The sequence below is a fragment of the Paraburkholderia sp. RL17-380-BIE-A genome, assembly GCF_046028085.1.
Lineage (GTDB): Bacteria > Pseudomonadota > Gammaproteobacteria > Burkholderiales > Burkholderiaceae > Paraburkholderia.
This window is the reverse complement of record NZ_JARESQ010000001.1, coordinates 513,468-620,661: the sequence shown is the minus strand read 5'-3', so window position 1 is coordinate 620,661 and position 107,194 is coordinate 513,468. Positions and strand designations below refer to the sequence as shown.

At 62.4% G+C, this 107,194-nt stretch carries 87 protein-coding genes and 1 pseudogene (1 of these 88 running past the window's edge); 46 read left to right on the top strand and 42 right to left on the bottom strand.

Going from position 1 to position 107,194, the window contains the following annotated elements:
* Together P0D68_RS02740 and P0D68_RS02735 are read left to right on the top strand one after the other, a co-directional pair.
* Nucleotides 1-370 (top strand): annotated as a pseudogene (locus P0D68_RS02740) (SMP-30/gluconolaconase/LRE-like region family protein); the annotation flags it as partial.
* Between the two features lie 447 nt (nt 371-817).
* Complete coding sequence (locus tag P0D68_RS02735; protein ID WP_408185487.1) at nt 818-1,873, top strand: AI-2E family transporter; 1,056 nt, start codon at nt 818-820, stop codon at nt 1,871-1,873.
* A gap of 10 nt (nt 1,874-1,883) precedes the next feature.
* Here P0D68_RS02735 and P0D68_RS02730 read toward each other — a convergent pair whose 3' ends face one another.
* The gene (locus P0D68_RS02730) at nt 1,884-2,657 is read right to left on the bottom strand and encodes a TetR/AcrR family transcriptional regulator (RefSeq protein WP_408185488.1); all 774 of its coding nucleotides are present in this window, start codon (nt 2,655-2,657) and stop codon (nt 1,884-1,886) included.
* A gap of 359 nt (nt 2,658-3,016) precedes the next feature.
* On the opposite strand from P0D68_RS02730, the gene P0D68_RS02725 reads away from it, so the two are divergent.
* Genes P0D68_RS02725 through P0D68_RS02700 form a run of 6 tightly spaced genes read left to right on the top strand, consistent with a single transcriptional unit; the run spans nt 3,017 to nt 12,498 of the window.
* Nucleotides 3,017-4,153 carry an efflux RND transporter periplasmic adaptor subunit gene (locus tag P0D68_RS02725; RefSeq protein WP_408300222.1) on the top strand — a complete coding sequence of 379 codons (1,137 nt, stop codon included), beginning with the start codon at nt 3,017-3,019 and terminating at the stop codon, nt 4,151-4,153.
* Complete coding sequence (locus P0D68_RS02720; RefSeq protein ID WP_408300203.1) at nt 4,150-7,320, top strand: efflux RND transporter permease subunit; 3,171 nt, start codon at nt 4,150-4,152, stop codon at nt 7,318-7,320. Before P0D68_RS02725 ends, P0D68_RS02720 begins: the two co-directional genes overlap by 4 nt.
* A gap of 2 nt (nt 7,321-7,322) precedes the next feature.
* The gene (locus P0D68_RS02715) at nt 7,323-8,786 is read left to right on the top strand and encodes an efflux transporter outer membrane subunit (protein ID WP_408300201.1); all 1,464 of its coding nucleotides are present in this window, start codon (nt 7,323-7,325) and stop codon (nt 8,784-8,786) included.
* Between the two features lie 11 nt (nt 8,787-8,797).
* Nucleotides 8,798-10,177: a paraquat-inducible protein A gene (locus tag P0D68_RS02710; RefSeq protein ID WP_091806863.1), complete on the top strand. Its 1,380-nt coding sequence runs from the start codon at nt 8,798-8,800 to the stop codon at nt 10,175-10,177.
* Nucleotides 10,178-10,201: 24 nt separating this feature from the next.
* Nucleotides 10,202-11,797, top strand: a complete 1,596-nt coding sequence (locus P0D68_RS02705; RefSeq protein ID WP_408300199.1) for a PqiB family protein — start codon at nt 10,202-10,204, stop codon at nt 11,795-11,797.
* On the top strand, nt 11,794-12,498 hold the full coding sequence (locus tag P0D68_RS02700; RefSeq protein WP_408185494.1) for a PqiC family protein: 705 nt from the start codon (nt 11,794-11,796) through the stop codon (nt 12,496-12,498). The genes P0D68_RS02705 and P0D68_RS02700 overlap by 4 nt, the downstream gene beginning before the upstream one ends.
* Before the next feature lie 21 nt (nt 12,499-12,519).
* Here the strand turns inward: P0D68_RS02700 and P0D68_RS02695 are convergent, their stop codons facing one another.
* Nucleotides 12,520-13,290, bottom strand: a complete 771-nt coding sequence (locus P0D68_RS02695; RefSeq protein ID WP_091806870.1) for a TetR/AcrR family transcriptional regulator — start codon at nt 13,288-13,290, stop codon at nt 12,520-12,522.
* A gap of 350 nt (nt 13,291-13,640) precedes the next feature.
* Between P0D68_RS02695 and P0D68_RS02690 the strand changes: the two genes are divergently transcribed.
* The 6 genes from P0D68_RS02690 to P0D68_RS02665 all read left to right on the top strand — a co-directional run bounded on the left by P0D68_RS02690 (nt 13,641) and on the right by P0D68_RS02665 (nt 22,584).
* Nucleotides 13,641-14,711: a VOC family protein gene (locus tag P0D68_RS02690; RefSeq protein WP_408300197.1), complete on the top strand. Its 1,071-nt coding sequence runs from the start codon at nt 13,641-13,643 to the stop codon at nt 14,709-14,711.
* A gap of 34 nt (nt 14,712-14,745) precedes the next feature.
* Nucleotides 14,746-15,702: a fumarylacetoacetate hydrolase family protein gene (locus P0D68_RS02685; RefSeq protein WP_091806872.1), complete on the top strand. Its 957-nt coding sequence runs from the start codon at nt 14,746-14,748 to the stop codon at nt 15,700-15,702.
* Nucleotides 15,699-17,657: an acyl-CoA synthetase gene (locus P0D68_RS02680; protein WP_408300194.1), complete on the top strand. Its 1,959-nt coding sequence runs from the start codon at nt 15,699-15,701 to the stop codon at nt 17,655-17,657. Before P0D68_RS02685 ends, P0D68_RS02680 begins: the two co-directional genes overlap by 4 nt.
* Before the next feature lie 200 nt (nt 17,658-17,857).
* Nucleotides 17,858-18,598, top strand: coding sequence for an OmpW/AlkL family protein (locus P0D68_RS02675; protein ID WP_408300192.1), 741 nt, complete (start codon nt 17,858-17,860; stop codon nt 18,596-18,598).
* Between the two features lie 127 nt (nt 18,599-18,725).
* Nucleotides 18,726-21,704, top strand: coding sequence for a molybdopterin-dependent oxidoreductase (locus P0D68_RS02670; protein ID WP_091806878.1), 2,979 nt, complete (start codon nt 18,726-18,728; stop codon nt 21,702-21,704).
* A 10-nt stretch (nt 21,705-21,714) separates the two neighbouring features.
* The gene (locus tag P0D68_RS02665; protein WP_408300190.1) at nt 21,715-22,584 is read left to right on the top strand and encodes a 4Fe-4S dicluster domain-containing protein; all 870 of its coding nucleotides are present in this window, start codon (nt 21,715-21,717) and stop codon (nt 22,582-22,584) included.
* Nucleotides 22,585-22,724: 140 nt separating this feature from the next.
* Here the strand turns inward: P0D68_RS02665 and P0D68_RS02660 are convergent, their stop codons facing one another.
* Nucleotides 22,725-23,129: an Hsp20/alpha crystallin family protein gene (locus P0D68_RS02660; RefSeq protein ID WP_091806882.1), complete on the bottom strand. Its 405-nt coding sequence runs from the start codon at nt 23,127-23,129 to the stop codon at nt 22,725-22,727.
* A gap of 12 nt (nt 23,130-23,141) precedes the next feature.
* Entirely contained in the window at nt 23,142-23,582 is a 441-nt protein-coding gene (locus P0D68_RS02655) for an Hsp20/alpha crystallin family protein (protein ID WP_408185499.1), read from the bottom strand.
* Nucleotides 23,583-23,842: 260 nt separating this feature from the next.
* On the opposite strand from P0D68_RS02655, the gene P0D68_RS02650 reads away from it, so the two are divergent.
* The gene (locus P0D68_RS02650) at nt 23,843-24,226 is read left to right on the top strand and encodes a hypothetical protein (RefSeq protein ID WP_408300187.1); all 384 of its coding nucleotides are present in this window, start codon (nt 23,843-23,845) and stop codon (nt 24,224-24,226) included.
* Between the two features lie 159 nt (nt 24,227-24,385).
* Here the strand turns inward: P0D68_RS02650 and P0D68_RS02645 are convergent, their stop codons facing one another.
* Nucleotides 24,386-24,742 (bottom strand): response regulator, encoded by a 357-nt coding sequence (locus P0D68_RS02645; protein ID WP_091806886.1) that lies wholly within the window; start codon nt 24,740-24,742, stop codon nt 24,386-24,388.
* A 565-nt stretch (nt 24,743-25,307) separates the two neighbouring features.
* On the opposite strand from P0D68_RS02645, the gene P0D68_RS02640 reads away from it, so the two are divergent.
* The 3 genes from P0D68_RS02640 (at nt 25,308) to P0D68_RS02630 (ending at nt 27,875) form a co-directional block, all read left to right on the top strand.
* The gene (locus P0D68_RS02640; protein ID WP_218157139.1) at nt 25,308-25,679 is read left to right on the top strand and encodes a phosphonate transporter; all 372 of its coding nucleotides are present in this window, start codon (nt 25,308-25,310) and stop codon (nt 25,677-25,679) included.
* A gap of 5 nt (nt 25,680-25,684) precedes the next feature.
* On the top strand, nt 25,685-27,016 hold the full coding sequence (locus P0D68_RS02635; RefSeq protein WP_408300220.1) for a sensor domain-containing diguanylate cyclase: 1,332 nt from the start codon (nt 25,685-25,687) through the stop codon (nt 27,014-27,016).
* Nucleotides 27,017-27,095: 79 nt separating this feature from the next.
* Nucleotides 27,096-27,875 (top strand): EAL domain-containing protein, encoded by a 780-nt coding sequence (locus P0D68_RS02630; RefSeq protein WP_408300185.1) that lies wholly within the window; start codon nt 27,096-27,098, stop codon nt 27,873-27,875.
* An 86-nt stretch (nt 27,876-27,961) separates the two neighbouring features.
* On the opposite strand, the gene P0D68_RS02625 is transcribed toward P0D68_RS02630, so the two are convergent.
* Nucleotides 27,962-28,957, bottom strand: coding sequence for an NAD(P)/FAD-dependent oxidoreductase (locus P0D68_RS02625; RefSeq protein ID WP_408300183.1), 996 nt, complete (start codon nt 28,955-28,957; stop codon nt 27,962-27,964).
* A gap of 223 nt (nt 28,958-29,180) precedes the next feature.
* Between P0D68_RS02625 and P0D68_RS02620 the strand changes: the two genes are divergently transcribed.
* The 3 genes from P0D68_RS02620 to P0D68_RS02610 all read left to right on the top strand — a co-directional run bounded on the left by P0D68_RS02620 (nt 29,181) and on the right by P0D68_RS02610 (nt 31,834).
* Nucleotides 29,181-30,188 (top strand): MerR family transcriptional regulator, encoded by a 1,008-nt coding sequence (locus P0D68_RS02620; RefSeq protein WP_408300181.1) that lies wholly within the window; start codon nt 29,181-29,183, stop codon nt 30,186-30,188.
* Nucleotides 30,189-30,281: 93 nt separating this feature from the next.
* Nucleotides 30,282-31,007 (top strand): GTP cyclohydrolase I, encoded by a 726-nt coding sequence (gene folE, locus P0D68_RS02615; protein WP_408185504.1) that lies wholly within the window; start codon nt 30,282-30,284, stop codon nt 31,005-31,007.
* A gap of 77 nt (nt 31,008-31,084) precedes the next feature.
* Entirely contained in the window at nt 31,085-31,834 is a 750-nt protein-coding gene (locus P0D68_RS02610; RefSeq protein WP_408300179.1) for an SDR family NAD(P)-dependent oxidoreductase, read from the top strand.
* A 117-nt stretch (nt 31,835-31,951) separates the two neighbouring features.
* Here the strand turns inward: P0D68_RS02610 and P0D68_RS02605 are convergent, their stop codons facing one another.
* Together P0D68_RS02605 and pcaB are read right to left on the bottom strand one after the other, a co-directional pair.
* On the bottom strand, nt 31,952-33,367 hold the full coding sequence (locus P0D68_RS02605) for a cation:dicarboxylate symporter family transporter (RefSeq protein ID WP_408185506.1): 1,416 nt from the start codon (nt 33,365-33,367) through the stop codon (nt 31,952-31,954).
* Nucleotides 33,368-33,393: 26 nt separating this feature from the next.
* Nucleotides 33,394-34,764 (bottom strand): 3-carboxy-cis,cis-muconate cycloisomerase, encoded by a 1,371-nt coding sequence (gene pcaB, locus P0D68_RS02600; protein WP_408300176.1) that lies wholly within the window; start codon nt 34,762-34,764, stop codon nt 33,394-33,396.
* A 164-nt stretch (nt 34,765-34,928) separates the two neighbouring features.
* On the opposite strand from pcaB, the gene P0D68_RS02595 reads away from it, so the two are divergent.
* A complete protein-coding gene (locus P0D68_RS02595; RefSeq protein ID WP_091806895.1) occupies nt 34,929-35,660 on the top strand; it encodes a GntR family transcriptional regulator in 732 nt (243 codons plus the stop codon).
* 365 nt (nt 35,661-36,025) lie between these two features.
* On the opposite strand, the gene P0D68_RS02590 is transcribed toward P0D68_RS02595, so the two are convergent.
* Nucleotides 36,026-36,943: a LysR family transcriptional regulator gene (locus tag P0D68_RS02590; protein ID WP_408300174.1), complete on the bottom strand. Its 918-nt coding sequence runs from the start codon at nt 36,941-36,943 to the stop codon at nt 36,026-36,028.
* Nucleotides 36,944-37,028: 85 nt separating this feature from the next.
* Between P0D68_RS02590 and P0D68_RS02585 the strand changes: the two genes are divergently transcribed.
* Nucleotides 37,029-38,090: a zinc-dependent alcohol dehydrogenase family protein gene (locus P0D68_RS02585; protein WP_408467984.1), complete on the top strand. Its 1,062-nt coding sequence runs from the start codon at nt 37,029-37,031 to the stop codon at nt 38,088-38,090.
* A 238-nt stretch (nt 38,091-38,328) separates the two neighbouring features.
* On the opposite strand, the gene P0D68_RS02580 is transcribed toward P0D68_RS02585, so the two are convergent.
* The 4 genes from P0D68_RS02580 to P0D68_RS02565 all read right to left on the bottom strand — a co-directional run bounded on the left by P0D68_RS02580 (nt 38,329) and on the right by P0D68_RS02565 (nt 44,070).
* Complete coding sequence (locus tag P0D68_RS02580; protein ID WP_408300218.1) at nt 38,329-39,783, bottom strand: DEAD/DEAH box helicase; 1,455 nt, start codon at nt 39,781-39,783, stop codon at nt 38,329-38,331.
* 367 nt (nt 39,784-40,150) lie between these two features.
* Nucleotides 40,151-41,479 carry an NAD(P)/FAD-dependent oxidoreductase gene (locus P0D68_RS02575; RefSeq protein ID WP_408300170.1) on the bottom strand — a complete coding sequence of 443 codons (1,329 nt, stop codon included), beginning with the start codon at nt 41,477-41,479 and terminating at the stop codon, nt 40,151-40,153.
* 230 nt (nt 41,480-41,709) lie between these two features.
* Complete coding sequence (locus P0D68_RS02570) at nt 41,710-42,528, bottom strand: class I SAM-dependent methyltransferase (RefSeq protein WP_408300168.1); 819 nt, start codon at nt 42,526-42,528, stop codon at nt 41,710-41,712.
* 240 nt (nt 42,529-42,768) lie between these two features.
* Nucleotides 42,769-44,070 carry an aspartate aminotransferase family protein gene (locus P0D68_RS02565; RefSeq protein ID WP_091806899.1) on the bottom strand — a complete coding sequence of 434 codons (1,302 nt, stop codon included), beginning with the start codon at nt 44,068-44,070 and terminating at the stop codon, nt 42,769-42,771.
* A 76-nt stretch (nt 44,071-44,146) separates the two neighbouring features.
* Between P0D68_RS02565 and P0D68_RS02560 the strand changes: the two genes are divergently transcribed.
* Nucleotides 44,147-45,031, top strand: coding sequence for a LysR family transcriptional regulator (locus P0D68_RS02560; RefSeq protein WP_408300166.1), 885 nt, complete (start codon nt 44,147-44,149; stop codon nt 45,029-45,031).
* 117 nt (nt 45,032-45,148) lie between these two features.
* Here the strand turns inward: P0D68_RS02560 and P0D68_RS02555 are convergent, their stop codons facing one another.
* Complete coding sequence (locus tag P0D68_RS02555; protein WP_408300164.1) at nt 45,149-46,036, bottom strand: LysR family transcriptional regulator; 888 nt, start codon at nt 46,034-46,036, stop codon at nt 45,149-45,151.
* An 80-nt stretch (nt 46,037-46,116) separates the two neighbouring features.
* On the opposite strand from P0D68_RS02555, the gene P0D68_RS02550 reads away from it, so the two are divergent.
* Nucleotides 46,117-46,824 carry an NADPH-dependent F420 reductase gene (locus P0D68_RS02550; RefSeq protein WP_408300162.1) on the top strand — a complete coding sequence of 236 codons (708 nt, stop codon included), beginning with the start codon at nt 46,117-46,119 and terminating at the stop codon, nt 46,822-46,824.
* 345 nt (nt 46,825-47,169) lie between these two features.
* Nucleotides 47,170-49,032: a dihydroxy-acid dehydratase gene (gene ilvD / locus P0D68_RS02545; RefSeq protein ID WP_091806910.1), complete on the top strand. Its 1,863-nt coding sequence runs from the start codon at nt 47,170-47,172 to the stop codon at nt 49,030-49,032.
* A gap of 214 nt (nt 49,033-49,246) precedes the next feature.
* On the opposite strand, the gene P0D68_RS02540 is transcribed toward ilvD, so the two are convergent.
* Nucleotides 49,247-49,894, bottom strand: a complete 648-nt coding sequence (locus P0D68_RS02540) for a TetR/AcrR family transcriptional regulator (protein ID WP_408300160.1) — start codon at nt 49,892-49,894, stop codon at nt 49,247-49,249.
* 89 nt (nt 49,895-49,983) lie between these two features.
* Here P0D68_RS02540 and P0D68_RS02535 point away from each other — a divergent pair, with 89 nt between their 5' ends.
* The gene (locus P0D68_RS02535; protein WP_408467983.1) at nt 49,984-50,865 is read left to right on the top strand and encodes an aldo/keto reductase family oxidoreductase; all 882 of its coding nucleotides are present in this window, start codon (nt 49,984-49,986) and stop codon (nt 50,863-50,865) included.
* A 248-nt stretch (nt 50,866-51,113) separates the two neighbouring features.
* Nucleotides 51,114-51,902 carry an alpha/beta fold hydrolase gene (locus P0D68_RS02530; protein ID WP_408300156.1) on the top strand — a complete coding sequence of 263 codons (789 nt, stop codon included), beginning with the start codon at nt 51,114-51,116 and terminating at the stop codon, nt 51,900-51,902.
* A gap of 65 nt (nt 51,903-51,967) precedes the next feature.
* Here the strand turns inward: P0D68_RS02530 and P0D68_RS02525 are convergent, their stop codons facing one another.
* The 4 genes from P0D68_RS02525 to P0D68_RS02510 all read right to left on the bottom strand — a co-directional run bounded on the left by P0D68_RS02525 (nt 51,968) and on the right by P0D68_RS02510 (nt 56,138).
* The gene (locus tag P0D68_RS02525; RefSeq protein WP_408300154.1) at nt 51,968-52,936 is read right to left on the bottom strand and encodes a LysR family transcriptional regulator; all 969 of its coding nucleotides are present in this window, start codon (nt 52,934-52,936) and stop codon (nt 51,968-51,970) included.
* Nucleotides 52,937-53,060: 124 nt separating this feature from the next.
* On the bottom strand, nt 53,061-53,864 hold the full coding sequence (locus tag P0D68_RS02520; RefSeq protein WP_091806921.1) for a sulfite exporter TauE/SafE family protein: 804 nt from the start codon (nt 53,862-53,864) through the stop codon (nt 53,061-53,063).
* A gap of 33 nt (nt 53,865-53,897) precedes the next feature.
* Complete coding sequence (locus P0D68_RS02515; RefSeq protein ID WP_408300152.1) at nt 53,898-55,217, bottom strand: NAD(P)/FAD-dependent oxidoreductase; 1,320 nt, start codon at nt 55,215-55,217, stop codon at nt 53,898-53,900.
* A gap of 39 nt (nt 55,218-55,256) precedes the next feature.
* A complete protein-coding gene (locus tag P0D68_RS02510; protein ID WP_408185521.1) occupies nt 55,257-56,138 on the bottom strand; it encodes an MBL fold metallo-hydrolase in 882 nt (293 codons plus the stop codon).
* Between the two features lie 318 nt (nt 56,139-56,456).
* Between P0D68_RS02510 and P0D68_RS02505 the strand changes: the two genes are divergently transcribed.
* The 3 genes from P0D68_RS02505 (at nt 56,457) to P0D68_RS02495 (ending at nt 60,323) form a co-directional block, all read left to right on the top strand.
* Nucleotides 56,457-57,815 carry a sigma-54 interaction domain-containing protein gene (locus P0D68_RS02505; RefSeq protein ID WP_408300216.1) on the top strand — a complete coding sequence of 453 codons (1,359 nt, stop codon included), beginning with the start codon at nt 56,457-56,459 and terminating at the stop codon, nt 57,813-57,815.
* A gap of 342 nt (nt 57,816-58,157) precedes the next feature.
* On the top strand, nt 58,158-59,102 hold the full coding sequence (locus P0D68_RS02500; protein WP_408300150.1) for a cupin domain-containing protein: 945 nt from the start codon (nt 58,158-58,160) through the stop codon (nt 59,100-59,102).
* Between the two features lie 306 nt (nt 59,103-59,408).
* Nucleotides 59,409-60,323, top strand: coding sequence for a LysR family transcriptional regulator (locus P0D68_RS02495; RefSeq protein ID WP_408300148.1), 915 nt, complete (start codon nt 59,409-59,411; stop codon nt 60,321-60,323).
* 48 nt (nt 60,324-60,371) lie between these two features.
* Here P0D68_RS02495 and P0D68_RS02490 read toward each other — a convergent pair whose 3' ends face one another.
* The 8 genes from P0D68_RS02490 to P0D68_RS02455 all read right to left on the bottom strand — a co-directional run bounded on the left by P0D68_RS02490 (nt 60,372) and on the right by P0D68_RS02455 (nt 68,852).
* Nucleotides 60,372-60,773, bottom strand: a complete 402-nt coding sequence (locus P0D68_RS02490; protein WP_408300146.1) for a hypothetical protein — start codon at nt 60,771-60,773, stop codon at nt 60,372-60,374.
* Between the two features lie 84 nt (nt 60,774-60,857).
* Complete coding sequence (locus P0D68_RS02485) at nt 60,858-62,537, bottom strand: FGGY-family carbohydrate kinase (RefSeq protein ID WP_408300144.1); 1,680 nt, start codon at nt 62,535-62,537, stop codon at nt 60,858-60,860.
* 95 nt (nt 62,538-62,632) lie between these two features.
* On the bottom strand, nt 62,633-63,361 hold the full coding sequence (locus tag P0D68_RS02480; RefSeq protein ID WP_408185527.1) for an SDR family oxidoreductase: 729 nt from the start codon (nt 63,359-63,361) through the stop codon (nt 62,633-62,635).
* A gap of 25 nt (nt 63,362-63,386) precedes the next feature.
* Nucleotides 63,387-64,670, bottom strand: coding sequence for a sugar ABC transporter permease (locus tag P0D68_RS02475; protein WP_218157140.1), 1,284 nt, complete (start codon nt 64,668-64,670; stop codon nt 63,387-63,389).
* 14 nt (nt 64,671-64,684) lie between these two features.
* Nucleotides 64,685-65,488: an ATP-binding cassette domain-containing protein gene (locus P0D68_RS02470; protein ID WP_408185529.1), complete on the bottom strand. Its 804-nt coding sequence runs from the start codon at nt 65,486-65,488 to the stop codon at nt 64,685-64,687.
* A 68-nt stretch (nt 65,489-65,556) separates the two neighbouring features.
* On the bottom strand, nt 65,557-66,615 hold the full coding sequence (locus tag P0D68_RS02465; RefSeq protein WP_408300141.1) for an ABC transporter substrate-binding protein: 1,059 nt from the start codon (nt 66,613-66,615) through the stop codon (nt 65,557-65,559).
* A 79-nt stretch (nt 66,616-66,694) separates the two neighbouring features.
* A complete protein-coding gene (locus P0D68_RS02460; protein WP_408300139.1) occupies nt 66,695-67,678 on the bottom strand; it encodes an AraC family transcriptional regulator in 984 nt (327 codons plus the stop codon).
* Between the two features lie 322 nt (nt 67,679-68,000).
* The gene (locus tag P0D68_RS02455; RefSeq protein WP_408300137.1) at nt 68,001-68,852 is read right to left on the bottom strand and encodes an alpha/beta fold hydrolase; all 852 of its coding nucleotides are present in this window, start codon (nt 68,850-68,852) and stop codon (nt 68,001-68,003) included.
* A 126-nt stretch (nt 68,853-68,978) separates the two neighbouring features.
* Between P0D68_RS02455 and P0D68_RS02450 the strand changes: the two genes are divergently transcribed.
* Nucleotides 68,979-69,800, top strand: coding sequence for a LysR substrate-binding domain-containing protein (locus P0D68_RS02450; protein ID WP_177205202.1), 822 nt, complete (start codon nt 68,979-68,981; stop codon nt 69,798-69,800).
* Between the two features lie 30 nt (nt 69,801-69,830).
* On the opposite strand, the gene P0D68_RS02445 is transcribed toward P0D68_RS02450, so the two are convergent.
* From P0D68_RS02445 to P0D68_RS02430, 4 genes are read right to left on the bottom strand one after another with little or no spacing between them, the layout of a single operon-like run.
* A complete protein-coding gene (locus tag P0D68_RS02445) occupies nt 69,831-70,760 on the bottom strand; it encodes a CobW family GTP-binding protein (RefSeq protein WP_408300135.1) in 930 nt (309 codons plus the stop codon).
* Nucleotides 70,757-72,418 (bottom strand): amidohydrolase, encoded by a 1,662-nt coding sequence (locus P0D68_RS02440; protein WP_408300133.1) that lies wholly within the window; start codon nt 72,416-72,418, stop codon nt 70,757-70,759. The genes P0D68_RS02445 and P0D68_RS02440 overlap by 4 nt, the downstream gene beginning before the upstream one ends.
* 32 nt (nt 72,419-72,450) lie before the next feature.
* Entirely contained in the window at nt 72,451-73,836 is a 1,386-nt protein-coding gene (locus tag P0D68_RS02435; RefSeq protein ID WP_091806949.1) for a sodium:solute symporter family protein, read from the bottom strand.
* Between the two features lie 12 nt (nt 73,837-73,848).
* Nucleotides 73,849-74,058: a DUF3311 domain-containing protein gene (locus P0D68_RS02430; protein ID WP_091809144.1), complete on the bottom strand. Its 210-nt coding sequence runs from the start codon at nt 74,056-74,058 to the stop codon at nt 73,849-73,851.
* A gap of 355 nt (nt 74,059-74,413) precedes the next feature.
* On the opposite strand from P0D68_RS02430, the gene P0D68_RS02425 reads away from it, so the two are divergent.
* From P0D68_RS02425 to P0D68_RS02405, 5 genes are all read left to right on the top strand, one after another.
* Nucleotides 74,414-74,824 (top strand): nuclear transport factor 2 family protein, encoded by a 411-nt coding sequence (locus P0D68_RS02425; protein WP_091806951.1) that lies wholly within the window; start codon nt 74,414-74,416, stop codon nt 74,822-74,824.
* Nucleotides 74,825-74,837: 13 nt separating this feature from the next.
* Nucleotides 74,838-76,253, top strand: coding sequence for an NAD(P)/FAD-dependent oxidoreductase (locus P0D68_RS02420; protein ID WP_408300131.1), 1,416 nt, complete (start codon nt 74,838-74,840; stop codon nt 76,251-76,253).
* 239 nt (nt 76,254-76,492) lie between these two features.
* On the top strand, nt 76,493-77,923 hold the full coding sequence (locus tag P0D68_RS02415) for an amino acid permease (protein ID WP_091806954.1): 1,431 nt from the start codon (nt 76,493-76,495) through the stop codon (nt 77,921-77,923).
* 144 nt (nt 77,924-78,067) lie between these two features.
* A complete protein-coding gene (locus tag P0D68_RS02410; protein ID WP_091806957.1) occupies nt 78,068-79,057 on the top strand; it encodes an AAA family ATPase in 990 nt (329 codons plus the stop codon).
* The gene (locus tag P0D68_RS02405) at nt 79,054-80,778 is read left to right on the top strand and encodes a cobaltochelatase CobT-related protein (RefSeq protein ID WP_408300128.1); all 1,725 of its coding nucleotides are present in this window, start codon (nt 79,054-79,056) and stop codon (nt 80,776-80,778) included. Before P0D68_RS02410 ends, P0D68_RS02405 begins: the two co-directional genes overlap by 4 nt.
* Nucleotides 80,779-80,815: 37 nt before the next feature.
* Here the strand turns inward: P0D68_RS02405 and P0D68_RS02400 are convergent, their stop codons facing one another.
* The 7 genes from P0D68_RS02400 to tauA form a co-directional block, all read right to left on the bottom strand.
* Complete coding sequence (locus P0D68_RS02400; protein ID WP_408300126.1) at nt 80,816-81,577, bottom strand: sulfite exporter TauE/SafE family protein; 762 nt, start codon at nt 81,575-81,577, stop codon at nt 80,816-80,818.
* Nucleotides 81,574-82,611 (bottom strand): phosphate acetyltransferase, encoded by a 1,038-nt coding sequence (pta, locus tag P0D68_RS02395; protein WP_408300124.1) that lies wholly within the window; start codon nt 82,609-82,611, stop codon nt 81,574-81,576. The genes P0D68_RS02400 and pta overlap by 4 nt, the downstream gene beginning before the upstream one ends.
* A gap of 141 nt (nt 82,612-82,752) precedes the next feature.
* The gene (gene xsc / locus P0D68_RS02390; protein WP_091806965.1) at nt 82,753-84,585 is read right to left on the bottom strand and encodes a sulfoacetaldehyde acetyltransferase; all 1,833 of its coding nucleotides are present in this window, start codon (nt 84,583-84,585) and stop codon (nt 82,753-82,755) included.
* A gap of 203 nt (nt 84,586-84,788) precedes the next feature.
* Nucleotides 84,789-86,222, bottom strand: a complete 1,434-nt coding sequence (gene phnY, locus P0D68_RS02385; RefSeq protein WP_408300214.1) for a phosphonoacetaldehyde dehydrogenase — start codon at nt 86,220-86,222, stop codon at nt 84,789-84,791.
* 216 nt (nt 86,223-86,438) lie between these two features.
* Nucleotides 86,439-87,359: an ABC transporter permease subunit gene (locus P0D68_RS02380; protein ID WP_408300121.1), complete on the bottom strand. Its 921-nt coding sequence runs from the start codon at nt 87,357-87,359 to the stop codon at nt 86,439-86,441.
* Nucleotides 87,352-88,167, bottom strand: a complete 816-nt coding sequence (locus P0D68_RS02375) for a taurine ABC transporter ATP-binding protein (RefSeq protein ID WP_408300119.1) — start codon at nt 88,165-88,167, stop codon at nt 87,352-87,354. The genes P0D68_RS02380 and P0D68_RS02375 overlap by 8 nt, the downstream gene beginning before the upstream one ends.
* A gap of 30 nt (nt 88,168-88,197) precedes the next feature.
* Nucleotides 88,198-89,256 carry a taurine ABC transporter substrate-binding protein gene (gene tauA / locus P0D68_RS02370; protein WP_408300117.1) on the bottom strand — a complete coding sequence of 353 codons (1,059 nt, stop codon included), beginning with the start codon at nt 89,254-89,256 and terminating at the stop codon, nt 88,198-88,200.
* A 353-nt stretch (nt 89,257-89,609) separates the two neighbouring features.
* On the opposite strand from tauA, the gene pdxR reads away from it, so the two are divergent.
* Nucleotides 89,610-91,136: a MocR-like pyridoxine biosynthesis transcription factor PdxR gene (gene pdxR, locus P0D68_RS02365; RefSeq protein WP_408300115.1), complete on the top strand. Its 1,527-nt coding sequence runs from the start codon at nt 89,610-89,612 to the stop codon at nt 91,134-91,136.
* Nucleotides 91,137-91,176: 40 nt separating this feature from the next.
* Here pdxR and P0D68_RS02360 read toward each other — a convergent pair whose 3' ends face one another.
* On the bottom strand, nt 91,177-91,929 hold the full coding sequence (locus tag P0D68_RS02360) for an IclR family transcriptional regulator (RefSeq protein WP_408300212.1): 753 nt from the start codon (nt 91,927-91,929) through the stop codon (nt 91,177-91,179).
* 130 nt (nt 91,930-92,059) lie between these two features.
* Nucleotides 92,060-92,896 carry an IclR family transcriptional regulator gene (locus tag P0D68_RS02355; protein WP_408300113.1) on the bottom strand — a complete coding sequence of 279 codons (837 nt, stop codon included), beginning with the start codon at nt 92,894-92,896 and terminating at the stop codon, nt 92,060-92,062.
* Between the two features lie 206 nt (nt 92,897-93,102).
* Here P0D68_RS02355 and P0D68_RS02350 point away from each other — a divergent pair, with 206 nt between their 5' ends.
* The gene (locus tag P0D68_RS02350) at nt 93,103-94,758 is read left to right on the top strand and encodes a GMC family oxidoreductase (protein WP_408300111.1); all 1,656 of its coding nucleotides are present in this window, start codon (nt 93,103-93,105) and stop codon (nt 94,756-94,758) included.
* 171 nt (nt 94,759-94,929) lie between these two features.
* Entirely contained in the window at nt 94,930-96,240 is a 1,311-nt protein-coding gene (locus P0D68_RS02345; RefSeq protein ID WP_091806976.1) for an MFS transporter, read from the top strand.
* An 11-nt stretch (nt 96,241-96,251) separates the two neighbouring features.
* On the opposite strand, the gene P0D68_RS02340 is transcribed toward P0D68_RS02345, so the two are convergent.
* Nucleotides 96,252-97,016 carry an IclR family transcriptional regulator gene (locus P0D68_RS02340; RefSeq protein ID WP_091806977.1) on the bottom strand — a complete coding sequence of 255 codons (765 nt, stop codon included), beginning with the start codon at nt 97,014-97,016 and terminating at the stop codon, nt 96,252-96,254.
* A gap of 204 nt (nt 97,017-97,220) precedes the next feature.
* On the opposite strand from P0D68_RS02340, the gene sauS reads away from it, so the two are divergent.
* The 3 genes from sauS to P0D68_RS02325 all read left to right on the top strand — a co-directional run bounded on the left by sauS (nt 97,221) and on the right by P0D68_RS02325 (nt 101,880).
* Nucleotides 97,221-98,666, top strand: a complete 1,446-nt coding sequence (gene sauS, locus P0D68_RS02335) for an acylating sulfoacetaldehyde dehydrogenase (RefSeq protein ID WP_408300108.1) — start codon at nt 97,221-97,223, stop codon at nt 98,664-98,666.
* Entirely contained in the window at nt 98,663-100,324 is a 1,662-nt protein-coding gene (locus P0D68_RS02330; protein WP_408300106.1) for an AMP-binding protein, read from the top strand. Before sauS ends, P0D68_RS02330 begins: the two co-directional genes overlap by 4 nt.
* Nucleotides 100,325-100,497: 173 nt before the next feature.
* Entirely contained in the window at nt 100,498-101,880 is a 1,383-nt protein-coding gene (locus tag P0D68_RS02325) for an MFS transporter (protein WP_091806980.1), read from the top strand.
* A gap of 60 nt (nt 101,881-101,940) precedes the next feature.
* Here the strand turns inward: P0D68_RS02325 and P0D68_RS02320 are convergent, their stop codons facing one another.
* The gene (locus P0D68_RS02320) at nt 101,941-102,858 is read right to left on the bottom strand and encodes an NAD(P)-dependent oxidoreductase (protein ID WP_091806981.1); all 918 of its coding nucleotides are present in this window, start codon (nt 102,856-102,858) and stop codon (nt 101,941-101,943) included.
* A 161-nt stretch (nt 102,859-103,019) separates the two neighbouring features.
* Between P0D68_RS02320 and P0D68_RS02315 the strand changes: the two genes are divergently transcribed.
* From P0D68_RS02315 to P0D68_RS02305, 3 genes are all read left to right on the top strand, one after another.
* Nucleotides 103,020-104,351, top strand: coding sequence for a TolC family protein (locus P0D68_RS02315; RefSeq protein WP_408300103.1), 1,332 nt, complete (start codon nt 103,020-103,022; stop codon nt 104,349-104,351).
* Between the two features lie 10 nt (nt 104,352-104,361).
* Nucleotides 104,362-105,837 carry an efflux RND transporter periplasmic adaptor subunit gene (locus P0D68_RS02310; protein ID WP_408300101.1) on the top strand — a complete coding sequence of 492 codons (1,476 nt, stop codon included), beginning with the start codon at nt 104,362-104,364 and terminating at the stop codon, nt 105,835-105,837.
* Nucleotides 105,838-105,916: 79 nt separating this feature from the next.
* Nucleotides 105,917-107,194, top strand: partial view of an efflux RND transporter permease subunit gene (locus P0D68_RS02305; RefSeq protein WP_408300099.1) — the start only. It continues 1,974 nt past the right edge of the window; the window shows 1,278 of its 3,252 coding nt (coding positions 1-1,278); its start codon is at nt 105,917-105,919; its stop codon lies beyond the right edge, outside the window.

Below are 107,194 nucleotides of genomic sequence, written 5' to 3'. Positions count from 1 at the left end.
CAACAGGACCACGCCGAACCCGGTGATCAACATTACTGGCGCGAATCCGAAGTCGATTGTGGCCACCGGCAATTATCTGTTTGTCGGCTACGTACATACCGTGCCTAACGTGGATGCGTTTAACCTCACGACCGGACAGCTCGACGTCACGCTCGTCAATAGCAATCCAAACATGGTCGACGTCGGCAACGACGCGGACTCGATGTATGGACTTCGTGCGTATCGGCGGTCGACGGGCGAATATGAAGTCACGAAGGACAACTACAACGACTCAAGCATCGTGGTGTATCGCTGGGTGCCGCCTGCTTCGACCGGGCCTGCGGCAAGCGCGGTGAGAACGGCGGTGGTGTCCCCATTCAGCGTCAACTGACGATGCACCCGAGTCGCCGCAATAGCGGCGATGGCTCAGCGCCAGGCGACGCCCGAGGTGATGATCTGGGGCGTGCTGACGGGCAATCCCGTCTAGCGGTTTCGGTTGCCCGCATTGGGGTCTGGATTGTTACACCATAGGAAATCCTGCAAAAAATTTAACTTGCGTCCCATGAACGGGTTGGGCGCCGCTGGCGGTCGGCGTGAAGCACCTATGGCGCCAAGCTCATAATTGATAAAAATGTCAAATAAAGCGTGCCAAAACATCCGGAGTGCGCCACACGGGAGAAGCCGACCAGCGAGCTTTAGTGTAATTCGTTACAAATGTCAGTGGTGATCAATCGCGCAATAGTGATAATATCGTCACCAATGGAGTGAGCCTGTCCGCCCGTTTCAGGCGACATCCCGATACTGGCACACCCGATTTATTCACCAACACGTTGCCCTTATGACTCTGCATCAACGCCACGCCTTGCTATGGGGCGCGGTCGCCTTGATGGCTGGCGTCCTGCTTTGGATCTTGCGTCCGGTCCTCACGCCGTTCCTGCTTGGCGGGCTCATCGCATATGTCCTTCAACCCGGAGTGGAATGGCTGGTGCGCCATCGCACGCCACGCGGACTCGCCGCGCTCGTGATGATGCTCCTGTTTGGTTTGATGGCCACGTTGCTCGTTCTGCTCGTGTTTGCCGTGATCCATAAAGAGGGGCCCGAACTGATCGTGCGGATTCCTTCTCTGGCAGCCACACTCAACGCGTGGTTACAACCCAAACTGGCCCTGCTGGGCCTGAGCTATTCATTGGATTTGAGCCATGTCCACGAGATGTTAAGGACGCACCTCAAGGCGAGCGAACAAACCATCGCAGTGGCTGCGTGGCAGTCACTGCGCACGAGCGGCAACATGATGATTACTGTCGTGGGCAACATCGTGTTGGTGCCGCTCGTTCTGTTCTATCTGCTTTATGACAGGCACGAGGCATTTGCTCGCCTTGAAAGCTTCGTGCCGCGACCGTGGCTGGGCAAAATGCGCAGGTTCCTGACAGACATGGACCAGATGCTGTCGCAATACCTGCGCGGCCAACTGCTCGTAATGGGGGCGCTCGCTACGTTTTATCCAATCGCTTTGACGGTCGCAGGCTTCGAGATCGCGCTGCCCATTGGTCTCTTTACCGGGCTCGCCGTGTTCATTCCGTACATCGGATTCGCGACCGGACTGGCGCTCGCGCTTCTTGCCGCGCTGCTGCAATTCGGCAGTTGGTATGGCGTTGCCGCGGTGGCGGTCGTGTACGGCATTGGCCAGATTCTCGAAAGTTTCATTCTTACGCCACGCCTCGTCGGCGAACGCATTGGCCTGCATCCGCTCGCGGTGATTTTCGCCTTGCTCGCATTCGACCAGCTTTTCGGTTTCTTTGGGGTTCTGCTCGCGCTTCCAGCCAGCGCAATTCTGGCCGTAGGCCTGCGCGAACTCCGCGGCCGTTATCTGGCGAGCGCGTTTTACGGGGGATAGCAGGGCTTGATCAGCGGACGCGCGATTTTGCTCTGCCACGCTTGGTATCCGGCCTGCCCGTGGGTAACGGCAGGCGCGCAACTCTTTCCGCCTCCGCGCGCTTGAGTCCAAGCACCTGCAACACGACCGCCGCTACCCGTTCCGCGAAGTTCTGCTCGCCGAATCCAGACGCTTTTTGCCGCCGGGCCGCCGGCGTAACCAATGCGGCAAAGTGCAACTCGGCGGCGATCGCCGCGAAGATGATGCCCGTGACCGACACAACGCACACCAAATGGTCAGGGACGACAAAGCGCTCCGCGGAAATGCCTCTTTGGCTATCGCGCAGCAATCGTTGGCCGAGGCCCCAGCCCAGCGCATGCACAGACAATCCCTCGCGGATCAGCAGCCGCCCCCATACCGGCTCACGGCGTGCGCGCATCAATGTGTGCCGCACTGAGACGGCGACTATTTCGGCCGGGTCGGACAGGTCGCAGGCCAGTTGGTCCAGTGTATCGGCGAATTCCTCGAACACCCATTCGACGAGTGCAGTGAAGATCCCTTCCTTCGACCCGAAGTGGTTGTAGAACGAGCCGAAACCGACGTCGGCGGCCTCGGTAATGTCGTTGATAGCCACCGAATCCATTCCTCTTTCCGCCATCAGCCTCAGTGCGGCGTCGAGCAAGCGGGTGCGGGTTTCGCGCTTGCGGCGGGTACTGCGCGGTTGGCGCCCTTCGACCGCTTGAGCCGGGCCGCTCAAGGTCTGCACGCGCTGCGGGTTTCCACAGGGGTTCGCGATATCAGGCATCTCGACTCCAGGTCTTGGTATCGTCATATTTTAGAATTATACGTCATGATTGACAATATAATCAGTCATGGGTCTAATGTCACCTTAGCCAGAGAATCGGCAGCCGCGCAGACGAAATGAGAAGCGACGGTATCCACCCGCGTGCGATGACGAAGTATGAAGAGTTGCAAGCGGCTCGTATCAGAATGGGCGGATAGGAATGCCAAGTTAATGGCGTATGGAATCGTCCTTGACACATAGAGCAAAAGCATGTCGCCGGACGCGCCGTGTCTCCCTATGCCTCGCCTATTTTTCATTGCTGGACTATCACCTGCCTTGTGAACATCGTGAAACTATCCGGTCTTAACGCGCGGAATTTCGTGCGTCCCATCCTGTCTTCCATCGCCAGGCCACCGTTCAGAGGGCGTCTGCTCGTTGCGGCTTGTGGTGCAATTCTGCTCTCGGCTTGCCACCGCGGTGAAGTGGCGCCGCCGGTGCCCAAACCGGTTGTCGCGCTCGCGGTTCATCCCGACGCAAGCATTCCGACTGCCTCATTGCCCGCTCAAGTAGAGGCGCGCTACTCCACGCCACTGTCGTTCAGAGTTGGGGGCAAGGTTATCGAACGAAAGGTTCATCTCGGCGATACCGTCACGGCGGGGCAAATCGTTGCGCTGCTCGACCCCACCGATCTGCGCAATAACCTCGTCAATGCCCGCGCGCAACTGGACGCCGCCGAACATCGTCTCGTGTACGCCAGGCAGCAGCGCGATCGCGATCAGGCTCAGATCCAGGCACACCTGATTGCACCGGCGCAGATGGAACAGACCGAAGACGCGTACGCTACCGCGCTTGCGCAGCGCGATTCGGCCCTCGCGCAAATGGCGCTCGCCTCCGACCACCTGCGCTACGCCACGCTCACCGCGGATCACGACGGCGTCATTAAGTCGGAGGATGCGGACACCGGCCAGAACGTCCAGGCGGATCAGGCGGTTTATCACATCGACTGGACGGGCAGCGTGGACATCGTCTGCGACGCACCGGAGCGGGCGCTTGGCGCGATAGCCGTCGGCAGCAAGGCGCGCGTGAGCCTGTCCGCGCTGCCCGGCAAAAGCTTCGAGGCGACCGTGCGCGAGGTATCGCCCGCCGCCGACCTGCAAAGCCGCACGTGGCGCGTGAAACTCACGCTAGCCGCGCCGAGCGCGGAAGTCCGCGTCGGCATGACGGCCAATGTCACATTCGATGCCGCCAGCGGCGTGCCGGAGGCGGCGCCGTTCGCACTGCCTGTGACGGCGCTTTTCCACAAAGGCGAGAACCCCGCTGTATGGGTGGTGCGCGCGGGCAGCGACACTCTCGAACTGCGCGTCGTCAGCCTCGTGCGCTACGACGCGCGGACCGTCTCCGTCAGTGGCGGACTTCACGAAGGCGACCGCGTCGTGATGCAAGGCGTTCATGCGGTGAGCGCGAACCAGCACGTGCAGGTCGTGGCTCCGCTCCATCCGGAGGATTTTTCGTCATGAACGCCCGCGACCGTGAAACCGCGCGCGACAGCGCGCCCGTCATCCCGCCTGACGCCGAGGCACGCAGCGAAGGCGGTTTCAATCTGTCCGCGTGGGCGTTGCGCCATCAGCAGCTCGTGATATTTCTGATCGGGCTTGCGACGCTGTTCGGCGTGATCGGCTATACGAAGCTTGCCCAGTCGGAAGACCCGCCGTTCACGTTCCGTACCATGGTGGTCAAGACCTACTGGCCGGGCGCAACTGCCCGCGAGGTGCAGGAACAGATCACGGACCGGATCGGCCGGCAGTTGCAGGCCGCGCCGTACGTCGACAACATCAAGAGCTACTCGCGGCCCGGCGAGTCGATGATTTTCTTCGCAATGAAGGATTCGGCGCCGGTCAAGGAAGTGCCCGAAACCTGGTACCAGGTGCGCAAGAAAGTGGGCGACATTGCCGCGACCCTGCCCAAGGGAACGGTTGGACCGTTTTTCAACGACGAGTTCGGCGACGTCTACACGAACATTTATGCGCTCGAAGGCGACGGCTATACGCCCGCGCAGCTGCACGACTACGCGGATCAGTTGCGCGCGGTCCTTCTGCGTGTGCCCGGTGTCGCCAAGGTCGACTACTTTGGCGATCCTGACCAGCACATCTTCGTCGAAATATCGAATGCGCAACTGACTCGGCTCTCAATCACGCCGCAGCAGCTCGCGCAGGCCATCGACGCACAGAACACGGTGACGCCGGTCGGCACCATCACGACGGCGGACGACCGGGTGTTCGTGCGCCCGAGCGGTGCGTTAAAGGACGTGCAGGCGCTTGCAGACACGCTCCTCACCGTGAACAAACGCGAGTTCCGGCTGGGCGACATCGCAAAGATCACGCGTGGCTACGACGATCCGCGCGTCACCGAGATGCGTGTCGGTGGGCAGGCGGTGCTCGGCATTGGCGTGACGATGCAAAAGGGCGGCGACGTGGTCAGCCTCGGCAAAGCGCTTGACGCGAAAACCGCCGAACTGCAAGCCGCCATGCCGGCGGGACTCAAGCTGGCTCCCGTTTCGAGCATGCCTCACGCGGTCAAGCATTCAGTGGACGAGTTCGTCAGGTCGGTCGCCGAAGCGGTAGCAATCGTGCTGGTCGTGAGCCTGGTTTCGCTCGGCCTGCGCACCGGCATGGTCGTCGTGATCTCGATTCCGATCGTGCTCGCCGTGACGGCGCTGTGCATGCATGTGTTCAACATCGGGCTGGACCAGGTATCCCTTGGCACACTCGTGCTCGCGCTGGGGCTGCTCGTCGACGACGCGATCATTGCCGTCGAAACGATGGCCGTGAAGCTGGAGCAGGGGTGGACTCGCACGCGCGCGGCGGCCTTTGCGTACACGAGTACGGCATTTCCCATGCTGACCGGCACGCTCGTGACGGTATCGGGCTTCCTGCCGATCGCACTCGCGAAATCGAGCACGGGAGAATACACGCGGTCGATTTTCGAAGTGTCCGCCATTGCGCTGATCGTGTCCTGGTTCGCGGCTGTCGTGCTAGTCCCATTGCTGGGCTTTCACATGCTGCCCGAGCGCAAGGGCCAAGGCGGCGGCCACCATCACGAGCACGACGTTTACAACACCGGCTTCTACCAGCGCCTTTCAGGCTGGGTATCGTGGTGTATCGACCGTCGTTGGGCCGTGCTTGGCGTTACCGGGGTGCTTTTTGTGATCGCGATGGCAGCGTTCACGCGCGTGCCGCAACAGTTCTTTCCGAACTCGGAACGGCCCGAACTGCTCGTCGACCTGCGCCTGCCGGAAGGCGCTTCGTTCGAGGCGACGCTGCGTGAAACGAAGCGCCTCGAATCGGCGCTCAACGGCAAGCGCGAGATCGACCATTTCGTCGACTTCGTGGGCACCGGCGCGCCGCGCTTTTATTTGCCGCTCGATCAGCAGCTCCAGCAGCCCAACTTCGCGCAATTCGTGGTCACCGCGAAGAGCGTCGAAGATCGCGACGAGTTGATGCGCTGGCTCGATGCAAAACTCGAGAAGGATTTCTCCGGCGTGCGTGCGCGTGTGGCGCGGCTCGAGAATGGTCCGCCGGTGGGTTTCCCGATCAAGTTCCGGGTGAGCGGCAGCGATATCGCGACCGTGCGCTCCATTGCCGAAACGGTAGCCGACAAGGCCCGTGCCGATTTCCGCACGCGCAACGTCCAGTTCGATTGGGACGAGCCGGCAGAACGGTCGATCTCGTTCGAAGTCGATCAGATCCGGGCGCGCCAGCTCGGTGTGACGTCGGAGGACGTATCGAACTTCCTGGCCATGACGCTCTCGGGCTACACGGTCACGCAATTTCGCGAGCGGGACAAGCTGATCAACGTCGATCTGCGTGCGCCCAAGGGCGAGCGCGTCGATCCCTCGAAGCTCACCAGCCTCGCGGTGCCGACTCCGAACGGTCCGGTTCCGCTGGGTTCCCTCGGACACATCAAGGACACGCTCGAATACGGTGTGATCTGGCAGCGCGACCGGCAGCCGACGATCACGGTGCAGGCCGACATTCGGGGCGACGCGCAGGGTATCGACGTGACCCGCGATATCGAGCACGCACTTGCCGGCGAGCAAGCCAGATTGCCGGTGGGTTATCGCATCGAAGTGGGCGGTGCGGTTGAAGAAAGCGTGAAAGGCCAGACCTCGATCAACGCCGAGATGCCGCTCATGATCATCGCCGTTCTGACCTTGTTGATGATCCAGCTAAAAAGCTTCTCGCGGACCTTTATCGTCGTGTTGACCGCACCGCTCGGGCTGATCGGCGTCGTGGCTGCGCTGCTGCTGTTCGGCAAGCCCTTCGGCTTTGTCGCGTTGCTCGGCGTGATCGCCATGTTCGGCATCATCATGCGCAACTCCGTGATCCTGGTCGATCAGATCGATCAGGACATCGCGGCGGGGCATGGGCGCTTCGACGCGATTGTCGGTGCGACCGTGCGGCGCTTCCGCCCGATCATGCTGACGGCCGCCGCCGCCGTGCTCGCCTTGATTCCGCTGCTGCGCTCGGCGTTTTTCGGGCCCATGGCGACCGCGTTGATGGGCGGGATCACGATCGCCACCTTACTGACGGTGTTCTTCCTGCCGGCTCTCTACGCGACGTGCTTCAGGGTCCAGCGCGACGAGCGCGGGATGCAGCCGGTCGTCGTCGAGCACACGGAGATTTGAAGATGAAGTTTGCCCATAAGACATCCGTTGTCGCCGTCGCTATGGCGCTCGCGCTAACGGCTTGCTCGTTCGGCCCCGGCGGCGAACCCCCAGTGATGCCTTCGCCAACGCATTACGGCGCGCAAGCGCAGCCGTCCGGGACGGTCGTGGCAAATGGCGTCGCGCAGCAGTTCGATATCGGTTCGACGGCAGTGCCGCAATGGTGGCGGCTGTACCGGTCTGACGCGCTCGATGCGCTGGTCGAGGAAGGTCTGCGCAACAGCCCGACGCTTGCGGCGACGCAGCGCACGCTTTTGGCCGCACAAGAGGAATTGCGCGCGCAGGTCGGTTCGTCCACGCTGCCTTCGATCGACGCCGTCGCCCAGGTCGAGCGGGCGCGTTCACCGGTCGTGCCCGGTATTGGTCCAACCGAGGTCCGGTACAACTTTTTCGCCGGGCAGATTCAGGCGCATTACACCTTCGACCTTTTCGGTGCGACGCGCTACGCCAACGCGGCGGCTGCCGCCCGTGTGAACGTGCAGGGCTATGAACTCGAAGCGGCCCGGCGTGCGCTCGCCGCGAACATCGTCGGCACGGCGATCGATGTGGCGGCGCTCGATCGTCAGATCGCTCTCACCGAACGGCTCATTGCCGTGGCGAGCGAAACGGCGAATGAGGACCAGCAACGCTACACGCTCGGATCGCTCACGCACGTGCAGGCGCTGAACTCGAAGGACGACGCGGAGTCGATCGCGGCCAGTCTGCCGCCCTTGCGGCAGCAGTGCGCCACAGCCGTCCACGCGCTGGCGGTGCTGATGGGGCGTACGCCGGACGACGCACCGGCCGTTCCCGACCTCGACAGCCTGTCTTTGCCCGACCACGTGCCGGTCGCCGTGCCATCGGATCTTTTGCGTTCGCGCCCCGACATTCTGGCGGCCGACGCCGCGGTGAAAGCGGCCGCGGCCGACGTTGGCGCCGCGACCGCGCAGCTCTTTCCGAGCCTGTCATTGACAGCCGCGATGGGCCGCGGTGGCTTTAGCTGGCCGATGCTGCTCTCAGGCGCGGGCGGACTGTGGGCGATCGGGGCGGGTCTGTCGCAACCGATCTTTCATGGTGGGGCGTTGTTCGCGCAGCGCAGGGCCTCGATCGAGTCATACGACGCCGCGGTTCTCCATTACAAGTCGACGGTTCTGTCGGCATTCAAGGATGTCGCGGATTCGCTTGCCGCGCTGGATAACGACGCGCAGTCGCTGGCGTCCACCGAACGAGCGGCGCAGGCAGCCCGTGCGGCCTTCGACGAAACCGCGTCGCGCGCCCGCCTCGGTTCCTTGCCGTCCACGGCGCAGTATGCCAGCGAGCAGCGATTTCTCACTGCGCAGCTGGGCGCCGTGCGCGCCGGAAGCCAGCGCATGACCGATACCGTCACACTGTTCCAGGCGATGGGCGAATTGCCGTCTGCTCAGCAGCACGTGACGTCAAAAGAGTGACGCGTCCCAGCATGGAACATCGGAACCTGATTGCCTGCCACGAATGTGACCTCCTTTTCCGCAAGCCGCCGCGCCTGGGTGGGTTGGTTGCACGGTGTCAGCGGTGCGGTGCGGGTTTCAAAGGACTGCATCGCAGTGGTCCGTCGCTCGAGACGATCTGCGCTTTGACCGTCGCTGCGTTGATTACTTTTGTGATTGCGCAGGCGTTCCCGGTACTACGGCTGGAGACAAACGGGATCGGCTCGCAGACCACGCTGTTTGGTGCAGTGCAATCGCTGTGGGGCGAACACATGCGTGTCGTCGCATGCATGGTGTTCTGTTCGTCGATGCTGTTTCCGCTGACGGAGTTGCTCGCCGTTCTTTACCTGCTGGTTCCCGTTCTGATGGGTAAACGGCCGTCCGGCTTCAATCGGGTCATTCGCCTCATTCAATTCGTTCGACCGTGGGGAATGATCGAGGTATTCATGCTCGGGGTGTTCATCACGATCGTGAAAATGGTAAGCATCGCGCAGGTGATTCCGGGGCCGGGCCTGTTTGCATTCGGCGCATTGACCGTGATGCTGGCTATCGTTGCCGCGTTCGACCCTGCCGTGTTGTGGGAGGTTTGCGACGAAATGAAAATTCGTCGGCGCGCCGACATTGCCCGGTCGAGCGTGAGTGACAGCCGCGTTGTGCCGGGTGACACCTCCGGCTCGCCGGAAACAGGAGCCACGGGTGATGTCTCGGCAAGACATGCAGGACTTCTCGCGTGTCATACCTGCGGCCTGGTTCAGACGGCAATCGCGCATCAGCCGCATCAGCACTGTTCGCGTTGTGACTCGCTGCTGCACGAGCGCCGTCCGCACAGTGTGACGCGTTCGCTGAGTCTGCTTGTCGCCGCAGCGATCGTCTATATTCCGGCGAATCTTTTGCCGATCATGCATGCCTCGTCGCTCGGCCGCTCAGAGGACGACACGATTCTCGGCGGCGTCGGCTACTTCTGGAGCTCGGGAGACTGGCCGCTCGCGGTCGTTATCTTCGTGGCGAGCGTCATGGTGCCAATGCTCAAACTCACGGTTCTCGCACTGCTGACCTTGACTGCTCGCCGGGGTTCGGACTGGCGCCCGCTCGAACGCGCGAAGCTGTTTCGTATTGTCGAGCGGGTTGGCCGGTGGTCGATGCTCGATGTCTTCGTTGTTGCACTCACGGTTGCCCTGGTGCACTTCGGCTCCTTTGCCTTCGTTACCGCGGGTCCGGGCGCGCTCGCTTTCGGGGCGGTCGTGATCCTCACCATGCTGGCATCGCATCAGTTCGACCCACGGCTCACCTGGGACAACGTCCGTCGCGCACAACCGCATTCCGAGGACGTCGAATCCGCACGGGTTCGTAGCTCCGTCGCACCCATAAACTGAAATCAGCAACACTATTCTCTAGCGATGCATCTTCCTGATCTACCCCTTCCCGACATCAAACCACGAAAACGCTGGCTTCCCTCGTTGATCTGGTTGGTCCCCCTGATCTCGGCGTTGATCGGCATTGCGCTGGTAGCCCGATCCATTTCCGAAAAGGGGCCAGTGGTCACGGTTTCGTTCAATAACGCAGACGGAATGGAGGCAGGCAAAACGAAGGTCAAGTACAAGGATGTCGAAATCGGCTCCGTTCAGGCCATTACGCTGACGAAAAACCTCCAGCAAGTGATGGTGAAAATTCAACTCACCAGGGAGGCAGAAAAATTCGCGACACAAGGCACGCGTTTCTGGGTGGTCCGCCCGCGCGTGGGGGCCAACGGCATTTCGGGCCTCGGTACTTTGCTTTCCGGTGCGTACATCGGCGTCGACATCGGGCAATCGTCAGAGCGACGGACGGAGTTTGTCGGACTCGAGAATCCTCCCATCGTCACCAGCGGCCAACCGGGGCACCAGTACACGCTGCGAGGGGATTCGTTGGGGTCGGTCGATATTGGTGCACCTGTCTTTTACCGTCGTGTGCAGGTGGGCCAGGTGGTCGGCTTTTCACTCGACCCGCACGGCTCGGGCGTGATCGTGAACGTCTTCGTCAATGCGCCATTCGATCAGTATGTCGGGACGAACACTCGCTGGTGGCATGCGAGCGGTGTCGATCTTCGGCTCGACTCGAGCGGGCTCAAGATCAACACGCAGTCACTGGCCACAGTGGTTGTGGGAGGTCTCGCGTTTCAGTCACCGCCGGGTCAGGACGCCGGACAACAGGCCGCTGACAAGGCGGTGTTTCGACTCGCGGCGGACGAGTCGGACGCGATGCGCGAGCCGGACGGACAACCACTCAATGTGGTGATGCGATTCAACCAGTCGCTGCGCGGATTGTCCGTTGGCGCACCTGTGGACCTGCGCGGCATTGCATTGGGTCAGGTGACGGAGATTGGTATTGAATACAGCGAAATGGACAAGAGTTTCAGCATGAAGGTCTCGATGGCACTTTATCCCGACCGGCTCAGCCGGCGCAGCAGGGAGGCGCTACCGGCCCCCAACACGCCAGGTGGGCATGAGCTGCTTCAGCACCTCGTGATGGAAGGGTTGCGTGGCCAGTTGCGAACCGGCAACCTTTTGACCGGGCAACTCTATGTGGCGCTGGACATGTTCCCGAAAGCCCCGCGTGCGACCGTGGATGTGCATCAGAACCCGATCGAACTGCCGACCGTGCCTAACACGCTTGACGAACTGCAGGTGCAGATCGCGGACATTGCCAGGAAACTGAACCAGGTGCCGTTCGACAAGATCGGCGCCAACCTGAATGGCGCGCTGGAAAATGCCAACAAGCTGTTCGGTCATCTGGATACGGAGGTTGTTCCACAGGCTCGGGATACGTTGGCGGCAGCGCAGCGGACGTTCGGAACCGCTGAGGCGACGCTTCAGCAGGCGGCGCCGTTGCAATCGGATGTGCAGGATGCGATGCAGGAACTGACCCGTACGCTGCAGTCTCTCAACGCACTCGCGGATTATCTGGAACGTCATCCCCAGGCGCTTCTGTTCGGCAAGAAAGGAGACCGGCCGTGACTCTGCTTCAGTCTTATTCGCTGCGCGCTTTCGTTCGTGTGGCGGCGGCAATCAGTCTCGCTGCTCTGGCGGCGTGTGGTTCTCCGCCGAGCCGGTTCTACACGCTCGACGCCGGCGGCGGTTTGCCCACGGCGGATCGCACGGCAAGCCCCGCCGTTCTGATCGATATGCGGCCCGTTACAGTGCCTTCCGCGCTGGCGAGGAGCCAATTTGTCGTTCAGGTGAATGCCACTCAGGTCAAGGTGCTGGAGGACGATCGCTGGGCGTCGCCGCTGCCGGATGAAATCCGCACCGCAGTGCTGGCAATGGTGACCCGGCAGTCGGGTGCGCTCGACGTGCACGGGATGGCGCGCACGGACGAGGTTCCGCTGTACCGCATTTCGGTGCAAGTGCAGCGCTTTGAGACGTGGCCTGGGTCGCACGTACTGATTGAAGCTGTATGGAGCATACAGCCGTCAAATGGTCAGGAAACGATGACCTGCCACAGCATAGCCAGCCAGCCGGTCTCAGCTGGCTATGATGCGATCGCAGATGGGCATCGGCAGGCGTTGCAACGAATCTCTACGCAGATTGCGCGGGGCCTCCGCGAGCTTGGCATGACATCAGCATTGCACGGGAGCCGGCAAGCGGTGACACGCCCGGCATCCTGCCCGTTGATGGCCTATGCTGAAGCGGGGATCGGGGTGACCCGACGCCCCTGACAGTCCTTTTTCGCGTCCGCCTTATTCCGCCTCGACTTCCGCTTCGATGAGCGGCAACGCCCGCGTCGAAATCTTCTCAGCCTCCGCGCGCTTGAGCCCGAGTGTTTGCAAAAGCGTTGCTGCCGTACGCTCGGCAAAGTGTTCCCCGCTGAAGCCGAGTTCGTCGAGCAGCGCTGCCGCCGGCGCGCCAGGCGCGACGAAATTCAACTCGGCTGCGATTGCGGCAAGCACCGTACCACCCACCGAAAGAAAGCCGATGAAGGGGTCAGCGACCACGAAGCGCTTGGCGGCGATGCCATTTCCAATGTCCCGCAATAGCCGCTGGCCCAACCCACGGCTCAGGATGTGCGCCGAAAAACCTTCGCGTATCAGGAAACGTCCCCAGACGGGATCGCGCCGCGCTCGCATCAAGGTGTGGCGCATGGAGACGGAGATCACTTCCGCCGGATCGGACAGGCCGCCGGTGAGGCGATCGAGCATGTCGCCGAACTCCTCGAACACGTTGTCGACGAGCGTCGCGTAGATGGCTTCTTTCGACTCGAAGTGGTTGTAGAACGAACCGAAGCCCACGTCGGCGGCCTCGGTGATTTCGTTGATTGCAACGCCCTCCATGCCCTTGTCCGACATGAGCCTGAGCGCTGCGTCGAGGAGGCGCGCGCGCGTCTCACGTTTGCGGCGCGCTCCGCGCGGTTCGCGCTCCTCGGGAACTGGAGCCGGGGAATCGGAAGCCGCGGAAACGCGGGTCACACGGCCGGCGCGCTTAGGTGCAGGCCGGTTCAAAGAGTTCGCCATGACGAGTTCCAGTCTTTGCTCATGCCCAAGTATAGATTGAAATGTCTCTATTGACAAAACTATCATTTATGACTTTAATGTCACAAAAGCGTGCGGCGACGCCAGATAAACAAATAGACAGACGGAGTGATAGTGGAGACAGGAGCAATACACACTACCGGGCCGTTCGGCCCGCGCAACCCGGCTCAGCCGTCGGCGCATGAGGTCGACCGTGCTGGGCCTGTTCGGCAGCGTGAATTCGCTCGGCAGCCTGAATGCCGATCCGAAGTTCGTTACGTCGAGTCTCATCGGCACGCGCCGGCTTTCAAAGCCGAATACGGCCATTCAAACCGTTTGATTTCCGTCCTGCCATGAAACAGACCACCGTACAGCCGGCCCGTCATCCCAATCCCACGACGAAAGCCTCGGCATTGATCTACCTGATATTCGATCGGCCGGATCTTGTGAAAGCCGAGGCATTTCTCAGTGATTTCGGTCTACGAACCGTGTTGCGCAATGAAGAGCTTGTCCTGCTGAGAGGAACCGGCGCTTCGCATTTTTGCTATGTGATCCAAAGGGCGCCGAAATCCCGGTTCGTCGGCCTTGGGCTGCAGGTCGACACCGAGGCCGAGCTCGATGCACTTGCAAGGCTGCCTGGCGCATCTGCGGTCGAACGATCGCAGTTGCCGGGCGGCGGCTATACCGTGCGGCTGACTGACCCTTCCGGTTTTCGCGTCGATGCGATATGGGATCAGGCGCCGGCTTCAGCGCTATTTCATCGGCCACCGTTGCCGTTCAATTCCGTGGACGCGGCCGTGCGCATTAACGGAACACAGCGGCCACCCGAATGTGCGCCGGAAATCATCCGGCTTGGACATGTGGTGCTAGAACTCGTCGACTATCAGGAAACCTGCGCGTGGTACACGCAGCACTTCGGCTTCATTCCAAGCGACGTGCAGGTACTTCCCGATGGTTCCCCCGTCGTTGCGTTCATGCGGCTCGATCTTGGCGAACGGCCGGCCGATCACCATACGCTAGCGCTTGCACAAGGCTTTGTACCGACCTACAGCCATAGTGCGTACGAAGTCGTTGACGCTGACGCAATTGGCATGGGGCAGCGCGTGTTGCGCGACAAGGGCTGGACGCACGCGTGGGGGATCGGCCGGCATATCCTGGGTAGTCAGATTTTCGACTACTGGCAAGACCCGTGGGGCGACAAGCACGAACACTATTGCGACGGCGATCTTTTTACAGCCGACACGCCCGTGGGCGTGCATGCGGTGAGTCGTGAAGCGATGGCGCAGTGGGGACCGGCAATGCCACGCAGCTTCACCAAACCGAAATTCACGCCCGCGAGCATCGTGGCGCTCGTCAAGAACCTGCGTCGCAGCCCCGACCTGACGCTCTCCAAACTTCGCAGGCTGGCAAAGATTTTCGCCTGAACCAATCCATTCCATAAGATCCGGAGATCTAACCATGGCACTTCACGTTCTGCATTACAGGCATCATGGCCGTCCCCAATGGGGCGTCGTCGTCAACGGCGCGATCACGCCGATTCCGGGCGACTTCAAGACGACCGCTGAGTTTATCGAAGCCAATCCGGTTGAGCGGCTGTTCATGCTGAGCGGTCCCACGATTCCCGAATCGGAAGTGCAGTGGTTGTCGCCCGTGACAGCCAATCAGCAATTCATCTGTCAAGGCGCGAATTACCGCCAGCATATGATCGAGTCCGGACTGGATCCGGATGTGAAGAAATTCAACATGATCTTCACGAAAGCAACAAGCTGCATTGTCCCAGCCGACTCACCCGTGGTTAAACCGAAAGAGGTGCGGTTCCTCGACTACGAGATCGAACTCGGGCTTGTGCTCAGACGCGACATCAACTCGCGCGAAATGGTCTCTGACGCAAACCTGCATGACTATATCGCCGGCGTCGTGATCGTCAACGACTACTCCGCGCGCGACATCCAGATTCCTCAGATGCAGTTCTACAAGGGCAAGAGCTATCGCACGTTCGGCCCGGTGGGTCCTTACCTTTGCCTGCTGGAGGAACAGGATATTCCAAAGCTGAAAGAGTTCGTGCTGACGCTCATGGTGAACGGAACGGTCCGGCAGAGCGATTCCACGGCGGGCCTCGTCTATGGTCCGGCCGAGACGCTAACCGAGCTTTCCGCCGTTCACGACCTGCACGCCGGCGACCTGCTCGCCACCGGCACACCTTCGGGCTGTGCGCTGAGCATTCCGTCGCCCGAAAAGCAGCGCGCCGCAGCGCAACTGCCCGAAGCAGAAAAGTGGCGTCTTTTTCTGAAGATGCAGGAGGACAGGCCGCAGTACCTGCAGGCGGGGGATCTCGTGGAGGCGCATATCGTCAGCAGCGACGGTTCCATCAATCTGGGCGTGCAGCGTAACTTCGTTGTTGACGAGGCAGCATGACAGGCGTCGCGAACATGGACGATGTCCAGGCCATCGAAACGCAGGCGCGGTTGGCGGACCTGCCGTCGAGTACCTACGAGATGATCTGTCGGGGCGCCGCCATCAATCCATCGGCACCCGCGCTCTCGTTCTTTGCAACGGCCGACGAGTACCGGAACGGCGAGTGCTGGACCTATGGCCAACTGGTGCGCGACATCACGCGAACCGCGAACCTGTTTTCGCGGCTGGGAGTACAGCGCGACTCAGTTGTCGCCTATGTACTGCCCAACCTTCCGGAGACGCACTTTGTGATCTGGGGCGGCGAGGCGGTGGGGATCGTGTGCGCGATCAACCCGCTGCTTGAAGGGGAGGCCATCGGCGACCTGCTTAATGCTTCGGGCGCCAGTGTGCTCGTCACACTGGCACCGTTTCCTGGGGTCGATCTCTGGCAAAAAGTGCAAACCGTGCTGCATACAGTGTCTTCCCTCAAGCATCTTGTGCTCGTCAATCTGGCCGACCGGATGCCGCGCGAAAAGCGTTCCGCAGCCCGAACGCTGCAGCGTGATGAGTCTTCAAGATTGCATGGACCTGGCGGCATTCATAGTGCCGTTCCTTCGCATATTTGCATTCACGATTTCGGCACCGCGATAGCCAGTGAAGACGGCGATGTGCTCAGCAGCGTGGTTGAAATCGGTGTCGAGGATGTATCGTCGTTGTTCTGCACGGGCGGCACCACCGGACTGCCGAAGATTGCGATTCGACGGCACGGCAACGAGGTGGCCAATGCGTGGAGTGCGGGGCAATTCCTTGGCGAAAGCGTTGGTCCGGGAAAAACGATTTTTTGCGGATTGCCGCTCTTCCACGTCAATGCCGTGCTGGTGACGGGTCTGCTGGCGTTCTCGCGTGGTGCCCACGTCGTGCTCGGTACTCCGCAAGGCTATCGAGGCGACGGCGTTGTAAATCGTTTCTGGGAAATTGTCGAGCATTACCGCATCAACTTCTTTAGCGGGGTCCCGACACTTTATGGGTCTCTGCTGGACGTTCCCGTTGGCGCGCACGATATCAGTTCGCTCGAGTATGGACTGTGTGGCGCCGCCCCCATGCCGGTGGAACTGCTTCGCACGTTCCAGAATCGTACCGGCGTAAGAATCCTTGAAGGCTACGGCCTCACGGAAGGCACCTGCGTCAGCAGCGTCAACCCTCCGCTTGGCGAGCGCAGGGCCGGTTCGATTGGGCTTCGTTTGCCCGGTCAGGCAATGAAGGCAGTCGTGGTCGACGAAAACGGCCGCTACGTACGGGATTGCGTGGCGGATGAGGTCGGCCAACTGATTATCTCCGGGCCAAACGTGTTCGCTGGCTATATGCGAACGGACCAGAACAGTGGCATCTGGATGGAAGGCGGTGACAGCGCGCACTGGCTCAACACCGGCGATCTCGGACGCTCCGATCCCGACGGGTACTTCTGGCTCACCGGCCGGAAGAAAGAACTGATTATCCGAGGGGGGCACAACATCGACCCGGCGGCGATCGAAGAACCACTGCATCGTCATCCCGCGGTACAGATCGCAGCAGCGATAGGGCGCCCGGACATGCACGCCGGCGAATTGCCGGTTGCCTATGTCCAGTTGAAGCCTGGCACCACCGCAACCGAAGCCGAATTGGCCGAGTTCCTGCGCCGCGAGATAAACGAACGTGCCGCACTGCCAAAGGGCATACGGATCGTGGATGCGATACCTCTGACGGGCGTTGGCAAGATATTCAAGCCCGCACTGAAGCGCCGTGAAATGACGGACGCGATGCGGTCGGCCCTCGCGGAAGCGGGCGTCGAGGACGCAACCGTTAGTCTGATTGATGACACCTCACGCGGGGTTTCACTGCACGTCGAACTTTCAGACCCGACGTTGGAAGTATTGGCGACTTCCGTGCTGGGGCGTTTTCCGTTCGCATTTTCGATCTCGGTCTCCGCACGGGATTAGAACTTAATCAGAGGGCCGCGTGGCGATGCCGCGATTCGATGGGATTACGGTGTTGGTAAGTTAGTAAACCTAATTGGTGATAGGGGCGAGGATAAGGGCTGTATTAAACAGGGAAGGAGAAGAACCCGCCAATCAGGAAATTGCAAAGGTCACACCAATAATCCATAAAAATTTTTAGACAAAGGGACAGGAGAAGAGACATGGAAAATTGCAAACGAGCCTTCAGATCGGTCGGTATCGCAGCATGCATCTGCTTGGCCGGCTTGATCGGCAACGCCAATGCGCAGTCGGCCGGAAGCGTGACACTGTCGACAGGATGGCTTCACATTGCACCGCAGGGTGATGCAACACCGCTGACCGTGGAAAGCGTCGGCGGCGTAGCGGTGAATCGCCAGTTGACCGGCAGCGGGGCGCATGCCAGTTCAACCAATACGGTGGGCATCACCACCGAGTACTACGTCACGGACAGCATCGGTGTCGCAGTGTTGTTCGGACTACCATTGAAGGTAAATCTGATTGGCGACGGCACGCTGCAGAAGTATGGCAACCTGGGTTCCACGAGACCGATGCCGCCCGCGATCGAGCTTCGATACCACCTTTTCTCAGCCGAATCGAAATTCCGCCCATTCGCCGCATTAGGCGTGAACTACACGTGGTTCACCCAGGTTCGGACGACCAATAGCCAGTTCGTGACCGATAGCGTGGGTCCAGGCGGTTCGGCACACGCCACGCTCAGTTCATCGTGGAATCCGGTGTTCGAAATCGGGGCAAATTACGCGATTACGAAGCACTGGTCCGTCGGAACCACTGTCAACTATATGCCGGTGAAAACTAATCTGGTGTTGTACGGACAGACAGCGACTGGAACGCAGGTCGTGTCCAGATCGACGCTTCGGCTCGATCCCCTTAGCGTCTTCGTGAACGTCGCCTATACGTTTTAACGAGTACAGACCTTTGACTCCCAGCGTGACATGACCGCGCCAGTCAGAGCCGCTCGCATGTTCACGCAAGCTTGCCGCTCAAGCGTTCATGCCGCCGCTTGTGCAATAAGTTCTTTTTGGATCGAATATGAAACGACAGGTCCTCAAGACCATTCTTTTTGCGTTGCCCAAGCTCCTTGAGCTGACGGCACGCCGGTTTCCCGCCTATCGTGAACGCCTGAAGCAGCGCGATCTGGTCGTTTCGATCGGGCTCATGGACGGAAGTATCAATCGGCTCATCGAGTTCAAGAATGGCCACATTCGGTCGCGTGCCGGCAATCATCGGCGCTCCGACGTGCGCATGGCTTTCAAGGATGTTGCCACCGCGCTGAAGTTCTTTTCCCCCAAGCCGGACCAGGGCGAGATTATCCACGCCGCCAAGAACTTCAAAGTGGTGACCGAAGGCGAGGACGAACTGCTGGTTTGGGTCATGCAAACCCTGAGCATGATGCAGACCATCGGTTTGCCGATGGGCACGCGGATGCGCGACGGTACGCGCCGCTACACCACGTGCACAAACGGCGGCCCGCTCTTCGTCTACGTCAACCGTGGCCGCGTCGTCCGGGTCACGCCCATCGATCTCGACAGCACCGACGCGCCGAGCTGGGTAATCGAAGCGCGTGGACGCCGCTTCAGTCCGCCACGGCGTGGACTGGTCGCGCCCCACGCGTTGACGCTCAAGTCGCTCGTCTATTCGGACAAGCGCATCCTTCATCCCATGAAGCGAGTCGACTTCGATCCTGACGGCGAACGCAATCCGCAAAACCGCGGCAAGTCCGGCTATGTACGTATCAGTTGGGAGGAGGCGCTGGACATTGTCGCCAAAGAAATCAACCGGCAGAAGCGCGTTCATGGACCAGGTTCGATTACGTTCCCGCTGTCGTCCCACCACCAGTGGGGGAACGTGGGCTATTACCTCAGCGCGCTGACGCGTTTTGCCAACCTGATCGGTTTCACCCGGGTCGCCGCGAACCCCGACAGCTGGGAAGGCTGGTACTGGGGCGCGATGCATCATTTCGGCAATTCGATGCGGATCGGCGTTCCATCCGGCTATGGCGGTGTCGAGGATTGCCTGAAGGAAGCTGACATGATCGTCTTCTGGTCCTGCGATCCCGAAAGCACCAATGGCGCCTATGCGGGATTCGAGGGGACGCCGCGACGCCTGTGGGCCAAGGAACTCGGCATTGAGTTCGTGCATATCGACCCGCACTGCAATCCCACCGCGCAATTACTCGGCGGGCGATGGATTCCGGTCCGACCGCAAACCGACGCCGCACTCGCTACCGCCATCATGTACGTGTGGGCCGTGGAAAACCTGTACGACAAGGATTACGTCGCTACCCGCACGACCGGGTTTGACGAGTGGAAAGCCTACCTTCTCGGCGAAACCGACGGCGTTGCCAGAACGCCCGAGTGGCAGGAAAGCGAGACCGGCGTGCCCGCCAAGGACGTCCGCGCGCTTGCGCGCCGCTGGGGGAACAGGAAGGTCCATCTGGCTGTCGGGATGACCGGTGCGGGATTCGGTGGTGCGGGCCGAGGCGCGACGGGAGCCCAATGGGCACGCTGCATGATCATGATGATGGCGATGCAGGGCTGGGGTAAGCCGGGCGTGAATTTCGGCTGCCTTGAAGCGGGTGTTCCTCACGACCTCCATTTCTATTTCCCCGGCTACGCTGACGGCGGCATTTCCGGCGACCTGGCGTGGACCGCCAACGCGGTGAACAATTACCAGCGCATGCCGCATATCCTGACCATGAATCCCGTCAAGCAGATGGTGCCGCGGCAGCAACTTCCCGATGCCATCGTCAACGGTCATGCCACAGGCTACCTGTGGGACGGCATGTCGCAGGAAGCCCAGTTCGCGCCGTTTACCTATCCCATGCCCGGGTATTCGCCGATCCACATGATCTACCGTTACGGCGGATCCGCCTTCAGCACGGTGACGAATTCCGGACGCTGGGCCGACGCCTACCGACACTCGAGTATCGAGTTCGTGGTCAATCAGTCCATCTGGATGGAGGGTGAGGCTCAGTTTGCCGACATCATCCTGCCTGCCTGCACTTCTCTGGAGCGCTGGGACATCGGGGAATGGTCGAATTCCGGCGGCTACGCACATCATGGCTACAGCACGGTCAATCATCGCATCATGACGCTCCAGCACAAGTGCATCGAGCCTTTGGGCGAGTCGCGTTCCGACTACGACATCTTCACCGCGATCCTGACCCGGTTGGGCCTGGGCGCCGTGTTCACCGAGGGCTGCAGTGAGCTTGACTGGGTCAAGCGCGTCTTCGACTCGTCGGATCTGCCGGATCATATTTCGTGGCGCCAGTTCTGCCGCAAGGGTTATTTTGTCGTGCCGCCCGAGAAGCCCGAATTGCGCCATCCGGTGGACATGCGTTGGTTCGCGGAGGGCCGGCGCAAAGACCTGCAGGAACCCCACCCGTTGCCGTCGCAGTTCGCCGAAAAATTCGGCTCGGGTCTGCAAACGCCCAGCGGCAAACTGGAGTTCGTACCCGAGTTGCTCAAGCGGCACACGGCAGACAATCCCGAACGGCCGGCGCTCAATCGCTACATTCCGTCGTGGGAGGGAATGCGTTCCGAACTCGCCGACCGGTATCCACTCCAGTTGATTGCCACGCACAGTCGTTACAGCTTCCATACCCATTGCGACGGCAAAAATTCTTCAGTGAACAGCATTGATGACCATCGCGCGCTGATCGGCGGCCACCGCTTCTGGCTGCTCAGGCTGAGTGTGGCGGACGCGGTGCTGCGAGGCATCGCCCATCGCGATCTGGTCAAGGTTTATAACAACCGGGGCGCTGTGATCTGTGCCGCCGACGTCTCGCCGCTGGTCAACGCGGGCGTTGTCAAGTCATACGAGGCGAGTGCCGAATTCAGACTGATTGAAATTGACGGCGAGCGCGTCGAGATCGGCGGCTGCATGAATATGCTGACCCCCGACCGGTCTCAAACCGCCGGCACGAGCAGCATGAGTCCCAACTCGTGTCTGGTGCAGGTCGAAAAGTGGAAATCCGCCGAGGCGTTCATGCTCGGTCGTGCAGCGTGAGGAGCATGGAATGAGCAAGTGGAATCTGATTGTCAAGGTCGGGCAGTGCGAGAACTGCCAGAACTGCGTCATCGCCGCCCGGGACGAGCATGTCGGAAACGACTTTCCCGGTTATGCCGCGCCCGCGTCGGCCAATGCAGAGAGCGTCGTGCGCATCCTGCGCCGTGTTCAGGGTGACGCCCATATGGTCGAGACCACGTATCTGCCGGTCATGTGCAACCACTGCGACGACGCGCCGTGCATGCGGGTGGGCGGCGATGCGATTCGCAAGCGCGCCGACGGCATCGTCATCATTGACCCGGACAAGGCGCGGGGTCGCAAAGACATCGTGAAGTCGTGCCCGTACAAGGCAATCGTCTGGAACGAAGAGCTTCAATTGCCACAGACCTGGATCTTCGATGCGCATCTGCTCGATCAGGGCTGGTCCCGGCCGCGCTGTCAGCAGTCCTGCCCCACCGACGTATTTGAGACCGTCAAGCTGGATGACGCAACAATGGAGGAGAAGGCCCGGCGCGAGGGGCTGAAGGTGTTGCGGCCGAATCTCGGCACGAAGCCTCGCGTATGGTATAGCGGCCTCGAGCGCTGGGAAACCTGCTTCATTGGAGGAAGCGTCAGCGTGCAGATGGAAGACGTGACGGAGTGCGTCGCGGATGCAGTCGTCACGTTGTACGTCGGTGACGAGAAGGTGGGCGAGACCGTTTCGGACTGCTTTGGCGATTTCCGCTTCGGTGGGCTTGCCAAGGGAAGTGGCCTCTATCGGGTCGAAATCCATCATGACGCCGGTAACGCCCGGCGTAATTGCGAACTGGACGAAAGCGCTTACCTGGGCGAGATCAGGCTCGCCCAGTCGACAACCGGCGTGGGAGTCGCGCGATCATGAGCACCGCAACACAGCTGCTTTGCCCAAGACCGGCGGATCCTATCTGGCTGGGATACGACAGAACGCGATGCCCCGACCGGGAAAAGGCGAGGATCTGGTCCGGCCTACGAGAGAGTTCCAGGTAGGATCCGCTTTGGGGGTCAGCCCAAGCTGACATCAATGCGGCGTGGTTTTGCTTCCTCCCGACGCGGGATGGTCAGCCTCAGCACGCCATCTTTCAGGTTAGCCTCAATCCGCGACGTGTCGAAATCATCGCTAACGGCAAACTGTCGCGAAAAGTGGGGGGCGCGTATCTCGGCGTGGGAGAGACGCAGGTTTGCCGGGGTAGGCACTGCCGACTGAGCTTCGATGGTCAGGCTCCCGCCATGGACGTTCACATCAAGCCGTTCCCTGGTGACGCCAGGCAAGTCAGCCAGTAGCGTCACACCATGACTGTCCTCGAAAATGTCGACCGCTGGAGTCAGCGTTAGCCGACGGGTCTCGTCTGCGGCGCTGCGGCTTGCTGGATCGGTCTCGCGCTGTGCAATTTGCGTGGTGTCGCTCATCGTGTCACCTCATTACTCAACTGTAATTGCGCGGGGTTTGGACATCTCGCGCTTACCAACCGAAATCAACAGGCATCCGTTCACGTAACGCGCCTGTACCTTGTCGGGATCGGCATGCTGGGGCAGCTCGACCGCTCGCCGGAAAGAGCCGGCAAAGCGCTCGTGCGTGTAGGCCCGTCGGCCGTCGGCGGGATCGGGCAGTGAACTCGTCCGCTCGCCGGCGATGGTCAGCAGGCCCTTGTCGATGGAAATATCCAGCTTCGATGCATCAATACCGGGCGCAAACGCGACGATTTCAATCGTATCGTCGGTCGTCCCGATGTTGATGGGTGGAAAGGTCCCGACTCGGCTTGAGCGAAGGCTGGAAGGAAATCCGCCGAAAAGGTTAGACATCTGCCGCTGCAGACGGTCCAGTTCGCTGAAGAGTTCGGTGCCAAAGTAAAGGTCACTCATGGTCGCTTTCTCCTCTGGTGGCGGGAAGACGAACCGGTGAACGCGCTCCAGTCCGCTTGCCCCAGCCGCAAAACAAACAAGGTTGAAACACGCAGCGCCCGCGTCGACCCGCGAGCGACTGCCCGAGCGTTTTCAAAATAAGATGCAGGAAAAGATTTTCAAGCCCCTCATTTGAGGAATTTTTCTGGCTTGTTGTCGGGCTTGAAAAACCGATGACCGCCCTTATCATCCGCGCACCAGTGTCACCCGAGGAGAACTCCATGGAATTCGAAACAGAGTGGATAACTCTCGGAAAGCATCGGTTGAGGTTGCGCTCGACGAAAGGCTTTCCGACTGAAGTGATGCATCAGCTTGCCGGCGTCGTGAGACTGGCGGTCGATAACAACATGAGCGCGCGAGCCCGCATAGTCGAAATCGTGCAACGGAAGGAGCAAAGTTATGACATATCCATAGGCACGACACTCGCCGAAGACCGCATTTGTGCGCCGCAACTTGAGGGCGCAATCTCAACAGTGATGGGACTGCTACCCGACCAGGTCAACGTTCTAGTCCAGACAGTTACGCAGGAAGAGGTAGACCTGCATTTCGGCGTCTATGAACGCATGCTGGCCGAAAAACTCGGTGTTGTGCCGCCTATCCAGTGATAAGGTTGCGTGGCCCGTTACCGCTCTCGGCCGCGGGTCCACTTCGGCTTTCCGGTCCGTTTGCAATCACGTGGAGCAGGATTTTGTGACTGCAGTCGATACTGGCCGTAGCAGCAGCCGTGATGCGGTTGCGAGGCCAACCGCGAAGGTCTCGTCCGTCTATGCGCTGCCGCATAGCTTCGCCACGGTTGTGAGAACGACGTTGATAGGCGCCGGCTTTTGCAGGCAGACGTGGTAACAATTCGCTTCACGAGCGGCCGCTGGCGCTGCTGTATGAACAAGCACAGGAATGCGTGAAAGTTCGGGATTCGATTTGATATGACGGCATAGCTCCCGACCATCAACCAGCGGCATCATCCAGTCGGTGATGATAAGGTGCGGCCGCCAACCGTCCAGAATCCGGAGCGCCTCCGCGCCGTTCGCGGCGCATCGCACTTCGTACCCCTCTCCAATGAGAATCAGATGCCAGGCCGTCAAAATATCCGGCTCGTCATCGACAAGCAGAATCGAGTGCATGAGACGACTGCCTATATGTGTTGAGTAAGCGGATACGTGAGCGTGCAATTCGCGTTCCCGGTGTCTTCGCGCCGGTTCCCCGTTCGCTGACGCTCGCTTATTTGGGCAGCTGACCGGGGGGCTGTTCAAACGAACTTGGGATGGCTCGGGCGTCGACGAATGAGGACAGAGTGCTCCCATCGCAGAACTTATATTGCGCCTGAAACGCGCGAGCAATTCGTACCTCCAGTACGTCCTTCGTAAGCTCGCGGCAATTTGTGCAGGGCAACTCATGCGGATCCATAGAAAAGGCTGTTGTTTGGTTGGGCGGGTAGATCTTTCCTGGCCACGCTATGGCAACGCGGCGACAGTGCGCCCAATTGGACGTTATTACCGACAGGCTCTGGCAATCTCCAGCGCTGCTCTCGCGTTAAAGTTATTTCGTCGGAGGCCGTTATGCCGTCTATTGGGCGGTTTCTTTGGGGCAACAAGTTGTCGCTATTTTCACCAGAAGCAGCACTTGGAACTCTTTGGATAAATAGTCGGTACGAACGAACTTGGTGTTGTGGCGCCACACGGGATAAGCGTGAACGAAGAATTCGAGGCGGTGCGAATAGGGGAGCTGGCTGGATTGGATGCTGCCCGGTTAGATGAAATGCAGTTTGGCGTCATCGGGTTAAGCCCGGATGCACTTGTCACGGTCTATAACGCGACCGAATCGAAGAACGCCGGATTGCGGGCGCAGCGAGTATTAGGGAAACATTTCTTCGAAGAGGTGGCCCCGTGCATGAATAATTTCATGGTGGCGCAGCGCTTCGAAGACGAGGAGGCAATTGACGATATTGTTCCCTACGTTTTGACCTTGCGCATGCGCCCGACCCCGGTGCGGCTCAGGCTGCTGAAAGCGCCGGACTGCGCGACGCGGTTTGTCCTGATTGAGCGAAAGGCGGCCCATTGAACGCGGTGAATCCAGACACGAACGACCTCGAGTCCGAATACGAGGCGTTACTCTCGTTCATGTACCTGTCCCCGGTCGGGATTATCCGCAGCGACCAGGCGGGTCTCGTGGACATGATGAACCCTCTTGCCGCGCAGCTTCTCATGCCTCTGGTAAAAGGCGGCGGTATCGAGAATATTTTCGATAGCCTGGCGTCGGTGGCGCCGGAGCTTCGCAACCTGGCGGCCAGCTTTGAGGGCGAGCGGGGGGCAGTGTGTGAAAACCACCGGGTGTTTGTGACGCCGGCCAAAGAGGGGGCGGTCGTGCTCGCCTGTTCCATCATCAAGGTGGGTGAGAATCTGCTGATGACGGTGCTGACGGACATTTCCCGACAGGTTGCCGCCGAGAGAAGAGCGCGGCAAACAGAATCGTGGCTGGCCGGAATCTACACGAGCGTCAACGACTTTGCTTTCTTCTCGCTTGACGCGCAAGGGCGCATTGAAAGCTGGAATCCATCGGTTGAACGCCTGACGGGATTTGGCGAGACCGACGTCGTCGGGCACACGCTCTCGTGCTTTTATGCCCGCGACGAGCACGTATCGCACCGCTCACCGGAGCATATCGCGCTAACGCGTGACGAGGGTTGGCATGTGGAGGAGTTCTGGTGTGAAACCAGGGGCGGTCGACGCTACTGGGGGCAGGTTCTCGTCGCGGTGCTGCGCGAAGAGGAAGGGGAGATAGCGGGGTATTCGGTCGTTCTGAGAGACGTGACGGAGCGCAAGGTGAGCAGCGACAACCTTGCGCGCCTGCTTACGACCGACCACCTGACAGGCGTATCGAGCCGGGCCCACTTCTTTGAAGTTGCCGAATCCGAGGTGGCGCGCGCCGAACGACATGGGCGGGCGTTGTCGGTCGTTATGCTGGACGCGGATTACTTCAAGCGGATCAACGACACGGCCGGACATCAGGCGGGTGACGAGGTTTTGAAACGGATCGCCGGCGAAGCGAAGGGGCTGTTACGCACGTCCGACACGGTCGCGAGACTCGGCGGCGAGGAATTCATTCTGATGCTGCCGTCTACGACGGCCGGCGAGGCGTTGGTGGTCGCTGAGCGACTGCGGGTTGCGGTCGAGCGGGCGCGAATCGAAACGGCGGTCGGGCAATTGAAAGCGACGATCAGTCTGGGCGTCGCGACATTGAGTCCTGCCAATCCGACGCTCCAGGGATTGCTGGCTGCCGCCGACCGCGCGCTCTACGACGCGAAAAGAGCAGGGCGGAACTGCGTACGCAGCGAGGTTTTGGAGCCGGCGGGCGAAGCATGCTCCGCCTGCGAAGAAGCCAACACACCGGGAGACTGACGGCCGCCCCGCAGCAGGGCCAACGGCGTCAACCCTAATCAGCAAACAATCAGCGCGATAACACCAGATGGATTCCTTCATGATTCGTAGCCCCGATGGGGTGGCGGGACAGCCGCAACGATGTTCCGGGTGCAAGGACATTACGCCCCTGCCGATAGAGATCGATTTCGCGTTTCAGCCGATCGTCGATGTGAGCGCCCAGGCTGTTTTCGCATGCGAGGCGCTCGTGCGTGGTGCGAGCGGGGAATCCGCGCACTCGGTGCTGTCGCAGATCGACGATGCAAACAAATACCATTTTGACCAACGCTGCCGGCAGGTTGCGATCGCCAGTGCAGCCGCGTTAGGTCTCGACTCGTTTCTCTCCATCAATTTCATGCCGAACGCGGTCTATCGGCCGGAGGTATGCATCAGGAGCACTCTGGAAGCTGCGCAGACGCATGGTTTCCCGATTGAAAAAATCATATTCGAGACCGTTGAAGGTGAACATCTGGCCGACCGCACACATCTGGTCGAGATTTTCAGGGCATACAAGACATTTGGCTTCCTGACGGCAATTGATGATTTCGGAGCCGGTTATTCGGGGCTTGCTCTGCTGGTGGATTTCCAGCCCGACATCATCAAGCTCGACATGGGACTGCTCCGCGGTATCGACACTGACCCGGTGCGTCAGCGCATCGTGCGAGGCGTGATTTCAATTTGCGACGATCTTGGTATCCGTGTCGTGGCGGAAGGCATCGAAACCAGGGGCGAACGAGACTTCTTTGTTGCGCATGGAGTCAGCCTGATGCAGGGCTATTTTTTCGCAAAACCAGGTTTTAAAACGATTCCGGCAATCGATAAGCTAAAGTGCTTTACATAGCCATAAGCATGCTGGTCTGCTAGCAGTCCAGGTTACCTTGCACCTTTGATCTGGCTTGGTGACTGCTTTGACGATGGTGCCGCCAACTACCAGGTGGCGATTCGCTCGCCCAGCATCCGGCCGCTGTGCCACGCACCCTCGACTCTGCCGCCGTTGAGCCAATCGCCACACAATGCCAGGCCGCTGGCTTCATCCCACATGTATCCAGGCGCCGACTCTTCGCTGGCCTCGGTGTCAGCAAATCGCCAGCGGTGCGCCGTCCATTCGGTGGACTTTTGGCCGCCGTGCAGCGCAAACGCTTCGAGCAGACAATCCGCGACACGTTCCGCGCTGGCGTCGATGTAAAGCTCGCTCCAGTCCGCGTTCGCGTGCAGCAGCCATGTTTCGGGGCCGTTGCGGCCCGGCTTGCTGCTGTCGCGCGCGATCCAGCGCAGGGGCCCCTGATTGATGAAAGCGGCATCGAACGGCACTGGCACGCGAGCGGGCAGGCGCACCATGAGTGCCCAACACGGGCGCATCGCGGTCTCGCGTGCGAGCGCCGCCAGTCCCGTCGCGGCTTCCCGCAGCAAGTCCGCCGCCTGCGGGGCGGGCATGGCGAGGACCACGACGTCGAAGCGATCCGCAAGCGCGCCCTGTTCGGCTGACACGAGACGCCACTGTCGCCCATCCCGATGCATTGCGGTGACAGTGCAGCCCAAGGTCACCGACTGAGCGTCAGCCAGAAACTTCGCGGGCGAGTTCATTGACGGCGTACCGACGAAGCGGTCTTGCTTGCTCGCCCATGCGGTTTGTGCGGACCCATCGAGCACCGCGATTCGTGCAGGCCATATCGCGGCGACGCCCGCGTTCTGCCAACGCGCCACTTCCGCCTGGAAGAGCGGATCGCGAGCGGTGAAGTACTGCGCCCCATGGTCGCACTGCCAGTCGCCCTGGCGACGGGTGCTCATCCGCCCGGCAGGCCCGCGGCTTTTGTCGAACACGTTGACCTCGAACCCGGAGCGGCGCAGCACCGTCGCGCATGACAACCCGGCGATCCCCGCACCGACGACGGCTATTCGTGGGCCTTTCCGTTTTATAGGCATGACTTCTCTCTCCAGGGTTCGCGGACTCGCAGGGACCCGCCACCAAAGCCAATTTCGCATTGAGATGCGTCACAGTGACTCCGATTATGGAGTCTTGATGTCAAAGTATGACACATTGACGATCTTTTTTAACTTTGAAGAGGTGATGCGACTCGCAATAATGATTCACATTGACTCGAAACAGGAATATTATCCCGAGTCACGCAACGCTAAAGGAATGGCCATGCCGTCGCCCTCCGTCGAAGACACGTCGCCCGCTCGCAATTACAGGAGCGGGGAGGCCGCCCGGCTCGCGCGGATGCCGGTCACGAGGCTCAGGCTTTGGGAGCGGCGCTACGAAGTGGTGGGCCCGGCCAAAAGTGAGGCCGGACAGCGCCTGTATTCCGAGGACGACGTGCGCCGGCTGGTTCTGATCAACGCGCTGGTGCAGCGCGGCCACGCGATTGGAGCGATTGCGCGGCTCGAGCGCGAGCAACTCGAGTTTCTTGCCGCAGGGGAGGGGTCCAGCGGCAGATCGCGCCCCACCAATGCCAGTCATGAGGTCAGGTTCCGGCTCACGCTAGTCGGGGAGAACCTGGCCCGGCGCCTGGCTGAAACGGGTATCGATCTGCGGCGCTACGGCGTCGGCAAGCTCGCGGAGTATGCGGATCTCGCGGCGGCGCGCGAAGGCGCGTCATCTGAAGGGGAAGAGGCGAACCTTCTGCTGCTGCGTGTTCCTTCGCTGCATGAGGACGCCGCTTCGGACGTTCTCGCGCTCAGCGACGCCTGCGGCGCGGCGGCGGTTGCGGTGGTGTACGGCTTCGGTACGGGGCGCGCGGCAGAAGCGTTGCGCCTCGCGGGTGTGCGGCTGTATCGGGAGCCCGACAGCAGGACCGAGCTTCGCCAGATGCTCGGCGATCTGTGCCACAGCGCTCGGGTGACGCGTGAGGCCGGCGAAGCCCCCTCCTGGTTGCGCTCGCCACGTCGGTACGACGACGCCGAGCTCGAAGCCATCGCTGCCCGCTCGTCGACGATTGCCTGCGAATGTCCGCGGCACCTTGCTGAACTGGTGATGCAACTGTCGACGTTCGAATCCTATAGCGACGAATGTACATCGCGCTCGGCGCACGACGTTGCGTTACACCGGCATCTCGGCGACGTCGCCAATCGCGCGCGCGTGCTGATCGAGTCGGCGCTCGAGCGTGTGGTGCGCGAAGAAGGCTGGTCGCCTCAACCGCATCAGACGGATTGAGACGGGTCTTCGTGAGTCGGGGGCATACGGCGCAAGGTTTACAGCGCACGTTACGCGTACGGATTGACACATTGACGTTGGGAGAAAAGTCTCATGGAATCAGTAGCGCAGGACATACGCCACGGCCTGGAGCTGGGCGAGGGCGTGCCGCTTTCGCAGCGGATCAGATGTCGGCTTCTCAGTGCGGGAGCCCGATTCCACGCGAACGACAACATCGCCGACTACCTTCGCGAGGGAGAGCTGGAACTGCTGCAAAAGGAGGTCGCGGACAAGCTACAGGGCGTTTTGCGCTCGCTCGTCATCGATGTCGACAACGATCACAACACGCACGAAACCGCGCAACGCGTGGCGAAAATGTTCGTTCGCGAAGTCTTTGCGGGACGATACGACACCGCGCCGGCTGTCACCGAATTTCCGAATGTCGAACGGCTCAATGAATTGATGATCGTGGGCCCGCTGCGTGTGCGCAGCGCCTGCTCCCATCACCTGTGTCCGATCATGGGCCGGGTCTGGATTGGAGTGATGCCCAACGAGAGTTCAAACCTCATTGGCCTGTCCAAGTACGGCCGTCTGATCAACTGGATCATGACCCGGCCGCAGATCCAGGAAGAGGCCGTCAAGCAGATCGCGGATCTGCTCGAAGAACGCATCCAGCCCGACGGGCTTGCGGTGGTGCTGGAGGCCGACCACTTCTGCATGCATTGGCGCGGCACGAAAGACGACGACGCAAAAATGGTCAACAGCGTGATGCGCGGTTCATTTCTTCGGGATCCCGCATTGCGTCGCGAGTTTCTGGATCTTCTACCGGGTCGGAATTGACTGGCGGGGCAGAAAGTGAGCCTTGGTGGTCGGTATTGAATGGCTGAACGTAGCGGGTACTTGTCGGGAGTGAGGCAATGGCGGCGATCTGGATTACTGGCGCGAGCGGTGCAGTCGGATCTGCACTGGCCCGGAGACTGTCAGCGCGCGGTCTAAGCGTTGTTCTTACATCTCGCGATGGAGCGAGGCTCACCGAACTCGCCGACGAACTTGGAGAGCGCGCACTCGCTGCACCCGCCGACGCAACCGATGCAGCGCAGGTGCAATGTGCAATTCAGGCAGGTATTGAGCGCTTTGGAGAAGTGACAGGTGTCGCCCATTGCGTCGGATCGATTCTGATCAGACCTCTGCACCTGACCAGCGAAGCGGATATGCGCGCGACTCTTGCCGATAACTACATCAGTGCGTGGCACGTGCTTCGGGCTTTCGTTACCGCTGCGCTCGCCCATCGCAAGCCCTCGAGCGCCGTACTGGTGGGCACGGTTGCGGCGCAGTCTGGATTTCCGAATCACGAGGCCATTGCCGGTGCAAAGGCCGCGGTGGCGGCGCTCGCCGTCACGGCAGCCGCGACCTACGCTGAGCGGGGGATTCGGGTGAATTGCGTTCATCCAGGATTAACTGTCTCGAACATGTCGTCGAAGCTCACCGGCTCACCTGAGTCGATCGCCCGGATGTCAAAGCTCAATCCGATGAGGCGTCTGGGTCAAGGCGAGGACGCGGCGGCGTTGATCGACTTTCTGCTAGGCGATGATGCTGGCTGGATCACTGGCCAGCACATCGGGGTGGACGGCGGCCATGGCATCCTTCATTCGATGGCGGGCGCGTGATGCCATATCGTTACGTGTCAGTCAGCGTGGAGTTTCCCCGAATCGCTTCGGGCTCCAGTTGCCTGCGCGTGGAATCGGCAGGCCTCCGATGGGGCGCCCACGGCCCAACGGAACAGATCATCGCGCTGTGCCCGCACTTTTCATAGAGATGCCGCCAGAGTGCGGATTCGCGTCGCTCGTGTCCTCGGGCAGCAAGTTACCGTCATCAAGACTTTCGTCGGCATGCGCGGTGGCCGGGTAGCGCTCCGGATAGAAATGACGCTCGGCGACCTGCGCGTCGAACGTATGCGACCACTTTGCAATCACGACCGTGGCAACGCTGTTACCGATCGTGTTGCAGGCGGCGATCGCCATTGACATGAAGCGGTAGACCCCGAAAATCACCGCAACCCCTTCAACAGGCAGGATGCCGGTCGACGCCACCGTCGCAGCAAACACCACAAACGATCCGCCTGACACCGTGGCCGCACCCTTGGAGGTCAACAGCATCAACAGGAGCAGGCCGACCTGATGCTGCAGCGTAATTGGCACGCCATACGCATGAGCGATGAACAGCACGCCCATCGACATGAAAAGCGATGTGCCGTCGAGATTGAACGCATAGCCGGTAGGCAACACGAGACCGACTGTCTGCTTCGCGCAACCGAGCCGTTCGAGCTTGATTAAAAGGCGCGGCAGCGCGCTCTCGGACGACGCGGTACCCAGCACGATAAAAATTTCGTCCTTGATATAGCGGAGGAAGCGCCACAGACTAAAGCCTGCCAGTTTCGCGATGATTCCCATGACCACGACGATGAACAGGATCACAACCGCGTAGAAACTGAGAACGAGTTGGGCAAGTGCAATGAGCACGGCGGTGCCGTTGCTGCCCACCGCGTAAGCGACGGCGCCGAAGGTGCCGAGCGGCGCCAGCTTCATCACGAGGTTGATGAACGAGAACAGGACTTCGGAAACAAGATCGAGTCCCTCGTTGATCCTGACGCGGCGGCGTTCAGGAATCGCGAGTATCCCGATACCGACCATCACAGCCAGCACCACCACCTGCAGCAGTTCTCCTTTCACGAAGGCGCCGATGAAGTTATCCGGCACGAGGTGCATGACAAACGCGACGAAGCCTTGTGATTCCATTTTTGCAACCGCCGGCGGCGCTGCTCCGACGGCGATGGCCGTCATGCCCTTTCCGGTTTGCAGCAGGTTGCCAGCCAGCAGGCCGACCATCAAGGCAATGGTCGATACCACTTCAAAATAGACAATCGAGCGCCATCCTACGCGGCCCGCGCTCTTGACGTCACCGGCCGACGCGATGCCATGCACGATGGTGAGAAACACAAGCGGCGCGACACCGGCCTTGATAAGCGACAGGAAGATGTCGCCCAGTACCTTCAGCTGCCCACCCACCTTCGGGAAAATCAGACCGACGGCAATCCCGAGGATTAGCCCGGCCAGAACCTGCATTCCCAGCCTGCGGTACCACGGCAGCCTTCTGGGCGGCGGAACGTCCGGCGATGCGTTTGATGCGTTATGGTTGTTCATGATGTGCGCTCCTCCACGTCTTTCAATCAAATGCCGCTGGACAATTCGACGGCGCGATCGACCATTTGTGGCGCGAGGCCGAGATAGTTGGCTGGATCGGTCATTCGATCGATAGCCGCGCGGTCGAAGTGCCTGGTAACTTCAGGCAGCGCCGCGAGCGCTTCGGCGAGCGTGCCGCCTTTCTCGTTCACGGTACGGCACGCGTCGTAGACGATATCGTGAGCCTGCTGGCGGCCGGTGAACGGCGCCATTCCCATCATGACTGCCTCCGCGACGATCAACCCCCGGGTGATACTGAGGTTGTGCTTCATGCGTTCGGTGTCGACGATCAATCCCCCTAGCGCAAACTTGGCCTGATGCAGCGCGCCAGCCGAGAGGATGAAGCTTTCGGGAATGGCGATCCATTCCGCGTGCCATGGGCCCGTGGCGCGCTCGAAGTCCTGGATCATCGCGTCGACCATTAGACCCGCTTGCTGCCGCACTGCTTTCGCTGCGGCAAGCATCAGTTCGCTGGAAATCGGATTGCGTTTTTGCGGCATGGTGCTGCTTGCACCGCGCCCCTTGACGAAAGGCTCGTACACTTCGGCGAACTCCGTCGACGCCATGATCATGATGTCGAGCGCGATTTTGCCGAGCGAACCCGTCACGAGCGTCAGCAGGTTGACGGCTTCGGCGAGACCGTCGCGTGCTACGTGCCACGTGGTTGCGGGTACGCCGAGCTTCAGTTCATCGGCGAGCGCCTTCTGAACCTCGAAACCCTTGTCGCCGAGCGAGGCCAGCGTTCCCGCAGCCCCTGCGAATCCGACGACGGCCACCCTCGGCCGCAACTCTGCGAGGCGTTGTTGATGCCGGTCGAACATCGCGAGCCAGATGGCGACCTTGTAGCCAAACGTAATGGGCAGCGCCTGCTGCAAGTGTGTGCGGCCCGCCATCGGCGTATCGCGGTGTTTCTTTGCAAGACCGACCAGAATCGTGCGCAGATCGCGTATGTCGCTGTCGATTAGATCGAGCGCATCGCGCACCTGCAGCGAGACCGCCGTATCCATGATGTCTTGTGTCGTCGCGCCCCAATGGACGTAGCGGCCCGCTTCGCCGCACATGCCGACGAGTTGGTGAACGAGCGGCAGAATCGGATAACCCACAATGTCTGTCTCCTCGCGCATGTGATCGAAATCGATCCGCTCGATCGTCGATTCACGGGCGATCACTTCAGCCGCATCGGCCGGAATCACGCCAACGCGCGCTTCAGCCCTGGCCAGCGCCACTTCCACGTCGATATAGCGCTGCACGAGCGCGTAATCGGAGAACAGCGCACGCATCTTCGGTGTGCCGAAGGCGTCGCGAAACAGGATTGAATCGACCACGGTGCTGGCCATAGGGACAGTGCGACTCGTCATGAAGACCTCTTGGAAGTGCAGGAAACCGGTTTTAAAAAGGGCCGGGACGATTCGCGGAAAACCATCGATATGTCCGGACATAAATAAATTAATATGTTCGGACATGTTGAACAAGCTATGATTTACCCTAGCCCCTGATAAATTGGTTCCATCGCCACCCAAAAATGAATCGACCGCACTTCGCCGACATCGCTCGCGACTTGACTGAGAGCATTGCGTCCGGCCGCTATCCGGTCGGCTCGTATCTGCCCACCGAACTTGAACTGCGCGACCACTATCAGACGAGCCGGCATACGGTTCGCGCAGCGCTGCATGAATTGCAGCAGTTGGGGCTCGTGTCGCGACGCAAGAACGCGGGAACGCGCGTTGAATCGACGCAGCCGAAGAACGAGTTTCGGCCTTCGCTCGCATCGGTGGACGATCTCGTTCAGTTCGGCTCCGAGCACTTGCGTCTGGTGCAATCGACGGAGGAGATCTTCGCTAGCGGTAAGCTCGCCAAAACGCTGAAGTGTGCTGACGGTGCGCGATGGCTGCGCGTTTCGAGCCTGCGCATCGACGGCGACAGGGAGAGTGCGCCGGTCGGTTGGACCGACGTATATATCGATCCGGCTTACACGGAAGTCGCAGATGCTGCGCGATCTCAACCGGATGCGCTTATCAGCTCGTTAATCGAAGCGCGTTATGGTCGCTGCATCGCGGAGATCCAGCAGGACGTGCACGCCGCGTTGATTTCGCAGGAGATGGCGGAAAGGCTGAAAGTCGATAAGGGCACTGCGGCGCTTGAGATTGTGCGGCGCTACCTCGACTCCGCGGGGGAAACCTTTGAAGTGTCGATAAGCGTCCATCCGGCTGAACGCTTCTCGGTTTCGATGCGACTGAAGCGCTCCGACGCTTAGCCGTTGCAGGGGGTGCAAGCGGACCAATCGACCGCAGTTTGCGGGCAATTGGCTGTTCCGTTTCAACCCCGATGGACCGCAATGCTTAAGGCAATTGCCGCTCCACCCCGTGATCGCTTTGAATGCCATTGCCGACCGTGGAGGCATCTTCATGGAGGGCAGTTCAGGGTCGCGTGCTGTCGATCGCGACCGTTCTGGATTCCGAAGTTCATGCCGTTTGCATGAGGCAGAGGTCGGCCAACAAGCGACATGGGTGGTGCGCTTGCGCCAGACATCCGGACGGCAGCTTGAGCCCGCGAACGGAGATTCGCCTCCGGCACGTCCGCCTCGCTCGCCGATGCTCGCAAGCGAGAGTGCCCCGACTATCAAGGTTGGAACACCGACGTTTCAAACTCAGCGAGTTGCACCAATTCATCAACCGCGACTTTGACTTTCGGCTGAAGGTGTCGTGTCTTCTGCCAGATCGCATGAATCGGTGTTGTCGTCGACAGGCTCGGCAGCACTTCTCGCAGCGCGCCCGTGCGCAAAGCATCTCGCGCCAGCCATCCGGGAAGCTGGGCAAGGCCGCAGCCCGTCACGCACGCGTTCAGCAAGGTGTCACCGTCCGTCAACTCGTGACGCGCTCGCACATCAAAGTAAGCGGCTCCGCTGTCGTTCGCCGCATCTGCCAATAGCCAGCCGGACCGTACGTTGCTACGCCATCCGATCAAGCAATCGTGTGTGAGCAGATCGTCGCGCTGCACCGGTTCGCCGGTTCGTGCCAGGTAATCGGGCGCGCCGCAAATAACGAGCCTCTGCTCGCCCAGCTTACGCGCGACGAGATCCGGAAATGCATCGAGTGTGCCGATGCGCACCGCCAGATCGACTCCCTCGCTGACGAGATCCACCGCCCGATCCTGCAACGTGACGGCGAGATCCAGCCGCGGAAATCGCCGGGTCAGATTCAACAGTGCAGGCACGATGTGCCGGCGGCCAAAAGTCGTCGGAAGATCGACGCGCAGGCGGCCAATAGGTTGTTCGTGGCCCGTCGACAGAAAGGCTTCTGTTTGGTCCAGATCTTCAAGGATGCGTCGGCACGTGAGCAGGAAAGTCTCGCCCGCGGTCGTCAGGTCAATGCGGCGCGTCGTCCGGTGCAGCAGTTGCACACCGAGCCGCACCTCCAGCCGCGAGATGTTCTTGCCGACCGCGGAACCGGTAAGGCCCAGCAACTCACCGGCGGCGGTAAAGCTGCCGTGATCGACGGCGGCAACAAACTCGCGAATGCCAGCAAAACGATCGTCCATACTTAATTCTGGAATCACTGGATGGAATGTATGGAATTTTACCCTCTAACTCAACCGGATCGCCGAAATTACACTGTTTAGCACGATGGCATCCGCCGTTGCAGCGAACATGAGGTGTGAAATGAAAGCATGGCTTCTCCACGATTTTGGTCTCCCTAACCTACGCGCTGGTGAGGTGGAGACGCCCACGCCACAGCCGGGCGAGCTTCTGGTGAAGGTCGGCGCGGTATCGCTGAACTTCCGTGACAAGGCTATCGTTGATGGTATTTACGAGCCCGCGAGCGTACCCAAACCGCTAATTCCCGTGTCGGACGCAGCCGGCACGGTGGTCGCCATCGGTGACGGTGTAACCCGCTTCAAAGTCGGTGACCGCGTGAACTCGACGCTGTACTCGCGCTGGATCGACGGTGCGCCCGGTCCCGACGAACCGGCATATTGCCTTGGGATGCCGTTGCCGGGAGGACTCGCCGAATTCATGATCATCCACGAAGACAGCGCGGTGCCAGCGCCCGCGTCGATGAGCGACGAGGAAGCATCGACCCTGCCGATCGCTGCGTTGACCGCCTGGTACGCGCTGACCGACGTCGGCCACCTGGAATCAGGGCAAACGGTACTCGTGCAAGGAACGGGAGGTGTTTCGATCTTCGCGGCGCAGATCGCCATTGCCCATGGCGCACGTGTGATCGTCACGTCGAGCAAGGACGAGAACCTGGCGAAAGTGAAGGCGCTGCTCAATAGCGACAAGGTTGAAGGGATCAACTACAGGACGCATCCGAACTGGTCGGCGAAGGTGCTCGAACTAACCGGCGGTTTGGGGGCGGACGTGACGATCGACGTCGCGGGTGGGAACGGGATCAACCAGTCTGTTGTGGCCACCAAGGTGCAAGGCGTGATAGCGCAGGTTGGTTTCCTGACGGGACAGACGAGCGCTCTCGATCTGATGCCGCTGATCTTCCGGCAAACGACGATTCGCGGGATCGCGGTCGCGCCGCGCACGTCCTTTGAGCGCATGAACGTGTTCCTCAATGCACACAAGATCAAGCCCGTCATCGATCGCGTTTATCGCTTCGACGAGACCGTGCAGGCATTTGAACATCTTGCTCGCGGCCCCTTCGGCAAAGTCGTGATCAGCATCGGCGACGACTGATAAGCGCAGGGTCCGGGCGGCTGAGCTGTCAACGACTCCTCCAGGTTCGAGCCCCTCGGATTCAGCGCGCCGTGGTCGCTGAGTCCACGGAAGGATCACCTCCGGACTTAGCGACCATTGCTGCCTAAGATCGCGCTGCCGCCAGCGCGCGGCGCTGGCGCTTTACCAAAGTCTGTTTGTGAACTCAAAGCTGCCGTCGCCCAGCGACGCGTCGAGCGTCCTTTCCGGTCGAACCAGGTCAATGACCGCGGCCACCCGCGGGTTTGCCAGCCGGCTTGCGTGAACCCGCGGCTGGCTTGCCGACGGGTTTGCTGCGTGGCTTTTGCACGCTGAATGGGCTGCTGCCGGACAAGCTTGTGCCGCTTGTGCCGCTCGTGCCTTTTCCCGCGGCCGCAGCGCGTTGCGCCGCGGGCTTGCGTTTGTTTTCGCCACCTTGCGGGCGCGGTTTCTTGCTGAGCATCTGTATGGCGCCTGCCGCGGCATGCGGGACTTTGGGCTTCTTAGGCTTCTTGGGTTTCTTGATGATCTGGCCCGTCGCGCTGGTTTCCGGCACGCGGTGTTCGGCTTCAAAACCCGGCTCTTCTTCACGGGGCAGTGTTTGCCGGATCAGTGCTTCAATCGCGGCCAGTTGCGGCGCTTCATCGGCACACACGAGCGACACCGCCACGCCGCTGGCGCCGGCGCGTCCGGTACGGCCAATACGGTGTACGTAGTCTTGCGCCACGATCGGCAGGTCAACGTTGATCACCAGCGGCAGGTCGTCGATATCCAGCCCGCGCGCAGCCACATCGGTGGCTACCAGCATATGTACTTCGCGCGTCTTGAAGCGCTCCAGCGCACGCAGACGCGCGGGTTGCGGTTTGTCGCCGTGGATGGTGTCGACCGCATAGCCCGCTTCATCCAGCTTGGCCGCCAGGTAATCCACGCCATTGCGGGTTTTGACGAACACCAGCGCGTGTTGCCAGTTGTTCTCGGCCACGAGATGCATGAAGAGGTCTGGCTTGTTCCTCTTATCCACCGGCACTACCCATTGCTTGATCTTGCTGGCCGTCGCATTGGGCGGGCTGACGCTGATATTGACCGGGCCGCGCAGAATGCCCGCCGCCATGGCGCGGATATCATCGGTAAACGTGGCGGAGAACAGCAGGGTCTGGCGCTGAGCGGGCAACGCAGCAAAGACGGCGTTGAGTTCGCGCGCAAAGCCCAGATCCAGCATGCGGTCTGCTTCATCCAGCACCAGCGTTTGTACTTGATCAAACTGCACCGCATTTTGGCGATTGAGATCCAGCAAACGGCCCGGCGTGGCAACGAGCACATCCACGCCTTTGCGCAACTTCATCATCTGCGGGTTGATACTCACACCGCCGTAGGCGGCCAGAAATCGTAAGTCGAGGCCCTTGCCGTAATCGAGAAAGCTTTGCAGCACCTGTTCGGCCAGTTCACGCGTGGGCACCAGCACAAGAACACGCGCGCGGTTGCTGGACACCGCCGGGCCGTGTTGCACTAGCCGTTGCAGCAGCGGCAGCGCAAAACCCGCCGTTTTGCCCGTGCCGGTTTGTGCCGCTGCCATGACGTCCTTGCCACTGAGCACAGCAGGAATCGCCTTGGCCTGAATTGGCGTAGGCGTCTGATAATTGAGATCCTGCAGATTACGCAGCAAGGGATCGATCAGGCCAAGCGAGGCAAAAGACATTGGCGTATTCCGGGCTAAAGCCGCGATTTTAGCTGTTGCCGCCTGATTTCGGCGCAGATCATGGTCAAGCACATCGACGTTGATCGCCACTGAAAAACGTAGCTTGCCGGGCACCGCGTCCGCACGCTGTACTCGGTTAGCAATGACGTAATCGTGCACCGAAATCGGCGTTTGGCCCGTTATCTGCTCGACCAGATCTTTAGTGCCAGCGAACTCGCCTGCCTGATAGCCGCAATACCCCGCCGTAATGTGCTGGATGAAATACCGCGGCAATCCAAATTGGTTATGCGCTCGCCAGTATGGTGAATCGTACTGGCGCTTCAATCTCCGAAGCGGGCTGCCGCGATAGCTCGTTCGCCGCCTCGACTCACATCATCTCGGGGCGGCTCAGTTTCGTTCCGTCGGAAAAGCGGGCAAGTTGGTAGGGGTTAATGTCGAACTGCAGCGCCTCGTCCATTACCAGCCGGCTCACGAGCACCCCTGCGCCTGGCCCAAGTCCAAAGCCGTGTCCACTGAACCCGGACGCGATCACGAGACCGGGTTTCGCATTAACCTTCGAGATGACGGGAACGAGGTCCGGCGTCGTGTCGATCGCGCCCGCCCATGCGTGAGCGATCCGCAAGCCTGCGAGCTCGGGAAACACGCTGGCCACGTTTTGCAGGGCACGTCCGAGCCATTCGGTATCGGGCCGGGGATCCAGCACCCGCGTTGCTTCGAACGGCGAGACGTCATCGTCGCGCCAGTTCGCGCTTGCCTCCGGTCCGTGGAAGAAGCTGGCACCGACGCGAACTTTCAGTTTTTTCTTCAGCTTGCTGCGGAACATGGTGCGAAACTTCACCGAATGTCGCAGGTTTTGCGGTGCGAGTTCCACGCGTCCGTAGCCAGGAACAGCGATCGTGTAGCCGCCGTCCAACCGTCTCCTCAGCGCGAAGTTAGGCCCCGAGAAACAGCCTTCGATGACCCCCGGCGCCTCAGCAGTTCGCAACGCCGTTCCCATCACGTTGATGGAGGGTAGATCGATGCCGTGATGCTGGCAGAACAACGCGCTCCAGGCGCCTCCCGCGAGAACGACGGTATCGGCTGCGAGCCGGCCGCGTTCTGTCCAGATGCCGGAAACACGCCCCGCACTCGTGTCGAGACTTCGTACCGCGCAGTTCTGAAATACCTTCGCGCCGAGACCTTGCGCGCCGCGAGCAATCGCAGGCGCGGCTTTCGACGGCTCGGCGCGGCCGTCCGTGACCGACCACAGCCCGCCAGCCCATTTCGCGCGTCCGGACGGAATGCGCGCGGCCAACTCGCGCGCACTGAGGATTTCGCTGTCAAAGCCGACTTCCCGGGCGCGGGCCAGCCATAATTCCCATTGCGCGATGTCAGACTGATGCTCCGTGCCGTACAGGATGCCCGCCTGACGAAACCCAATGTCCTCGCCCAGTTCCTCGCTCAGTTCGCTCCAGCGCTTGAGGCTCTGCATCGCGAGGGGCAACTCATGGAGGTCGCGATTCTGCTGACGCACCCAGCCCCAATTGCGCCCCGACTGCTCGCAGCCGATGACGCCCTTTTCGAGCAGTGCCACCTGGACGCCGCGACGTGCCAGTTCATACGCAGTGCTGACGCCAATAATGCCGCCGCCTATTACCGCGACATCACATCGCTCGGGGAAACCTTCGCTGTCCGTGACTTCGTCGATCCTTAGCATTTCACCGCCGTTGGTTGCCGCTTACCGGTAGGTTACGGCTGTCGAGACCGTCGGAGATGCGCAAATGAAGGACGATTTCATCTTCCGAAGGTCATGGCCAAGATTTTGGTGTCTTCGACGGCTTCGCCGATAGGACGATCCTGTTGTATCCCAAAGCCATACAACAATAGGCCACCAGGCATTGAGGCAAATCGTCAATCGTCTACCGAAGAAGGCAGCGGTTCGCTCCGTCAGCGCTGGACGAGGACCACGTGCGCCTGGGTCTTTGCGTCGACCGGTCCCGTGCCGAATCGCTCAGCGATCGCGGTCTCACACGCTGTCGTAGCCTCGTCAATACCCGCACCATGACGGGCCTCGATCTCGTTGCGCAACGGCGTCCCCTGGCAATAGGCGACGGCCGCCACGCGAGCCGATGCCGCGCGGCTGCGCGCCGCAATCGTCTCGAACTGCGGCGCCGCACTGAAGCCCGCATCCGCGAGGTCGCGCGAAATGACTTGCGTGTCGAAATAGCCGTGCGGTGTGCGCACCATGAAGAGCGGCGGGTCCAGGGGGAAGAGGCTGGCGAGCGCCGCCGTGACGGTATCGGCTAACTCGTTTTCCTCGATACGATCCCAGACGTTGAACAGAAACACGCCGCCGGGCCGAAGTACGCGCCGAGCTTCGGAAAACGCGCGCGCTTTATCCGGAAAGAACATGGCCCCGAACTGGCAGACGACAACATCGAAACTCGCGTCGGCGAACGGTAGCCGGGTCGCGTCTGCCTGTTGCCATATTACTGACGTTGGAGTGCCGATTGCCGCGGCGCGATCGAGCATCGGCTGATTCAGGTCGGTTGCAACGAGGTCGACATGCGCGGGCAATGCATACGCCATCGCGCGGGTCACTACGCCAGTGCCGGCGGCGGTCTCAAGCACGTGGGACGGATGGTGCGTAGCTACCCGCTGCGCGAGATCCACCGCGTAGGGTTCGAAGATCAGCGGAACAAGGTGGCTTTCGTAGAGCTCGGGGATTGAGCCAGCGAAGCGGCTGTCGGTACCGATGCTACCCATAGCGCCTCCTTCATGCTCTTGCGGAAATTATAGGCGCAGTAAGACGTTTGACGGCCTTCCCCACGAACGCGTGGCGTTGCCCTTGAAGCAGTGATGTGGTCCAACCGTTGCGTCTAGATTCGGGAGAGGCGCTTTCTACCGGGATCGACGCACATGCTCGAACATGCATCGAACTTCATCGCCGTAGTCACCCTCACCCGAGACCAAGTTCGAAGCAGTCGAATCCAACCGGTTAGTTCATCAAAGCGAACGCTCGATTGCCTGCCCGAGCAGCGCCAGCCCCAGGTCGATCTCATCCTCGTGCACGGTCAACGGCGGCGCGATCCGGAAGACCCCACCCATACCGGGCAATTGCACGATATTCATGCTGAGCCCCAGGTTCATGCACTCGCGGGTGATTTTGGCGCCTAGTCCATCCGCCGGCTCCTTGGTGCGGCGGTCTTTGACGATCTCCATGCCGAGGAGCAGCCCTCGTCCGCGAATGTCGCCGATGCACTCGAAGCGTTCCATCAGATCCAGCAGCCCGCGTTTGAGTCGCGCGCCCATCACGTTCGCACGCGCAACAAGCCCTTCACGCTCGACCACATCCAGCACCCGCAGACCAACGGCCGCAGGAAGCGGGTCGGACACATGGGTCGTATAGAACAGATAACCCAGTTCATGGGCGCGCTCTTCGATCTCGGCCGAGGTCACGACGGCCGCGAGCGGCAGACCGGCGCCCAGCGTCTTCGACAGGGTAAGAATATCGGGCGTGACGCCGTCGCGCTGGCAGGCGAACATCGTGCCCGTACGCCCGATGCCGGTTTGCGCTTCATCGAGAATCAGCAGCATGCCGCGCTCTTCACATTTGCGCTTCAGTGCGGCCATGTAGCCTTCCGGCAGTTCGATGATGCCGCCGGAACTGAGAATCGGCTCGGCAATAAAGGCGGCGAGATTGCCACTCGACTGACGATCGATGAGATCGAACGCGTAGTCCAGCTCCGCCAGATAATCGTATTCACCATGGCGCTCGAAACGCGGCCGGTACGGGAATGGAGCAGGGATTGCAAACGAGCCGACGGCGGCGGGGCCGACGCCTTTGCGACCGGCGCTGTAGGTCGCGGATGCCGCACCGCCCGTCATGCCGTGCCACGACTGCGCGAAGCCGACGATTTCATATTTGCCGGTGACCAGCTTTGCCATGCGAATGGCGGCCTCATTCGACTCCGCGCCTGTACTGAGCAGCAGAGCCCGGTCGAGTCCGTCAGGGGTGATCTCGGCCAACCGGGTCGCCAGGTCGACAACCGGACGCGAAAGCATCCCGCTAAAAAGGTGATCGAGCTTGCCGGCGTATTCATTGATGACCGCCACGATGTCCGGATGGCTGTGCCCAAGCACCGCGCTCATTTGCCCCGAGGTGAAATCAAGAATCGCGCGGCCGTCCGCGTCATAGACGAAACTGCCCTGCGCGCGCTCGATGATCATCGGCTCGAAGGTGCCGCCGTAGCGAATCAGGTGCTGCCTGGCGTTGCGCCAGAAAGTTGCATCGTTGTTCCGGGACACTTTGCTTCTCCTTGGCTTGGGCGGGAATGCTTGCAGTCTAAATGGCTCTCTGGTTTCATAGAACCTAATAGTTCTTATGGAAGATAGAAGTGGGCCTAATATCTTGAGTCTTTCACTCGAAATCGATCTGCTGCGTTCGTTCATCGTCGTGGCCGAAGTCCGGTCGCTCAGCCGTGCGGCGAACCGGATCGGCCGGACCCAGTCCGCGCTGAGTCAGCAGATGAAGCGCCTCGAAGAAATCATCGACCAGCCGCTGTTCCAGCGCACGGGGCGCGGCGTGGTGCTGACGAATCCCGGCGAACGCCTGTTGATCCACGCGCAACGCATTCTGCGACTGCACGACGAAGCGATCGCCGATCTGTCGGGCAAGGGGCTGTCGGGCACGATCCGCTTCGGCTGCCCGGACGATTACGCCGCTGTTTTCCTGCCGCAATTACTGCGTCAGTTTTCGAGCCTGCATCCTCATGCGCTGGTGGAAGTCGTCTGCGCGCCAACGCCGCGCTTGCTCGAACAACTGGAAATGCATGCGCTGGATCTTGCGATGATCTCGTTGCCGGAAGACGCGGCCAACGACGACATCATTCGTCGCGAACCGTTAGTCTGGGTCGGCTGCCCGGGACTGGATTCCGCGCACTTCGACCCGTTGCCGCTGGCGCTCTCCGATCCCGACACGCTCGACCATGTGGCAGCGTGCGAAGCGCTGCGACGCGCGGGCAGGGCTTACCGCATCGCCTATGCGAGCAGCAGTCTCGCCGGTCTCACGGCGCTGGTCCGTTCGGGCCAGGCGTTCGCCGTCATCACGCAGACTGCCGTCGCCGCCGATCTCCATGTACTCAATGGCGATCCGACGCTTCCGCCATTGCCTACTATCGGCATTTCCCTGAAGTTCGAGCGGAAGCGTCCCGCTCATCTGATCACGGTATTCGCGGAACACATCAGGCTGACACTGCCGTTGCTGTGATCGATCGGACTCGGAAGAGGGCGGTGGTCCAGCGATGGGCGGCGCTCAGTTCAGTCGCCTGTCGCGTGCCGGTGGTTTGCGCGAGATGCAGCAGTGATCGGCCGTAAGTGCGCGACCTCACGGTCCGAATTCCTCGACCATCAAATCAATGAAAGCGCGCAATTTCGGCGTAGCGCGCCTCGCGGTAAAGAGCGCGTGCATTGGGCGTTCCGGCGCCTCGTACTTGCGCAGAAGACGTACGAGCCGGCCTGCGGCAATGTCGTCCCTGACCGCGATCTCCGGCGCGAGCGCGATGCCAAAGCCGTCAATCGCAGCGGCGATCAATGCCTTCGTATCGTTGGCCTGAAAGCGCCCGCTGACCGTTACCGCATGTTTGCCGCGCGCGCTGCTGAAGACCCATTCGTTGTATGGAGGTAGCGACGTGAAGGAAAATCCAAGGCATTCATGCCTGGCCAGTGCTTCCGGCGTTTTAGGTTCACCACGCTCTTCCAGATAAGCCGGCGACGCACAGGCGAGCAGTCGGTACGGCATGAGTGGTTTCGCGATCATCGACGAATCCGACAGCGCGCCGAGCCGGATCGCCACCTCATACCCTTCATCCACGAGATCCACAAAACGATCGGTCAACGTGAGATCGACCTGGACTTCGGGATGCTCGCGAAGATAACGGGTAATCAACGGCGCGAGGCAACACGATCCAAATGTGACCGGAGCAGTGACACGCAGGCGTCCGCGCGGCGAGGCTGAGAAATCCATCGCTACCGATTCCGCCGCCTCGGCGTCCGCCAAGAGGGCCTTGCAGCGCTCATAGAAAATCTGGCCGATTTCAGTGAGGCTCTGGCGCCGGGTTGTCCGGGCAAGGAGCGGCGCGCCGACGCGCTCTTCGAGTGCGATCACATGTCGTCCAGCCATTTGCGACGAGATACCGAAGGCGAGAGCGGCCGCCGCAAACGAGCCGCTTTCGGCGGCTTTCACGAAGATAGCCATGCTGGTCAGGCGGTCCATGATTCCCCACTCATAGTTTCTACAGGCGAACCAGAATCATCGTTTATCTCGGTTAGGTTTTCAATCATAGTGATTGCACGGTGCGGGCGGTGAATGGCGCCGCCCGCAGGTCCAACAGGAGATTGAAAATGAAGATGGGTATTCTGGGTGCGGGATTTCTTGGCAGGGCGCTCGCGACGCTGGCAAAGCAGAACGGCTACGAGGTGATGATCAGCAATTCGCGAGGCCCGGAAACGCTGATGAGCACGGCTGCGGCGACAGGTTGCCGCGTCGGAACCGCGCGTGAGGCGGCGGTATTCGGCGACATTGTCGTGATCTCGGTGCCGCTGCGCAGCTATCTCACGCTGCCGGTTGCGGAACTGGAAGGGAAGATAGTGATCGACACCTGCAACTATTATCCCGAACGCGACGGCCATATCGATGCGTTGGACCAGTACACCCTGACCACCAGCGAACTGATGGCGCGCCACTTGCACAGAGCCAGGCTCGTGAAGGCGTTCAACGCGATACTCGCGAGGGATCTCGAAACCGACGGCGTCCCGACTGGAAGACCCGATAGACGCGCGTTGCCAATCGCAGGGGACGACGTTGCGGCAAAGCAGGCGGTCGCCGGCATTCTCGATCAATTCGGCTTCGATGCGGTCGATGCGGGCTCGCTGTCCGCGAGTTGGCGCTTTGAACGGGCGAAGCCCGCCTATTGCGTTCGGCTGGATCGTGCCGGGCTTCTGGAGAAGTTGGCGCAAGCCGAGCGAAATGTGGAGTTGCCGCATGGTTCGTGGCGGCACTAGGCATCTCATTGCTTTGGGCAAGCGGCGGCGCGGATGTGCATCTGGGAGCGTTTCTTTCGATCGGGACGACGGAAGCGATCATCGTGGGAAGAATGAGCGGTGGAGTTTCATGCCCCTGACCAGACCACATTAATATCTTTTCCGACCTAATCCAGCCAGAAAAATATATTGGACGTCTTACTCGCTCTCTCGCATTATTCGTCCATTCTCGTCGCACACCGTCCGCGCTATCGCACGCCACCGCTCACGGGGCAGTGGTAAGCCATCATCGCCCGTCAAGGCACGACTGGCCGGGCTGCGCCGAGGCAAGTCAAATTTAAACGACCCCAATATCTGAGGATACAGATGCCTGAATATCGTTCACGAACTTCGACTCATGGTCGCAACATGGCCGGCGCGCGCGCCTTGTGGCGCGCTACCGGCATGAAGGACGGTGATTTCGGCAAGCCCATTATTGCGGTGGTGAATTCGTTCACCCAGTTCGTGCCGGGCCATGTGCATTTGCGCGACCTCGGCGCGCTGGTCGCGAAGCAGATCGAAGCGGCCGGCGGCGTCGCCAAGGAATTCAACACCATCGCAGTGGACGACGGCATCGCCATGGGCCACGGCGGCATGCTGTACTCGTTGCCCTCGCGCGAACTGATCGCCGACTCGGTGGAATACATGGTCAACGCGCACTGCGCCGACGCCATGGTCTGCATCTCCAATTGCGACAAGATCACGCCGGGCATGCTGATGGCCGCTATGCGCCTGAACATCCCGGTGGTCTTCGTCTCCGGCGGTCCGATGGAAGCCGGCAAGGTCAAATCGCCGAAAGACGGACAGGTGATCGCCAAGATCGACCTGATCGACGCGATGATCAAGGCGGCCGACTCGAGCGTCAGCGACGCGGAAGTCGCGGAAATCGAGCGCAATGCCTGCCCGACGTGCGGTTCCTGCTCGGGCATGTTCACGGCGAACTCGATGAATTGCCTGACCGAAGCGATCGGTCTGGCGCTGCCCGGCAACGGCACGATCGTCGCCACGCACGCATGGCGCAAGGGGCTGTTCGAGCAGGCGGGCCGTCTGGTGGTGGACTTGTGCCGCCGCTACTACCAGGAAGAAGACGCGTCGGTCCTGCCGCGCAGCATCGCCACCAAGCAGGCATTCGAGAACGCCATGGCGCTCGACGTGGCCATGGGCGGTTCGACCAATACCGTGCTTCACCTGTTGGCGGCGGCGCAGGAAGCCGGTGTCGATTTCACCATGTCCGACATCGATCGCATCTCGCGCAAAGTGCCGTGCCTGTGCAAAGCCGCGCCCGCTACCGACAAATACCATATCGAAGACGTGCACCGTGCCGGCGGCATCCTCGGCATTCTCGGCGAACTGGCGCGCGCGGACCTGCTCGACCTGTCGTGCGGCAACGTGCATAGCGGCACGCTGGGCGATGCGATCGCCAAATGGGACATCGCGGGCGGTGCGGGCGAAGAAGCGCAGAAGTTCTTCCGCGCGGCTCCGGGCGGGATTCCGACCACCGTCGCGTTCAGCCAGGAAGCCACGTTCACCTCGCTGGATACCGATCGCAAGACCGGCTGTATCCGCAGCAAGGAGAGTGCGTATTCGAAAGACGGCGGTCTCGCGGTGCTTTACGGCAACCTCGCGGACAAGGGTTGTATCGTCAAGACCGCGGGTGTCGACGAATCGCAGTGGATTTTCTCGGGGCGTGCGCGCGTTTTCGAGAGCCAGGACGATGCTGTCGAAGCCATTCTGGGCGACAAGGTCGTGGCCGGCGATGTGGTCGTGATCCGCTACGAAGGCCCCAAGGGCGGTCCCGGCATGCAGGAAATGCTTTACCCGACGTCGTATCTGAAATCGAAGGGCTTGGGCAAGACCTGCGCGCTCTTCACCGACGGCCGTTTCTCCGGCGGTTCGTCCGGGCTGGTGATCGGGCACGCGTCGCCGGAAGCGGCCGAAGGCGGCACGATCGGCCTGGTGGAAGACGGCGATGTGATCGAGATCGACATTCCCAAGCGCAAGATGCACCTGGTGGTGTCGGACGAGGAACTGGCGAGCCGCCGTGCAGCCATGGAAGCCCGCGGCGACAAGGCGTGGATGCCGGTTGCTCGCGAGCGCGTAGTGTCGCAGGCGTTGCAGGCCTATGCGGCGCTGGCCACCTCCGCCGACCGCGGCGCGGTGCGCGATATCTCGCAACTGAAGCGCAAGTGAAGTGCCAAGGTCCTGTCGCGGTCAGGCGATCAGGACCAGGAGTCGACACGCCGGGTAATGCCCGGCGGTCGCGTTGCTGCTCGAGCTGAAAAGCGTCGGGCAGCGACTGTCCCTGACGGCCGCGCCCTTGCAACGAGGGCAGGCCGCGTGGACTTTCCGCGCACAGAGTTCACTGCGCGTGGCGTCGGCAGATCAGCACCTGCCGCGTATGAGGCTACGCAGCCGAATACTTCGGACGCGCTTCGCGTTCCAGATACCCCAGACAGAGCGACTCGAGTTGGCCGCGAAGCTTGCGGATCATCGATTGCGGCGGCTTCCCTTCAAGCAGCGAACGTACGGGGCCGGCCAATGCGCCCATGAACATGAAAGTGGTCGTGGGAATGTCGTCAAAATGCGCGTCGGACGCCGTCTTTAGCATAGCCTCTAGCGCCACGCGGTGACGCGACTGCACTTCGCGAACGTAGTCGCGCGAGTCGAGTTCGAGCGCCACCGCGTATAGAGCACGCGATTCGTCCAGATTCTCCGTTTTTGCCTTCACGAATGCCGCAACGACAGCCTTCACCATCGTCGACAAAGAGGCGCTGTGCGCTGACAAGGCGGCGGCCTCCATTGCGCTCACCACCTTTTCCAGATGCCGTTGCAGCACGGCGAAGAGAAGCGCCTGCTTTTGCGGGAAGTACTGGTAAAGCGTGCCGACCGAAACGCCGGCTCTCTCCGCCACCCGGATCGTGGTGAGCCGCTGCAACCCCTCGGCCAGCAAAACCTGAATAGTCGCGTCGAAAATCGCGTCCACGGTCGCCTGGGAACGCGCCTGCTGTGGCTGCTTGCGGGCGTTCAGCCCCTGTCCGTTATCCGTGCGCATATGCGAATTCACAATCTGAATGATTATTCGTATTCTATTCGAACGCGTTGCAGCTACTGCAACAACAATCCGAACGAAGGAGTGCATCGATGACCGAAGTTACGCGGGCAGGTACTTTTCAACTTGGCGAGCGTCCTGTGACGCGCATGGGATACGGTGCGATGCAGCTAGCGGGGCCGCACGTTTTCGGGCCACCGAAAGACCGCACCGCGGCGATAGCGGTGCTTCGTGCTGCAATCGAAAGCGGAATCACCCACATCGATACGAGCGATTTTTACGGCCCCCATGTCACGAATCAGCTCATTCGCGAGGCGCTTCATCCTTATCCCGATGCGCTAACGATCGTCACGAAGGTGGGCGCCAGCCGAGGGAGCGATGCCTCGTGGAACCTTGCGTCGTCGGCGGCCGAACTGGAATCGGCGGTGCATGACAACCTTCGCCATCTCGGTCTCGATGCGCTCGACGTCGTGAACTTTCGCGTGATGTTCGACGTGGGTGCACCGGCCGAGGGCGATATCGAGGCGCCGCTAACCGCGCTTGCGGAACTTCAGGCGAAAGGCTTGATTCGTCACATCGGGTTGAGCAATGTGACCGCAAAGCAGATCGCGCAGGGACGCACGATCACGAAGATTGCGTGCGTGCAGAACATGTACAACCTCGCGCATCGTAACGATGACGCGCTGATCGACAGTCTTGCCGAAGATGGCATCGCGTATGTTCCGTTTTTCCCGCTCGGCGGCTTCTCTCCGCTGCAGGCCGAAGCGTTGAGCGCTGCTGCAGACCAATGCGACGCGCCACCAATGCAGGTGGCCCTTGCCTGGTTGTTGCAGCGTTCGCCGAACATCCTGCTGATACCTGGCACCTCGTCGGTCGAGCATCTGAAGCAGAACATCGCCAGCGTGAACCTTCGTTTGCCAGAGGATGTCTTGTCGTCGTTGGACACCATCGGTTCCGGGAATACGAAAGACTAAGGTGCTCATCTGCCACGAGGTGTGGTCGCGCGTGAAAACGTGGACGAACGTCCTGAACATGCTGGCGCGTTGCCATAACCCTTCACAAAGCGACCATGCTGCATTTCGATCGTCCCATGATCGACTGCCGATAAAAAGACGGTAATTATCAAACGGAGCGGCCAAACCTAAGATGCCTCCATGATTCGGGTCGGACCTGATCCGATCCGCCACCGTGCCATCGGCACACCAGATCAGGGAGCATCGCAATGGATATCCGGACGAGCGGCGCGAGAATTCGCGTCAGGGAGCAGGGGGAGGGAGAACGGGCACTCGTGTTCCTTCACTACTGGGGCGGATCGTCCCGCACTTGGGACGGCGTCGTCGGCCGCTTGTCGACGCCATGCCGAACCGTTGCCACCGATCATCGCGGATGGGGTGACTCGGACGCGCCGGAGCACGGCTACACGATTGCCGATCTCGCGAACGATGCACGAGAGGTCATCGAAACACTAGGACTGCGGCGCTACATTCTGGTCGGTCATTCAATGGGCGGAAAAGTAGCGCAGTTGCTTGCGTCCCGGCGACCAGCGGGATTGCAGGGCCTGGTGCTCGTGGCGCCGTCGCCGCCTTCGCCCATGGCTCTTCCTGAAGAGCAGCGCGCGGCGATGGCAGCAGCCTATGATTCGCGCGAGTCGATCGAGTGGGTGCTGGACAACGTACTCACGGCGAATCCGCTCACGCCGGCCTGTCGTGAGCAAGTCGTCGCCGACAGCCTGCGCGGTGCGCCGCAAGCCAAAGCTGCGTGGCCACGCACCGCCATGCTCGAAGACATTACTGACGATGTGAGGTCCATCAATGTCCCCGTGCTGGTGATTGCCGGCGAGTTGGACAAAGTTGATCGTGTGGAGACGTTACAGAAGGAGTTGCTGCCCCGGATTGCAGGCGCGCGCTTGCAGGTATTGCCGGGCATCGGCCATCTGTCGCCGCTCGAGGCACCCGAGGCGGTCGCGGCGGCGATCGAGAAGTTCGTGGCCGCCGAAAACGCCGCCGCATAGCTCGTGCATAGACGACGTGTCACGCGCATGCGGCGCCAGGCTGAGCGGCACGCCGCTTCTGCCGTCTAGGACTTCACCCGTTTCGGCTTGTCGGAGGAACGACGCGGGCTGGCGCTACGCCGTGTCGGAATGCGATCCCACGGCGGATCGTCTCCGAATGCCGCCACCAGATGCTCGAGGAACCGGCGCACTTTGAGTGGCAAGTGACGCGCGCTCGGATAGACCGCCTGGATCGTCAATTCCGAGGTGTGGTACTCCGGCAGCAGTTCGACGAGTTTTCCAAGCGCGATCTGCTCTCCAAACACGAACGAGGGTCCATAAACGATACCGGCTCCGGCGAGTGCCGCGGCAAGCAGCATCTGGGTGTTGTTGGCCGAGATCCGGCTCGGCCCGTCGATCACATGCGACCGGCGTTTCGCATCGACCAGCGTCCAGTCTCCTACCGACACCGCTTCACTGAACGTGAGCCGCGGCGCCTGCCGCAGGTCGTCCGGATTGCGCGGCGCTCCGTGACGCCTGAGATAATCTGGGGACGCGCAGATCACCATTCGGCACGGTGCGAGCCGGCGTGCGATCAACCCCGAATCGGGCAAACGCCCAATTCGAATCGCAATATCAACGCCGGCTTCGAGCAGGTCGACATAGCGGTCACTCAACGACACTTCGATTTTGACCTGCGGATTGTCTTCCACAAAGCTCGCGAGCACGTCGCCGAGATGCATGGCGCCGAAAGTGACCGGAGCGGAAATGCGCAGCACGCCACCAGGGGCTCCGTGTGCATCGCCCGCCTCGCGATTGGCCTCGTCGTAGGCTTCGAGGATCTGTTTGCAGCGTTGGTAATAGTTTTGACCGATATCGGTCAGGCTCAGACGGCGCGTCGTGCGCTGGAGCAGTCTTACATTCAGTTCGGCTTCGATCGCACTCACGTATTTGCCGGCCATCGCGGCGGATAACCCGAAGCGTCGCGCGGCGGCTGCAAGACTGCCTTCATCGACCGCCGCGACGAACACGCCCATGCCAGTCAACCGGTCCATTTGCTCCTCGATTCGATAGCTGGATTATCGGATGGGTCAGCATAAACGAAAATACCCAACTTCCAGCCAACTCCAGGAAACGGGAACGCAGCAACTTTGCTGCGACAGGCGAAGTCATGCGAAGTCAGGCGATCGCGGCCTTCGCCATCAGCCCCAATGCGACGCATATCAGGATCGTCGCGAAACCGAGTTGCACCCGGTGCGCCGGGAGACGGTGCGACGCGGCGCGTCCTGCGAGCATGCCCGCGCCTGTGGCGAGGCTGAACCACAGCACCACTTCGAGCGGTAGCGAAGCGCCGTGGCGCATCGTGGCGATGACACCGCCACCGCCGACCAGCGTGATGACCAGAAGCGAGGTGGCCACGACACCGTGCATCGGCACGTTGGTCAGCTTGCGCATCATCGGCACGATGATGAATCCTCCGCCGACACCGAGCATGCCGGTCATCAGTCCGGTAACCGCACCCGTTGCCGCGAGCGCCGCGCCCGTCGCCCACGACCAGACGAGCCGGCCGGTCGCGGGGTTGACGCGCGCCACGCACAGCGCCGATTCGGGCTGCGGTGCCGCACCGCTGCGGAGTGTCTGGCGTAGCAGCCGGACCGCGACGATCAGCATCACGCTCGCAAAGAGCGCAAGCAGCAGGCGTTGTGGCAACGCGTGGGCGAGACGGGCGCCCACGGCGGTCGCTGGAATGCCGGCGATCGCCATGAACAGCGCCGCACGATATCGGACCAGCCGCTTGCGGAAGGCTTCAAGTGCGCCGACCGCGGCACTGCTCGATACGGCGACGAGCGCGACCGGCGTGGCCTGCTGCATTGGCCAGCCCATCCCGAACACCAGCGCGGGCACCGCGAGAATGCCGCCGCCCGCGCCCGTCAGACCAAGCAACGCGCCGACGATCGCGCCGAGAAGAAGTGAGATCAGCATCGATAGCCTTGAGGGTTGATGACAAGCCGCCGCTCATTCGGCGAGACGGGGATGGGCGAGCCACTCCTTGCCTTTGAGCATGCCGCGCCAATAGAGCGGCGGCAGGATGCGCTCCTTCAGCAGCCAGGCGAGCCGCGATGGATGCTTGCCGTCGATCAGCCAGCCGGGGAACGTCGGTGCGACCTTGCCCCCGTAGAGAAACTCGGCAAGCACGATCTTGCCGCGTTCGACCGTGAGCGGACACGATCCGTATCCGTCGTACGTTGCGACACCCGACATAGCGCCGAGCGCCGCGAGCACGTTGTGCGCGACGACGGGCGCCTGCTTGCGAGCGGCGGCCGCTGTCTTTGCGTTGGGCGTGTTCGTCACGTCGCCGAGCCCGTAGACGTTATCGAAGCGCTTGTGGCGCAGCGTGCTCTGGTCGACGTCGACCCAGCCCGCCGCGTCGGCAAGCGGACTGACGGCGATGAAGTCGGGCGCCGTCTGCGGCGGCACCACGTGGATCATGTCGAATTCCGTTTCGACACGTTCGGGCGCGCCGCCCGCCACCGTACGCGTGAAAGTGGCGCGCTTCGCCTCGCCGTCGATCGCGCTCAGGTTGAATCCGAAATTCAGCTTGATGCCGTAACTCTCGACGTATTTCATCAGCGCGGGCACGTAGTCGGCCACGCCGAACAGCACCGCTCCCGCGTTATAAAACTCGACGTCGATCCCGCCGAGCCTCCCGGTGCGCTGCCAGTGATCGGAGGACAGATACATCGCCTTTTGCGGCGCGCCGGCGCATTTGATCGGCATCGGCGGCTGCGTGAAGAGCGCGCGTCCGCCCTTTAGCCCCTGTACGAGGCGCCACGTGTACGGGGCGAGGTCGTAGCGATAGTTCGAGGTGACGCCATTGCGGCCGAGGGTCTGCGGCAACCCTTCGACGGCGTTCCAGTTGAGCTTGAGCCCTGCGCAGACGATGAGCTGGCTATACCTGACAACGCGGCAACCCTCGAGCACCAGCGCATTGTTCTCTGGCTCGAACGCCGCTACGGCGGCCTTGATCCGGTGCACCCTGGCCGGCAGCACGTCGTCCATGGTGCGCGCCGTCGTCTCGGGCCGGAACACACCGGCGCCGACCATCGTCCAGCCCGGCTGGTAATAGTGCGTGTCGGCCGGATCGATCACGGCGATATCCAGACCCGGCGCGCGCGCGAGCAGGCTCGACGCTGTCGCGATGCCCGCGGCGCCGGCCCCCACGATGACGACGTCATGCCGCTCCTGTGAGACGACGAGGGGCGACGCGATCCGCCCGGCAAGGCCGGTCAGGTCGTGGCCGGCAGCTTGCGGGTTCGTGTGCTTTCTGATTTCCATTGCTTCTCCTAACTATTGTGCCGACGCTCAACGCACCCGTCAGAGCGCATTCACCGGAATCTTGATGTACGAAACACCGTTACTCTCGGGCTCGGGCAGATGGCCGGCGCGCATGTTCACCTGAACGGAAGGAAGAATCAGAACAGGCATATCGAGCGTCGCATCGCGGGCCTTGCGCATTTCGACGAAGGCCTGCTCGGGTGTTCCTTCGCGTACGTGAATGTTGTGCTCGCGTTCGTCCGCGACCGAGCTTTCGTACTGCACCGGACGGCCACCCGGCTGATAGTCGTGGCACATGTAAAGGCGTGTTTGCGAAGGCAGGCTCAGGACACGGCGGATCGAGCGGTACAGGGTGGATGCGTCGCCGCCCGGAAAGTCGCAGCGGGCGGTGCCGTAATCGGGCATGAAGAGCGTGTCGCCCACGAATGCCGCGTGATCGTCGCCGTCGCTCACGACATAGGTGACGCACGCCGGCGTGTGGCCGGGCGTGTGCATCACGCGCACTTGCAACTGTCCCAGGGCGAAGGTTTCGCCGTCGGCGAAGAGGTGATCGAACTGCGAGCCGTCGGTGGCAAACCCATGCCCGGCATTGAAGAGCTTGCCGAACACCTGCTGCACGCGCGTGACCTGATCGCCGATCGCGATTCGCCCGCCTAGCCGTTCCTTGAGATACGGCGCGGCGGACAGATGGTCCGCGTGCACATGCGTCTCCAGCAACCATTGCACGCTTGCGCCTAGTGCTTCGACGCGGGCGGCTAGCCGGTCGGCCGACACGGTTCGCGTCCGGCCCGACTTCGGGTCGTAATCGAGCACGCTGTCGATCAGCGCGCATTGCTGCGAGCGCGGATCCAGCAGCAGATAGCTGATGGTCCACGTGGCGGGGTCGAAGAATCCTTCGACGATAAATTGGCTGGCTGTCATTGCAGTCGTTCCTCGTGCCGGACGGGCTGTCCAGCAACATTCGGAGGCGACTTCAATCAAGTATCGTGCCAATCGCGCCTTAGTTTCGCGCGGAGGTTCTAAATCCATGATCTACATCGATTTTTATGTGCCCCACAACGTTCTGAACCGGCGCGCGCCAGAGAGAACGTCCAATGGCGGACTGCCACTGTCTGCCATGTGGCAGTCGTGGCAGAAATGGCAGTCGGCGCGTATAGTGCTCCTTCCTCGACGAATTTCCGGTCTGCGACCATGATCCTGCCCGAGCCCTCATCCGCCCCGAGCGCTTCGTCTGATGCGATGCCCGCGCAGCCTGGCGCCCCCGAGATTGCCGCTCTCGTCTCCTATCTGGAATACGACCCGCAGCCGTCGATCGTGCTCGACCCGGACTACCGCATTCTTGCGGCCAACACTGCGTACCGGCGGCAGTTCGGGGTCGCGGGGCAGCCGCACGTTGGGCGCCGTTGCTACCAGGTATCGCACCACTACGACGTACCGTGCGACCAGGCGGGCGAGCATTGCCCGATGAAGCGGGCGTCCGAACTCCGCAGCGCGGATCGCGTGCTGCACATCCATCACACGCCGCGCGGCCCCGAGCATGTGGACGTGGAATTGCGGCCAATCTTCGACACGCGGCGCGAGATCGTCGCGTATGTAGAGCGGCTCTCGACGGTGCGCGGCGCCTCCGCGCGGCCAAGCGTAGACGGGTTGGTGGGACGCGCGCCTGCGTTCAACGAAGCGCTCGCGGCATTGCAGCGTGTCGCGCCCTCGATGTTGCCTGTCCTGCTGCTCGGCGAGTCCGGCACGGGCAAGGAACTGTTCGCCCATGCGCTGCACGAGGCGAGCGATCGGGCACAACGGCCGTTCGTGGTGGTCGACTGCTCTGGCATCACGGAGACGCTGTTCGAAAGCGAATTGTTCGGCTACGAGAAAGGTTCGTTCACCGGTGCCGTCAACCGCAAGCCTGGGCTCGTCGAGACGGCCCAAGGCGGGACTCTGTTTCTCGACGAAATAGGCGATGTGCCATTGTCGATGCAGGTCAAGCTGCTGCGTCTCATCGAGACGGGCGCATTTCGCCGCGTCGGCAGCGTGGAGACGCAGCGCGCGGACTTCCGGCTCGTCGCCGCAACGCACAAGCCCCTTGAGCAGATGCTGGCGGCCGGACAGTTCCGCTCGGACCTGTATTTCCGGATCAGCGCGTTCCCGATTCGTTTGCCCGCGTTGCGCGACCGCGCCGACGACATTCCATTGCTGGTGGATTCGACGCTGCAACGCATCGCCTCGGGGCGCGACACCGCTCCGCGCAAGACTTCGGTCGCACCGGAGGCGCTCGCACTGCTACGCGCGTATCGCTGGCCGGGCAATATTCGCGAGCTGCGCAATGTGCTCGAACGCGCGAGCCTGCTGGCCGACGATGGCGTGATCCGGCCGGAACATCTGCCGGAGATGGTCAGGGGCGAGGTGCCGTCGGCGAGGCCAGAGCATGCCGCCTTACGCCATGCTGGTCGCACGAAGCTCACGGATGCCGAACTGGCCCGCATAGCAGCGGGTTTCGTGGGGATGCGCAGAGACCTTGCAGCACAACTCGGCATTAGCGAGCGCACGCTGTACCGGCGGCTGAAGGCTCTCGACGAGGTTGACTCCAACGGCGAGCACTAAAGAAAAGCATTGCGCGCGATGACCGTCCGCGGCGTAGAAAAAGCGCAGTGCAGGCGGTTCAAATGCACGCCATCTGGCGTGCGCGCTGTGCCAGGCATTCCGGCCACCGGGCGCACTATCAACACGAGAAACACGAAGCGAATTGGCAATCAGCTCGGGTCCCGCGAGGCAACTCTCGCCTCATCAAAAGATCACAACCGCGGTCGCTTGCCTTACCCCCAAACCTGAAAACTCATTTGCGCCGAGGGCACTACCGGCGCGGTTTGCCAGAACGTAAATTCATTTCACGACTTCGCTGCAAACACAGCGGAGCTGGCCAACCTTGATTTCAGGAGCAACAACATGCTTGATCGCACCGACGCAGCCCTTCTGGAAGACGACACCAACGTCACCGATAGCGCGCAATACTTCGAATACACCAAAGCGGCCAACCCGATTGGCGCAAAGCTGATTTCACGCGTTCCCTTCAAGACGTTCCCCGCTGACCTGTATGCCGACGGGCCGACTCGCGTCGTTGCGCTCGATCTGTCAGCGGAACTGGGTTGCGACGCGCCGGCGACCGGCCCGGGGTTGGTCGCCAACTTCGTTCGGATTCTGAAGGGAGAGCGCGTCGAACTGGACCCGCTGGCCACATCGCAGATTTTCTATGTCATTCGCGGATCGGGATCGGCGGTGCAGGGCGGACACACGATTTCATTTACGCAAGGCGCGTTCTTCTCGTTGCCCGGCGGTATCGAATCCACGATTTCGGCGCTCGAAGATGTCGCGTTGTACTACGTCACCGACGCGCCATTGCTGACTTACCTCGGAGTGGATTCGGTTTCTCCGCGATTCGCCCCGACCTTGTATCCGGCGGAACGCGCCGAGGCCGAACTGCAGAAAGTCGCCAAGGATACGCACGCCGCGCTTCGTAGCCGTATTTCCGTGCTGCTGGCCAACGCCAGTTTTCCGCAAACCCGCACGGTGACGCACGTGCTGTGGGCTATGTTCGGTTTGCTTCCCGGAAAGTCGGTTCAGAAGCCGCACCGTCATCAGTCGATTGCGCTGGACTTTATCGTTGATTGTCCGCAGGGATGCTATAGCCTCGTCGGCACGGAACTGGACGAGCAGGGCAATATTGCGGACGCCACCCGAGTCGATTGGGCGCCGGGCCTCGCGTTCGTGACGCCGCCGGGATACTGGCACGCCCACTTCAATGAATCGGACGAAGATGCCCGGCTCATTCCCATTCAGGACGCCGGCTTGCAAACTTATTTGCGCGCACTGGATATCCGCTTTGCCAAATAAGCAGGCTGTCATCGAAAAATAGAAAAGTCTCTGTCCGTCTTACTCGGCGAGCCCGTCGCGCACTTCCAGTGCGTGACGGGCTCGTCATTGAACTGATCGCATGCCAAGGGTTTTGCACAAACGGCATGGGCGCAGCCTCGGCCTTCTGCCATCTGTTCCGGCGAACGAATTCGGGTTCAGCACGCACGCCGGCGGTGTGAAGGCTGATATCGTAAGCTACCCTGCATTGACAGTGCGTGCCGGCTGAAACGCCCAGACTCGATTGAAGGGCGCCGCGCCCAGCCGCAGTCCACTTTGGATTTCCACATGGATTACTTCGCAGCAGTCCGGACATTCGTGCGCGCAGCCGAACTGGGTAGTCTCACTCGCGCTGCCCAGGAGTTGTCCATCAAGACGTCGACCGCGTCGCGACATTTGAACGAACTCGAAGCCGATCTCCGCATTGCGCTTTTTAACCGGTCGACTCGTGGGCTCTCGCTCACGGAGGGCGGCAAGGTGTTCTACTCGCGCGTCTCGGAGGTGCTCACTCAGTTGAAGGATGCCAAGGACGCGACGTCGTCGCTCAACCAGAGTCCTTCCGGGGTGTTGCGTGTGACGCTGCCCGTTTCGTTCGGGCGCAAACACGTCGTGCCGCACATCGGCGAATTCATGGACCGGTATCGCGATATCGATGTCGATGCAATTTTCACGGACGACGTCCTCAATCTCATCGAGTCACAGGTCGATCTGGGCATCCGCATAGGCGCGTTGCAGGATTCGTCGCTGATGGCCCGGCGTCTCGCGCCACACAGCGAGTTGGCATGCGCGGCGCCGGCGTATGTGAAGGCGAGCGGCGCACCCGTTACGCCCGCTGCGCTGAAAGATCACGCTTGCGTGATGTTCTCGCGAACAGTGGGGAATGTCTGGTACGTGAGGCCTCGGGCAGACACGGCGTCCGAGTGGCAGAAGGCGAGCGCGAGCGGCCGCCTCACGATCGACGATACCGATGCGTTGCTTGCAGTCACGTTGGCTGGAAGAGGGATCGCACTACTGCCCAGCTGGCTGGCGGACGAAGCACTCGGCGACGGTCGTCTCACACGCATATTGCCGGACTGGGAGATCCGTTCGTCGCGCGAAGAAGCTTCGATCTGGGCGGTTTATCCGAGGAAGAAAACGGTGTCGTCCAAGGTTCGGTCGTTTATCGACTTTCTCGCTGAAAAACTTGGCGAGAAGGCGCGCTGACACACCACGACCTGTCGGATTCGTCAGCGCCTCGCGCGGCGAGTGCAATCACTCCTCGCATTTCACGTCCTTCTTTTGCACGACGATAATCACCGGATACGTTCCCCGGTCCAGTTCGACGCGCGCGACCACGGCCATCGTCGTACTGTCGATATCGTCGTACACGCTGACTTTTTCATTCCGAAGGCTCGTGATGCCGGTACAGCCCGACGCGCGCCCCTCGTCGGAGACCTTGCATTGGATCGGGTTGTCCGCGAGGAAGCGATATCTGTCTCTGTCAGGGGTCGCCAGGTATTCGCGAAAGCTCTGTGCCGCGCCACCGATGCCGGTGACATACCCGATCGCGCACTCCAGTTTGGGCGTCGCGCTACCCGCGGGTGTTTCGGCGTTCGTCGTCGCGCTCGCGGCCGCGATGACGACCGCGAGTGTCGATGCAAGGAGGTATTTCATGGCGCATGTCACGGTTGTCGGATCGAAGTGCTGGATTGTAAAGGCATCTCGCCCAACGCGGCGCCACCGTCGCCGTGGGTAGGTCTAGCGGATCTCTCTGGCCACGCTTTGCAGCTTCAGGAAGGCGCGGTAGCGCGCCTCGTGCAGTTGCGCGATGTCGCTCGCGCCCGGTTCGTAGGTCTTGCTGATCTGCGACATCCTCGCCATTGCCGAGCGCACGTTATCGAACTGGCCGCCTGCCACGCCGCCCAGCATGGCGGCACCCAGCAGCACGGGCTCTTCCGCCTGCGTGGCGAGCACGGGTTTGCCCGTTGCATCCGCGAGCAGTTGCCGAACCAGATCGAGCCGCCCAGCGCCGCCGCTGATCACCACCCGCTCGATCGGCGCACCCGCGTTGGCCTGCGTTTCGATGATCTGCCGAAGCCCGTAACCGATACTGCACAGGCCCGCAATGTAGAGGGCGACGAGGCTGTCCAGGTCGTCTTCCATTCCAAGGCCCGCAATCACGGCCCTTGCGTGCGGGTCGGCCAGCGGAGCACGGTTCCCCAAGAACTCCGGCACGACATGCAGGCCGCCGGCCAGCAACGCGGTGCCTGACACACTATCGGCCGACTGCACGGCGAGGGCGGCGAGCAGGGCCGGCAAGGACTGGCCCTCGCGCTGCGCGCGAAGCCGTGCGTCGGAAGACGCGGGATGCATGGCAAGCAGTCGTTCGATGGCCGCGCCGGCTACCGATTGGCCGCCCTCGTTGAGCCAGGCATCCGGCACCATCGCCGAAAAATACGGTCCCCACACGCCGGGTACGAAGACCGGACTGCGGGTCGTGGTCATCGTGCACGACGAGGTGCCGAACACATAGGCGAGACAGGACTCGGGATCGCCGTCGGCGCCGACCGTGCCGATGCCACCGGCATGGGCGTCGATCACGCCCGTGGCGACCGGCGTTCCGGTTCGCAGGCCGAGTTGCGCGGCGGCGTCCGCGGTCAGGCCGCTGCCCAGCGGCGTGCCCGGATCGACGACTCGCTGGCCGATGCGCGCAAAGCTTTCGTCCGCCAGCACGCCAAGGCCGACGCTGCGGAAGTAGCTCTCGTCCCAGCGCCGCTCGTGCGCCAGATAGGTCCACTTGCAAGTGACCGTGCAGGTCGACCTGGCCAGATCGCCGGTTGCGCGCCAGGTCAGGAAGTCGGTCAGATCGAAGAACTGCCAGGCCGCCGCGAAGACGCCCGGCCTGTTCTCGAGAAGCCACAGCAGCTTGGGCGTCTCCATTTCCGGCGAGATCTTGCCGCCGACATAGTTCAGCACCTCGTGACCCGTCGCGTTGATGCGCTCCGCCTGCGCCACGGCGCGGTGATCCATCCAGACGATGATGTCGCGCTCGGCCTGCTCCGAGGGGCCCACCGGCAATGGCTGGCCGCCCGCACCGAGCACGACGAGCGAACAGGTGGCGTCGAAGCCGATCCCGGCGACCTGAGCCGGCGACACGGCGGCCTGCGACAGCGCGTCTTTCACGGAATCGCAGACAGCCGTCCAGATTTCGCCACTCGACTGCTCGACGATGGAACCGCTCGCATGGAACAGCGTGATGTCACGCCTGGCCGACGCCACCATACGGCCGGCGAGGTCGAAGAGTCCGGCCCGGGCACTGCCCGTGCCGACGTCCACGCCGATGACATAGCGCGCGTCGCGCGCGCTGTCTGCCGGGCTGTGGGTCGCACTGTGGGTCGATCTTTGACTCGCGCCGGAAGTCGGGTTCTCTGAGGTCATGGCTTGCTGCCTGCTCACTATCGCGTTAGGGGTTAGGGGTAGCGTTTCTGAAGGACGGCGGGCGGCCCACAGTGGGCCCGCCCGGGTCGAGCGTTTCACAGATCGACGTTGTTCGGCAGGATCACGAGATCACGAATGGTCACGTTGCCCGGCCGCGTCAGCATGAAGAGTACGGCATCGGCGACCTCTTTGGGCTGCATCAGGCTGCCCGAGGCAAGCGCTTCATCCATCTTCGCTTTCGGCCAGTCGTCGAGCAGGGCCGTCACGACCGGGCCGGGCGCCACCGCGCCGACCCGCACCCCATGCTTGGCGAGCTGGCGGCGTGTCGTGTGAACGAAGGCCTGCACCGCGAATTTGGATGCCGTGTAGATCGGTTCCCAAACCACCGGCACGATTCCGGCGATCGAACTGGTGAAGATAATGTCGCCCGACTTCTGCGCGACCATGTGCGGCAGCACGGCGTGGACCGAGCGGAACGCGGCATTGATGTTCAGGTTCAGCACGCGGTCCCATTCGTCCGGATTGCCGTCCACCACATCGCCGCCGACGTACGCGCCGGCATTCGCATGGAAGATATCGAGGCCGCCCGCGAGTGCGAGGATTGATGGCAGCAGCGCATCCACTTCCGATGGCTGCAGCAGATCCACCACCAGTGGCAGCGCGTTCGGCCCCAGTTCCGCGCAAAGTTGTTCGAGTCTCTCCCTGGCACGGTCGATCAGTACTACCTTCGCGCCTTGCGCGATCAGTACGCGCGCGCACTCGAGGCCGATGCCCGATGCCGCGCCCGTGATGGCGGCAACCTTTCCCTTGATGGATTCAGTCATTCGCTGTTCTCCTGGATTGCTGGAATTACGCGCGGCCATGCGAGACGCGGGACTGCCGGGCAAGCGAGTCGACGATCACCGCGATCGCCAGCACCGCGCCGGTGATCATGAAGCGCAACGAGGACGACAGGTTCAGTAGCGTCAGGCCGCTGGCGATCGACTGGATCACGATGATGCCCAGCACCGCTGAATACGCGCTGCCACGGCCGCCGAACAGACTCGTGCCGCCGATCACCGCCGCGGCGATCGCGTTCAGGTTCACGTCGCCGCTGCCGGCCTGTTGACTGGCCGAGGCGAGCCGCGCCGCGGTCAGCACGCCGCCGAGCGCGGCAAGGCTCGCGCACAGCACGAAGGCACTCGTGTAGATGGCGCCGACCTTGATGCCGGCCCGCCGCGCGGCCTCGTGATTGCCGCCGACCGCGTGCATCGAGCGACCCCAGCGGGTTCTCTTGAGCGCATAGTCCATCGCGACCGAGAGTCCGAGGAACACGCCGAACATCAGCGGGACGCCTCGCCCCTGGTTGAGATAGGCCACCACGGCCTCCAGCAGGACCGTAATGGCGAGGGCGCGTGCGAGCAGGCTGCCCACCGAGGGCGCGGAGAGCTGGGACGCGCGGCGGCGCTCGCGCGTGCGCAACCCGAGCGCCAGCATCACCGCACCCGGCGCCAGTGCGAGGAGATACGAAATCACGGCCGGGATGATGATGAGCTGCCCGAGATTCACTATCGCCGAACCGTAAGGCAGGTTGATCGAACCGGTCGCGCCGAGCACGTACAACTGCATGCCGAGGATCGCGAGCAGTCCGGCCAGCGTCGCCACGAAGCTCGGCATGCCGAGCCGGTTGAGCAGCAGCGCGTACAACGCGCCGATCAGCGCGCCGACGGCGATGGCGGCGACGATAGCCAGCAGCACCGGCCAGCCGTGATTGACCCAGAGCATGCCGACGAGCGCCGAAGCGAAGCCGCTCATCGAGCCGACCGAGAGGTCGATCTGTCCCACCATCAGCACACAGACGATGCCGAGCGAGATCACGCCCACCGTCGAGCAGTCGAACAGCAGATTGACCAGGTTGTCGGCCGAGAGGAACACCGGGTTCAGGCTGGTGAACACGGTCCAGATGATGATCAGGCCCGCCACGACCGGCAACGAACCGAGATCGCCCGAGCGCACCCGTTCGACGAACTCGGAAACGGTGCCGCCGATGCCGGTGGCGTGCTTCACGCGGATATCGCTGCGGTCGAGCAGCGTGGACGGTTGCGGCTCGCCTTGCGGCTCACGCTGCGGGGCGCCTTGCATTTGATTGCTCATGATGGTTCCTTGGTTCAGGCACCCTGCTCGGACTGGCGCCGGCCGGCGCGGCGCGACACGGCGTTTTCGGTCGCGCCGGTGATCGCGGCGACCAGTTCCTGATTCGACGAGTCGGGATAGAAGACACCGTTGTTGCGGCCGAGCCGCAGCACCACGATGCGGTCCGCGACGGCGCGGACGTCCTCCATGTTGTGGCTGATCATGATGACGGCGTGGCCGCGGTCGCGCACCCGCTCGATCAGGTTCAGCACCTCGGCGGTTTGGGCCACGCCCAGCGCCGCCGTGGGTTCGTCGAGCATGATCAGCTTCGGGTCCAGCAGCAGCGAGCGCGCGATCGCCACGGTCTGGCGCTGCCCGCCCGAGAGCGAGGCGACCACGTCGCGCACGCTGGGAATGCGCGCCGACAGTTCGTTCAGAAGCGTCCAGGCTTTCACCTCCATGGCCACTTCGTCGAGGCGCAGCGGATTCAGTTCGCGCCCGAGATAGATGTTCGCGACGACATCCAGGTTTTCGCACAAGGCGAGGTCCTGGAACACCGTGGCGATGCCCAGATCGAGCGCCGCGCCCGGATCGGGCAGCGTGACTTCCTTGCCGCCGAAGGTGATGGTGCCGGTGCTGGGTTGATGGACCCCGGCGAGCACCTTCACCAGGGTTGATTTGCCGGCGCCGTTGTCGCCCACCAGGGCGACTACTTCGCCGGCATGCACGTCGAGCTCGATGTCCGTCAGGGCCGAGACCGCGCCGAAGTGCTTCGAGACGCCGCGCAGGCTCAGCACCAGTTCGCCGCGCCGGGATCGTGTTGTGGCCTGATCAGTCATGGGACGGATACCTCATGGAGAATTGACTGACCCGGCACGCGCCGGGTCCGTCCGGGGCTTGCGCCGGCTCAGTACGTGATGCCGAGCTTCTTGCAGCCTTCGGCATAGCGGTCGGTGCACAGATCCTTGCCGCTCGCGAAGCCCTTGTCGACGACCTCCGCCTTGAGGTTCTTCGCCGTGATGACCGCCGGCTTGAAGAGCTGCGACGGCGTGTTGAACAACGTGGTTTCACCCTTCGGCGTCTGGCCGGACAGGAAACCGACCGCCACCTTCGCCGCCGCCGCTGCGACGATCTCGCTCGGCTTGAGGATCGTGTTGTATTCGTCGCCCGCGATGATCAACTGCAACCCCGCGAGCGTCGCGTCGTTGCCGGTCACCGGCGGCACCGGATTGACGCCGGCTGCCTTGAACGCCGCGACGGCCCCGCCGCCCGTGCCGTCGTTGGCGGCCACTACGCCGACGATCTGCGAGCCGAAGCGGGTGATCTGTCCGCTGACCCACTGCTGGGCCTTCGGCGGAGCCCAGTCCGGCGTGTCGTACTCGGCCAGCGTCTTGTAGCCGCTGCCCTGCAAACCGGTGTGGATGCCCTTCTTGATCAGCCCGGCCGCGGCGTCGGTCGGCGAACCGTTCACTTCGAGCACGCCGCCCTTGGTGGTCGGCACGCCCGAGTCTTTCAGGTGCTGGACGAGCGACTGCGCAATGGCCTTGCCGATGCCTTCGTTGTCGAACGACACGTAGTAGTTGGCCGGCGTCGAGGGCACAGGCCGGTCATAGGCGATGACCTTGATGCCCTGGCCCTGCGCCATATGGACGAGCGACGCCGCGGCCGTCGAGTCCACCGGGTCGAGCACGATCACCTTCGCGCCTTGTGCGATCACCGAGTTGAACTGCTGCTGCTGCGTCGCGACGTCGGCGTTGGCGTTCTGATAGAGCACCTTGCAGTCGGGGCAGAGCTTGCTCATTTCGGTCCTGAAACCGGGGAAGTCATGTTGCTCGTAGCGCGTCGAGGCCTGGTCGGGCATCAGGAACGCGACCGTGCCACTTGGCGCAGCCAAAGCAGCGGTGCTGCCCAGCAAGCTCAGGCTCAGGGCGCTGGCGCCGATGAGTTGGTTCGAAAGTCTGGTCATCGCATGTCTCCGTTTTTAGAAAAATTCCGGCGAAGCTGCTGCCGTGTTTGGGCCTGGGTGAGCCTTCTTGTGAAGTTCGTCAGTTGTGCGGGGCGTGTCCGGCGAGGCGCCGGTCATGCGCGATGTCGGACGATTCGGTCGCGCTGGCCGCATTCAGTTGCTGATAAGCCCGCCATCGCGAGGGCGACATGTTCTTGAGCAACAGGAACTGACGGTTGAAATTCGAGAGGTTGTTGAATCCGACCTGGTAGCAGATATCGGTGATAGTCAGCTCGCCTGACATCAGCAACTGGCACGCGAGATTGATGCGCAGCCGGTTCACGTACTGGACGAAAGGCACGCCGGTGTGCCGGCGGAAAGATCGCGAGAAGGCGCTGACGCTTTGTCCTGAGAGGTCGGCCAATTCCGCTTCCCGTAAAGTTTGTGACAGGTTCTTGCCGATATACGAGAGCACGTGATTGATGTGCGTTTCGGCATAACGTGCCGGGTCGGCGCGATAAGCGGCGCTTGCCAGCTTCGCGGGCTCGACGCTGTGCACGAGCAGGTCGAACAACGCGAGAAACAGCGTGATGCGCCGCATGCCTTGCGCGCTCAACATTTCGCGCATGATCGGCTCGGCGGCGGCGCCCGATTCCGCTGAGAACAGCACACCCCAGCGAGAAGCATCGAGCAATGGCTCCACGCGCCTGAGTTCGGGCAGAGCCTGAACGGCGCGCGCGATGAACGCGCCATCGAACTGCACGATAAGACAGCGCTCATCCACCCGATCGCCGCGCGGCACATTGCTGACCCAGTTGTGCGGCAGGTTCGAGCCCACCATCACGAGATTGCCCGGCGCGAAATTGCCGATGTAATCGCCGACGAAGTATTTGCCCGTGGTCGATGTGATCAGCTGAATTTCGTATTCAGGATGGAAGTGCCAGCGCACCGTGCGATAGGGATAACCATGCGACCAGACCTTGAACGACTCATCGCGCGGTACGGCGACCAGTTCGAGATCCGGCGGGACGATTTTGGCGCAACGGGCGTCCGCATGCGCGGCGGCGCCCAGAGTGGTGTGCATCTGTCTTCCTCCTGAGCCGGCCTATTCTTTTGGGCGCGGTTCGCGCACAACGCATTGCACCTGGCTATGAGAGGAAGTTAATCCTGTTGAGAGGATGCCGCCACTGAAAATCGGGCCGCAAACTGATACTTAATTGCATTCGGGTAAGTCCGTACAGCGCAGCCGCGTGGAAGAACGGCGCGGGTTCGCTGGCCGCAGAGAGCGGCTCTTTATCGGCAAATGCGTCGGCAAATGCGATCGGCAAATGCGATCGGCTGAGGAGGTGCGCGGCGAGCCGCGCTCCGACGCGAGGGGAGCGCGTCGGCGAACATCCGCAATGGAATCAGAAGCTGACGAACGCCTGCAGGAGCCGGTTGAACGCGCCGGCATTCGAGACATTCATGCCGTGCGACGCACCGGCAATGGTTTGCCGCTCCGCATAGCCGATCCATTCAGCGAGCTTCTCGACGTTGTTACGGAACATGCGGGGGCTGCGCTGCCCGTCGATCAGCAAGGTCCGGCATTTCACGTCGCGCGCCGCCTCATGGGAATAGGCGGGCAGGGGATCGCGGAACTGCTTGGGGAGCGTGTCCGCATTGTCGATCGCCATGGTGCGGAAGGACGCCGGACTCTTGCGCCATGATCCGGGTGCGCTCACCGAGTCGACGAAAAGCTCCAGTCCCGCGTCGATTTCGCGGCTCTCGATCAGGTCGGCGACGCGCGCACGCAGCACGTTGGTCGCGGGCGGCAGCGACGCCTCCGCCATGCCGTCGATCTGCAGCGGGCCGCCCGGGTCCGCGAGCGTCAGCGATTTCACCAGCCGTGGATAGTCGCGCGCGACATGGAACGCCACGCAGCCGCCCCGCGAATGGCCGACCAGATGGACGGGCGCAAGGCCGATCGCCTCGATGAACTCGGCCAGTTCGGCGACGTGCGTTTGCCAGCCGAACTCGCCCTGAATGCAAGCCTCGTTCGCGGGCCAGTAGTGGCTCAGGCTCACCGAGATGCAGCGGAAATGCTGCGACAGCGCCGCGGTCTGCGCGCTCCAATAACGATAGTCGCAGAGCGAGCCGTGCACGAAGACCAGCGGCTCGCCCTCTCCGCACTCGACATACGGCACGCAGATGCCGGATGCGATGGTCGCAAACGACAATTCCGGTACGGCAAGCACTGAGAAATCGGTACGGGCGTTCATTGACTGGCTCCTTTGCGGTCACTATGCCCGATGTCACTGTCTTAGAAAATCGCGTAAAATTGATCGAATCTATTCACTTTTCTGATACCAAGCCCATTGAAAGCGCTCGACCTGGACGTGATGACCATGATCGTGGCTGTCGCCGACACCGGCAATATCAGCCGGGCGGCGGAAGTCGTGCATCGCTCGCAGTCTGCGGTGAGCATGCAGATCAAGACGCTCGAGAGCGCGCTTGGCAAGCCGCTGTTCGTACGCAAGCCGAGAAATGTGGTTCCGACGCAGGACGGCGAAGTGCTGCTGACCTACGCCCGCCGCATGCTCGCCTTGCGCGAGGAGGCGTGGGCCGCGGTGGTGCGGCCTGACGTGACCGGGCGAGTGAGCATCGGCGTGCCGGACGACTACGCGTCGTCGCTGCTGCCGCCGATCCTGAAGAAATTCTCCGCAAGCTATCCGAAGGTGGAGATTCAGGTGGTCGGTTTGCCGAGTGTCGCATTGGCGCCGATGGTGAAAGACGGCTCGGTCGATCTGGTGTGCGCAACGCGAGTGAAGGGCCTGTCCGGCGAGTTCATCCGGCTCGAGCCGATGGAGTGGGCAGCGGCGCCGAGCGCCGATGAAATCTGGCGCGAACGGCCGCTGCCGATCGCCGTGTTTCTGCCGGGCAGTGTGGCGCGGGAAAATGCCATTCGCAGCCTTGAACGCGCGAAGATTCCCTATCGGACCTCGTATGAAAGCCCGAGTCTGCTTGGCCTGCTGTCGATGGCCGAAGCAGGACTTGCGATTGTCCCCCTCGCGCGATGCGCGGTCCCGGCGCATTTCACGTTGCTCGGGCGTGCGCACGGCTTGCCCGAGATTCAGGCGCTCGAAATGGTGTTGGCGCGCAGCACCGCTTCGAAGCGACCGCCGTGTGATTTTCTGGCGGAGAAGATCGTTTCGGAGTTGAGGCGGTAGATTCAGCGGCGGTCTGCTGCGCTTCCGGGATCACGTGGCGATTTCCGCGCCCTTGAGAGCGGCAGTCGCCTCCGCCTGGTCTTTCGGATCGAACATGCCGATCAGCACGATCTGCGACTCCTCGCTGGTCCGGGCAGAGGACGCGCTGATCATCACGCGATTGCCGACCACATGCAACTCATGCAACGCGCCGTCACTCTCCAGACGGACGAACCCCTTCGCGCGCAACAGCTTCGCCGAAAAACCTTGCAGCGCTTCCTTGAGCTTCTTCCGGTTAAGCAGCGCCTGGGTGGCGAACGAAAAGCTGCACAAGTCTCGCGGCATGGGAGAGGCGTGCAGCGATAGCGCGGGGGTGTCACGCGCAGGCGTCATATGCTGGTCGAAGATCAGACCGGGCGGCACGGCGGCGTGCGTCGCCTGCACCATGACGCGGCTGCGCGAGAGCGCTTCGACGCGCTCCGCGACCGCCTGGCGCGAAGGCCCGTCGAGCAGATCCATCTTGTTCAAAACGATGGCCGTGGCGCCCTCGATCTGCCGCTGCGCAATGTCGCCGACATAAGGATCGGCCAGCGTTGCTTCGATGCGCTCCGCGTCCACCAGCACGACGATGCCGTCCAGACGAAACGCGCGATCGAGCAAGCCGATCTGTGCGATGCGGAGCGGGTCGGACACGCCGCTCGCCTCGATGATCAGCAGATCCGGCGTATCGGGGCGCGCACTCACGGCGAGCAGCGCCTCGACCAGCCGGCCGCCGATCGAACAGCAGACGCAGCCGTTCTCCAGATTGATCACGTCGCCGGTGCGCTGGCGAATCAGCGAAGCATCGATATTGATCGAGCCGAAGTCATTGACGAGCACGGTGATGCGCCGCGATCCGGCGTTGCTCAGAACACGGTTGAGCAGTGTCGTCTTGCCGGCGCCGAGATAACCGCCGATAACGACAAGTGGAATCGCGCTCATCCAGCCGGCGCCTGGAAGATACGGCCGCCGAGCACCGTGCCCCACACTTCCAGTTCCTTGAGACGCTGCGGCGCGACCTCGGCAGGATCTTCCGCGAGCACCGCGAAATCCGCGAATTTGCCGACTTCGATACTGCCCACCAGATGATCCATTTTCAGCGTGTAGGCGGCGCCGAGCGTGATTGCGCGCAACGCGTCGGCAATCGGCACGCGTTCGTTCGCACCGAGCACGCGGCCCGACGACGTCTCGCGCTGCGACGCGCACCACGCGGTGAACAGTGGATTCAGCGGCGTAATAGGCGCATCGGAATGAAACGCGAACGGAATGCCCAGGCGGCGCGCGGACTCTGCCGCGTTCATGCGATTCGCGCGGTCCGCACCCATGGTTTGCGTATAGTGCGCATCGCCCCAGTAGTAAATGTGGTTCGAGAAAAAATTGATGCACAGGCCGAGGCTTTTGGCTCGCGCCAGTTGACTCGCGTCGGCCATCTGGCAGTGCTGCAGCGTATGCCGGTGATCGCGGCGCGGATGGCGTGCGAGAAGCTGCTCGAACGCGTCGAGCACGAGTTGGGTCGCTTCGTTGCCGTTGGTGTGAACGTGAAGTTGCAGGCCCGCTTCGTGAAATGGCGTGAACACCTCGACGAACTGGCTTGGCGGAATCAGCCATAAGCCATTGGGCTTGCCGTTCAGATAGCCGGGCCATTTCAGGCGCGCGGTGAATCCTTGAATCGAACCGTCGACGATAAACTTGACGGGGCCGAAGTGCAGCTTTGGCGTGGCGGTCCGCATGGCGGCGAGCACCTGTTGAGCGCCGCCTTCAGGACTGCGTTGCGGTGCGAACGCAGGCACGATGCGCACCGGAAAATCCGCATTCGCGGTGACTTCGCGCAGGTTGCGATTGCCCAGTTCGGAGAAGTCATTGACCAGATCGGTGGCGGTCGTCACGCCCGCGAGTTGGGCGACCCGGCCGAAATTCCAGATGGCGTTCGCGCTTTCGCTCGCGGCGATCGAGAGGCCCGAGCCGATTACGCGGTAGACCGGAAACATTGCCGCGAACTCCTGCAACTCGCCGGTCGGCTGGCCGCTGTCGTCCTTGTCGATGCCGTCGATATCCGTTTCCTCGTCGATGCCCGCGCGAGACAGCATGGCCGAATTGACGTTCATCAAGTGAACGCTCGCATGCAGGATCACGATGGGCCGCTCGGCGGACACCGTGTCCAGTTCCCGCACGGTCAGGCGAGCGGTGCCGAAGAAGATGGGATCGAAGCCCCAGGCGAGCAGTGCAGCGTCTGGGGACGGCATCTCCGCCTGGGCCGCGCGCAGGCGTTCGATCACGGCGTCCAGCGTCTTCAGGCCCGGCCAGCGCCGGCCATCGGGGCCGCGCCGGTCGTAGTAGCCGACATAAACGGCGTCCCACATCGCGCCTTCCATCAGATGGCAATGGCCTTCGACAAAACCAGGCATCAACACTTTGTCGTTGAAGGTGTCGATGATTTCGGCGTCGCCCCATTGCTGCACATCCTCTGCATCGCCAACCGAGAGGATCCTGCCGTCGCGAATCGCGACGTGTGTCGCGTAGGGCTGCATGGGATTCATCGTCACGATTTTCTTCGCGACGAACACCTGGGTCGTCGGGCGCTTCTCTTCTCGTTGAGTCATAGGGCTATGATCGAAGTTCGTTCAGCTCAGTTTCAACCCAGCGCGTGCGCGCGGCTCGGTTTCGCGGTGAGGTTCACCGCAGTGACGACCAGCAGGTTCACGCCGAGGCATACCAGCCCCAGATTGAAGCCGCCAAGGTCGATTTGCAGCACGTAAAGAATGATCGCCAGCACTTGCCCGGTCAACATGCCCGATGCAATGGCAGCCGGCCGCACGCGCAGTCCGAACAGAACGACCATCACGCCGGGGAAAAATTGCGTCACGCCGTAATAGGTGGTGTTGATCAGCGTGAGCATCAGATTCGGCGTGAGCAGCGTCATCACGATCGATACCAGCAGGTACAGCACGATCACCACCTTCGCGCTCGTTTTCTGGCGGGCCTCCGGCATGCCCGGCAGGAGATTGCGAGTCACGATCGGGCCGATCGCGAGACAGATGCCGGCCAGCACGAGCAGCCCGGACAGCGACGCGCCGGCGGCGACGAGGCCGAGCAGCCAACCCGGCAACAGCCGGATCGCGGCCGCGAAGAACGCTTCATTCGGCGAGGCGAGATGCAGGTTCTGACTGATCGCATAGTACGACGCGACCACGAGAAACGGATACATCAGCATGTAAAGCGGCATGGCGACCTGAGTGCGGCGGATCGTGTTGGCGCTCTTCGCGGTGAAAAAATTCTGTACCGCGAACGGCATGACGTAGAAGCCGAGCGACTGGAACAACATGGTGCTCATCGAGAAGGTCAACTGGTGCGAGTTCATCCGGTTGCTCACATGCTGGCTGGCTGCATGAAAGACATCGGTCACCCCGACTTCCATCGATACGGCGACGCCGGTCACGACGATCGCCACGACCATCAGGATATCCTTGAGCACGGCGATATAAGCCGATGCCCGCACGCCCGCGATCGCGATATACGTGAACGCGAGCAATGCCGAAATCAGGATCAGATAGAGCGGTTTGAAGTTCCAGCCGAGACCGTTCAGCGCGGCAACGAGCCCGGTAAATTGCAGTTGGCCCCATGGCAAGAGAAACACGATCGCGGAGCCTGCAACGATCAGTTCGAGCGAGCGGCTCTGGAAATGTCCCTTGAACAGATCGGGCAGCGTGATCGCGTTGTAGCGCTTGCCGGCTTGCCAGATCTTCGGGCCGATGAAATAGCCCACCGGATAGGCGAGCAGAATGTAGCCGAGAAACCAGACGCCGTATGTCGGCCCTTTCGCATAGATGCCGCCCGGAAAGCCGACCATCGTGCCGATGCTGTAGATCTCGCCGGCTGCGAGAAAGAAGACGAGGTACGCACCGAACTGGCGCGATGCGACGAAGAAATCATGCACGCTCTGCGGACCGCGTCCCTTGTTCGAACGGATCGCGAGGTAAAGCGAGAAAGCGAGGAAGCCGAGAAAGACTGCGGTGGCCATCCGGACACTCCTTTAGCGGTTTTGCGGGTGGGACTCGTCGTGGCGGCTGTCGAACACGCGCCAGCAGATCATCAGGCAGCCGGAGGTGAGGATGAACCACGCGAAGATCCACGCATAGATGAACGGCACGCCCAATACGAAGCGGTCGACGGAAGCCACCCACGGCAGCAGGCCGATCACGCCCAGATAGGGAATGCCGAGTCCGATAAACAGTTTGAGCACCTCAACTCCTCGCAGCGTGAAGTCATGGACACGCGCGGCCATCAGCTCTGGCAGTCGCGCAAGGATAGGCAATCGGTACAGGTAACGGCCAGTACCCGCAGTGTTGCCGAACAAAAAACCAGAACAATAGAGCCAGTTCACGGGAGTCGATGAGTCCAATTCAGCGGGCGCCGCAAAGAGGGCGCCGCGCGTGTCGCGTTCCGCTTCATGGGCCACATTTGCGCCTGCTGCACCAGGCGAAAGCACCGCACTGGACCTACCCGCCGGGCACCCCCCTGCCTACAATTTCCTCACGGATCGCCAGCCGATGGCGGCGTCTCATGCCTTATCGAAAGTCATCCAGGAGGAGAGAGCAATGGCTCAAACACAGACCCCACTGCAGCACGTCACGGCCGACACGCTGGCCGCGTTTTCCGATGCGTTCAATCGTCACGACGCCAACGCGTTGATGACCTTCATGACCGACGATTGCGTGTTCGATGCAGCAGGCGGTCCGGAAGTCTTCGGCACGCGTTTCGTCGGCCGCGACGCCACACGTGCGGCGTTCGAAGCGGTGTTCAAGACCTTTCCCGACGCACATTGGGGCAAGGGCCGCCACTACGTGAGCGGCGAACGCGGCGTGTCCGAGTGGGTGTTCACGGGAACGCACGCGGAGGGCTGGCGTATCGAGGCGGAAGGATGCGACCTGTTCGAGTTCCGCGACGGCCTCATCGCGGTCAAGCGGGCGTTTCGCAAGGAACGTCCGAAGCAGAACCTCGTACGCTGATCGGGAGCTTCACATGGAGCACAGTGAAATCGAACGCGTCGCGCAAGGCATGCCGTCCGCCCGCGAAGACGATACGCGCTACGATCCGGCGTACGACCCGCTGGTGTCGCCCGGACCGGGATGGGGCAAGCAATACGCGCCGACCTACTGGGTCGCGACCGCGGGCACGCCACCCGAAGACGACGGCCCGATCACGGCGGACGTCGACGTGGATGTGGCGATTATCGGCGGCGGCTATACCGGGCTCGCCACCGCGCTCTGTCTCGCACGGGAGCACGGCATCAAGGCGGTCGTGCTCGAAGCCAACAAGACGAGCTGGGGTTGCAGCAGCCGCAACGGTGGGCAAGGTCAGAACGCCTCGGGCCGTCTGTCGCGTTCCCAATGGATCGAGCGCTGGGGCAAAGATGTCGCGTTGAAAATGCACGACGAGATTCAGGAAGGGTTCGATAACTTCAAGTCGCTGATCGCGGAGATCGATTGCGATCCGCAACCCGGTGGCCATTTTCTGATCGCGCACCGTCCGCGCATCATGCAAAAGCTCGCCGCCGAGGCCAAGGTATGGAAGGACGTGTTCGGCTACCCGTCCGAACTGATCGACAAGCACACCTTCCAGCGCGAGTATGTCAACGACGCGGAAGCGGCCGGGGCGCTTCACGAGCCGGAAGGGATCGGCATTCATGCGTTGAAGCTCGCCTTTGGTTATCTGCGGCTTGCCCGTGAAGCGGGCGCCAGGGTGCATCCGGCGAGCCCCGTGCTCGGCTGGGAAACCATCAATGGCGTGCATCATCTGCGCACACCCGGCGGCACCGTGCGCGCGCGTGCGGTCGGTATTGCGACCGGGGCGTATACGGCACAGACGCTGCACGCTTCGCTGCGCAGCCGCATCATGCCGATCCTGTCGAATTCGATGGTCACGCGTCCGCTCACGAAGCAGGAAATCGCCGCGTGCAACTTTCGCACGACCCAGGTGCTCACGGATACGCGCACGTTGCGCTTCTATTACCGTTTCCTGCCGGACAACCGCTTGCAGATCGGCAGCCGTTCCGCGATCACCGGCGCCGACGCGCCCAATTCGCGCCATTACGATCTGCTGGTGGAAGGCATGGTCCGCAAGTTTCCGGCCTTGCGTGGCGTCACGATCGACTACTCGTGGTGGGGCTGGGTGGACGTCAGTCACGACATGATGCCGCGCGTGTATCAGCCGGATCCGATGCAGACCGTGTACTACGCGCTCGGCTATGGCGGCAACGGCGTGTCGTATTCGCAGCAGGCCGGGCGCCGGCTCGCCGAACGCATTGCGGGAAAGGGCGCGAAGCAGACACTGCCGATTTTCACGTCGCCATTGCCCGGGCACCCGTTCGCGCCGTTCCGGCGGATCGGCCAGCGGATGTTGTATCAACTGTATTTCCGCCGCGACGAGAAACCCTGATACGGCGAGCGGCGGCTAGCCGTCGCTCATGCCGCGCTCGGCTCGAAACTTGCCGCCCGCACGGCGCAAACGGTGCACACTGGCACCATGCGCCGGTGCAGTGCGGTGCTTAATAAAAAATCATATGGCGAGACGCCGAAGCGTCCTCGCCCCATCCGTGATTGAAGACGCCGGGACTCGGGCGGCTGCTCTTGCAGAGCCGTTCCGCCCGCGATCGGATGACGGAACGTGGAGGTGACATGCAGCAATCAACAGATACAACGGAATTGAAGGCGGGCCTCAAGCAGCGCCACATGACGATGATCGCGCTAGGCGGCGTGATCGGCGCAGGGCTCTTCGTCGGCAGCGGTGTGGTGGTGCAGCAGGCCGGCCCCGCGGCGGTGTTGTCGTTTCTGATCACCGGCGCGCTGGTCGTGCTGGTCATGCGGATGCTCGGCGAAATGGCCTGCGCGATGCCGGCCGTCGGCTCGTTCTACGAATACGCGCGGCTGGCATTCGGCGGCAAGCGTGCTTCCGGCAACCTGGCCGGTTTTCTGACCGGCTGGATGTACTGGTATTTCTGGGTCATCGTCGTGGCGGTCGAGGCGGTTGCGGGTGCGAAGCTTGTGCAGTTCTGGTTGCCCGACGTGCCCGCATGGGCGATCAGTCTTGTGTTGCTGGTGACGCTCACGGCGACCAACCTCGTCTCGGTCGGCAGTTACGGTGAATTCGAGTTCTGGTTCGCATCGATCAAGGTCGCGGCGATCATGGTGTTTCTGTTTCTCGGCGGCATGTACGTGCTGGGGCTGTGGCCCGCGTCGAAGCACGTTACCGAAGTGCTGCCGACGCTGCTCTCGCACGGTGGGCTGATGCCCAAAGGCATTGGACCGGTGCTGAGCGGCGCGGTCGCCGCCACGGGTTTTTACTTCGGCGCGGAAATCGTCACCATCGCGGCGGCCGAAGCGCAGGAGCCCGCGAAGGCAGTCGCCAAAGCGACCAACTCGGTGATTACGCGCGTGCTGGTCTTTTATGTGGGCTCGATTCTGCTCGTCGTTGCGCTCGTGCCGTGGAACTCGCCGAAGATGGCGACGCCCTATGTCAGCGCGCTCGATGCGATGGGTATCCCGGCCGCCGCCAGCGTCATGAACGCCATCGTGCTCACGGCGGTACTGTCGGCGCTCAATTCCGGTCTCTACGCGGCGTCGCGGATGATCTTCGCGCTGACGCGCCACGGCGACGCGCCCGCCGCGCTCGCCAAGGTCAATCGCCGTGGCGTGCCGGTGCGCGCGATTCTGATCGGTACCGTATTCGGCTACGCGTCGGTCGTCATGTCGTACGTCTCGCCGGATACCGTGTTCGCGTTTCTCGTGAATTCGTACGGCACGGTGGCGATTTTCGTCTACGTGCTGATTGCGATCTCGCAACTGAAACTGCGTGCCCGCATCGAGCGGGATGCGCCGCAGAAGCTGCGAGTGAGGATGTGGTGCTATCCGTACCTCACGTGGGTCGCGATCCTCGGCATGGTGGGCATTCTGGTCGCGATGGCCTTTATTCCGGAGCAACGTCAGCCGCTCTGGTTCGGTGTCGCGAGTCTCGGCGTGCTGCTGCTCGCTTATCTGCTGCGCGTGCGCAAAACCGACGAACTCTTTCGCGAGCCGGAGACGGTCGAATACCGGCATCGTCATCGCTGATACTTACGGTCCAAAATCGTCTCTATAAAAAACGAGATGATTTGTATCGAAAAAAGAAAGTGCGTATGATGACCCGGCAAGGCCGTGTGCGGCTGCTGAGCGCCGCACCGCCCGCCGTCCAGACATAGCGCGAAGGAGACCGTAGTGACCGATATCGTGACAGGCAAACCGGACCGGATGGTCTCGGTGCGAACGTTGTTCGGCATCGATTCAGGTTTGATGGTGCCGGCGTTTAGCGACCGTGACGACCACGTTCCCGAAGTCGACGAGGCGTACCGCTTCAATGCTGAAGTGACGCTGGCGATTCTCGCCGGCTTCATGCGCGAGCGCCGCGTGATGGTGCAGGGCCTGCATGGCACGGGTAAGTCGACCCACATCGAACAGGTCGCTGCCCGGCTCAACTGGCCGTGCGTACGCGTGAATCTGGACGGGCATATCAGCCGTCTCGATCTGGTGGGCAAAGACGCCATCATCGTGCGCGACGACCTGCAGGTAACCGAGTTCCAGGAAGGCATCGTGCCCTGGGCACTGCAACGGCCCATGGCGCTGATCTTCGACGAATACGACGCCGGCCGTCCCGACGTCATGTTCGTGATCCAGCGCATTCTGGAGCGCGACGGCAAATTCACGCTGCTCGATCAGAATCGCGTGATTCATCCGCACCCGTATTTCCGGCTGTTCGCCACGACCAATACCGTCGGCCTAGGCAATCTGAACGGCATGTATCACGGTACGCAGTTGCTGAATCACGCGCAGATGGACCGCTGGAACGTCGTGGCCACGCTCAACTATCTGCCGCGCGCCGAAGAGGCCGGCATCGTGCTCGCACGTGTGCCGGAACTCGCCGACGCTGCCGGCCGCGCACTGATCGAGTCGATGATCAGTGTCGCGGAACTGACGCGCAAGGGCTTTGCCGCCGGCGATCTGTCCACGCTGATGTCGCCGCGCACGGTGATCGACTGGGCGGAGAACTGCCAGATTTTCCGCGATCCCGCCATGGCGTTTCGCCTCACCTTCGTCAACAAGTGCGACGAAGCGGAACGGCCCATCGTGGCCGAGTATTTCCAGCGCTGCTTCGACAGAGAGCTGGAAAGCGCGCCTGAGCGCGAGGCCCATTCGATGGTGGCGCAATGAGCGCTGCCGAGCGGCAAGCCACGCGCCGCGCGGAGCAGCGTCAGAACCTATGTGCCGCGGCGGTGCGCGCGTTGACCGGCGACGCCGCGCTGCACTACCGGGCCGGCCGTCTGTATCGTGGCTTGCGTGCGCTGCCGCTTCATGCGCCGCATCTGCGCACGGACCCGCGGGTTGATGATCTGCTTTCCTTGCGTGGAGCAGCGGATGGCGCCGCGCTGCGTTTGACGCATTCCGATGCGGCTCTCCACGCGAGCCTGTGCCCCGTCGAGCCCGTTGAGCGCCTCCTGTTCGAACTCTTCGAGCAGCTGCGTTGCGAAGCGCTCGCGCCTGCCGGCATGCCGGGGCTCGCGCAGAATCTGCGGCATCGCTTCGAAACATGGTCGAGGGCTTTTTATCGCACCGGACTGGCCGACGGCCACTTGGGCATTCTGCTTTACACGGTCGCCCAGATCGTCTGGTCGCGTTTGTCGGGCTGGCCCGTGCTGGAAGAGACCGAAGGCCTGATCGAAGCCACCCGCGCCGCGATCACGCCGACGCTGGGCGTGCCGCTCGCGGCGCTGCGGCGGTATCGGACGGAGCAGGGCACGTTCGCGATTCATGCGCTCGAACTAGCTCGTCTCGTCAGCCAGATGATGTGTGAAGCACGCGCGCAGTCCCTTGAAGAAAACGAGCAGGCGCCGGAAGACGACGAAGCCGTGCGCGCCATGTTCGCGCTGTGGTTCGATACCGACGAAGGCGAGCAGGTCGACATGGGTCTCGCGGCCACCGGCGACAGCCGTGTTCTGCGCGACGCCGGGCAACGCTACCTCGCGTACACCACGCGCTACGACCGCGAATTGATGCCAGGCTCGCGGATTCGGCGCGAGTTACTCGCCGAGTATCGCGACCAGCTCGACAAGCGGATCGCCGCGCAGCGCATCAACGTGCCGCGGCTCGCGTATGCGCTGAAGGCCGCGCTCGCCGTGCCGCAACGCGATGGCTGGTCGTTCGGTGAAGAGCACGGGCGTATCGACGGCCGGCGTCTCGCGCAACTGGTCTGCTCGCCGGCCGAGCGGCGTTTGTTCGTGCTGGAACGGCACAAACCGCTCGCCGATTGCGTGGTGAGCTTTCTCATCGATTGTTCGGGGTCCATGCGAACCTATATCGAGCCGGTGGCGATGCTGGTGGATGTGCTCACGCGCGCGCTCGATCAGGCCGGTGTGGCCAGCGAGGTGCTGGGATTTTCGACCGGCGCATGGAATGGCGGCCGCGCGCGGCTCGACTGGCTGGCCGGCGGCCGGCCGCATCATCCGGGGCGGCTCAACGAGGTCGCACACCTTGTCTTCAAAGATGCCGCGACAAGCTGGCGGCGCGCTCGCGCCGACATCGCCGCGCTGTTCAAGGCCGATCTGTTCCGCGAGGGCGTGGACGGCGAAGCGGTCGATTGGGCCTGCATGCGGCTGCGTGCGCGCGCCGAGGCGCGGCGCATCCTCGTCGTGATCTCGGACGGCAGTCCGATGGATACCGCGACCGCACAGGTCAACGATACCTATTACCTCGACAATCACCTGAAGCAGGTAGTGGCGCGCAATGAAGCCGCGCGCGACGTCGAATTGCTCGGTCTTGGCGTGGGACTCGATCTGAGTCCGTATTACCGCCGTTGCCTTGCTGTCGATCTGTCCGCGCCGCCTGACATGTCGATGTTCGCCGAACTCGTCGGCTGGATCGGCGCGCGGCGGTAACGGGACTGTGAAGCTCGGGAACGGTCTGGCTCGCGCGTCAGCGCACCAACTGCTGCAGCGCATGCAGGATCAACGAAGCGCCGATCACCATCAGAATCGCGAACGCGATGCGGCGCGTCATCACGCCCGATAGCGGCGGCGGGTACTGCCGCGCCACCATCGTCATGAGGGCGACGACCGGGACCGCGAAGGCGGCCTGCGTCCAGAGGTCGGCGTCGAGTTGGCCCTCGTACGCGCTAAACAACGTGCGGGTGATCGAAGTCACCGTGAAGATCAGAATCAGCGCGTAGCGGATCTGCATGAGCGAGAGCGGCTGACGATAGAACTGAAAAATCAACGGTGGCCCGGATACGCCGAACATGCCGCTCAGCAGACCGCCGAACAGTCCGCTGACGAAGAAACTCCTATCGGCCGAGCGGCACGCGAGCGGCGCCGGACGCAGTGCCGCACTCAGGCCGCCGTACAGCACCACGGCGCCCAGCAGCAGTTGCAATACGCTGGAGGCGGCGTTGCTCAGCAGATTCAGCACGAGCACGCCCGCCACCACGGAGGGCAGGACGCCCAGCGTGGCGGCGCCCACCGCGCGCCAGTCGATGTGATGGAATTTGCCGGGCAAGGCGGTCGCGCTATTGGCGAGTGTCACGAGGCTGAGCAGGGCGGCGAGACTCGTGACCGGCGCCAGTTCGAAGCCGCTGGCCGCGCCGATGACGATCATGCTCAGGCCGAAGCCGGTGATGGTTTGAAAATAGCTCGCAAAGCCCATCAGCGCGAGGAGAGGCAGCAACTTCTGAACGATCATGAATGAGACGGTGTGAGGAGGACGTCGGGATGTGTGAGCGCGGCTTGCGCCTGGACCGCGGTGACGGCGGTCACGTAGTAGATGTCGTCCGCGCTGCAGCCGCGCGACAGGTCGTTGGCTGGCTTGCGCAGGCCCTGCAGCAGCGGGCCGATCGCCTTCGCACCGCCGATCCGCTCGGCCAGCTTGTAGCCGATGTTGCCCGCTTCCAGACTTGGAAACACCAGCACGTTGGCGTGGCCCTCCACCTGCGAGTGCTTGACTTTGCGCAGCGCGATTTCGGAAACGATGGCCGCGTCGAGTTGCACATCGCCGTCGATCGCGAGATGCGGGCGGCGTTCCTGCACGATGTGGGTCGCATTGACCACTTTGTCGACGGCCGCATGGTGAGCGCTGCCGCTGGTCGAAAACGACAGCATCGCCACGCGCGGCTCGTCCATCAGAAGGCTTTGCGCGCTGTCTGCGGCGGCGATCGCGATCTCGGCGAGCTGGCCGGCATCGGGCTCCACCACGAGTGCGCAGTCCGAGAAAATCAGGCCGCCCTTGAGCGTGTGGAACGGCTCGCACAGCATCATCAGGAAGAAGCTCGATACGAGCCTGAAGGAAGGCGCGATGCCGATGATCTGGATCGCGGTGCGCACCACGTCGGCGGTGGTGTTGACCGCGCCGGACACGGAGCCGTCCGCGTGGCCGAGTCGCACCATCAGGTTCGCGAAGCAGAGTGGGTTGAGGATTTCTTTGCGTGCCAGTTCGAGCGTCATGCCTTTTTTGCTGCGCAGAGCGAACAGTTCCTCGGCATATAACGGTGCGAGCGCGGAAGCTACGGGGTCCACCAACTCCATTGCCGACAGATCGACGTCGAAGCGGGCTGCGGCCTCGCGAATGCGCGTGGCGTCGCCCACGAGCAGAATGCGGGCAATGCCTTCGCGGCTCGCGCGCTGTGCGGCCTGCAACACGCGCGCATCTTCGGCCTCGCTCAGCACGATACGCATGGGTGAACGACGCGCTTGTTCAATGATGCGGTTGATGGCTTTCATGGAAATGGCCGTTTGGAGAGACAGCGAGACGCGCAACGAAGAAGCCGGAGACAGAGCGCCCGCGAGGGCGCGCCTGTTTCCGGCCTGTGAGCACTGCGGGCTCCGTCTGCCTGTGCACGGTGCCCGCGCGCGCCCGAACCGTTAAACGTAGTCCTTGTACTTGTCGAGCATGCGCACAGGCTTGGAGAGCGCGTCGCGGCGGAACGGATCGCCCAGTTCACGGGTGCACATGATCTCGATGATGGTGGTCTTGCCGCTGTTCATCTGCGCGTCGATCGCTCGCTTGAGCGCGGGGCCGACATCTTCGAGACGATCCACCACGATGCCTTCGGCGCCCATCGCGCGGGCAATGGCCGCGAAGCTCTGGTTATCGAGTTCGCCCGCCACGAAGCGGCGATTGTAGAAGTCCACCTGGTTCTTCTTCTCTGCGCCCCATTGGCGGTTGTGGAACACCACTGCCGTCACCGGAATGTTATGACGCACGCAGGTCATGGTTTCCATCAGGCTCATGCCCCAGGCGCCGTCGCCCGCATATGAAACGGCCGGGCGGTGCGGCGCGGCGACCTTGGCGCCGATGATGGTCGGAAACGCGTAGCCGCAATTGCCCCAGCTCATCGCCGCGAAGAAGCTGCGTGGCTTGTTGAAGCGCAGATAGCTGTTGGCCACCGAGTTGATGTTGCCAATGTCGGTCGACACCATCACGTCTTCCGGCATGGCCTTTTCCAGCTCGCGCAGCACCTGGCGCGGATGCAGATAGGTGCCGCCGCCAGGCGTGCGTTCGTGCTTCTGCTCTTCGATCATGTCGAGGCTGTAGGCGTCGCGCTCATGTGTCCAATCGTCGAGCTCTTTCTCCCATGCCGCTTTTTCTGCGGCGATCTGAGCGCCGCGTTCTTCGCGCGTGGCGTCGCAGGCAATCTTGCGTCCGGCAAGGCGCTCGGTCAATGCGACGGCGGCGGCCTTCGCGTCGCCGCAAATGCCTACCGAGATCTTCTTCACGAGACCGAGCATCTTGTGATCGGCATCGATCTGGATGATCTTCGCGTTGGTCGGCCAGTAGTCCAGGCCGTGCTGCGGCAGCGTGCCGAACGGTCCGAGACGCGAGCCGAGCGCGATCACGACGTCGGCGCGCGAAAGCAGCTTCATGGCGGCCTTCGAGCCCTGATAGCCGAGCGGGCCGCACCACAGCGGATGGCTGGCCGGGAACGAATCGTTGTGCAGGTAGCTGTTCACGACCGGCGCGTTCAGTCGCTCGGCGAGCGCCTTGCATTCTTCGATCGCGTCGGCCATCACCACGCCGCCGCCTGAAATGATCACCGGGAACTTCGCTTGCGCGAGCAGTTCTGCCGCTTCGTTCAGGCGTTGCTCACCGCCCGCGCCGCGATCGAGACGCTGCGGCTGGGGGATTTCCACTTTGACCTGGCCGTAGAAGTAATCGCGCGGGATATTGAGCTGGGTCGGTCCCATCTCCGCCATGGCGCGGTCGAAACAGCGGCCGGTGAATTCCGCCATGCGTGCCGGATGGGTGACATGGCCTTGATACTTGGTGAATTCCTGGAACATGGGCAGTTGCTTGGCTTCCTGGAAGCCGCCCAGACCGATCCCCATGGTGCCCGCTTCCGGTGTGACGATCACGACCGGGCTGTGCGCCCAGTAGGCTGCCGCAATGGCTGTGACGCAGTTGCTGATGCCGGGGCCGTTCTGGCCGATCACCACGCCGTGGCGTCCCGACACGCGCGAGTAGCCGTCGGCCATATGGCCGGCGCCTTGCTCATGCACCACCGGAATCAGACGGATGCCGGCGGGCGCAAAAATGTCCATGGCGTCCATGAACGCCGAGCCCATGATGCCGAACATATCGGTCACGCCGTTGGCCGCCAGGGTTTCGACGAACGCTTCCGACGGCGTCATGGCCTGCGGGCCGCTGACACGGTTGTCGGCGGTAGCGTCGCGTTGGGAAGGATTCTGCTCGCTCATGGGTGTCTCCGATTCTTCGAAATAAATGGAACAAAAAATACCGAAAAATGATTGGTGTTTCAAATGTAGGTCAGTCGCTTCGGTGCGTCAACCTAAATTCAAATAAATGGAACGTTTTGTATCAAAATCGGTTGGCATTTGGTTTGGGGCGGCTGTTTGGCGGGTTGGGCTCGCGCCGGTGGCAAATGGCCGTGGCTGCGCTGTCACAGCCACGGCAACGAGTACGTCTTCACGTTGGTGAAGCTCTTGATCGCTTCCTGAACGCCTTCCTTGTAGCCGAGCCCCGAGTCCTTGATGCCGCCGAACGGCGTCAGTTCGAGGCGGTAGCCGGGCACCTCGCGCACGTTCACGCTGCCCACCTGTAATTCCGTGATAAATCGCGTGATGTAATCGAGCCGGTTCGTGCAGACGGAAGAGGACAGGCCGTAGTCCGTCGAGTTGGAAATCCGGATCGCTTCGTCGATATCGCGGAAGCGGATGACCGGCGAAACTGGACCGAAAGTTTCATATCGCACGAGCGGCATATCCGGCGTGACGCGATCGACCACGGTCGGCGAATAAAGCGCGCCGCGGCGCACGTTGCCGAGCAGCAGCTTCGCGCCGCGATTGACGGCGTCGTTGACCTGCGCTTCGAAGAAGATCGCGGCGTCCTCGTCGATCACGGTGCCCATGTCGGTAGTGGGATCGGCCGGATCGCCGTAACGTATCGCGCGACTCTTTTCCACCAGCAATTCAACGAAGCGATCCGCCACCGCTTCGTGCACGAGCATCCGCTTGATGGCGGTGCAGCGCTGCCCGGAGTTCTTGTACGAGCCGGAAACGGCCAACGTGCTCGCCTCGTCGAGGTCCGCGTCTTCCATCACGATGAGCGGATCGTTGCCGCCCAGTTCGAGCACCGCGCGCCGATAACCCATCCTGTTCGCGATGTGTTTGCCGATGGCGACCCCGCCCGTGAACGTAATGAGGTCGACGTGCCGGTTTGTAATGAGTTCGTCCGCAATGTCTTTCGGGTCGCCCGTGACCACCTGGAGCATCTGTGGCGGCAGGCCGGCGCTGTAGAGAATGTCGGCGAGCAGGCAGGTGGACAGTGGCACTTTCTCGGACGGTTTGACGACGATCCGGTTATTGGTGGCGATGGATGGCACGATCTTGTGCGCCACCTGGTTCATAGGATGATTGAACGGCGTGATCGCGCAGATCACGCCGAGCAGCGGCTCGCGCTGCGTATAGACGCGGCGCTGTTTGCCGTGCGGCGTCAGATCGCAGGAGAAAATCTGGCCGTCGTCCTTCAGCGCCTCGGCGGCGCCGAAGATCAATACGTCGCTGACGCGGCCCGCTTCGTATAGCGAATCTTTCTTGCAGAGCCCGGATTCGGCGGTGATCAGAGCGGCGATTTCGCCGGTCCGCTCGCGCACCATATCCGCCGCGCGCCGCAGGATCCGCGCGCGCTCATAGCGTGTGAGGCTGGCGCGATATGCGTGCGCGTAGTCGAAAGCGTGCCGCACGTCGTCTACCGTGGCTTTCGGAACCGTGCCGACGAGCTCGCGCGTATAGGGATTGAATACCTCGATGACTTCCGCGCGCGTGATCTTTTCACCGCCGATGCGCATGGTCTCGTGTCGAACCCCAAAAGACATGCCTGGTTTGACGATGGCGTTCACGTGGCCCCCTGACTGGATTGACGATCGCGTAAGACAACTGCCTTACCGTTGCGACCGATATTGCCGTTGCGCACGGCAACGGGGTAGAGCCAGCTTGGGGGAGTCGCTGAGTCCAGCGCCGTATCACTGCGACGCTGAAGCGAAAGAGAAAGGGCCCGCAGGCCCTTGTGAGTGAAGCACGGCGACGCCTTGTCAGACCCTGCCTTTCCAGGGCACCAGCACGCGCTCGATATAACGCATCAGCAGATCGAAGCAGAGCGCGAAGAAGCCAATCACGATAATCCCCATGATGACCACGTCGCTCGCCAGAAATTCCGCTGCGTTGAGCACCATGAAGCCGAGGCCGCTGGTCGATGCGACCATTTCGGCGGCCACCAGTGTCGTCCAGCCGACGCCGATGCCGATTCTCATGCCGGTGAAGATCTCCGGCATCGCCGACTTCAGGATCACGTACAGGACCACTTGGGTGCGCGAGGCGCCCATCGAATACGCGGCGTGAATCTGTTCGATCGAAACCGAGCGCACGCCTGCACGGGCCGCAATGGCGAGCGGCGCGAAAATGGCGAGGTAAATCAGCAGCACCTTCGAAAATTCGCCGATGCCGAACCAGATGATGATGAGCGGCAAATAGGCGAGAGGCGGCAACGGGCGGTAGAACTCGATCGGCGGATCGAACGCGCCGCGCGCGAAGCGCGACACGCCCATCATCACGCCGACGGGGATCGCGCTCACGCAGGCGAGCAGGAATGCGCCGAAGACCCGCAACAGGCTGATACCCGTGTGCTGCGCGAGCGTGGAATTGGCGAAACCTTCGGTGGCGACAAAGATGAACTTCGCGTAGACGGCCTGCGGCGACGGCAGAAAGAGCGGCTTGATCCAGTGCAGATTGGTCGCCGCGAACCAGAGTCCGACAAATGCGGCCACCGTGATGAGGCTCGTGGCGACGCTGCTGCCTTGCCCCGGCACGCCGAACGTATCGCCGGGCCGGGCGGGTTTCTTCGCGAGCATGCGAGGCCCGCGCCCCGGTCGCCGAGGCGGCCGTGCCGGCGTGTTCGTCTCCATGGGGGCGGCCTCGCCGTGCAGAACGGCCTGAGCGGATTTTGAACTAAACATGAGCGACTCCGGCCTCGGCGGCGTGCATCTTCTCGTCGCCGTAAATGATGTTGAGGACACGCTCGCGCATGGCGATGAAATCGGGACTCGATTTGATCGCCCGTGCGTCGCGCGTTTCGAGAAAACGGCGATTGAAGTCCAGTTCGTAGGTATGGGTGATCCGGCCGGGACGCGGCGACATCACGATCAGACGGCTCGCAAGGAAGAGTGCCTCCTCCACGCTGTGCGTGATAAAGAAAAACATCTTGTTGGTCTTCTTCCAGACATCGAGCAGCAATTCCTGAATGGTTTCGCGGGTGAGTGCGTCGAGCGCGGCCATCGGCTCGTCCATCAGCAGCATTGCCGGATCGCAGGTGAGCGCGCGGGCAATGCCGACACGCTGCTGCATCCCGCCCGAGAGCTGATAGATCATGTGCTTGTGGAAGTCCTGCAAGCCGACCAGCGCGAGGTTGCGCACGGCGATTTCGCGCCGCTGCGCGCGCGGCACGCCTTGCAGTTTGAGACCGAATTCCGCGTTGTCGATCACGTTGAGCCACGGCAATAGCGCATGCTTCTGGAACACCACGCCGCGGTCCGCGCCCGGCCCCGCAATCGGTTCGCCGCCGAGCAGCAACTCGCCCCGGCTCGGCGCGATGAAGCCGGCCATGAGCGACAACAGCGTGGTCTTGCCGCATCCGGACGCCCCCAGTGCGACGACGAAGTCGCCTGAGCGGATAGTCAGGTTGATATCGTCGAGCGCCTGCACGGTCTGACCTGGCCGGCGCCCCGGGAACACCACGCTCACGTTCCTGACAGTCATGTTTTCCATGTTGCCTCCTGATTCCGGATCACGGTTACGTCATTTGAGTTGCGCGGCGGCTTCGGCGTAAGCCGGCGTCACGAATTTCGAGTAGTCCGGCAGGACGGCGCCAATCTGCTTCTGGCTTTTCAGGAACTCCGAGGTGTCCTTCAGCGCGAGCGCGGCGCGGCTCGCCGTGCCGCCACCCAGCCATTGCGCGGACGCCTGCTCGCCGAGCGTGGGGAAGGCATACAGCGACAGCGACCCCGGCACGTCCGCCGGCGAGCCGCCGATCATCTTCGCGATGGCGGCGGCTTGCGGCGAGGTCGCGCTCCATTGCGACGGATTGCTGCGGTACTGCTGGTCGGCGTCGGCGATTGCCTTGACGAGTTTGGCCATGAAGTCTTTATGGTCCTCGCCCCATTTGCGATCGACCGCAATGCCGTCGAAGGTCGGCTTGCCGAGCTTCGAGAGGTCGCCGGACGTGATCAGCACCTTGCCGCTTTTCTTCAGTTCCGCGAGTGCCGGATCCCACACGTAGGCGGCGTCGATGTCGCCGCGCGCCCAGGCCGCGACGATCTGATTGGGCTGCATGTTGAGAATCTTCAGGTCAGACGGATTGATGCCCCAGTGCTGCAGCGCGAACATGGTGTGATAGTGAGTCGTCGACACGAACGGCACGCCGATGGTCTTGCCCTTCAGATCCGCGGGCTTCGTCACGCCGGAGCCATTGCGCGCCACCATCGCTTCAGCCTGGTTGATGTTGTCGAGAATCCAGAAGAGCTGCAGGTCGAGACCCTGGCTCACGGCGGCGGCAAGCGGGCTCGAACCGATCACGCCAACCTTGACGTCACCGGATGCCAGCGCGGTCGCGACTTTCGCGCCTGATTCGAATTGCCGCCAGTTGATCTTGTAGCCGGTGGCCTTTTCGATCGACCCGTTCGCGATGCCGACCACCCACGGGTCGACGATCTGCTGATAGGCGATCGTGATTTCCTTTTCTTGCGCATGGCTGGGCGTCGCCACGAGGCTCGCCGTGGCGGCGAAAACCAGCGACAGGACGCAGCGTGCCGTCCATTGGAACCACGGTCGTGAGGTCGGGCTTTTATGGCGTTTCATAATAGGTCTCAAAAGTGGCTGTCTATGGAGCATGGAAGTCGTGTGGATACGACCGGTGCTTGTCCCGATCGCGGTGGACGGGGTGAGTCGAGTATCGTCAGTAAAAAATCGGGCAAGTTAGTGCCAGACGGCGCCGATCGTTGAGTCCACATGGCAATCGGGGATCGCTCAGGGACTGCTCGGGGACCTCTCAGGACCCGATCGCAAGCCAGATCGGGAACCGACCCGGACCCAACGCGGACCGGATCCGAAGCCGCTCTGGCCGGCCCGCGCCATGACTGCTATCGCGACAGGCGGCTGTGCCGAAGAGCGACGCGATGGCCGGCGCGGCCTGTTCACTTTCAGGAGGAAGCATGTCTAGCCGTACAGCGACGGCCCTTTGGACGCAGCGTTTTCAGCGTCCCAGCGACTCGAACATGAGCCTGCAAGGGCAGATTCGCCAGATGCTGGTGGCCGCGATTCTGGACGGCCAACTGCCGCCGCAAACCGCGCTGCCGTCCAGCCGCGAACTGGCCGATCAATTGAGCGTCGCGAGAAATACGGTCGTGCTGGCGTACCAGCAACTCGTGGAAGAGGGCTATCTGATTTCGCGCGAGCGCAGCGGGCACTTCGTCAATCCGGCGATGCTGGAGGGGCGCCACGGTTTCAAGCCGTCGCAGTCGGTCCCCGGCGGCGAGCATGGCACCGCGCCCGCGCGGCCCGACTGGGCGCACCGTGTGCAGCGGCGGCCCTCCGCGCAGCGCAACATTGTCAAGCCGGGCAACTGGCAGGACTACGAATATCCATTTATCTACGGGCAGTTCGACCAGTCGCTCTTTCCGACCAACGACTGGCGTGAGTGCTGCATGAAGGCGCTTTCAGTGATGGAGATCCGCAACTGGGCGCCGGATCTGATCGGCCGCGACGACGACACGCTGATCCAGCAGATTCGCACGCGTGTGCTGCCGCGACGTGGCGTGTTCGCGATGCCGGATGAAATCGTCATCACGATCGGCTGTCAGCAGGCGTTATATCTGGTGGCCGATCTGCTCGCGCGCGAGCGCACCACGGTGGGATTCGAAAACCCCGGCTATCCGGACGCGCGCAATATCTTCGAGAACCGCAATGCGCAACTGGTGCCGTTGCCGGTCGATGCGGGCGGCGTGCGCCCCGTCGAGGACGCGCAGCTTTTTGCTCAATGCGATTACGTCTACGTGACGCCGAGCCACCAGTGCCCGACCACGGCCACCATGCCGATCGATCGCCGGCATGCGTTGCTCGAACTCGCGCAAGAGCACGATTTCGTGCTGATCGAAGACGACTACGAAAGCGAGAACAATTTTTCAGGCATGCCGCACCCGGCGCTCAAGAGTTTGGACAAGGCTGATCGCGTGATCTACATCGGCAGTCTGTCGAAGACGTTCGCGCCCGGCTTGCGGCTCGGGTATATCGTGGGTCCGCGCGAACTGGTGCATGAGTTGCGCGCGTTACGCCGTCTGATGGTGCGGCATCCGGCGGCATACATTCAGCGTGCGTTCGCGACGTTTCTCGCGCTCGGCCATCATGACGCGCTGCTGCGCAGGCTCGCCCACGCTTATCGCGAGCGTGCGCTGGCGTTGATGGCGGCGCTCGACACATACATGCCCGAAGCGCGCTACATCCCGATTACGGGCGGCGCGTCGTGCTGGGTGGAAGGGCCGCCGTGGCTCGACGCCGTGCGCCTCGCCGCCGACGCCGAACAGCACGGCATTCTGATCGAATCAGGCGGTGTGTTCTTCATGACCGGACTGGAGCAGAAGCACTGCTTCCGGATGGGCTTCTCGGCGATCAAGCTCGACAAGATCGAGGCGGGCGTGCGCCTGCTGGCCGAACTCGTGCGCCAGCAGAAGCCTGCGTCATGAACATACCCGGCAGCGGGTATGGCAGAGAAAGGGGCTCGTGTCAGAAGGTGGACGCGAGTTCCCGCGCGGCTTCCTGAAGACGCGGCACGAATTCGAGCGCGCGCGACAGCGGCGCGCGCGAGACCGGCGCATGCACGGCGACCGCCGCGATACAGGTGCCGTTCTCATCGACGACCGGCGCCGCCACGCATACGATGCCGGCCAGAAACTCCTCGTTATCGATCGCAATGCGCTTGTGCGCGGTCCGGTCGAGTTCCGCCTCGAGCAGTTCCGGATCGGTGATGGTGTTCTGCGTGAAGCGTTCGAGTTTCAGTGCGCGCACGAGCGCCGAGCGCTGTTCGCGCGGCAGCATGGCCAGCAGCAGTTTGCCGCTCGCACTGCAATACGCGGGGACGTGCGAGCCGGGTTTGAGATCGAGGCGCAAGGGCCACGGCGCTTCCATCCGGTCGAGATACAGCACCTCGGTTTCATGCAGCATGGTGAGGTTGCAGGTCTCGCCGAGATCGGCCACCAGACGCGCGAGAATCGCGTGACGCAGGCGCCGCGCGCCGGAATGCATCACCACGCCTAACGCGAGCTGCGCGAGCCGCGGCCCGATTACATAGGCGTTTTTCTGGCCGGGCTCGCGGATCACGAGACCGCCGGCTTCCAGCGAAGCGAGCATGCGATGCAGCGACGCCTTGGGCAGCGCGACGTCCTGCGCAATATCGGCGAGCGATACCGGGCCGTCCGAGTTGACGAGGTGTTCGAGCAGCGCAAACGCGCGCAGCGTCGGAGTATCCGCTTTGGTCATGCCTGCCGTTCCGGAAAATGGATCGGCGTCATTGTACAACTCCGCTTTGGGCCGCCCGGCCTTCACGCCGCCGGGCCGGACAGTTGCGGCGGAGTCCTGCGGATCGAATGGATCGCTCATGGGGAAAGCCTCAGCGCTCATGGTGCGCATGCTCCGCAGAAGGCCCTGCGGATAAGAGTGGGGCGAGCTTCAGCGCCGCGTCCTTGAGTCGGGGTACGGTCTTCAGCAGGTCGTTCAGACTCGCGCGCGCGGTCGGCGCGTGAATCGCCAGCGAGGCGAGCACGTGCCCGTCGGTGGTATCTCGCACCGGCACCGCGACCGCCACCATGCCGCGCACCAGTTCCTCGTTGTCGATGCCGATACCGCGCACGGCGAGGCGGTCGAGTTCCGCCTCCAGCAGATTCAATTCCGTCAGCGTGCCTTGCGTTCGTCGCTCCAGCGTCAGCCGCGCGAGCACGAGGCGGCGTTCGGCCGGCGGCATCTGCGAGAGGAACAGTTTGCCGCTGGCGGTGCAGTGCAACGGCACCCGCGTGCCGGGCTGCAAATGCAGCCGCAGCGGTTCAGTGGTCTCCACGCGCTCCAGATAGAGCACGGTGTCGCGATCGAGCGCGGTGAGGTTGCAGGTCTCGCCGAGCGCGTCCACCAGCGAGCGCAGCAGCGAACGGCAGGCCCGCCCAAACGTGTTGTTGGACAGCGTGGTGAGCGCGAGTTGCGCCGCTTTCGGCCCCAGCGTGATGCCGCGATCCGTGCCGCGCGAGTCGGGCAGATGCGTGACGTAGCCCTGAGCTTCGAGTGATTCGATCAGCCGCATCAGCGTCGCTTTGGGAATATGCAGGCGCAGCGAGAGTTGCGATAGCGAAAACGGCTGCCCCGCGGCCGCGAGTTGTTCGAGCACGGCCAAGGCGCGCAAAGCCCGTGAGTCCTCGGCCACGGATTCGCTGCGCGGCGACGGGCAGTGTGCTTGCATACGCTTCCTTGCTCCCGATCAGTGACTGGCCGGCGTCCACGTGCGCTGCGCACGCCGGTCGGCAATTTCTAAAAGTGAAACAAAAACAGCTGTTTCTGTTTCACATGCGCCGATATTAGCGGGAATCTCTTGAACAGGAAACCGGCTGAACATAAATTTCAACGAAACATACCGGTTTTTTATAAAACATGCAGGAGACACTTCACATGGCAGACCGATTCGACTTTGTGGTCGTCGGCGCGGGATCGGCGGGTTGCGTGCTGGCCAACCGGCTTTCCGAAGGCGGCCGCTACTCGGTATGTCTACTCGAAGCCGGCCCCGCCGATCGCTTCATGTGGATTCATATCCCTATCGGTTATGGCAAGACGATGTTTCACCCGGTCTACAACTGGGGCTTCTATACCGATCCCGATCCGAACATGCACAACCGCCGGCTCTACTGGCCGCGCGGCCGCACGCTGGGCGGCAGCAGTTCGATCAATGGTCTGATCTATGTGCGCGGGCAGAAGGACGATTACGATCATTGGGCGAGGCTCGGCAATCGCGGCTGGAGTTGGAAAGACTGCCTGCCGTATTTCAGGCGGCTGGAACACAACGAATTGGGCGAAGGCCCGACGCGCGGTGTGGACGGCCCGCTGTGGGCCTCGACGATCAAGCAGCGGCACGAACTGGTCGACGCGTTTATCGCGGCCTCGAATTCGTTAGGCGTGGCAACCATCGACGACTTCAATACGGGCGATCAGGAAGGCGTCGGCTACTATCAGCTGACTACCCGTCGCGGCTTCAGGTGCTCGACCGCCGTGGCTTATCTGAAGCCCGCGCGGCAGCGCAAGAACCTGCGTGTGGAAACCGACGCGATGGCGTCGAAGATTCTGTTCGAGGGAACCCGCGCCTGTGGCGTGCAGTATCGGCAACACGGCGAGTTGCGGGAAGTGCGCGCCAGTCGCGAAGTCATCCTGACCGCGGGGGCGCTCCAGTCTCCGCAATTGCTGCAACTGTCCGGCGTGGGACCGGCCGCGCTGCTGCGCGAGTTCGGCATTCCTGTGGTCGCCAATCGCGCGGGCGTCGGCGAGAACCTGCAGGATCATCTGCAAATCCGCCTGATCTATGAAGTGACGAAACCGATCACGACCAACGATCTACTGCGGTCGTGGACGGGGCGCGCCAGGATGGGGCTGCAATGGGCGCTGATGCGCGGCGGTCCGCTCGCGGTCGGCATCAACCAGGGTGGCATGTTCTGCCGGGCATTGCCGGAGGAATCTGCGACACCGGACATCCAGTTCCATTTCTCGACCTTGTCGGCTGATTCCGCCGGCGGCAATGTTCACGACTTTCCTGGCTGCACTTACTCGATCTGCCAGTTGCGCCCCGAATCGCGCGGCGTGGTGCGCATTCGCAGCGCGGATCCGCGCGAAGCGCCGTCCATCCAGCCGAACTATCTGGACACCGATCTGGACCGGCGCACGACGATCGCCGGCGTGCGTTTCGCGCGCCGCGTCGCGGCCGCGGAGCCGATGGCGTCGCTGATGAAACGCGAGGTGCGGCCGGGCGCGCACGCGCAGACCGACGATGAACTGCTGGACTTCTGCCGCGAGTACGGACAGACAATTTTCCACCCATCTGGTACAGCAAAGATGGGCACGGCCGGCGATCCGCTCGCGGTGGTCGACGAGCGCCTGCGCGTGTACGGCACGCAGGGGCTGCGCGTGGTCGATTGCTCGATCATGCCGACGCTCGTATCGGGCAATACGAATGTGCCGATCGTGATGGTGGCCGAAAAAGCGTCGGACATGATTCTGCATGACGCAAGCGGCGTTGATCGTGGTGTGGCGACGACGCCGGCGGCGAAAGTGGCCGCATAGCAGGTGCAACACGACGGCGGGCATGGTCCGCCGCAATACGCAGCCGCGAGTCGTCCGGTGAATGGGCGGTTTGCGGTCTGCACATAAACCGCCCCGGAGGAGACAACTGGGGTTATTGGCCGGCCGCCTGTCGACACAGGCGGGACGGCCCTCCATTGAGGAGCTGCTGCTATGGCAATCGATCCCCGTGCTATCCGCCGCGTTGCGTTCGCCAGCGTGATCGGAGCGACCGTCGAATGGTATGACTTTTTTCTTTACGGCGTTGTCGCCGGCATCGTTTTCAATAAGCTCTATTTTCCGGCTAACGATCCGCTGGTGTCGACGCTGCTTGCGTATTCGACGTTTGCGGTGGGATTCGTGACGCGGCCACTCGGCGGCGTGATATTCGGCCATTTCGGCGACCGCATCGGTCGCAAGTCGGCGCTGATCCTGACACTCATCATCATGGGAATCTCGACGGCAGGCGTCGCGTTCGTGCCGACCTACGCGCAGATCGGCATCTGGGCGCCGATCCTGCTGTTGTCGCTGCGCGTGCTGCAAGGCATCGGGCTCGGCGGCGAATGGGGCGGCGCGGTCTTGATGGCGTATGAATATGCCCCTCCGGCACAGCGCGGGTTATATGCGAGTCTGCCGCAGATCGGTCTGTCGATCGGGTTATGCCTTGCATCGGGAATGGTGGCGAGCCTCTCGCGTTTGCTGCCCGAAGCGGCGTTCCTGTCGTGGGGCTGGCGGATCGCGTTCGGCGCGTCGCTCGGTCTGGTTCTGATCGGCCTTTATATTCGCGCCAAGGTGATGGAAACGCCCGAATTCATCGCGCTCAAACGCAATCGGCGCGAAGCGAAGATTCCGTTCGTCGACATGATGACGCGCTATCGCGGTTCCGTGATGCTCGGCATGGGCGCGCGTTATATCGACGGCGTGTTCTTCAATATCTTCGCCGTCTTTTCGATCGGCTACCTCACGCAACATGTCTCGATGAGCCGCACCGACGCGTTGCTCGGCGTAATGATCGCGGCCGGCGTGATGTGCTTTTTCATCCCGCTGTTCGGCAGCATGTCTGACAAGCTCGGCCGTACGCGCGTTTATTTCTGGGGTTCGCTGATTTGCGGCTTATCGGTGTTTCCGGCTTTCTGGCTAATCGAAATGCAGCCGGCCAACACGCTGTTGATCTGGGCTGCGATCGTGGTGCCGTTCGGCATCTTCTACGCGATGGTGTACGGTCCGGAGGCGGCATTGTTTGCCGAACTATTCGACGCCGAAGTGCGCTATACGGGTATCTCGTTCGTGTATCAGTTCTCGGGCATTTTCGCGAGTGGGCTCACCCCGATCATTGCGACGATCCTGATGCGACTGAACGGCGGCAAGCCTTGGACAGTGTGCGCGTATGTGCTGTTCTCGGCCTTGATATCAGCGCTTTCGGTGCGTGCGATCGAAAGAAAGCGGGCGGGCTCCTTCGACGCGGTCGTCCATGCAAGGTCATAACCCGCGCGGCGTCATTCCCGAAACGTCTTCGCGGTCTCTTCCGCCGCGTAGCGCAGATCGGGCACGAAGGCGAGCAGATCGTCGAGCGTGACTCTTCCCACCGGCGCCTGCACGGCAATTGCCGCGCAGGCGCGATTGCGATCCAGCATCACGGGCACGGCAATCGCGATCAGCCCTTGCAGATGTTCCTGATTGTTGATTGCAAGCAGCCGGCGCCGGGTGGTGCTCAGTTCCTTGCGCAACGCGTCGCGATCGGTAATCGTTCGCTCGGAATAGCCGCGCAGCGGCAGCGTTTCAATGACGCGCTCGCGTCGGTCCTTCGGCAGAAAGCTGAGCAACAGCTTGCCGCTCGCCGAGCAATGCAGCGGCACATGTGAGCCCGGCTGCAGGTGCATGCGCAGCGGCCACTCGGTTTCGACGCGATCCACGTAGACGACATCGTTGCCGGAGAGCATGGTCAGATTGCAGGTCTCGCCGATTTTCGCCACCAGTTGTTCGAGCAGCACGTGGCGGGCGGCCGCCGGTCCCGCATGCATCAACACGTTGACGGCGAGCATGCGCACGCGCGGCGAACATTCGTAAAGACGGTCGCCCGCGCCGCGCGTGACGAGCCACGCATCCATCAGTTGCACGAGGATCCGGTGGACGGTCTGCTTGGGCAGGCCGAGCGCGTTGACGAGTTCCGTCATCGAAAGCGGGCCGCCCGCTTCGGCAAGCGTTTCGAGAACGCGAAACGCGCGTACTGCGGCTGCATTCGACTGGTTTGACGTCGACATTCCACTTCCTCGTCCGCGTGTTCACAGGGTTGATTTTGCATCGACTTCATTGTTTTTCGGGACTATGGAAAGTACCGAATTTTGCGTTTTCCGATGCGGGCAAACGCATTGCAATGGATAGCTCGAAAAACGGGACTTCGCCCAAAGCACCGCTGGCTAGATTGATAGCACTGCAATCAATCTATTCACGCGGAGCGAACCCATATGAACGTCAGAGCCACAGGAGTCGAAATCGCGGGGCACCATGCGGACGGCGAAGCCGAGCGCATCGTTGCAGCGCTCGTTGCGAGGGCACGCGCGGCGCAGCGCGCTTTCGAGAATGCGGGGCAACAGGTGCTCGACACCGCCGCCGCAGCCGCCGCATGGGCCATCATGGAGCCGGCGCGCAACCGGCAACTGGCGCAATGCGCCGTAGACGATACGGGTCTCGGCAATGCCGACGACAAATTCCGCAAGAACTATCGCAAAACGCTGGGCCTGCTGCGCGATCTGCACGCACAGAAGACCACCGGCGTGATTGCCGAGGACAAGGAAAACGGTATCGTCGAAATCGCGCGAGCCGTCGGCGTGGTGGCGGCGATCACGCCCTCGACCAATCCGGCGGCGACGCCCGCCAACAAGATCATCAACGCGCTCAAATGCGGCAATGCGGTAATCGTCGCGCCGTCGCCCAAAGGTTACTCGTCCTGCGCGCTGCTGGTTGGATTCATTCATGCGCAATTCGCCAAAGCGGGTATCGATGCCGACCTCGTGCAGATGCTGCCCGCGCCGATCAGCAAGGCGGCGACGGCCGCGCTGATGCGGCAGTGCGATCTGGTCGTGGCGACCGGCTCGCAGGCGAACGTGCGTATGGCGTATGCAAGCGGGACGCCTGCGTTCGGCGTGGGCGCGGGCAACGTCGCTTCGATTGTGACCGCGTCCGCCGATCTGCATGATGCGGCGCGCAAGATTCTGCGCTCGAAAACGTTCGACAACGCAACGAGCTGTTCGTCGGAAAACAGCATCGTGATCGAAGACGCAATCTATGCACCGATGCTCGCCGAACTCGCCGCGTGCGGCGGCGTGCTCCTCGACGCTGCCGGGAAAGCCCGTTTGCAAGCGGTGATGTGGGTCAACGGCAAGCTCTCCGAACAATGCACGGCGAAGTCCGCGGAGGTGATTGCGCGCGTTGCGGGCCTCGACGAAGTGGCGGCGCGCCACCCCAAATTTCTGATGGTGGAAGAAAGCGGCGCGGGCAGCGACTATCCGTTCTCCGGCGAAAAACTCTCGCCGGTTCTTGCGGTGTATCGTGCCGCCGGCTTCGATGCGGCGGCCGAAGTGGTGCGCGGCATCTATACGTATATGGGGGCCGGTCACTCGGTCGGACTGCATTCAAGCGATGCGGCGCAAGCGGTCCAGCTCGGGCTCACATTGCCCGTGGCGCGCGTGATCGTGAATCAGGCGCATTGCCTCGCCACGGGCGGCAACTTCGATAACGGCTTGCCGTTTTCGCTGTCGATGGGCTGCGGCACGTGGGGGCGCAATAACTTCTCCGGCAATCTGGGCTTTCGCCACTATCTGAACACCACGCGGGTCGCCTATCCGATCGAAGAGCGCGTGCCGGAAACGGACGAATTGCTCGGTGACTTCTTCGCGAGGTACGGCCGATGAACACGCCCGCCACGATTCGCGCGCTGATCGACGAGCGCGCCGCGCAGCATCCGGACAAGCCATTCCTGCTGGCCGCACTCGACGACGATGAACCGGCGGTCCCCGACCGGCGCGCGACTGTGCTGACGTTTCGCGAATTGCGCGACGACTGCCGCGTGCTGGAGGCACGCTTCAGTGAAGCCGGGCTGCGGCCGGGCGACGTCATTTCCGTGTTCATGGGCAACGGCATCCAGACCGCCCGTCTTTTGCTCGCGGCCATGTACAGCGGGCTCGTCGCGAATCCGCTCAATCTGCTGTGCCAGCCATCGCAGGTGCGCTATATCGTCGACCACTCCGATACGCGGATGATCTTCGCCGGACGCGACACGCACGCGGTAATCGATACGGCCGTCGCCGAGTTGCGCACCGCCGGGCTGACCCGCGAGATCGCGTTGATCGAGACCGACCCGGTGCAAGCCGAGCCGCCTTCTCTCGCCAGGCGCGAGCCCGCTCTGGCTGAAACGGGCGCGCCTATGGCGGCCAGGTCCGTTACAGCCGCGCTGGCACCTGCGTCCGCGACGCGCGATCCACAATGCGCGCCGGACAGCGCGTCGGCGCATGAGCCGGCCGCTGACGACGTCGCGTTGCTGATGTACACCTCGGGCACCACGGGCACGCCCAAAGGCGTTCTGCTGACGCATCGCAACCTGGTTGCCAATGCCCGCAATATCAGCGTCGAACACCGCCTGAGCTCCGACGATCGCGTGCTTGCATCGTTGCCGCTTTATCACATCAACGGACTTGTCGTGACCTTGCTCGCGCCACTGTTCCATGGCGGCTCGGCAGTCATGACATCGCGCTTCTCCGCGCGGACGTTCTGGCGCGATGTCGCACTTCATGCCTGCACATGGATCAACGTGGTGCCGACCATCGTCGCCTATCTGCTCAATGCCGACGAAGCGTGCACCTACGATCTGTCGGCGCTGAAGTTTTGCCGCAGCGCGTCGGCGGCTTTGCCCGCCGATCATCATCGCGCGTTCGAAGCGCGCTTCGGGATCGGCGTGATCGAAACCATGGGTATGACGGAAACCGCCGCACCGGTTTTTAGCAATCCGTATGAAATGGCCCGGCGGCGTATCGGGAGCATCGGTCTGCCTTCGGGTGGCGAGGCGCGGGTGATCGACCGGGCAGGGCGTGAGTGCGCCGCCAACGAATGCGGCGAACTGGTGTTGCGCGGCGAGCAGGTGATGGGCGGCTATTACAAGCGGCCCGAAGAGACGGCGGCGGCATTTACCGCGGATGGCTGGCTGCGCACCGGCGACCTCGGTTATCGCGATGCGGACGGTTATTTCTACATCAACGGCCGCGCCAAGGAACTGATCATCAAGGGCGGCGAGAACATAGCGCCGCGCGAAATCGATGAAGCGTTGTTGCGGCATCCCGATGTGCTGGATGCCGCTGCGGTCGGTGTGCCCGATCCGGCCTACGGTCAGGAGATCGTCGCCTTCGTGGTGCCGCGTCTGAGCGACGGACGGGCCGCACCTGATCCGGCGGACCTGCGCGAACACTGCGTGCGCGAGCTGGGTCGCTACAAGACGCCGAAGGAGTTCCGTTTCGTCGACGAACTGCCGCGCGGCCCTTCGGGCAAGGTGCAGCGCCTCAAGCTGGTGCCCACTTGACGGCGCGCCGCCGGTCGGCGGCGGCAAGCGCGGGCCGGGTCACGGCACCGGGCGCAACGCGGTAGATCGTATGGCCGGCAAGGCCGCGGTCGTTACACATAAAAGAGACAGCCAACCTTTGCATGGGATCAGGGTAAGCGCCCACGCGCCAGCTCTGGTCGACAGGAGACAGCATGGAAACCCGTATCCGGCGTGTCAAGACACGCCATATCATCCTGGCGGTCATGTGCCTGATGTATTTCATCTCGTACATCGATCGCGTGAACATTGCCGTGGCCGGTCCGTTGATCCGTCACGAGATGGGCCTCACGACCGTTCAGCTCGGCCTGGTGTTCTCGGCCTTCGCCTATCCGTATGCGGCGATGCAAATTGTTGGCGGTTGGCTCGCCGACAAGTTCGGTCCGAAACTGGTGCTCACGGTGCTTTCGTTGATCTGGGGCGTGGCCACGCTGGCTACGGGCTTCGCGGGCAGCGTCACGATGCTGGTCCTGATGCGCTTCGCGCTCGGTGTCGGCGAAGGCGGCGCGTTTCCTACCGCGACGCGCGCCTTTACTTACTGGATGCCGGTCGCCGAGCGTGGCTTCGCGCAGGGCATTACCCACAGCTTCGCGCGTCTGGGCGGCGCGGTCACGCCGCCGCTCGTACTGGCCGTGGTGGCCACGGGTGGCTGGCGCGACGCGTTCATTCTGCTCGGCATCGCGAGCCTCGCGTGGACCGTACTTTATCTCTTCGTATTCACTAACTCGCCGGAGCAGAACCGGCGCATCACGCCCGAGGAAACCGCAGAAATCGGCTACCGCGCCGGCGATTGCGACCGCGCGAAGCACGCGGCTACACCGTGGCGCAAACTGGTGCGCCGGATGTGGCTCGTCACCTTTGTCGACTTCTGCTATGGCTGGCTGCTGTGGGTCTATCTGACCTGGCTGCCGTCCTATCTGCGCGAGTCGCGCGGATTCGATCTCAAGCAACTGGCGCTTTTCACCGCGCTGCCGCTGCTCGCGGGGGTGGTCGGCGACACGCTCGGCGGCGTGGTGTCGGACAAGCTCTACAAGATGACCGGCCGTTTGCGCTTCGCTCGCTGTGCGGTGCTGGTGGTGGGCATGGGCGGCTCGCTGGTGTTTCTGCTGCCGATGGTCTCCGCCACTGATCCGCTCACGGCCGTGTGGTTCCTGTCGGCTTCGTTCTTCTTCCTTGAAATCACCAACCCCGTGCTGTGGACTTTGCCGCTCGACATTGCCGGCAAGTATGCGGGCACGGCCGGCGGCATGATGAACACGGGCTTCGGCGTGGCAGGGATGGTGTCGCCCGTGGTATTCGGCTATCTGATCGAGAAGACCGGCAGCTACAACGTGCCGTTCAATATCTCTGCCGGCCTGCTAGCGGTCGGTATCGTGGCGGCGCTATTCATCGACACCGGCAAGACCGTCGAGGCCGACGAGGAGCGCGAGCGCGCCGCCGGCGGAGAACTCGGCGGCATGGCGTCGTTCCTGCCGGCGGGGGCGGCGGTGCGGCTGGAGCGCCATCACTTGCGCCGGCCGTTGCGGTGGCGCAAGTGAAGCAGGCAACTGAAGCAGGCAACCGAAGCAAGGCGGCGGCTAGAGGCGCGCCGGCCAGGTTCATCTGGCCGGCTTGAGCGCGCGCAAGCGCCAGATCAGGCTCGACGTGTCGAAGCGGTTGCCGCCGAGCGATTGCACGTCGGCATAGAACTGGTCGACGAGCGCCGTCACCGGCAGCGACGCGCCGTTGCGCTTCGCTTCGTCGAGACAGAAGCCGAGGTCCTTGCGCATCCAGTCGACGGCAAAACCGTAGTCGAACTTGCCGTCGATCATGGTCTTGCCGCGATTGTCCATCTGCCAGCTGGCCGCCGCCCCCTTGCCGATCACCTGCAGCACGAGCGGCATGTCGAGGCCCGCGAGCTGGCCGAAGTTGATCGCTTCGGAGAGCCCCTGAACCATGCCGGCGATGCAGATCTGATTGACCATTTTCGCCAGTTGCCCGGCGCCGACGGCACCAATCAGCGTGACGGCCGCCGCGTAGTGCGCGAGCACCGGCGAGGCCTGCTCGAAGATGGCCGGCTCGCCGCCGCACATGATCGTCAGCTTGCCGTTCTGCGCGCCGGACTGACCGCCGGATACAGGCGCGTCGATGAAGTGCAGACCTTTCCGGCCCGCGATTTCAGCCAGTTCGCGCGCGACGTTCGCGGACGCTGTCGTGTGATCGACGAACGCGGACCCTGAGGCCATGCCGGCAAACGCGCCGTCGTCTCCGAGCGTGACGCTGCGCAGATCGTCGTCGTTGCCGACGCACGCGAGCACCAGTTCGGCGCCGTCCGCGGCTTCCCGCGGGGTGCCGGCCGCGCGGCCCCCGTACTCGGACACCCATTGTTGAGCTTTCGACGCGGTCCTGTTGTACACGGTCACGTCGAGGCCTGCTTTCGCGAGATGGCCGGCCATGGGGTAGCCCATTACGCCGAGGCCGAGAAACGCGACACGGCGAACGGTGGATGGGGCGGGCTGTGCGATGGGTTGATTCATTGGGGCTCCATAAGCTGGGCTGGGTTGGGGAGGGTGGGGTAATTATCAGGGTGCGGCCGTCCGGGCAGCCCCGAAGATGACAAAAATCTCATTTTTCCACCATGTTGGCACTGCGGCAGCGCCGTAGCATCGGTCGCACCTGGTCAACGGTTCACCTACCTATGCTCACGCGTCACCTTGCTGCCGTTCTTGCGCTTGCTGCGGTGAGCACGGCTTACGGAGAGCCGGCAACATCGCTTGCGCCGCTCAGTCCACCTGCGCCGTCGACTGCCCAGGCCGCGGCGCGCGAGAGCCTCGCCTTGCCGCTCGACGAGGCGCTCGGGATCGCGGCCGGGAACAACCCGTTGCTTCGCGGCGCGCGCGCCGACGCGGATGCGTCGAGCGGGACGTTCATGCAGGCGGGCGCCCGGCCCAATCCACAGATCTCGCTGCTGCAGGAGGGGTTCGGCGGCACCGATCGCACTTCGACGGCGCTGCTCAACCAGACCGTCGAACTCGGCGGCAAGCGTCAGGCTCGGCTCGACGTCGCGTCCTATGGGCGCGAAGTGGCGCTTGCATCGCTCGACGCGCGCGGCGCGGCCCTGCGCGCGGACGTCATCGCCGCGTTTTACGGAGTGCTCGCGGCTCAACGTCAGCTGCGGGTCGCGCAGGAGTCCGCCGAAATCGCGGCGCGCTCGGCGGAACTGGCGGAAAAACGCGCGCGGGCCGGCAAGGTGTCGCCGGTGGAGGCGACGAAGGCGCGGGTCGCCGCGACCGGCGTGCAGATCGAACAGGCCAACGCCGCCACGCGGCTGACGATCGCAGCGGAGAAGCTCGCGAACGTGACGGGCAGCCCGCTCGTGCGAGGACGCCCGGTGAGTGGCGACATTGAAAGCGTGCCGGCGATCGGGGCGCTTTCGCAACTCCTGCCTCACCTGTCCGACGCGCCGCTTGCGCGCGCCGCAAAGGCGGAGACGCTGCGGGCCAACGCCGCGATTTCCGTGGAGCGCGCAAAGCGCATCCCCGATGTCACGTTCAGCGTGGGCATGAAGCGCGTCGTCACGGGCGGCGTTCCCGGCAACCAGGCGGTGGTCGGCGTGTCGATTCCGCTCCCGATTTTCGACACCAACAAAGGCGCGCTGCTCGAATCGGTTCACAAAGCCGGGAAGGCGAGCGCCGACTTCGAAAGCGAAACCGCCCGCTTGCAACTGGAGCTGACGCAGGCCTACGCCAACTACGAGAGATCGAATCTGGAAGCACGGCGCCTGAAAACCGACGTGCTGCCAGCCGCGCGTGAGGCGCTCGACGCAATGTCGCGCGGCTACGAACTCGGCAAGTTCGCCTTTCTGGATGTGCTGGACGCGCAGCGCACGTTATTCCAGGGCCAGTCGCAATACATGCAGGCACTGGCCGACGCGCACTTTGCCTACGCCGACATCGGCCGGATTGTCGGCGTGCCGCTCGCCGACGTCTCCTCGCGCAACACCGCGGACCCATCGCCACGCTTACCGTGAAGGACTTGTCATGCCGCGCAGAAAACTCATCATCGCCATTGTGGCGACCCTCGGCAGTGTGAGCATCGCGCTCGCCGCTTTCGCGTTGACGCGCGAGTCGTCGAATGCTGAAGGCGCTTCGGGGGCCGCGCACACTTCAGCGGCAGCGCAGGCTTCGCCTGGCCGGAACGGAGGCACGGTTCTCGGCGACGGCGCACTATCCGTCGAAATCGTGCTCTCCGAGAAGCCGGGGGACGCGCGCCTCGTCGTCTATCCTCTTATCGACGGCCAGCAGGCGGACAAAGGCGTCGCCGTGTCGGGCTCCATCACTCGCTACGACGGCTCGAAGCTGCCGCTTCCGTTTGTGCCGGCAGGCCAGAAGTGGACCTCCGCCGAACCGATCGGCAAGCCTCACGTATTCGACGCAACCATCGACCTGAAGTGGCGCGGGCAATCCGCGTCGTTCGTTTTTTCCCAGGCCGATGGCGCGATCGCGCTCAGTGCGGCGCAAATCGAGGCGGCCCAGATTCGCCTCGGCGAAGTCGGTCCTGCCCAGATTCTCACGACATTCCAGCTGCCCGGCGAAATCCGCTTCAACGAGGATCGCACCGCCCACGTCGTGCCGCGTGTGGCGGGCATCGTGGAACGGGTGGGTGTGTCGACCGGCGAGCAAGTCGTGCGAGGGCAAGTGCTGGCGGTCATTGCCAGCACCGATCTTGCCGATCGCAGAAGTGAACTGCTCAGCGCGGAGCGCCGGCTCGCCGCGGCGAGAACTTCGTACGCACGCGAAAAGACCTTGTGGCAAGAGCGCATCTCGGCCGAGCAGGACTATCTGCAGGCGCAGGTGCAATTGCGTGAGGCCGAGATCGCCACGCAGAACGCCCGCGCGAAACTCTCCGCGCTGAATGCGCCGGCGTCGGCGGAGACATTGAATCGCTACGAGTTGCGCGCGCCGTTTGCCGGCACCGTAGTCGAAAAGCATGCGACGCCCGGCGAAGCGATCGCGGCGGACGCCAGGCTCTTCGTTCTGTCCGACCTCTCCTCCGTGTGGGCCGAGATGGCGGTGCCGGCCCAGCGTTTGAACGATGTGCGCGTCGGTCGCGACACCACCGTCAGCGCCACCGCATTCGAGTCGACATCGAGCGGTCCGGTGGCCTATGTCGGCGCGCTGCTCGGCGAGCAAACCCGTACCGCGCCGGCGCGCGTGGTACTGCCCAATCCCGACGGAGCATGGCGGCCTGGCATGTTCGTCAATGTGTCGGTGGACGCCGGGCGGCAAAGCGTGCCGCTCGCCGTGGCGGCCGATGCGTTGCAAGACATCGACGGCTCGCCCGCCGTTTTCGTGCAATCGCGCGGTGGCTTCGTCGCTCAGACCGTTCAGACCGGACGCCGCGACGACAAGGTCGTCGAAGTCGTGAGCGGACTTCGGCCGGGTCAAAAGTACGCCGCTTCGAACAGTTTCGTCCTCAAGGCTGAACTCGGAAAAGGCAGTGTCGAGGGACATTGACGCCCTGACGCCATGAAGCGCCTCGCACCTGCCGCGGGCAGGCCGCGCTCCCGTCACCCGGTTCCAAAGGACCATCTCCATGTTCGAGAGACTGATTCGCTTCGCCATCGCGCACCGTTGGTTAGTCATGCTGGCCATTGCCGCTGTCGCGGCGGTCGGCGTGTACAGCTATCAGAAGTTGCCTATCGACGCCGTGCCCGACATTACCAACGTTCAGGTTCAGATCAATACCTCCGCGCCGGGTTATTCGCCGCTCGAAGCGGAGCAACGCATTACGTACCCGGTGGAGACCGCGATGGCCGGTCTTCCCAATCTGGCGCAGACGCGTTCCATCTCGCGCTACGGGCTGTCGCAGGTCACGGTGATCTTCGAGGACGGCACCGACATTTACTTCGCACGTCAGCTCGTCAACGAAAGGATTCAGGAAGCCAAAGACAAGCTGCCGCCCGGCGCCACGCCGGCAATGGGTCCGACGTCCACGGGTCTCGGCGAGATCTACCTGTGGACAGTCGAGGCTGACGCGTCGGCCGTCAAGCCTGACGGGACCCGTTACACGCCCGCGGACCTGCGCGAGCTTCAGGACTGGGTCATCAAGCCACAACTGCGCAATGTGCCGGGTGTCACCGAGGTGAATTCCATCGGCGGTTTCGTGAAGGAGTTCCGGGTCGCGCCGAATCCCGCCAAGCTCATGTCCTATGGCTTGACGCTGGCGGACGTGGTGCACTCGCTCGAGCGCAACAACGACAACGTCGGCGCCGGCTACATCGAAAAACGCGGCGAACAGTATCTCGTGCGGGTGCCCGGCCAGGCTCGCTCGGTGGACGACATTTCCAATGTCGTGCTGACCAACGTGGGCGGCGTGCCGGTTCGCATCAAGGATGTCGGACAGGTGGATATCGGCCGTGAATTGCGGACGGGCGCCGCGACCTCGAACGGCGAAGAGGTGGTGCTCGGCACCGTATTCATGCTGATGGGAGAAAACAGCCGCACCGTTTCGAAGGCCGTCGCGAGCCGGATGGACGACGTGAATCGCACACTGCCCGCGGGTGTGCGCGCGATTCCGGTGTACGACCGCACCGTTCTCGTTGAGAAGGCGGTGCAGACGGTGAAGAAGAACCTGCTCGAAGGCGCGGTGCTCGTGATCGCCGTGCTGTTTCTTTTCCTCGGCAACCTGCGCGCCGCGCTGATTACAGCGCTCGTCATTCCGCTTTCCATGCTGATCACGTTCACCGGCATGGTCAACGCGAAGGTGAGTGCCAACCTCATGAGTCTGGGCGCGCTCGACTTCGGCATCATCGTCGACGGCGCGGTGGTGATCGTGGAAAACTGCGTCAGGCGGCTCGCGCATGCGCAGAAG

What these genes read in the sequence shown, in the direction of transcription:
- P0D68_RS02735 (WP_408185487.1), top strand. Translation starts at nt 818, where the DNA reads ATGACTCTGCATCAACGCCACGCCTTGCTATGGGGCGCGGTCGCCTTG.
- P0D68_RS02730 (WP_408185488.1), bottom strand. Translation starts at nt 2,657, where the DNA reads ATGCCTGATATCGCGAACCCCTGTGGAAACCCGCAGCGCGTGCAGACC.
- P0D68_RS02720 (WP_408300203.1), top strand. Translation starts at nt 4,150, where the DNA reads ATGAACGCCCGCGACCGTGAAACCGCGCGCGACAGCGCGCCCGTCATC.
- P0D68_RS02715 (WP_408300201.1), top strand. Translation starts at nt 7,323, where the DNA reads ATGAAGTTTGCCCATAAGACATCCGTTGTCGCCGTCGCTATGGCGCTC.
- P0D68_RS02710 (WP_091806863.1), top strand. Translation starts at nt 8,798, where the DNA reads ATGGAACATCGGAACCTGATTGCCTGCCACGAATGTGACCTCCTTTTC.
- P0D68_RS02705 (WP_408300199.1), top strand. Translation starts at nt 10,202, where the DNA reads ATGCATCTTCCTGATCTACCCCTTCCCGACATCAAACCACGAAAACGC.
- P0D68_RS02695 (WP_091806870.1), bottom strand. Translation starts at nt 13,290, where the DNA reads ATGGCGAACTCTTTGAACCGGCCTGCACCTAAGCGCGCCGGCCGTGTG.
- P0D68_RS02690 (WP_408300197.1), top strand. Translation starts at nt 13,641, where the DNA reads ATGAAACAGACCACCGTACAGCCGGCCCGTCATCCCAATCCCACGACG.
- P0D68_RS02685 (WP_091806872.1), top strand. Translation starts at nt 14,746, where the DNA reads ATGGCACTTCACGTTCTGCATTACAGGCATCATGGCCGTCCCCAATGG.
- P0D68_RS02680 (WP_408300194.1), top strand. Translation starts at nt 15,699, where the DNA reads ATGACAGGCGTCGCGAACATGGACGATGTCCAGGCCATCGAAACGCAG.
- P0D68_RS02675 (WP_408300192.1), top strand. Translation starts at nt 17,858, where the DNA reads ATGGAAAATTGCAAACGAGCCTTCAGATCGGTCGGTATCGCAGCATGC.
- P0D68_RS02670 (WP_091806878.1), top strand. Translation starts at nt 18,726, where the DNA reads ATGAAACGACAGGTCCTCAAGACCATTCTTTTTGCGTTGCCCAAGCTC.
- P0D68_RS02665 (WP_408300190.1), top strand. Translation starts at nt 21,715, where the DNA reads ATGAGCAAGTGGAATCTGATTGTCAAGGTCGGGCAGTGCGAGAACTGC.
- P0D68_RS02660 (WP_091806882.1), bottom strand. Translation starts at nt 23,129, where the DNA reads ATGAGCGACACCACGCAAATTGCACAGCGCGAGACCGATCCAGCAAGC.
- P0D68_RS02655 (WP_408185499.1), bottom strand. Translation starts at nt 23,582, where the DNA reads ATGAGTGACCTTTACTTTGGCACCGAACTCTTCAGCGAACTGGACCGT.
- P0D68_RS02650 (WP_408300187.1), top strand. Translation starts at nt 23,843, where the DNA reads ATGGAATTCGAAACAGAGTGGATAACTCTCGGAAAGCATCGGTTGAGG.
- P0D68_RS02645 (WP_091806886.1), bottom strand. Translation starts at nt 24,742, where the DNA reads ATGCACTCGATTCTGCTTGTCGATGACGAGCCGGATATTTTGACGGCC.
- P0D68_RS02630 (WP_408300185.1), top strand. Translation starts at nt 27,096, where the DNA reads ATGATTCGTAGCCCCGATGGGGTGGCGGGACAGCCGCAACGATGTTCC.
- P0D68_RS02625 (WP_408300183.1), bottom strand. Translation starts at nt 28,957, where the DNA reads ATGCCTATAAAACGGAAAGGCCCACGAATAGCCGTCGTCGGTGCGGGG.
- P0D68_RS02620 (WP_408300181.1), top strand. Translation starts at nt 29,181, where the DNA reads ATGCCGTCGCCCTCCGTCGAAGACACGTCGCCCGCTCGCAATTACAGG.
- folE (WP_408185504.1), top strand. Translation starts at nt 30,282, where the DNA reads ATGGAATCAGTAGCGCAGGACATACGCCACGGCCTGGAGCTGGGCGAG.
- P0D68_RS02610 (WP_408300179.1), top strand. Translation starts at nt 31,085, where the DNA reads ATGGCGGCGATCTGGATTACTGGCGCGAGCGGTGCAGTCGGATCTGCA.
- P0D68_RS02605 (WP_408185506.1), bottom strand. Translation starts at nt 33,367, where the DNA reads ATGAACAACCATAACGCATCAAACGCATCGCCGGACGTTCCGCCGCCC.
- pcaB (WP_408300176.1), bottom strand. Translation starts at nt 34,764, where the DNA reads ATGACGAGTCGCACTGTCCCTATGGCCAGCACCGTGGTCGATTCAATC.
- P0D68_RS02595 (WP_091806895.1), top strand. Translation starts at nt 34,929, where the DNA reads ATGAATCGACCGCACTTCGCCGACATCGCTCGCGACTTGACTGAGAGC.
- P0D68_RS02590 (WP_408300174.1), bottom strand. Translation starts at nt 36,943, where the DNA reads ATGGACGATCGTTTTGCTGGCATTCGCGAGTTTGTTGCCGCCGTCGAT.
- P0D68_RS02585 (WP_408467984.1), top strand. Translation starts at nt 37,029, where the DNA reads ATGGCATCCGCCGTTGCAGCGAACATGAGGTGTGAAATGAAAGCATGG.
- P0D68_RS02580 (WP_408300218.1), bottom strand. Translation starts at nt 39,783, where the DNA reads ATGTCTTTTGCCTCGCTTGGCCTGATCGATCCCTTGCTGCGTAATCTG.
- P0D68_RS02575 (WP_408300170.1), bottom strand. Translation starts at nt 41,479, where the DNA reads ATGCTAAGGATCGACGAAGTCACGGACAGCGAAGGTTTCCCCGAGCGA.
- P0D68_RS02570 (WP_408300168.1), bottom strand. Translation starts at nt 42,528, where the DNA reads ATGGGTAGCATCGGTACCGACAGCCGCTTCGCTGGCTCAATCCCCGAG.
- P0D68_RS02560 (WP_408300166.1), top strand. Translation starts at nt 44,147, where the DNA reads ATGGAAGATAGAAGTGGGCCTAATATCTTGAGTCTTTCACTCGAAATC.
- P0D68_RS02555 (WP_408300164.1), bottom strand. Translation starts at nt 46,036, where the DNA reads ATGGACCGCCTGACCAGCATGGCTATCTTCGTGAAAGCCGCCGAAAGC.
- ilvD (WP_091806910.1), top strand. Translation starts at nt 47,170, where the DNA reads ATGCCTGAATATCGTTCACGAACTTCGACTCATGGTCGCAACATGGCC.
- P0D68_RS02540 (WP_408300160.1), bottom strand. Translation starts at nt 49,894, where the DNA reads ATGCGCACGGATAACGGACAGGGGCTGAACGCCCGCAAGCAGCCACAG.
- P0D68_RS02535 (WP_408467983.1), top strand. Translation starts at nt 49,984, where the DNA reads ATGACCGAAGTTACGCGGGCAGGTACTTTTCAACTTGGCGAGCGTCCT.
- P0D68_RS02530 (WP_408300156.1), top strand. Translation starts at nt 51,114, where the DNA reads ATGGATATCCGGACGAGCGGCGCGAGAATTCGCGTCAGGGAGCAGGGG.
- P0D68_RS02525 (WP_408300154.1), bottom strand. Translation starts at nt 52,936, where the DNA reads ATGGACCGGTTGACTGGCATGGGCGTGTTCGTCGCGGCGGTCGATGAA.
- P0D68_RS02520 (WP_091806921.1), bottom strand. Translation starts at nt 53,864, where the DNA reads ATGCTGATCTCACTTCTTCTCGGCGCGATCGTCGGCGCGTTGCTTGGT.
- P0D68_RS02515 (WP_408300152.1), bottom strand. Translation starts at nt 55,217, where the DNA reads ATGGAAATCAGAAAGCACACGAACCCGCAAGCTGCCGGCCACGACCTG.
- P0D68_RS02510 (WP_408185521.1), bottom strand. Translation starts at nt 56,138, where the DNA reads ATGACAGCCAGCCAATTTATCGTCGAAGGATTCTTCGACCCCGCCACG.
- P0D68_RS02505 (WP_408300216.1), top strand. Translation starts at nt 56,457, where the DNA reads ATGCCCGCGCAGCCTGGCGCCCCCGAGATTGCCGCTCTCGTCTCCTAT.
- P0D68_RS02500 (WP_408300150.1), top strand. Translation starts at nt 58,158, where the DNA reads ATGCTTGATCGCACCGACGCAGCCCTTCTGGAAGACGACACCAACGTC.
- P0D68_RS02495 (WP_408300148.1), top strand. Translation starts at nt 59,409, where the DNA reads ATGGATTACTTCGCAGCAGTCCGGACATTCGTGCGCGCAGCCGAACTG.
- P0D68_RS02490 (WP_408300146.1), bottom strand. Translation starts at nt 60,773, where the DNA reads ATGAAATACCTCCTTGCATCGACACTCGCGGTCGTCATCGCGGCCGCG.
- P0D68_RS02485 (WP_408300144.1), bottom strand. Translation starts at nt 62,537, where the DNA reads ATGACCTCAGAGAACCCGACTTCCGGCGCGAGTCAAAGATCGACCCAC.
- P0D68_RS02480 (WP_408185527.1), bottom strand. Translation starts at nt 63,361, where the DNA reads ATGACTGAATCCATCAAGGGAAAGGTTGCCGCCATCACGGGCGCGGCA.
- P0D68_RS02475 (WP_218157140.1), bottom strand. Translation starts at nt 64,670, where the DNA reads ATGAGCAATCAAATGCAAGGCGCCCCGCAGCGTGAGCCGCAAGGCGAG.
- P0D68_RS02470 (WP_408185529.1), bottom strand. Translation starts at nt 65,488, where the DNA reads ATGACTGATCAGGCCACAACACGATCCCGGCGCGGCGAACTGGTGCTG.
- P0D68_RS02465 (WP_408300141.1), bottom strand. Translation starts at nt 66,615, where the DNA reads ATGACCAGACTTTCGAACCAACTCATCGGCGCCAGCGCCCTGAGCCTG.
- P0D68_RS02460 (WP_408300139.1), bottom strand. Translation starts at nt 67,678, where the DNA reads ATGCACACCACTCTGGGCGCCGCCGCGCATGCGGACGCCCGTTGCGCC.
- P0D68_RS02455 (WP_408300137.1), bottom strand. Translation starts at nt 68,852, where the DNA reads ATGAACGCCCGTACCGATTTCTCAGTGCTTGCCGTACCGGAATTGTCG.
- P0D68_RS02450 (WP_177205202.1), top strand. Translation starts at nt 68,979, where the DNA reads ATGATCGTGGCTGTCGCCGACACCGGCAATATCAGCCGGGCGGCGGAA.
- P0D68_RS02445 (WP_408300135.1), bottom strand. Translation starts at nt 70,760, where the DNA reads ATGAGCGCGATTCCACTTGTCGTTATCGGCGGTTATCTCGGCGCCGGC.
- P0D68_RS02440 (WP_408300133.1), bottom strand. Translation starts at nt 72,418, where the DNA reads ATGACTCAACGAGAAGAGAAGCGCCCGACGACCCAGGTGTTCGTCGCG.
- P0D68_RS02435 (WP_091806949.1), bottom strand. Translation starts at nt 73,836, where the DNA reads ATGGCCACCGCAGTCTTTCTCGGCTTCCTCGCTTTCTCGCTTTACCTC.
- P0D68_RS02425 (WP_091806951.1), top strand. Translation starts at nt 74,414, where the DNA reads ATGGCTCAAACACAGACCCCACTGCAGCACGTCACGGCCGACACGCTG.
- P0D68_RS02420 (WP_408300131.1), top strand. Translation starts at nt 74,838, where the DNA reads ATGGAGCACAGTGAAATCGAACGCGTCGCGCAAGGCATGCCGTCCGCC.
- P0D68_RS02415 (WP_091806954.1), top strand. Translation starts at nt 76,493, where the DNA reads ATGCAGCAATCAACAGATACAACGGAATTGAAGGCGGGCCTCAAGCAG.
- P0D68_RS02405 (WP_408300128.1), top strand. Translation starts at nt 79,054, where the DNA reads ATGAGCGCTGCCGAGCGGCAAGCCACGCGCCGCGCGGAGCAGCGTCAG.
- P0D68_RS02400 (WP_408300126.1), bottom strand. Translation starts at nt 81,577, where the DNA reads ATGATCGTTCAGAAGTTGCTGCCTCTCCTCGCGCTGATGGGCTTTGCG.
- pta (WP_408300124.1), bottom strand. Translation starts at nt 82,611, where the DNA reads ATGAAAGCCATCAACCGCATCATTGAACAAGCGCGTCGTTCACCCATG.
- xsc (WP_091806965.1), bottom strand. Translation starts at nt 84,585, where the DNA reads ATGAGCGAGCAGAATCCTTCCCAACGCGACGCTACCGCCGACAACCGT.
- phnY (WP_408300214.1), bottom strand. Translation starts at nt 86,222, where the DNA reads ATGTCTTTTGGGGTTCGACACGAGACCATGCGCATCGGCGGTGAAAAG.
- P0D68_RS02380 (WP_408300121.1), bottom strand. Translation starts at nt 87,359, where the DNA reads ATGTTTAGTTCAAAATCCGCTCAGGCCGTTCTGCACGGCGAGGCCGCC.
- P0D68_RS02375 (WP_408300119.1), bottom strand. Translation starts at nt 88,167, where the DNA reads ATGGAAAACATGACTGTCAGGAACGTGAGCGTGGTGTTCCCGGGGCGC.
- tauA (WP_408300117.1), bottom strand. Translation starts at nt 89,256, where the DNA reads ATGAAACGCCATAAAAGCCCGACCTCACGACCGTGGTTCCAATGGACG.
- pdxR (WP_408300115.1), top strand. Translation starts at nt 89,610, where the DNA reads ATGTCTAGCCGTACAGCGACGGCCCTTTGGACGCAGCGTTTTCAGCGT.
- P0D68_RS02360 (WP_408300212.1), bottom strand. Translation starts at nt 91,929, where the DNA reads ATGACCAAAGCGGATACTCCGACGCTGCGCGCGTTTGCGCTGCTCGAA.
- P0D68_RS02355 (WP_408300113.1), bottom strand. Translation starts at nt 92,896, where the DNA reads ATGCAAGCACACTGCCCGTCGCCGCGCAGCGAATCCGTGGCCGAGGAC.
- P0D68_RS02350 (WP_408300111.1), top strand. Translation starts at nt 93,103, where the DNA reads ATGGCAGACCGATTCGACTTTGTGGTCGTCGGCGCGGGATCGGCGGGT.
- P0D68_RS02345 (WP_091806976.1), top strand. Translation starts at nt 94,930, where the DNA reads ATGGCAATCGATCCCCGTGCTATCCGCCGCGTTGCGTTCGCCAGCGTG.
- P0D68_RS02340 (WP_091806977.1), bottom strand. Translation starts at nt 97,016, where the DNA reads ATGTCGACGTCAAACCAGTCGAATGCAGCCGCAGTACGCGCGTTTCGC.
- sauS (WP_408300108.1), top strand. Translation starts at nt 97,221, where the DNA reads ATGAACGTCAGAGCCACAGGAGTCGAAATCGCGGGGCACCATGCGGAC.
- P0D68_RS02330 (WP_408300106.1), top strand. Translation starts at nt 98,663, where the DNA reads ATGAACACGCCCGCCACGATTCGCGCGCTGATCGACGAGCGCGCCGCG.
- P0D68_RS02325 (WP_091806980.1), top strand. Translation starts at nt 100,498, where the DNA reads ATGGAAACCCGTATCCGGCGTGTCAAGACACGCCATATCATCCTGGCG.
- P0D68_RS02320 (WP_091806981.1), bottom strand. Translation starts at nt 102,858, where the DNA reads ATGAATCAACCCATCGCACAGCCCGCCCCATCCACCGTTCGCCGTGTC.
- P0D68_RS02315 (WP_408300103.1), top strand. Translation starts at nt 103,020, where the DNA reads ATGCTCACGCGTCACCTTGCTGCCGTTCTTGCGCTTGCTGCGGTGAGC.
- P0D68_RS02310 (WP_408300101.1), top strand. Translation starts at nt 104,362, where the DNA reads ATGCCGCGCAGAAAACTCATCATCGCCATTGTGGCGACCCTCGGCAGT.